General features: G+C 67.5%; 107 protein-coding genes (2 of these 107 only partly in view). 70 read left to right on the top strand and 37 right to left on the bottom strand.

What is annotated here, in order from left to right; all coding sequences use genetic code 11:
- Positions 1-592: the 3' portion of a DNA-directed RNA polymerase subunit alpha gene (gene rpoA, locus A6B37_RS22480; RefSeq protein ID WP_006216514.1), read on the top strand. The gene continues 395 nt to the left of window position 1, outside the view; the window shows 592 of its 987 coding nt (coding positions 396-987); the start codon falls outside the window, past its left edge; the stop codon is at positions 590-592.
- A gap of 187 nt (positions 593-779) precedes the next feature.
- The gene (gene rplQ / locus A6B37_RS22475; protein WP_006389635.1) at positions 780-1,172 is read left to right on the top strand and encodes a 50S ribosomal protein L17; all 393 of its coding nucleotides are present in this window, start codon (positions 780-782) and stop codon (positions 1,170-1,172) included.
- Between the two features lie 65 nt (positions 1,173-1,237).
- On the opposite strand, the gene A6B37_RS22470 is transcribed toward rplQ, so the two are convergent.
- Entirely contained in the window at positions 1,238-1,675 is a 438-nt protein-coding gene (locus A6B37_RS22470; RefSeq protein WP_111826956.1) for an HIT family protein, read from the bottom strand.
- A gap of 120 nt (positions 1,676-1,795) precedes the next feature.
- Here A6B37_RS22470 and cutA point away from each other — a divergent pair, with 120 nt between their 5' ends.
- Together cutA and dsbD are read left to right on the top strand one after the other, a co-directional pair.
- A complete protein-coding gene (gene cutA / locus A6B37_RS22465; protein ID WP_102775045.1) occupies positions 1,796-2,143 on the top strand; it encodes a divalent-cation tolerance protein CutA in 348 nt (115 codons plus the stop codon).
- Between the two features lie 17 nt (positions 2,144-2,160).
- A complete protein-coding gene (gene dsbD / locus A6B37_RS22460) occupies positions 2,161-4,038 on the top strand; it encodes a protein-disulfide reductase DsbD (protein ID WP_168202300.1) in 1,878 nt (625 codons plus the stop codon).
- Between the two features lie 4 nt (positions 4,039-4,042).
- Here the strand turns inward: dsbD and A6B37_RS22455 are convergent, their stop codons facing one another.
- A complete protein-coding gene (locus A6B37_RS22455) occupies positions 4,043-4,891 on the bottom strand; it encodes an IclR family transcriptional regulator (protein ID WP_102775047.1) in 849 nt (282 codons plus the stop codon).
- Positions 4,892-5,044: 153 nt separating this feature from the next.
- Between A6B37_RS22455 and A6B37_RS22450 the strand changes: the two genes are divergently transcribed.
- From A6B37_RS22450 to A6B37_RS22420, 7 genes are all read left to right on the top strand, one after another.
- Positions 5,045-6,781, top strand: coding sequence for an FAD-dependent oxidoreductase (locus A6B37_RS22450; RefSeq protein WP_111826954.1), 1,737 nt, complete (start codon positions 5,045-5,047; stop codon positions 6,779-6,781).
- Positions 6,778-7,572, top strand: a complete 795-nt coding sequence (locus tag A6B37_RS22445) for a glucose 1-dehydrogenase (protein WP_111826953.1) — start codon at positions 6,778-6,780, stop codon at positions 7,570-7,572. Before A6B37_RS22450 ends, A6B37_RS22445 begins: the two co-directional genes overlap by 4 nt.
- A gap of 61 nt (positions 7,573-7,633) precedes the next feature.
- Entirely contained in the window at positions 7,634-8,821 is a 1,188-nt protein-coding gene (locus A6B37_RS22440; protein ID WP_102775050.1) for an ABC transporter substrate-binding protein, read from the top strand.
- A gap of 13 nt (positions 8,822-8,834) precedes the next feature.
- Positions 8,835-9,758, top strand: coding sequence for a branched-chain amino acid ABC transporter permease (locus A6B37_RS22435; protein ID WP_111826952.1), 924 nt, complete (start codon positions 8,835-8,837; stop codon positions 9,756-9,758).
- Positions 9,755-11,521: a branched-chain amino acid ABC transporter ATP-binding protein/permease gene (locus tag A6B37_RS22430; protein ID WP_111826951.1), complete on the top strand. Its 1,767-nt coding sequence runs from the start codon at positions 9,755-9,757 to the stop codon at positions 11,519-11,521. The genes A6B37_RS22435 and A6B37_RS22430 overlap by 4 nt, the downstream gene beginning before the upstream one ends.
- A gap of 35 nt (positions 11,522-11,556) precedes the next feature.
- On the top strand, positions 11,557-12,267 hold the full coding sequence (locus A6B37_RS22425; RefSeq protein ID WP_111826950.1) for an ABC transporter ATP-binding protein: 711 nt from the start codon (positions 11,557-11,559) through the stop codon (positions 12,265-12,267).
- 134 nt (positions 12,268-12,401) lie between these two features.
- Positions 12,402-13,262 (top strand): DMT family transporter, encoded by an 861-nt coding sequence (locus A6B37_RS22420; protein ID WP_111826986.1) that lies wholly within the window; start codon positions 12,402-12,404, stop codon positions 13,260-13,262.
- Here the strand turns inward: A6B37_RS22420 and hemB are convergent.
- Complete coding sequence (gene hemB / locus A6B37_RS22415; protein ID WP_102775052.1) at positions 13,246-14,262, bottom strand: porphobilinogen synthase; 1,017 nt, start codon at positions 14,260-14,262, stop codon at positions 13,246-13,248. The genes A6B37_RS22420 and hemB overlap by 17 nt on opposite strands.
- A complete protein-coding gene (yihA, locus tag A6B37_RS22410) occupies positions 14,259-14,882 on the bottom strand; it encodes a ribosome biogenesis GTP-binding protein YihA/YsxC (protein ID WP_102775053.1) in 624 nt (207 codons plus the stop codon). Before yihA ends, hemB begins: the two co-directional genes overlap by 4 nt.
- 170 nt (positions 14,883-15,052) lie before the next feature.
- Between yihA and A6B37_RS22405 the strand changes: the two genes are divergently transcribed.
- The 3 genes from A6B37_RS22405 to ccsB all read left to right on the top strand — a co-directional run bounded on the left by A6B37_RS22405 (position 15,053) and on the right by ccsB (position 19,305).
- Positions 15,053-15,754: a c-type cytochrome gene (locus A6B37_RS22405; protein WP_102775367.1), complete on the top strand. Its 702-nt coding sequence runs from the start codon at positions 15,053-15,055 to the stop codon at positions 15,752-15,754.
- Between the two features lie 117 nt (positions 15,755-15,871).
- The gene (locus A6B37_RS22400) at positions 15,872-17,950 is read left to right on the top strand and encodes a cytochrome c biogenesis protein ResB (protein ID WP_181391043.1); all 2,079 of its coding nucleotides are present in this window, start codon (positions 15,872-15,874) and stop codon (positions 17,948-17,950) included.
- Between the two features lie 8 nt (positions 17,951-17,958).
- On the top strand, positions 17,959-19,305 hold the full coding sequence (gene ccsB / locus A6B37_RS22395; protein ID WP_168202286.1) for a c-type cytochrome biogenesis protein CcsB: 1,347 nt from the start codon (positions 17,959-17,961) through the stop codon (positions 19,303-19,305).
- Positions 19,306-19,416: 111 nt separating this feature from the next.
- Here ccsB and lysA read toward each other — a convergent pair whose 3' ends face one another.
- On the bottom strand, positions 19,417-20,706 hold the full coding sequence (gene lysA, locus A6B37_RS22390; RefSeq protein WP_102775054.1) for a diaminopimelate decarboxylase: 1,290 nt from the start codon (positions 20,704-20,706) through the stop codon (positions 19,417-19,419).
- Positions 20,703-20,861 (bottom strand): lipoprotein, encoded by a 159-nt coding sequence (locus A6B37_RS22385; protein ID WP_280638477.1) that lies wholly within the window; start codon positions 20,859-20,861, stop codon positions 20,703-20,705. Before A6B37_RS22385 ends, lysA begins: the two co-directional genes overlap by 4 nt.
- A 55-nt stretch (positions 20,862-20,916) precedes the next feature.
- On the opposite strand from A6B37_RS22385, the gene cyaY reads away from it, so the two are divergent.
- Positions 20,917-21,246 carry an iron donor protein CyaY gene (gene cyaY / locus A6B37_RS22380; RefSeq protein WP_043541608.1) on the top strand — a complete coding sequence of 110 codons (330 nt, stop codon included), beginning with the start codon at positions 20,917-20,919 and terminating at the stop codon, positions 21,244-21,246.
- 174 nt (positions 21,247-21,420) lie between these two features.
- Here cyaY and A6B37_RS22375 read toward each other — a convergent pair whose 3' ends face one another.
- Positions 21,421-23,868 carry a PBP1A family penicillin-binding protein gene (locus tag A6B37_RS22375; protein ID WP_102775056.1) on the bottom strand — a complete coding sequence of 816 codons (2,448 nt, stop codon included), beginning with the start codon at positions 23,866-23,868 and terminating at the stop codon, positions 21,421-21,423.
- A 258-nt stretch (positions 23,869-24,126) separates the two neighbouring features.
- Here A6B37_RS22375 and A6B37_RS22370 point away from each other — a divergent pair, with 258 nt between their 5' ends.
- From A6B37_RS22370 to A6B37_RS22360, 3 genes are read left to right on the top strand one after another with little or no spacing between them, the layout of a single operon-like run.
- Entirely contained in the window at positions 24,127-24,624 is a 498-nt protein-coding gene (locus tag A6B37_RS22370) for a shikimate kinase (RefSeq protein WP_246842543.1), read from the top strand.
- Positions 24,621-25,697, top strand: a complete 1,077-nt coding sequence (aroB, locus tag A6B37_RS22365; RefSeq protein ID WP_102775057.1) for a 3-dehydroquinate synthase — start codon at positions 24,621-24,623, stop codon at positions 25,695-25,697. The genes A6B37_RS22370 and aroB overlap by 4 nt, the downstream gene beginning before the upstream one ends.
- Before the next feature lie 23 nt (positions 25,698-25,720).
- Complete coding sequence (locus A6B37_RS22360) at positions 25,721-26,848, top strand: deoxyguanosinetriphosphate triphosphohydrolase (RefSeq protein ID WP_102775370.1); 1,128 nt, start codon at positions 25,721-25,723, stop codon at positions 26,846-26,848.
- Positions 26,849-26,855: 7 nt separating this feature from the next.
- Here the strand turns inward: A6B37_RS22360 and A6B37_RS22355 are convergent, their stop codons facing one another.
- Positions 26,856-27,518 (bottom strand): glutathione S-transferase family protein, encoded by a 663-nt coding sequence (locus A6B37_RS22355; RefSeq protein WP_111826948.1) that lies wholly within the window; start codon positions 27,516-27,518, stop codon positions 26,856-26,858.
- 30 nt (positions 27,519-27,548) lie between these two features.
- Positions 27,549-30,410, bottom strand: coding sequence for an excinuclease ABC subunit UvrA (gene uvrA / locus A6B37_RS22350; protein ID WP_102775059.1), 2,862 nt, complete (start codon positions 30,408-30,410; stop codon positions 27,549-27,551).
- A 178-nt stretch (positions 30,411-30,588) separates the two neighbouring features.
- Here uvrA and A6B37_RS22345 point away from each other — a divergent pair, with 178 nt between their 5' ends.
- The 5 genes from A6B37_RS22345 (at position 30,589) to A6B37_RS22325 (ending at position 34,249) form a co-directional block, all read left to right on the top strand.
- Positions 30,589-31,773 (top strand): MFS transporter, encoded by a 1,185-nt coding sequence (locus A6B37_RS22345; RefSeq protein ID WP_111826947.1) that lies wholly within the window; start codon positions 30,589-30,591, stop codon positions 31,771-31,773.
- 283 nt (positions 31,774-32,056) lie between these two features.
- Complete coding sequence (gene ssb, locus A6B37_RS22340; RefSeq protein ID WP_102775061.1) at positions 32,057-32,569, top strand: single-stranded DNA-binding protein; 513 nt, start codon at positions 32,057-32,059, stop codon at positions 32,567-32,569.
- Between the two features lie 275 nt (positions 32,570-32,844).
- Entirely contained in the window at positions 32,845-33,150 is a 306-nt protein-coding gene (locus tag A6B37_RS22335) for a DUF4148 domain-containing protein (RefSeq protein WP_111826946.1), read from the top strand.
- Positions 33,151-33,232: 82 nt separating this feature from the next.
- On the top strand, positions 33,233-33,538 hold the full coding sequence (locus A6B37_RS22330) for a DUF4148 domain-containing protein (RefSeq protein WP_102775062.1): 306 nt from the start codon (positions 33,233-33,235) through the stop codon (positions 33,536-33,538).
- A 126-nt stretch (positions 33,539-33,664) separates the two neighbouring features.
- Entirely contained in the window at positions 33,665-34,249 is a 585-nt protein-coding gene (locus tag A6B37_RS22325) for a TetR/AcrR family transcriptional regulator (protein ID WP_102775063.1), read from the top strand.
- Between the two features lie 169 nt (positions 34,250-34,418).
- Here A6B37_RS22325 and A6B37_RS22320 read toward each other — a convergent pair whose 3' ends face one another.
- The 3 genes from A6B37_RS22320 to A6B37_RS22310 form a co-directional block, all read right to left on the bottom strand.
- Entirely contained in the window at positions 34,419-35,279 is an 861-nt protein-coding gene (locus A6B37_RS22320; protein ID WP_102775371.1) for a cysteine hydrolase, read from the bottom strand.
- 246 nt (positions 35,280-35,525) lie between these two features.
- Positions 35,526-36,143 carry a TetR/AcrR family transcriptional regulator gene (locus tag A6B37_RS22315; RefSeq protein ID WP_102775066.1) on the bottom strand — a complete coding sequence of 206 codons (618 nt, stop codon included), beginning with the start codon at positions 36,141-36,143 and terminating at the stop codon, positions 35,526-35,528.
- 155 nt (positions 36,144-36,298) lie between these two features.
- On the bottom strand, positions 36,299-38,473 hold the full coding sequence (locus A6B37_RS22310; protein WP_111826945.1) for a malate synthase G: 2,175 nt from the start codon (positions 38,471-38,473) through the stop codon (positions 36,299-36,301).
- 237 nt (positions 38,474-38,710) lie between these two features.
- Between A6B37_RS22310 and glcC the strand changes: the two genes are divergently transcribed.
- A complete protein-coding gene (glcC, locus tag A6B37_RS22305; protein WP_102775068.1) occupies positions 38,711-39,475 on the top strand; it encodes a transcriptional regulator GlcC in 765 nt (254 codons plus the stop codon).
- Positions 39,476-39,478: 3 nt separating this feature from the next.
- On the opposite strand, the gene A6B37_RS22300 is transcribed toward glcC, so the two are convergent.
- Positions 39,479-40,135, bottom strand: a complete 657-nt coding sequence (locus tag A6B37_RS22300) for a TetR family transcriptional regulator (protein WP_111826944.1) — start codon at positions 40,133-40,135, stop codon at positions 39,479-39,481.
- Between the two features lie 101 nt (positions 40,136-40,236).
- Between A6B37_RS22300 and A6B37_RS22295 the strand changes: the two genes are divergently transcribed.
- Entirely contained in the window at positions 40,237-41,022 is a 786-nt protein-coding gene (locus A6B37_RS22295; protein WP_102775070.1) for a 3-hydroxybutyrate dehydrogenase, read from the top strand.
- Between the two features lie 7 nt (positions 41,023-41,029).
- Here A6B37_RS22295 and A6B37_RS22290 read toward each other — a convergent pair whose 3' ends face one another.
- From A6B37_RS22290 to A6B37_RS22270, 5 genes are all read right to left on the bottom strand, one after another.
- Positions 41,030-42,145: a saccharopine dehydrogenase C-terminal domain-containing protein gene (locus A6B37_RS22290; RefSeq protein WP_102775071.1), complete on the bottom strand. Its 1,116-nt coding sequence runs from the start codon at positions 42,143-42,145 to the stop codon at positions 41,030-41,032.
- A 212-nt stretch (positions 42,146-42,357) separates the two neighbouring features.
- Positions 42,358-42,750, bottom strand: a complete 393-nt coding sequence (locus tag A6B37_RS22285; RefSeq protein WP_102775072.1) for a DUF4148 domain-containing protein — start codon at positions 42,748-42,750, stop codon at positions 42,358-42,360.
- A gap of 263 nt (positions 42,751-43,013) precedes the next feature.
- Positions 43,014-43,415 (bottom strand): DUF1090 domain-containing protein, encoded by a 402-nt coding sequence (locus A6B37_RS22280; protein ID WP_102775073.1) that lies wholly within the window; start codon positions 43,413-43,415, stop codon positions 43,014-43,016.
- A gap of 53 nt (positions 43,416-43,468) precedes the next feature.
- Positions 43,469-44,395 (bottom strand): 4-hydroxybenzoate octaprenyltransferase, encoded by a 927-nt coding sequence (ubiA, locus tag A6B37_RS22275; RefSeq protein WP_102775074.1) that lies wholly within the window; start codon positions 44,393-44,395, stop codon positions 43,469-43,471.
- A gap of 198 nt (positions 44,396-44,593) precedes the next feature.
- Positions 44,594-45,790, bottom strand: a complete 1,197-nt coding sequence (locus A6B37_RS22270; RefSeq protein ID WP_111826985.1) for a PLP-dependent aminotransferase family protein — start codon at positions 45,788-45,790, stop codon at positions 44,594-44,596.
- A 177-nt stretch (positions 45,791-45,967) separates the two neighbouring features.
- Here A6B37_RS22270 and A6B37_RS22265 point away from each other — a divergent pair, with 177 nt between their 5' ends.
- The 6 genes from A6B37_RS22265 (at position 45,968) to A6B37_RS22240 (ending at position 52,301) form a co-directional block, all read left to right on the top strand.
- On the top strand, positions 45,968-46,453 hold the full coding sequence (locus tag A6B37_RS22265) for a GAF domain-containing protein (RefSeq protein WP_102775075.1): 486 nt from the start codon (positions 45,968-45,970) through the stop codon (positions 46,451-46,453).
- A gap of 328 nt (positions 46,454-46,781) precedes the next feature.
- Positions 46,782-47,672 carry a 4-hydroxy-tetrahydrodipicolinate synthase gene (gene dapA / locus A6B37_RS22260; protein ID WP_111826943.1) on the top strand — a complete coding sequence of 297 codons (891 nt, stop codon included), beginning with the start codon at positions 46,782-46,784 and terminating at the stop codon, positions 47,670-47,672.
- Between the two features lie 110 nt (positions 47,673-47,782).
- On the top strand, positions 47,783-48,559 hold the full coding sequence (locus A6B37_RS22255; protein ID WP_111826942.1) for a sterol desaturase family protein: 777 nt from the start codon (positions 47,783-47,785) through the stop codon (positions 48,557-48,559).
- Positions 48,543-49,451 carry a fatty acid desaturase gene (locus tag A6B37_RS22250; protein WP_102775078.1) on the top strand — a complete coding sequence of 303 codons (909 nt, stop codon included), beginning with the start codon at positions 48,543-48,545 and terminating at the stop codon, positions 49,449-49,451. The genes A6B37_RS22255 and A6B37_RS22250 overlap by 17 nt, the downstream gene beginning before the upstream one ends.
- 34 nt (positions 49,452-49,485) lie before the next feature.
- Complete coding sequence (locus A6B37_RS22245; protein WP_102775079.1) at positions 49,486-51,408, top strand: StlD/DarB family beta-ketosynthase; 1,923 nt, start codon at positions 49,486-49,488, stop codon at positions 51,406-51,408.
- On the top strand, positions 51,405-52,301 hold the full coding sequence (locus A6B37_RS22240; RefSeq protein ID WP_111826941.1) for a hypothetical protein: 897 nt from the start codon (positions 51,405-51,407) through the stop codon (positions 52,299-52,301). The genes A6B37_RS22245 and A6B37_RS22240 overlap by 4 nt, the downstream gene beginning before the upstream one ends.
- A 4-nt stretch (positions 52,302-52,305) precedes the next feature.
- Here A6B37_RS22240 and A6B37_RS22235 read toward each other — a convergent pair whose 3' ends face one another.
- Complete coding sequence (locus tag A6B37_RS22235; protein ID WP_111826940.1) at positions 52,306-53,178, bottom strand: MurR/RpiR family transcriptional regulator; 873 nt, start codon at positions 53,176-53,178, stop codon at positions 52,306-52,308.
- Between the two features lie 26 nt (positions 53,179-53,204).
- On the bottom strand, positions 53,205-54,536 hold the full coding sequence (locus A6B37_RS22230; protein WP_111826939.1) for an aspartate aminotransferase family protein: 1,332 nt from the start codon (positions 54,534-54,536) through the stop codon (positions 53,205-53,207).
- Positions 54,537-54,641: 105 nt separating this feature from the next.
- Here A6B37_RS22230 and A6B37_RS22225 point away from each other — a divergent pair, with 105 nt between their 5' ends.
- From A6B37_RS22225 to clsB, 8 genes are all read left to right on the top strand, one after another.
- Positions 54,642-55,619, top strand: a complete 978-nt coding sequence (locus A6B37_RS22225) for a tripartite tricarboxylate transporter substrate binding protein (protein WP_111826938.1) — start codon at positions 54,642-54,644, stop codon at positions 55,617-55,619.
- An 18-nt stretch (positions 55,620-55,637) separates the two neighbouring features.
- Positions 55,638-57,143 carry a M81 family metallopeptidase gene (locus tag A6B37_RS22220; protein ID WP_111826937.1) on the top strand — a complete coding sequence of 502 codons (1,506 nt, stop codon included), beginning with the start codon at positions 55,638-55,640 and terminating at the stop codon, positions 57,141-57,143.
- Between the two features lie 107 nt (positions 57,144-57,250).
- Positions 57,251-58,534: a putative Na+/H+ antiporter gene (locus A6B37_RS22215; protein ID WP_102775085.1), complete on the top strand. Its 1,284-nt coding sequence runs from the start codon at positions 57,251-57,253 to the stop codon at positions 58,532-58,534.
- 217 nt (positions 58,535-58,751) lie between these two features.
- Positions 58,752-59,045: an FmdB family zinc ribbon protein gene (locus tag A6B37_RS22210; protein ID WP_102775086.1), complete on the top strand. Its 294-nt coding sequence runs from the start codon at positions 58,752-58,754 to the stop codon at positions 59,043-59,045.
- 16 nt (positions 59,046-59,061) lie between these two features.
- The gene (locus tag A6B37_RS22205) at positions 59,062-59,727 is read left to right on the top strand and encodes a DUF502 domain-containing protein (protein WP_168202298.1); all 666 of its coding nucleotides are present in this window, start codon (positions 59,062-59,064) and stop codon (positions 59,725-59,727) included.
- A 41-nt stretch (positions 59,728-59,768) separates the two neighbouring features.
- Positions 59,769-61,541, top strand: coding sequence for an aspartate--tRNA ligase (gene aspS / locus A6B37_RS22200; protein WP_102775088.1), 1,773 nt, complete (start codon positions 59,769-59,771; stop codon positions 61,539-61,541).
- A 220-nt stretch (positions 61,542-61,761) separates the two neighbouring features.
- A complete protein-coding gene (locus A6B37_RS22195) occupies positions 61,762-62,628 on the top strand; it encodes an endonuclease/exonuclease/phosphatase family protein (RefSeq protein WP_111826984.1) in 867 nt (288 codons plus the stop codon).
- Positions 62,625-63,836, top strand: a complete 1,212-nt coding sequence (gene clsB, locus A6B37_RS22190; protein ID WP_111826936.1) for a cardiolipin synthase ClsB — start codon at positions 62,625-62,627, stop codon at positions 63,834-63,836. The genes A6B37_RS22195 and clsB overlap by 4 nt, the downstream gene beginning before the upstream one ends.
- Before the next feature lie 10 nt (positions 63,837-63,846).
- On the opposite strand, the gene A6B37_RS22185 is transcribed toward clsB, so the two are convergent.
- From A6B37_RS22185 to A6B37_RS22175, 3 genes are all read right to left on the bottom strand, one after another.
- Complete coding sequence (locus A6B37_RS22185) at positions 63,847-64,716, bottom strand: DMT family transporter (protein WP_111826935.1); 870 nt, start codon at positions 64,714-64,716, stop codon at positions 63,847-63,849.
- A 31-nt stretch (positions 64,717-64,747) separates the two neighbouring features.
- Positions 64,748-66,100, bottom strand: a complete 1,353-nt coding sequence (locus tag A6B37_RS22180; RefSeq protein ID WP_168202297.1) for an MFS transporter — start codon at positions 66,098-66,100, stop codon at positions 64,748-64,750.
- Positions 66,101-66,193: 93 nt separating this feature from the next.
- Positions 66,194-66,763, bottom strand: coding sequence for a carbon monoxide dehydrogenase subunit G (locus A6B37_RS22175; RefSeq protein ID WP_102775092.1), 570 nt, complete (start codon positions 66,761-66,763; stop codon positions 66,194-66,196).
- A 413-nt stretch (positions 66,764-67,176) separates the two neighbouring features.
- On the opposite strand from A6B37_RS22175, the gene A6B37_RS22170 reads away from it, so the two are divergent.
- From A6B37_RS22170 to A6B37_RS22110, 13 genes are all read left to right on the top strand, one after another.
- Complete coding sequence (locus tag A6B37_RS22170) at positions 67,177-68,298, top strand: glycosyltransferase (RefSeq protein WP_111826933.1); 1,122 nt, start codon at positions 67,177-67,179, stop codon at positions 68,296-68,298.
- 61 nt (positions 68,299-68,359) lie between these two features.
- On the top strand, positions 68,360-70,288 hold the full coding sequence (locus A6B37_RS22165; protein ID WP_146748019.1) for a hypothetical protein: 1,929 nt from the start codon (positions 68,360-68,362) through the stop codon (positions 70,286-70,288).
- Between the two features lie 420 nt (positions 70,289-70,708).
- On the top strand, positions 70,709-71,971 hold the full coding sequence (locus tag A6B37_RS22160; RefSeq protein WP_146748018.1) for a glycosyltransferase family 4 protein: 1,263 nt from the start codon (positions 70,709-70,711) through the stop codon (positions 71,969-71,971).
- Positions 71,971-74,076, top strand: a complete 2,106-nt coding sequence (locus A6B37_RS22155) for a glycosyltransferase family 4 protein (protein ID WP_111826930.1) — start codon at positions 71,971-71,973, stop codon at positions 74,074-74,076. Before A6B37_RS22160 ends, A6B37_RS22155 begins: the two co-directional genes overlap by 1 nt.
- 22 nt (positions 74,077-74,098) lie before the next feature.
- Positions 74,099-74,923 (top strand): ABC transporter permease, encoded by an 825-nt coding sequence (locus tag A6B37_RS22150; RefSeq protein WP_246842538.1) that lies wholly within the window; start codon positions 74,099-74,101, stop codon positions 74,921-74,923.
- Complete coding sequence (locus tag A6B37_RS22145) at positions 74,913-76,277, top strand: ABC transporter ATP-binding protein (protein ID WP_111826929.1); 1,365 nt, start codon at positions 74,913-74,915, stop codon at positions 76,275-76,277. The genes A6B37_RS22150 and A6B37_RS22145 overlap by 11 nt, the downstream gene beginning before the upstream one ends.
- A 35-nt stretch (positions 76,278-76,312) precedes the next feature.
- Entirely contained in the window at positions 76,313-77,467 is a 1,155-nt protein-coding gene (locus A6B37_RS22140) for a class I SAM-dependent methyltransferase (protein ID WP_111826928.1), read from the top strand.
- Entirely contained in the window at positions 77,416-79,488 is a 2,073-nt protein-coding gene (locus A6B37_RS22135; protein ID WP_111826927.1) for a glycosyltransferase, read from the top strand. The genes A6B37_RS22140 and A6B37_RS22135 overlap by 52 nt, the downstream gene beginning before the upstream one ends.
- A gap of 63 nt (positions 79,489-79,551) precedes the next feature.
- Positions 79,552-82,287, top strand: coding sequence for a glycosyltransferase (locus A6B37_RS22130; RefSeq protein WP_111826926.1), 2,736 nt, complete (start codon positions 79,552-79,554; stop codon positions 82,285-82,287).
- Positions 82,275-83,159: a glycosyltransferase gene (locus tag A6B37_RS22125; protein WP_111826925.1), complete on the top strand. Its 885-nt coding sequence runs from the start codon at positions 82,275-82,277 to the stop codon at positions 83,157-83,159. Before A6B37_RS22130 ends, A6B37_RS22125 begins: the two co-directional genes overlap by 13 nt.
- 11 nt (positions 83,160-83,170) lie before the next feature.
- A complete protein-coding gene (gene galE, locus A6B37_RS22120; protein WP_111826982.1) occupies positions 83,171-84,208 on the top strand; it encodes a UDP-glucose 4-epimerase GalE in 1,038 nt (345 codons plus the stop codon).
- A gap of 67 nt (positions 84,209-84,275) precedes the next feature.
- Positions 84,276-85,304 (top strand): lipopolysaccharide heptosyltransferase I, encoded by a 1,029-nt coding sequence (gene waaC / locus A6B37_RS22115; RefSeq protein WP_102775105.1) that lies wholly within the window; start codon positions 84,276-84,278, stop codon positions 85,302-85,304.
- Position 85,305: 1 nt separating this feature from the next.
- Positions 85,306-86,592, top strand: coding sequence for a 3-deoxy-D-manno-octulosonic acid transferase (locus A6B37_RS22110; protein WP_111826924.1), 1,287 nt, complete (start codon positions 85,306-85,308; stop codon positions 86,590-86,592).
- Here A6B37_RS22110 and A6B37_RS26120 read toward each other — a convergent pair.
- The 3 genes from A6B37_RS26120 to A6B37_RS22100 are packed head-to-tail and all read right to left on the bottom strand — an operon-like array spanning position 86,589 to position 88,405.
- Positions 86,589-86,747 (bottom strand): hypothetical protein, encoded by a 159-nt coding sequence (locus A6B37_RS26120; RefSeq protein ID WP_168202268.1) that lies wholly within the window; start codon positions 86,745-86,747, stop codon positions 86,589-86,591. The two genes, A6B37_RS22110 and A6B37_RS26120, sit on opposite strands and share 4 nt — an antisense overlap.
- A gap of 15 nt (positions 86,748-86,762) precedes the next feature.
- Entirely contained in the window at positions 86,763-87,569 is an 807-nt protein-coding gene (locus A6B37_RS22105; protein ID WP_111826923.1) for a type III pantothenate kinase, read from the bottom strand.
- A complete protein-coding gene (locus A6B37_RS22100; RefSeq protein WP_111826922.1) occupies positions 87,566-88,405 on the bottom strand; it encodes a biotin--[acetyl-CoA-carboxylase] ligase in 840 nt (279 codons plus the stop codon). The genes A6B37_RS22105 and A6B37_RS22100 overlap by 4 nt, the downstream gene beginning before the upstream one ends.
- A 94-nt stretch (positions 88,406-88,499) precedes the next feature.
- On the opposite strand from A6B37_RS22100, the gene A6B37_RS22095 reads away from it, so the two are divergent.
- The 10 genes from A6B37_RS22095 (at position 88,500) to A6B37_RS22050 (ending at position 96,851) form a co-directional block, all read left to right on the top strand.
- Positions 88,500-89,630, top strand: a complete 1,131-nt coding sequence (locus A6B37_RS22095) for an ABC transporter permease (RefSeq protein ID WP_102775109.1) — start codon at positions 88,500-88,502, stop codon at positions 89,628-89,630.
- Entirely contained in the window at positions 89,630-90,469 is an 840-nt protein-coding gene (locus tag A6B37_RS22090) for an ATP-binding cassette domain-containing protein (RefSeq protein WP_102775110.1), read from the top strand. Before A6B37_RS22095 ends, A6B37_RS22090 begins: the two co-directional genes overlap by 1 nt.
- Positions 90,456-91,403, top strand: a complete 948-nt coding sequence (locus A6B37_RS22085; protein ID WP_210405814.1) for an MlaD family protein — start codon at positions 90,456-90,458, stop codon at positions 91,401-91,403. Before A6B37_RS22090 ends, A6B37_RS22085 begins: the two co-directional genes overlap by 14 nt.
- A 6-nt stretch (positions 91,404-91,409) precedes the next feature.
- Positions 91,410-92,009 (top strand): ABC-type transport auxiliary lipoprotein family protein, encoded by a 600-nt coding sequence (locus A6B37_RS22080; RefSeq protein ID WP_111826981.1) that lies wholly within the window; start codon positions 91,410-91,412, stop codon positions 92,007-92,009.
- Between the two features lie 35 nt (positions 92,010-92,044).
- On the top strand, positions 92,045-92,698 hold the full coding sequence (locus A6B37_RS22075) for an alpha/beta family hydrolase (RefSeq protein ID WP_102775112.1): 654 nt from the start codon (positions 92,045-92,047) through the stop codon (positions 92,696-92,698).
- 133 nt (positions 92,699-92,831) lie between these two features.
- Positions 92,832-94,100, top strand: coding sequence for a D-alanyl-D-alanine carboxypeptidase family protein (locus A6B37_RS22070; protein WP_102775113.1), 1,269 nt, complete (start codon positions 92,832-92,834; stop codon positions 94,098-94,100).
- A gap of 135 nt (positions 94,101-94,235) precedes the next feature.
- On the top strand, positions 94,236-95,102 hold the full coding sequence (locus A6B37_RS22065; RefSeq protein ID WP_111826920.1) for a D-amino acid aminotransferase: 867 nt from the start codon (positions 94,236-94,238) through the stop codon (positions 95,100-95,102).
- A gap of 99 nt (positions 95,103-95,201) precedes the next feature.
- Complete coding sequence (locus A6B37_RS22060; RefSeq protein WP_102775115.1) at positions 95,202-95,474, top strand: YbeD family protein; 273 nt, start codon at positions 95,202-95,204, stop codon at positions 95,472-95,474.
- A 13-nt stretch (positions 95,475-95,487) separates the two neighbouring features.
- Positions 95,488-96,129, top strand: a complete 642-nt coding sequence (lipB, locus tag A6B37_RS22055; RefSeq protein WP_111826919.1) for a lipoyl(octanoyl) transferase LipB — start codon at positions 95,488-95,490, stop codon at positions 96,127-96,129.
- Positions 96,126-96,851: a tetratricopeptide repeat protein gene (locus A6B37_RS22050; RefSeq protein WP_102775117.1), complete on the top strand. Its 726-nt coding sequence runs from the start codon at positions 96,126-96,128 to the stop codon at positions 96,849-96,851. Before lipB ends, A6B37_RS22050 begins: the two co-directional genes overlap by 4 nt.
- Positions 96,852-96,856: 5 nt before the next feature.
- On the opposite strand, the gene A6B37_RS22045 is transcribed toward A6B37_RS22050, so the two are convergent.
- On the bottom strand, positions 96,857-97,669 hold the full coding sequence (locus A6B37_RS22045; RefSeq protein WP_111826918.1) for a substrate-binding domain-containing protein: 813 nt from the start codon (positions 97,667-97,669) through the stop codon (positions 96,857-96,859).
- A gap of 170 nt (positions 97,670-97,839) precedes the next feature.
- Between A6B37_RS22045 and lipA the strand changes: the two genes are divergently transcribed.
- From lipA to A6B37_RS22030, 3 genes are all read left to right on the top strand, one after another.
- Complete coding sequence (lipA, locus tag A6B37_RS22040) at positions 97,840-98,844, top strand: lipoyl synthase (protein ID WP_102775119.1); 1,005 nt, start codon at positions 97,840-97,842, stop codon at positions 98,842-98,844.
- Positions 98,845-98,948: 104 nt separating this feature from the next.
- Positions 98,949-99,941 carry a glycosyltransferase family 2 protein gene (locus tag A6B37_RS22035; protein WP_111826917.1) on the top strand — a complete coding sequence of 331 codons (993 nt, stop codon included), beginning with the start codon at positions 98,949-98,951 and terminating at the stop codon, positions 99,939-99,941.
- A gap of 8 nt (positions 99,942-99,949) precedes the next feature.
- Complete coding sequence (locus A6B37_RS22030; RefSeq protein WP_111826916.1) at positions 99,950-100,288, top strand: EamA family transporter; 339 nt, start codon at positions 99,950-99,952, stop codon at positions 100,286-100,288.
- A gap of 7 nt (positions 100,289-100,295) precedes the next feature.
- Here A6B37_RS22030 and rfbC read toward each other — a convergent pair whose 3' ends face one another.
- Genes rfbC through A6B37_RS22005 form a run of 5 tightly spaced genes read right to left on the bottom strand, consistent with a single transcriptional unit; the run spans position 100,296 to position 104,257 of the window.
- A complete protein-coding gene (rfbC, locus tag A6B37_RS22025; protein WP_111826915.1) occupies positions 100,296-100,841 on the bottom strand; it encodes a dTDP-4-dehydrorhamnose 3,5-epimerase in 546 nt (181 codons plus the stop codon).
- A complete protein-coding gene (gene rfbA / locus A6B37_RS22020) occupies positions 100,841-101,722 on the bottom strand; it encodes a glucose-1-phosphate thymidylyltransferase RfbA (protein WP_102775121.1) in 882 nt (293 codons plus the stop codon). Before rfbA ends, rfbC begins: the two co-directional genes overlap by 1 nt.
- Entirely contained in the window at positions 101,704-102,615 is a 912-nt protein-coding gene (gene rfbD, locus A6B37_RS22015) for a dTDP-4-dehydrorhamnose reductase (RefSeq protein ID WP_111826914.1), read from the bottom strand. Before rfbD ends, rfbA begins: the two co-directional genes overlap by 19 nt.
- Before the next feature lie 10 nt (positions 102,616-102,625).
- Positions 102,626-103,687, bottom strand: a complete 1,062-nt coding sequence (gene rfbB / locus A6B37_RS22010; RefSeq protein ID WP_111826913.1) for a dTDP-glucose 4,6-dehydratase — start codon at positions 103,685-103,687, stop codon at positions 102,626-102,628.
- 15 nt (positions 103,688-103,702) lie between these two features.
- Positions 103,703-104,257 carry a cob(I)yrinic acid a,c-diamide adenosyltransferase gene (locus A6B37_RS22005; protein WP_111826912.1) on the bottom strand — a complete coding sequence of 185 codons (555 nt, stop codon included), beginning with the start codon at positions 104,255-104,257 and terminating at the stop codon, positions 103,703-103,705.
- 200 nt (positions 104,258-104,457) lie between these two features.
- On the opposite strand from A6B37_RS22005, the gene A6B37_RS22000 reads away from it, so the two are divergent.
- Positions 104,458-104,763 carry a copper-binding protein gene (locus A6B37_RS22000; protein ID WP_111826911.1) on the top strand — a complete coding sequence of 102 codons (306 nt, stop codon included), beginning with the start codon at positions 104,458-104,460 and terminating at the stop codon, positions 104,761-104,763.
- 67 nt (positions 104,764-104,830) lie between these two features.
- Here A6B37_RS22000 and hslU read toward each other — a convergent pair whose 3' ends face one another.
- The 5 genes from hslU to A6B37_RS21975 all read right to left on the bottom strand — a co-directional run bounded on the left by hslU (position 104,831) and on the right by A6B37_RS21975 (position 109,487).
- Positions 104,831-106,165 carry an ATP-dependent protease ATPase subunit HslU gene (gene hslU, locus A6B37_RS21995; protein WP_102775126.1) on the bottom strand — a complete coding sequence of 445 codons (1,335 nt, stop codon included), beginning with the start codon at positions 106,163-106,165 and terminating at the stop codon, positions 104,831-104,833.
- A gap of 53 nt (positions 106,166-106,218) precedes the next feature.
- Positions 106,219-106,758: an ATP-dependent protease subunit HslV gene (gene hslV / locus A6B37_RS21990; RefSeq protein ID WP_111826910.1), complete on the bottom strand. Its 540-nt coding sequence runs from the start codon at positions 106,756-106,758 to the stop codon at positions 106,219-106,221.
- Between the two features lie 117 nt (positions 106,759-106,875).
- Complete coding sequence (dksA, locus tag A6B37_RS21985; protein ID WP_102775128.1) at positions 106,876-107,340, bottom strand: RNA polymerase-binding protein DksA; 465 nt, start codon at positions 107,338-107,340, stop codon at positions 106,876-106,878.
- A gap of 124 nt (positions 107,341-107,464) precedes the next feature.
- On the bottom strand, positions 107,465-108,583 hold the full coding sequence (locus A6B37_RS21980; protein WP_111826909.1) for a GTP-binding protein: 1,119 nt from the start codon (positions 108,581-108,583) through the stop codon (positions 107,465-107,467).
- Positions 108,584-108,980: 397 nt separating this feature from the next.
- Positions 108,981-109,487 (bottom strand): Fur family transcriptional regulator, encoded by a 507-nt coding sequence (locus A6B37_RS21975; RefSeq protein WP_102775130.1) that lies wholly within the window; start codon positions 109,485-109,487, stop codon positions 108,981-108,983.
- Between the two features lie 152 nt (positions 109,488-109,639).
- Here A6B37_RS21975 and A6B37_RS26115 point away from each other — a divergent pair, with 152 nt between their 5' ends.
- The 4 genes in view from A6B37_RS26115 to A6B37_RS21960 are tightly spaced (at most 18 nt apart) and all read left to right on the top strand, a layout consistent with a single transcriptional unit that may run on beyond the window.
- Positions 109,640-109,798 carry a hypothetical protein gene (locus A6B37_RS26115; protein ID WP_168202284.1) on the top strand — a complete coding sequence of 53 codons (159 nt, stop codon included), beginning with the start codon at positions 109,640-109,642 and terminating at the stop codon, positions 109,796-109,798.
- On the top strand, positions 109,795-110,514 hold the full coding sequence (locus tag A6B37_RS21970) for an ABC transporter ATP-binding protein (RefSeq protein WP_111826908.1): 720 nt from the start codon (positions 109,795-109,797) through the stop codon (positions 110,512-110,514). The genes A6B37_RS26115 and A6B37_RS21970 overlap by 4 nt, the downstream gene beginning before the upstream one ends.
- On the top strand, positions 110,511-111,377 hold the full coding sequence (locus A6B37_RS21965; RefSeq protein ID WP_102775132.1) for a metal ABC transporter permease: 867 nt from the start codon (positions 110,511-110,513) through the stop codon (positions 111,375-111,377). Before A6B37_RS21970 ends, A6B37_RS21965 begins: the two co-directional genes overlap by 4 nt.
- Positions 111,378-111,395: 18 nt before the next feature.
- A protein-coding gene (locus A6B37_RS21960) for a metal ABC transporter substrate-binding protein (protein WP_111826907.1) crosses the window boundary here: on the top strand, positions 111,396-111,424 show its beginning. Its footprint extends 952 nt past the window's final position; only the first 29 of its 981 coding nucleotides appear in the window; its start codon is at positions 111,396-111,398; its stop codon lies beyond the right edge, outside the window.

Here is a 111,424-nt window from a genome sequence, read left to right as displayed (position 1 = left end):
CGACGCCGGCAAGCTGGAAATGCAGATCAAGGTCGAAAAGGGCCGCGGCTACGTGCCGGGCAACGTGCGCGCGCTGTCGGAAGACCGCACCCACACCATCGGCCGCATCGTGCTGGACGCCTCGTTCAGCCCGGTCCGCCGCGTCAGCTACGCGGTCGAAAGCGCCCGTGTGGAACAGCGCACCGACCTGGACAAGCTGGTCCTGGACATCGAAACCAACGGCGTGATCTCGCCCGAGGAAGCGGTGCGCCAGTCGGCCCGCATCCTGATGGACCAGATCTCGGTCTTCGCCGCCCTGGAAGGCGCCGGCGACTCGTACGAAGCCCCGGTCCGCGGCACGCCGCAGATCGACCCGGTGCTGCTGCGCCCGGTCGACGACCTGGAGCTGACGGTGCGTTCGGCCAACTGCCTGAAGGCCGAAAACATCTACTACATCGGCGACCTGATCCAGCGCACCGAGAACGAGCTGCTCAAGACCCCGAACCTGGGCCGCAAGTCGCTCAACGAAATCAAGGAAGTGCTGGCCGCACGCGGCCTGACGCTGGGCATGAAGCTCGAAAACTGGCCCCCGCTGGGCCTGGAGCGCCCCTAAGTCCTGAAAGGGAGTCCGCCCTCGCAAGGGGCGGCCCCTGCAGGCGGGCCGGGGAAATCCCGGCCGGTTTGCGAAACCGTCGTAAAATGCACCGTTTTCTACCGGACCGCAGCCTGATCGCAGGTTGATAGAAGAGCCGGCAACCCGATGGCGGAAACGCCGTCTTTAGATTCAAAGGAAACTTATCATGCGTCACGGTAATGGCTTGCGTAAGCTCAACCGCACCAGCAGTCACCGTCTTGCCATGTTCCGCAACATGGCCGTTTCGTTGATCACCCACGAAGCCATCAAGACCACGCTGCCGAAGGCGAAAGAATTGCGCCGCGTCATCGAACCCCTGATCACGCTGGGTAAAGAACCCACCCTCGCGAACAAGCGTCTGGCTTTCGCCCGTCTGCGCGACCGCGATGCCGTGGTGAAGCTGTTCGCCGAAATCGGCCCGCGCTACGCGGCCCGCAACGGCGGCTACACCCGCGTGCTGAAGATGGGCTTCCGTCAAGGCGACAACGCTCCCATGGCTTTCATGGAGCTGGTCGACCGTCCGGAAGTCGATGAAGCCGCTGAGGACAGCGCCGAGTAAATCCGGCTGCTCGATAAGCGACAAGGGCGGGTCTTCGGACCCGCCCTTGTTTTTTGCGCGCCGCCTCAGGGGGCGTGCAGTTCGGCGCGCAGCTGCTCGGCGGTCGCGGCCAGCGCGTCCGGCGCGGCCTGCGGCGGCATCCGAAAGGTCAGGTCCTGCTGCTCGATGTACTGCGTGGACGTGACGTCCTGCGGATGGTGCATCGGGATGACGTGCGCGTGCGCATGCGCGACGTGGATGCCGGTGAAGGCGAAGCCCACGCGGTCCACGCCGTACAGGCGCTTCATGTGGCGGCCGAGCTTCTGCCCCAGGTTGAGGATGTTGCCCGCCAGGTCGGCCGGCATGTCCTCGTAATAGGGGTAATGCTGCTTGGGGATGATGAGCGTGTGCCCGGGGCGCACCGGCTGGATGTCGAGAAAGGCCAGCACACGGTCGTCTTCGTGCACGATGTGGGCGGGGATCTCGCGGCGGGCGATGCGGCAGAACAGACAGTTGTCGGACATGCGTGCCTCGGTGGTAGCGGGTTGCATGGCGGCGCGGCGGCCGTGGGTAGCCGGGCGTTGGCCGCAATACCGATAAAATACCCTGAGTTACGCCCCATACGGGCTTTCCAAGGAGACATCATGTTGCGCGATGACGACGTTGTGCTGGTCATCAGCAATGCGCCCGACCTGCTCCTGGCCAAGCGGATCGCGCACGTCCTGGTCGAAGACGGCCTGGCCGCCTGCGTGAACCTTGGCGCGCCGGGCCTGTCCATCTACATGTGGAACGGAGAAGTCGAAGGGGCTGAAGAGATCCCCATCCACATCAAGACCACCTATGCGCGCCACCAGGCCGTTGTGCAGGCCCTGGCGCAGATGCATCCGTACGACGTGCCCGAAATCATCGTGCTGCCGGTCATCGGCGGCGCCGCGCCTTATCTGGACTGGGTGCGCGAGCAGACGGCCGTCACGCCGAACAAGAGAGACTGATGTTGCAACATGCCGGTATGGTCGGCGCGCCCCGGCGCGACTTTCGCGCGGTCCGCGCTTTCTTCGGGCGCTGCCTCGCCCTGTTGGCGGCGGCGCTGCTGTTGCTGGGCTGGCAGGCCGCGGCGCGCGCCGAGGCCGAGTTCCTGGACCCTGAAAAAGCCTTCGTGTTCAGCGCCGCCATGGCCGCGCCCGACACGCTGGAGATGCGCTACCGGGTCGCGCCCGGCTACTACATGTACCGCGAGCGCTTCGGCATCACCATCAGCCCCATCGGCGCGGCCACCCTGGGCGAGGCCGTCTATCCGAAGGGCGAGGTCAAGTACGACCCGACCTTCGAGAAGGACATGGAGGTCTTCCATGAAGACGTGGTCATCCGCGTGCCCATCGCGGCCGGCGGGCAGCCGTTCACGCTGACCCTGACCGGCCAGGGCTGCGCCGACGCGGGCCTGTGCTATCCGCCCATGGACAGCAGCGTCAAGCTCACGCCGGTGGCCGGCGGCTATGCGCTGGCCGGGCCGGCGGGCGCGCCGGCCGCCGCTTCGTCCGCGGCGTCGGGCGGCCTGGGCGCGCTGGTCAACGCCGGCGATACCGGGCTGGCCGACGCGCTGGGCGGCCTGGGCTGGGCCAAGACCGCGGGCGTGTTCCTGGTGCTGGGCCTGCTGCTGGCGTTCACGCCCTGCGTGCTGCCCATGATTCCCATCCTGTCCTCCATCGTGGTGGGCGGCTCGGCCCAGGCCAGGCCCAGCCGCAAGCGCGGGCTGGCGCTGGCGGCCACCTACGTGCTGGGCATGTCGGTCGTGTACACCGCGCTGGGCGTGGCGGCGGGCCTGAGCGGCGCGGGCCTGGCGGCCTGGCTGCAGACCCCGTGGATACTGAGCCTCTTCGCGATCCTGCTGGCGGTGCTGGCGCTGGCCATGTTCGACGCGTTCACCTTCCAGATGCCTTCGGGCATCCAGGCGCGGCTGTCCGAGCGCGCCTCGCGCATTCCCGGCGGCCGCTACACCGGCGCACTGCTGATGGGCGCCTTGTCGGCGCTCATCGTCGGGCCCTGCGTGGCCGCGCCGCTGGCCGGCGCGCTGCTGTACATCTCGCAGACCGGCGACGTGGTGCTGGGCGGATCGGCGCTGTTCGCGATGGCCTGGGGCATGGGCGTGCCGCTGCTGATCGTGGGCGCGTCCTCGGGCGCGCTGCTGCCCAAGGCCGGTCCGTGGATGGACGGCGTGAAACGGCTGTTCGGCATGCTGTTGCTGGCGACCGCGTGGTGGATGCTGATCCCGGTGGTGCCCACCTGGGTGCAGATGACGGGCTGGGCCTTCCTGGCGGCGGTTTCCGCCGTGATGCTGCGCGCCTTCGACGCCCTGCCCGCGGGCGCGGGCGCGGCGCGCATGTTCGGCAAGGGCGTGGGCCTGCTGCTGGCGCTGGCCGCGGCCGCGTGGCTGGTGGGCGCGGCCAGCGGCGGGCGCGACGTGCTGCAGCCGCTGTCGCACCTGGCGGCGCGCGCCGACGGGGCCGTCGCCACGGCGAACGCCGGCGGCGAAGTGCGCTTCACCCGCGTGCGCAACAACGCCGAACTGGATGCCGTGCTGGCGCAGAGCCGCCAGCCGGTCATGCTGGATTTCTACGCGGACTGGTGCGTGTCCTGCCGCGAAATGGAGCGCTTCACCTTCACCGATCCGGGCGTCGCGCAGCGCATGGCCGGCATGGTGCTGGTGCAGGCCGACGTCACGGCCAACAACGCCGACGACCGTGCCTTGCTCAAGCGCTTCCGCCTGTTCGGCCCGCCCGGCATCATGTTCTTCGAGCCCGGCGGCAAGGAGCTGCCCGAGGCCCGTGTCGTGGGCTTCCAGGACGCCAGGCGCTTCACCGAATCGCTGGACAAGGTGCTGATGCGCTAAGCGCCTAGCCCAGGCGCGAGGCGCGCGCGTCGCGGTTCTGCCAGCCCAGTTCGGCCGAGATGGCGTCGGCGCACTGCCTGATCTCGGCCACCAGCGGGCTGCTCCAGCGCGCGTCGAACACCCCGGCCGCGCCGATCGCGGTGATGACGAGCACCACGTTGCCGTTGGAATCGAACACCGGCGCGCTCAGCCCGTTGATGCCGGGTATCGGGTCGCCGACCGCGCGCGCCACGCCGCGCTGGCGCACTTCTTTCAAGGTCTGCTCGAACTTCTCGCTCCTGGCCCGCGACGGCACCGCGCCCAGGCGCAGGAAGTCCTCGTGCAGCAGGCTTTCTATCTTCTTGGGCGGCAGCAGCGCCGCGAACACCTTGCCGGTGGCGGTGTTGGTCAGCGACATCACGGTGCCGGTGCGCATGTTGACGTGGATCGGGTAGTTGGACTCGTGCAGGTGCACGATCACCGGACCCAGGTTGCCCAGCACCGCGATGGCGATGGTCTGGCCGGTTTTTTCGGCGAGCTCGCGCGTCATGGGCACGGCGATCTTGATGGGATCGAGCCGGTGCAGCGCGGCCAGCCCGAGCTGCAGCGCCAGCGGGCCCAGCTCGTATTCGCCGGTGCTGGCGTCCTGCCGGACCAGACCCAGGTTGCCGTAGCTCACCAGGTAGGCGTGGGCGTTGGCGCCCGACATCCCTGCGGCCTTGGCCAGGGCGCCCAGCGGCAGCGAGGACGAGTGCTCCAGCAGCGCAAGCAGCAGCTTGCCGCCGACTTCGATGGATTGGATGCCGCGCCTGCGCGGCGATTTGACGGAGGGTTGGGCGGCGCTGCGCGCGCCGGCGGTGGTGTGGGCAGTCATTTTTCTTTATCGAACGTGATCGCCTATGTTAGTACTTTCGCAACTAGCGAATCCTATTGACAGTATCAAATCACTTATCTACAGTCGCTACAAGAACAAAGCCATCCCGGCCCCGAGGGCGGGACAAGGCCACCCAGTGGGTATGGAGACAACGTGGAAGATACTCGTCAATACGACTGCGACGTGCTGGTCGTCGGGTCGGGCGCGTCCGGTATGTCGGCGGCGATCACCGCGGCCACGGCGGGCCTGAAGGTCCTTATCGTTGAAAAAGAGCCGCGCTTCGGCGGCTCCACCGCGCGTTCGGGCGGCTGGCTCTGGATTCCGGGCACGTCCCTGGCCAAGGCGCAGGGCATGCACGAAACCCCCGACGAAGCGCGCGCCTACCTGCGCCACGAGGCCGGCGACAGCTACAACGCCGAGCGCGTGGACGCATTCCTGGAGCACGGGCCGCGGGCCGTGGACTTCTTCACCTCGCAGACCGAGGTGCAGTTCGACATGCCGCTGGTGTTTCCCGACTATCACGCCGAAGCGCCGGGCGGCAAACAGGGCGGCCGCTCGATGGTGGCGCGGCCCTACGACGGCCGCAGGCTCGGCGCCCACGTCCGCGACCTGGCGCCGGCGCTGCCCGAGCTGACCGTGTTCGGCATGATGCTGGGTTCGGGCAAGGAGATCGTGCACTTCATGCGCGCGACGCGCTCGCCGGCCTCGGCCTGGTACGTGGCCAGGCGCCTGTCCAGGCATTTCCTGGACGTGGCCAAACATGGGCGCGGCATGACGCTGACCAACGGCAACGCGCTCGCGGGCCGGCTGGCCGCCAGCGCGTTCAAGCTGGGCATTGCGCTGTGGCTGCGCGCCCCGGCCCGCTCGCTCATCATCGAAGACGGGGCCGTGCGCGGCGCGGTGGTGCAGCGCGACGGCGCCACGGTGCAGGTGCGCGCCGCGCGCGCGGTGGTGCTGGCCGCCGGCGGCTTTCCGTACGACATCGAGCGGCGCAAGCGGCTGTACGCGCATGCGCCCACGGGCACGGAGCATTATTCGCCGTCGCCCGCCGGCAATACCGGCGACGGCTTGCGCCTGGCCGAGAGCGCCGGCGCCTGCGTCAACACGGCGCTGCCCAACGCCGCCGCCTGGGTGCCGGTGTCCGTGGTTACGCGCAAGGACGGCAGCCCCGGCTACATGCCGCATTTCATCGACCGCGCCAAGCCGGGCGTCATCGCCGTGACGCGCCAGGGCAGGCGCTTCGTCAACGAGGGCAGCTCGTACCATGACTTCGTGCAGCAGATGGTGCGCGCCTGCCAGGGACAGGACGAGATCTGCGCCTGGCTGATCTGCGACCACCGGACGCTGCGCAAGTACGGCCTGGGCAGCGTCGCGCCGTTTCCGCTGCCCATCAAGCGCTATCTGGAGACCGGCTACCTGACGCGGGCCGCGACGGTGGCCGAACTGGCGCAGAAGACCGGCATCGACGCCGGCAGCCTGCGCCAGACGGTCGAGGCCTTCAACCGCGAGGCCGCGCTGGGGCGCGATCCCGAATTCGGCAAGGGCAGCATGGCCTACAACCGCTACCAGGGCGATGCGCTGCACGGCCCCAATCCCTGCGTGGCGCCGCTAGTGAAAGCGCCGTTCTACGCGATCAAGGTCATGATCGGCGACATCGGAACCTTCGCCGGCCTGAAGGTCGACGGCGAGGGCCGCGCGCTGAACGCGCAGGGCGAGGTCATCGCCGGCCTGTACGCGGTGGGCAACGACGCGTGCAGCATCATGGGCGGCAATTATCCCGGCGCGGGCATCACGCTGGGGCCGGCCCTGACCTTCGGCTACATCGCCGGACAGAGCATCGCCGCCGCCGCCAAGGCCGCGGCGGCCACACCTGCGCAGGCCACGGCATGAGCGCGGCGCGGCAAGGCGGTTCGGCGAGCGCCGCGCCAGCAGGCCTGCTGCAAGGCAGGCTCGCGCTGGTCACCGGAGCGGGGCAGGGCAACGGACGCGCATTGGCGCTGGGCCTGGCGGCCGCGGGCGCGCGCGTGGTGGCGACCGACCTGCGGGCCGACAGCGCCGCGCAGACGGCCGAGGACATCGCCGCCGCCGGCGGCCAGGCCTGGAGCCATGCGCTGGACGTGACGGACCTGGAAGCCTGCGCGGCCGTTGCGGCGCGGGTCCGGCGCGAAGCGGGCCCGATCGACGTGCTGGTCAACAACGCCGGCATCCTGATCCGCGAGGGCATGGACAGCCCGCGCGCGGCCGAGAACTGGCGGCGCGTGCTGGACGTGAACCTGAACGGCAGCTTCAACATGATCCACGCCTTCCTGGAAGCGCTGCGCGCGACCCGCGGCGTCATCATCAATGTCGGCTCGATCGCGTCGTTCGCCGGCGTGGGCGCGACGCTGGGGTACTCGCCGTCCAAGGGCGGCGTGAAGATGATGACGCAGGCGATGGCGCGCGATCTCGCGCCCGACGGCATCCGCGTCAACGCCATCGCGCCCGGCGTCATCGAGACGCCGATGACGCAGTACACGCGTGACGATCCCGCCCGCCTGGCCGGCTTCATGCAGCGCATACCGCTGGGACGGCTGGGCCAGCCCGAGGACCTGGTCGGTCCCGTCGTGTTCCTGGCCTCGCCGATGGCGCAGTACGTGACGGGCGTGTCCCTGCCGGTGGACGGAGGCTATCTGGCGGTATAGCGGGGACGGGAACAAGCATCATCGAAGTGCGGCACATCCGAAAAAAACACAGGAGACAACGATGAAGGCAACAGGCATTTTCTCCACCTTGTCCAAGGCGGCCATGATGTGCGCGCTGGCCATCGGCGCGCAGGCCCAGGCCCAGGACATCAAGATCGGCTTCAACGGCGACCTGTCGGCCTCGCCCTCGGCGCAGAGCGGGCAGGCCGCGGTGCTGGGGCTGCGCACCGCCATCGACGACATCAACGCGGCCGGCGGCCTGCTGGGGCGCAAGGTGGTGCTGGTGGTGCGCGACGACCTGTCGCAGCCGCCCAAGTCGATTCAGAACATGACCGACCTGATCGACAACGAGAAAGTGGCGGCGATCGTCGGCCCCACCAACTCGGGCAATGCGCTGGCCTGGAAGCACATTCCGAACCAGAAGAAGATTCCGGTCATGGGCGCCATCGGGTCGGGCACCGACATCACCAAGCCGGTGCGCGCGGGCGCCGACAACTACATGTTCCGCGTCGGCATGGTGGACCGGGAGCAGGTCGAGGGCGTGATCGGCTACCTGAAGAAGAATCCCAAGGTCAAGAACGTGGGCTTCATGATCGAGACCACCGGCTATGGCCAGAGCGCGCTCAAGGACCTGGAGGCGGTCGGCGCGGCGCAGGGCATCAAGGCCGCGGCGGTGGAGAAGTTCGGCGTGGCCGACACCGACATGACTTCGCAGCTCAACAAGCTCAAGGCCGCGGGCGTGGACACCGTGGTGATCTGGGCGCAGAGCACGCCGATCGCGCACGTGTTCCGCAGCATGGAGAAGATCAACTGGTTCCCGCTGACGCTGACGTCCTGGGCGGCCGACAACATCGCGTTCTACGACACGGCCGGCAAGACGCTGTCGGAAAAGCCCTTCTTCCTGCGCACCATCACCGACAACCGCACGCCCGCGCAGCAGAAGCTGTATGACCGGGTTTCGGCCAAGATGACTTCGCCCACCGCCTTCGGCTTCCTGGCGCATGCCTACGACGGCATGAACCTGCTCGCCATGGCGATCAAGCAGGCCGGCACGACCGACGGCGACAAGGTGCGCCTGGCGCTGGAGAACCTGCAGGGCACTTACGAGGGCGCCATGAAGACCTACGAGAAGCCGTTCTCGGCCACCGTGCACGACGCGCTGCTGGTGGGCGACTACAAGTGGGCGCACTGGCAGGACGGCAAGCTGGTGCCGTATGCCGACGACGTGACGGCGATGGCCGCGAAGTAGCTGCGAGGCCCTCATGTTGGCGACATTGCTGCAGGCGCTCGTCAGCGGGCTGGCCGTGGGAGGCGCGTATGCGCTGGTGGCGCTGGGTTTCAGCATCACCTACACCACGACCCGCACGCTGAATTTCGGGCATGGAGAGTTCGTGTCGGTGGGCGCGTTCGTGGGCGTGGGCGCGCTGTTCCTGCTGGCCGGCAAGCCGGTCACCACGGCGGCGTTCACCGGACTGGACCTGAGCGGCTGGCAGTACCTGCTGGCGGGGCTGGCCGCGGTGGCGGCGATGGGGCTGCTGGGCATGCTGCTGTACGTGTTCGGCGTCAAGCCGTTCGCCGCGCGCCCGGGAATGGCCTGGGTCATGAGCACGCTGGGCTTCGGCATCCTGCTGCAGAGCGCGGCCTTCGCGGTCTGGGGGCCGGCGCCGGTCACCGTGCCCGCGCCGTTCGGCGACGAGGTGATCCGCGTGTTCGGCGCAGGCGTGCGCAGCCAGGAACTGCTGCTGCTGGCGGTGGCCGTCACCGTCATGCTGCTGTTCGACCGCGTCATGAACCGCACCGTGCTGGGCAAGGCGATGCGGGCGGTGGCGGCGAACCCGGCGGTGGCCAACCTGATGGGCATCAACGTCAACGCGATCATGACCGGCGCCTTCTTCGCCAGTTCGGCGCTGGCCGGGCTGGCGGGTTTCCTGGTCGCGCCCATCACGTCGGCGTCGATCTTCATGGGCCTGGCCATCGGCCTGAAGGGTTTTTCCGGCGCCATGATAGGGGGGCTGTCCAACCCGCGCGGCTGCGTGCTGGGCGGTTTCGTGCTGGGCATCCTGGAGTCGTACGTGAACCTGTGGCAGTCGCAGTGGCGCGAGGTCGCGGTGTTCGCGCTGGTGATCCTGGTGCTCGCGGTCAGGCCCACCGGCCTGTTCGGCAAGCGGCTGGTGGAGAAGGTATGAAGCGGCACGGCCAAACCCTGATCGCGGTGGCGCTGGCGGCGGCGCTGGCGGCGTTCGCCGCGCTGGTGGACAACGATTACTACCTGCGCATCGTCTTCATGGCCTGCGTGTACTACCTGTGCGCGGCCGGCGTGAACGTGCTGGTGGGCTATGCCGGCCAGAAGTCACTGGGCCAGGCGGGCCTGTTCGCCGCGGGCGCCTACACGGCCGCGCTGCTGACCTCGCGCTGGCAGCTCGATCCGTGGCTGGCGCTGGCGGTCGCGCCCGTGGTGGCCGGCGTCTTCGGCGTGCTGATCGCGCTGCCGTCGCTGCGCGTGAAAGGCCCATACCTGGCCATGGTGACGCTGGCGTTCGGCATCGTGGTGGAGAAGATCGTCACCGAGTGGGTCGACGTGTTCGGCGGGCCGTCGGGCCTGTTCGGCATCATGCCGCTGACCTGGGGCGGCGAGGCGTTCACCAACCAGCAATGGGTGTGGTTCGCGCTGGCGCTGTGCGTGGTTACGCAGCTGCTGCTGCGCAACGTGCTGGACGGACGCTTCGGGCGCGCGCTGCTTTCGGTGCAGGCCGACGAGATCGCCTCGTCCTCGGTCGGGGTCAGGGTGTACCGCGCCAAGGTCATCGCCTTCGTGGTGGCGGCCGTGACCTGCGGCATCGCGGGGGCGCTGGTGGCCCAGCAGAACCAGTACATCAATTCCGACTTCATCACCTTCAACCTGTCCATCTTCATCCTGCTGCTGGTGCTGTTCGGCGGCGCCGGCTCGAAGGCCGGGCCGGCGGTCGGCGCGATCGCGCTGACCGTGATCGACGCGCTGCTGGCGCGCTGGCCGTCGGTGCAGCATTTCTTCTACGGCGCGCTGCTGCTGTTCGCGCTGTACTTCATGCCCGGCGGCGTCATGGGGCTGTTCGCGCCGCGCGCGCGGCGCGTGGCGGACGCGCAGCCGCGGCAGGAGGGAGAGCCGGCGCCCGCGCAGCGCACGCCCGCCGGGGGCCAGGACGAGCTGCTGCTGGTGGTCGAGAACCTGTGCAAGGCCTATGGCGGCGTGAAGCCGGCGCAGGATATTTCCTTCTGCCTGCGCCGCGGCCACGTGCATGCGCTGATCGGCCCCAACGGCGCGGGCAAGAGCACCCTCATCAACATGCTCAGCGGCGTGGTGCAGCCCGACGCGGGCGTGGTGCGCTTTCGCGGCGCCGACATCGCCGGCGAGCGCCCGCACGCCATCTGCGCGCTGGGCATCGGCCGCAGCTTCCAGAACCTGCGCCTGTTCGGCGAACTGTCGGTGCTGGACAACGTGCTGCTGGGCCGCCACAGCCGCATGAAGAACGGTTTCTGGGCGTCGCTGCTGGGCCTGCCCGGGGCGCGCGCCGAAGAGCGCCGCGCGCGCGAGCACGCCGGGCGGCTGGTGCGCATGGTGGGCCTGGCGCATCTGGCCGACACGCCCGCGGGCAGCCTGCCTTACGGCCTGCAGCGGCGCGTGGAGCTGGCGCGCGCGCTGGCCACCGAGCCGGCGCTGCTGCTGCTGGACGAACCGGCCGCGGGCCTGAATCCCCAGGAGACGGCGGAACTGGGCGAACTGCTGCTGCGCGTCGGCGCCTCCTGCGGCATCACCCTGCTGATGGTCGAGCACCACATGGACCTGGTGATGGCGATATCGGACCACGTGATCGTGCTGGACTACGGCATCAAGATCGCCGAAGGCGTGCCGGCGCAGGTGCAGGCCGACAAGCGCGTGATCGAGGCTTACCTCGGGACCGGCATGGCCTGAGCCCGGACTCACATTCATCGACAGGCCGCAAGACGATGCTGAAACTAGAATCCGTGCAGATTTCGTATGGCGCCATCCAGGCCGTGCGCGACGTATCGCTGGAGATACGCGCCGGCGAGATCGTGACCATCATCGGCGCCAACGGCGCGGGCAAGAGCACGCTGCTCAAGGGCGTGGCCGGGCTGGAGCCGCTGCAGGGCGGCCGGGTCACGTTCGACGGGCGCGACATCACGCCGGTGCCGGCGCATCGGCGCGTCGGCCTGGGCCTGGCGCTGTCGCCGGAAGGGCGGGGCGTGTTCGCCGACCAGACGGTCTACGACAACCTGGCGCTGGGCGCCTACCTGCGGCGCCGCGATCCGGCCGCGGTGGCCGAGGGCGTGGAGCGCGGCTACCGGCTGTTCCCGCGCCTGCGCGAACGCCGCGACCAGCTCGCCGGCACGCTGTCCGGCGGCGAGCAGCAGATGCTGGCGATGGCGCGCGCGCTGATGAGCGCGCCCCGCCTGCTGTGCCTGGACGAACCCTCGCTGGGGCTGGCGCCGCTGATCGTGCAGGACATCTTCGCCGCCATCCGCAAGCTGCGCGACGACGGCCTGACCATCGTGCTGGTCGAACAGATGGCCAACCAGGCGCTGGGCGTGGCCGACCGCGCCTATGTGCTGGAGACCGGGCGCATCACGTTGAGCGGCAGCGGCGCCGAGCTGCTGCGCGACCCCGGCGTGCGCGCGGCCTATCTCGGCGCGCATTGAGTCCGCGCGCCGGGCGCGATACCATGTCCGCTGCGCCGCGTGGGCGGCGCCCTCATCCCCTTCAGGCCGGCGCCGTGACGTCCCCTACAGTTGATGCAAGCCAGGACCGCACCGGTCTTATCTATCTTCAATTGATGTTCGTCATGGCCACGTGGGGCCTGAACATCGTCTCCATCAAATACCTGACGCAGCACATGGACGTGCAGGCGCTGGCGGCCGTGCGCATCGTGATCGCCTTCGCCGCCGTCACCTTCATCATCACGGCGCGCCGCGGCCGCATTCCCAGGCTGGGCCGCGCCGAACTGGTCTGGGTCGCGCTGGCCGGATTCCTGGTGGTGTACGCGCACCAGGTGGCGCTGGTCTCGGGGCTGCGCCTGTCCTCGGCGGCCAACGGCACGCTCATCATGGCCACCAGCCCGCTGCTGTCGGCGCTGCTGGCCGCGCTGTTCTACCGCGAGCGGCTGACGCCGTCGCGCATCGCCGGCGCGCTGCTGGGGCTGCTGGGCGTGGGCATGGTGGTGGCCGGCAGCGGCGGGCGCTTCGGGCTGACCGGCTGGGGCGACGCCATCGTGTTCGTGGCGGTGCTGGTCTTCGTCTGCGGCGGGCTGGTGATCCAGCGCATGTCGCGCATGATGGACCCGCTGGGCATGCTCTGGTACATGTACCTCGCCGGCGGCCTCATGCTGGTCGCGCATGCGCTGCTGACGCCGGCCTCCTATGACGCGGGGATGTGGCTGATGTCGTGGTGGCCGTGGGTGGTGCTGCTGTACTCGGCGGTCATCGCCTCGGGGGTCAGCAACATCGTGTGGAACGCCGGCATCGCGCGGCTGGGCATCAGCCGCGCGGCGCTGTTCGTGAACTGGCTGCCGATCTTCGGGCTGCTGTTCGCGGCGCTGTTCCTGGACGAGGCCGTCACGCCCACGCACGTGGCCGGGCTGGCCTGCGTGCTGGGCGGAACCTGGCTGGGCCTGCGGCGCGTCAGCGCGCGTTCTTGAGCAGGCGCGCGGCTTCGATCGCGAAGTAGGTGAGGATGCCGTCGGCGCCGGCGCGCTTGAACGCCAGCAGCGCTTCCATCATGACCTTGTCGTGGTCGAGCCAGCCGTTGGCCGAGGCGGCCTTGATCATGGCGTATTCGCCGCTGACCTGATAGGCGAAGGTCGGCACCCGGAAGGCGTCCTTCACGCGGCGCAGCACGTCCAGGTAGGGCATGCCGGGCTTGACCATGACCATGTCGGCGCCTTCCTGCAGGTCGGCGGCCACTTCGCGCAGCGCTTCGTCCAGGTTGCCCGGGTCCATCTGGTAGGCCATTTTGTTGGACTTGCCCAGGTTGCTGGCCGAGCCCACCGCGTCGCGGAACGGGCCGTAGAAGGCGCTGGCGTACTTGGCCGAGTAGGCCATGATCTGCGTGTGGATGTGGCCGTTGGCTTCGAGCGCGCGGCGCACGGCGCCGATGCGGCCGTCCATCATGTCGCTGGGGGCGACCATGTCGACGCCGGCGTCGGCCTGGGCCAGCGCCTGCTTGACCAGGATCTCGACGGTAGGCTCGTTCAGCACGTAGCCGTTTTCGTCGATGACCCCGTCCTGGCCGTGGCTGGTGTACGGGTCCAGCGCCACGTCGCACAGCACGCCCAGCTCGGGGAAGCGGCGCTTGAGCTCGCGCACCACGGTCGGGATCAGGCCGTCGGGATTGATGGCTTCGATGCCGTCGGGCGTCTTGAGCGAGGGCTCGATGGCGGGAAACAGCGCCAGCACGGGAATGCCCAGCGCCACGCATTCCTCGGCCACCGGCAGCAGCGTGTCCAGCGAATAGCGAACCACGCCGGGCAGCGAAGGCACCGCCTGCTGCAGGCCCGAGCCTTCGGCCACGAACACGGGATAGATCAGATCGTTGACCGTCAGCGCGTTCTCGCGGACCAGGCGGCGCGTGAAATCGTCGCGGCGCAGGCGGCGCGGACGGGAGACCGGGAATTCGGGGGAGATGATCTGCGGGTTCATGGTACGACCTTCGGTGAAATCCAGTTTTCGATGTGCGCGCCGGCCTCTTCCAGCCCGATGCGCTCGGGCGCCGAGAAGGGAACGGTGTGCAGGGCGCCGATATCGGCCAGATCCTTGCGCACCGCGAACACGGTGCGCATGCGCTGGCCGTAGGGCAGCTTGTCGGCCTTGGTCAGCAGCGCCAGCACCGGGCGGCCGGTGGGGGCGATGAAATTGGCCAGGCGCCGGTCCAGTTCGGTGACGCCGCGGCGGATGTCGATCAGCAGCACGATGCCGACCAGCGATTCGCGGTCGCGCAGATAGCCGCCCAGGATGTCCGCCCATTTTTCCTTTTCGTCGCGGGCCACCGACGCATAGCCGTAGCCGGGCAGGTCGACGAGAAAGCCGATCTGGCCTTCGGGGTCCAGCGGGTCGGGCAGGCCGAACATATTGATCAGGCGCGTGCGGCCCGGCGTCTTGCTGGAGAACGCGAGACGGCGCTGGTTGCACAGCACGTTGATGGCCGTGGACTTGCCGGCGTTGGAGCGGCCGACGAAGCAGACCTCGGGGGCGCCGGCGGCCGGCAGCTGGTCGAGGCGAGCCGCGGAAGTGAAGAAGGAGGCGCGATGTAGGAGGGACACGGATGGCTTCGGATGCGGTTGGTTTCAAGCCCTATTGTATAATCCGGCGTTTGCAACAGTGGTCCCCGTGCGCGGAGCCGTCTTTTTTGGCTCGATACGGTATATCCGGGTGTGCGGGTAGGCGTGGGCGCCTTTTTGCGCCTTGATCGATGCGATTCGTCGAGGTCTTCATGAAGCGTGTGCTGTCCCGGATGTTGGTTGCGAGCGGGCTGTTGCTCGGCGCCTCCGCCTTATCTACTACGAGTTTCGCCGCCGAAGGCGCTGCGGGCCCGGCCAAACCAGATGCCGCCAAGGGCGGGCAGCTGTTCGAGCAGGGGGACGCCGCCAGAGGCATCATTTCCTGCGCGTCCTGTCATGGCGCGGCCGGCAACAGCACCATCCCGGCGAACCCCAACCTGGCCGCGCAGCCGCACGAATACCTCGCCAAGCAACTGGCCGACTTCCAGGTCAAGTCCGGCGCCAAGGTGCCCACGCGCAACGGCCCCGAGGGCAATCCCACCCCGATGACGGCCATGGCGCAGAACCTGACGCCGGCCGACATGCAGAACATCGCGCTCTACCTGGCGCAGCAGCCGCTCAAGGAGCCGGCCACCGCCGGTCATGAGAACCTGGTTGATCTGGGTCAAAGAATCTGGCGCGGCGGTTTGCCCGAACGCAACGTTCCGGCGTGCGCGGCGTGCCATTCTGCCAATGGCGCGGGCATGCCCGCCCAATACCCCCGTCTGTCGGGCCAGTTCCCGATGTATATCGAAGCGCAGCTGAAGCTGTTCCGCAGCGGCGATCGCAAGAACGACATCATGTTCGCCATTGCCGATCGCATGTCGGATGCCGATATCAAGGCGGTCTCGGACTACGCAGCCGGTCTGCGATAGGCGCTTGCCCGCAACGCGCGCGGCTGGTCCGCGCCCTGCAACCGAGCGTGACGGAACCTGAGTCCGCCGCGCGCTGTCTATGAGGGGGGTAGCCGATAGCGCGGCCCCCCTTTTTTCATGAATTCAGCCCGTACACATACCCGTCCCTCCCTGCGCACCCTGCCCGGCGATTTCTTCGAATTGCTGGGCTCGATGCGTTTTGCCGTCAGCCTGCTGATGTTCATCTGCGTGGCGAGCCTGGTGGGAACGGTGCTGCAGCAGAACCGCGCGTCCAGCAATTACATCGACCAGTTCGGCCCGTTCTGGTTCGAAGTGTTCGACAAGTTCTCGATCTGGCACGTCTACAACAGCTGGTGGTTCCTGCTGATCATGGCGTTCCTGGTCGTGTCGACCTCGGTCTGCCTGATCCGCAACGCGCCCAAGATGCTGCGCGACGCGCGTTCGTTTCGCGAGCACGTGCGCGTCGGCAGCCTGCGCGCCTTCCCCCACCGGGTGGAAACGGACGCCGCCACCGACGTGCCGCAGACCGCGGCCGGCCTGAAGAAGCTGCTGGGCGGGCTGGGATACGCGGTGCGCGAACGCCAGGACCAGGACGGCGTGCTGCTGGCGGCCAAGAAGGGCAGCGCCAACCGGCTGGGCTATGTGTTCGCGCACTCGGCGCTGGTCATCATCTGCATCGGCGGGCTGCTCGACAGCGAACTGCCGGTGCGGCTGCAGGTCATGTTCGGCGGCAAAAAGCCCATCGTCGAGAACATGCTGATCTCCGAGGTGCCCGAAAGCGGGCGCCTGTCGGTGAACAACCCGAGCTTTCGCGCCAGCGTGCTGGTGCCCGAGGGCAGCCAGGCCAGCACCGCGGTCGTGATGGTGGGCGACGGCGCCCTGGTGCAGCCCATGCCGTTCTCGCTCAGGCTCAAGAAGTTCGTGGTCGATTACTACTCGACCGGCATGCCCAGCCGCTTCGCGAGCGAGGTGGAGGTGACCGATCCCGACACCGGCAAGACCTTCGATTCCACCATCGAGGTCAACGAGCCGCTGCGCTTCAAGGGCATGACGGTCTACCAGTCCAGCTTCGACGACGGCGGCAGCACGGTGGTGCTGAAGGGCTACCCGCTGGTCGGTGCCGAGGCCACGCCTTTCGCGGTGGACGGCACCGTGGGCAAGAAATCCGAAGTAACCGCTCACACAGCGTCTGGCCCGCGCAGCATGGGCATCGAGATCACGGCCCTGCGGCCAATCAACGTCGAGGACCTGACCGGCGGCACGCCCAAGGGCGCGAACCAGAGCTTCGCCGAGCATGTGGCTTCGGTCTCGGGCAGCGCCGCCGGCAAGAAGAACGAAAACCTGCGCAACGTCGGTCCCAGCGTCGAATACAAGCTGATCGACGACGCCGGCCAGGCCCACGAATTCCAGAATTACATGCTGCCGGTCGAACTGGACGGCGCTTCGGTGTTCCTGGCCGGGGTGCGCAACAACGCCTCCGAGCCGTTCCGCTACCTGCGCATCCCCGCCGACGCCGACAGTTCCATCGGCGAATTCATGCGCCTGCGCGCCACGCTGGCCGATCCGGCCGCCCGCAAGGAGGCGGCGCGCCGCTTCGCCGAGCGCAACAGCCCGTCGGGCACGGATCGCCAGCCGCTGCAGACGGCCGCCGAACGCGCGCTGGACACCTTCGCCTCGGGCGGCCTGCAGGCCGTGGCGGCGTTCCTGCAGGCCAACACGCCGGCCCAGGACCTGGAGCGGGCCGCCGACGTGGTGATACGGCTGATCGGCGCCAGCATGAACGAGCTGCGCGCCGTCGAGCGCGAGCGCGCCGGCCTGCCGCCGGTGGCGGCTTCCGGCCCTGACGCCGAACAGGCCGCGGTCTGGTCGCGCCTGGCGGTGGCGGCGCTGTCGGACCTGACTGTTTATCCAGCGCCGGTGTTCCTGTCGCTGGCGGACTTCCAGCACGTGCAGGCCAGCGTGTTCCAGGTCAGCCGCACCCCCGGCAAGAACACGGTGTACCTGGGCAGCCTGCTGCTGGTGCTGGGCGTGTTCGCGATGTTCTATATTCGTGATCGCCGCATCTGGATTTGGATCAAGCCGCAAGACGGCGGCAGCAGCGTGCTGGCGGCCATGACGTCCCAGAAGCGTACACTGGACTTCAACCAGGAGTTCGAACGCTTCAAGCAGGCGCTGTTGCGCCACAAGAGGTCTTAAGGTTCCCTATGTCCACGACGACCACCACCCATTCCACGCCGCCGGACCTGCTCTGGCAGGACCAGCTGTCCGAAACCGGCGACAGCCGCGCGCGGCGCGGCCGGCCCGACTGGACCGACATCGTCTTCTTCCTGCTGCTGTCGGCGGGGGCGGCCTTCGCGCTGACCCGCTACAGCGGCGCGATGGACTACTACGAGAAGATCATCCTGTGCGGCACGGTGCCGGTGCTGGCCTGGATGGGCTGGCTGTGGCGTCCGCTGCGCCGGCTGATGGTGGCCTGTGCCATCGCCGCCGGGCTGGCCCTGATGCTGTACGGCAACGACCTGGCCCGCGCCGAGCAGGTGTTCTTCCTGAAATACCTGTTCTCTTCGCAATCCGCCATTCTGTGGATGTGCGCGCTGTTCGCGCTGGCCACGGTGTGCTACTGGATCGGGGTGTTCAGCCCCACCGCCGCCTGGCTCGGCACGGCCCTGACCTGGGGCGCGGTGTTCGCCGGCGTGACCGGCCTGCTGGTGCGCTGGCGCGAGGGTCACCTGATGGGCCCGGACCTGGGCCACATCCCGGTCAGCAACCTGTACGAAGTCTTCGTGCTGTTCGCGCTGATCACGGCGCTGTTCTACCTGTATTACGAACGCAAGTACGCCACGCGCGCGCTGGGCGGCTTCGTGCTGCTGGTGGTGACCTCGGCCGCCGTGTTCCTGCTGTGGTATTCGTTCACGCGCGACGCCGGGCAGATCCAGCCGCTGGTGCCGGCCTTGAAGAGCTGGTGGATGAAGCTGCACGTGCCGGCCAACTTCATCGGCTACGGCACGTTCTCGCTGGCCGCCATGGTGGGCTTCGCCTACCTGGTCAAGCAGCACGGGCAGACCACGTCCTGGGCCAAGCTGGCGCCGCTGTTCGTGCTGGGCGTGCTGCTGGCGGCCGAGCCCATGGTGTTCCGCACCGATGGCCTGTCGGCCACCTGGATGCTGTATTTCGGCGTGGGCGCGGTGATCGTGGGCGCCATCCTGCTGGGCCGCCGCCGCATCGCCGCGGTGCTGCCGTCGCTGGAGGTGCTGGACGACATCATGTATCGCGCCATCGCCATCGGCTTCGCGTTCTTCACCGTCGCCACCATCCTGGGCGCGCTGTGGGCGGCCGACGCCTGGGGCGCATACTGGCAGTGGGACCCCAAGGAGACCTGGGCGCTGATCGTCTGGCTCAACTACGCGGCCTGGCTGCACATGCGCCTGATCAAGGGCCTGCGCGGCACCATGGCGGCCTACTGGGCGCTGATGGGGCTGCTGATCACCGGGTTCGCGTTCCTGGGGGTGAACATGTTCTTGTCGGGGCTGCACTCGTACGGGGAGCTTTGACGGGTGCCGGCATTTGCGCCTGCCACGAAAATCGGCGGCTTGCGCCGCCTGATGGGTTCCGCGCGGTGAACGTTGGGGTTCTTGCTTAAGGACTCTGGCGCTGCACCCATCCTACAGCGTCGATTCCCCGCGTAGCAGGTCGTCCAGCGTTTCGCGCCGGCGCACCACGTAGTACTGGTCGCCGTCGACCATGACCTCGGCCGCGCGCGGGCGGGTGTTGTAGTTGCTGGCCATGGCCATGCTGTAGGCGCCGGCGGATTCCACCGCCAGCAGGTCGCCGGCCTCGATCGCGAGCTTGCGCTGCCTGGCCAGCCAGTCGGCGCTTTCGCAGACCGGGCCCACGATGTCGTAGAGGGTTGCTTCGCCGGCGCGCGGATGCACCGGGCGCACGCCGTGGAAGGCGTCGTACAGCGCCGGACGCAGCAGGTCGTTCATGGCGGCGTCGACGATGGCGAAATTGCGCGCCTCGGCATGCTTCAGGTATTGCACCGTCGTCAGCAGCACGCCGGCGTTGCCGACCAGCGAGCGGCCGGGCTCCAGCACCAGGTGCAGATGGCCCAGGCCGCGGGCCTGCAGGCGTTCGAAGACGGGGTCGAGCAGGGCGCGCGGCGAGGGCGGGGTTTCATCCGCGTAGCGGATGCCCAGCCCGCCGCCCAGGTCCAGGTGCCGGATCGCGATGCCGGCCTGCGCCAGCCGGTCGATCAGGTCCAGCAGCTTGTCCAGCGCGTCCAGGTAGGGGCCGATCTCGGTCAGCTGCGAGCCGATATGGCAGTCCACGCCCACGATTTCCAGCGCGGGCAGCGCCTGCGCGCTGCGATACACCGCCAGCGCCGATTCGATGGCGATGCCGAACTTGTTTTCTTTCAGGCCGGTGGAGATGTACGGGTGGGTCTGCGCGTCCACGTCGGGATTGACCCGCAGCGAAACCGGCGCGCGCGCGCCCATGTCCTGGGCGACCTGCGACAGCAGGCGCAGCTCGGCCTCGGATTCGACATTGAAGCACTTGACCCCGGCCGCCAGCGCGTCGCGCATCTCCCAGGCCTGCTTGCCCACGCCCGAAAACACGATGCGGGCCGGATCGGCGCCGACCGCCAGGGCGCGCTTGAGCTCGCCGCCCGAGACGATGTCGAAGCCCGCGCCCAGGCGCGCGAATTCCTTGAGCACGGCCAGGTTGGAATTGGCCTTCATGCCGTAGCAGACCAGCACCGGGCGCTGCCCGACGGCGCTGTGGTAGGCCTGCCAGGCGGCCTTGAGCGCGGCGCGCGAATAAACGTACAACGGGGTGCCCAGCCGCTCGGCCAGGTGATCCAGCGGCACGTCCTCGGCGTAGAGGACGTTGTTGCGGAACTGGAAGTACGGATGGCCCGCCAGTTCCGGTTGCGCTGGAAACCGGGCGGTCATAGCACGGGGGGCGCCGGCGGGATCGGCACCGAGGGTTGCGGCTGGGAGTCGCGCGGCGGCTTGCCGTCGGGAGTCGGCATGTACAACGGCCCCTTGTACCCGCAGGCCGCCAGCATGCCGGTCGTCACGAGCGTGGCTACAATGCGAAGAGCCATGCGGCTGAATGCCAATTGGAACACTGGGAACTCCGTAATTCTTGCAGGCTCGATTATGACCGAAACCGAATTTCTTGCGTTGATCGACCAGGTGCTGGACAGCATCGAAAGCCAGGCCGATGACTGGGCGGCTTCGCTCGACGTCGATGTCGAAACCAGCCGCAGCGGCAATGTGCTGACCATGGTTTTCGAGGACAACACCCACGTCGTGGTGAACAGCCAGGCCGCCATGCAGGAGCTGTGGGTCGCCGCGCGCAGCGGCGGCTTCCACTACCGTTACGACGGCCTGCACTGGAACGATACCCGAGGCGGGCCGCAATTGCCGGATGCTTTGTCGCAAATCTGTTCCGCGGCTGCCGGCGTGCCGGTGACGATACGGCTGTAGGCGGGTAATCCCTGCGCGGCGGGGGCGGCTGGCGCCGCCCGATGGGTTCCGCGCGTTCGACGGTCGAGTTTTTGCGTAGACGGTCTCGCGCTGCACCCATCCTACGGGCACAGATCTTGTGGTCCATCCTTTAAAAAAAACCGGCCCCTCGGGCCGGTTTTTGCATTTGCGCGATCAGAACTGGATCTGTTGCGACCAGGGGGCGGGCTTCTGGGAGCCGACGCCCGGCGCGACCTTGATGCGGGTGTCCTCGTTGGTGCTGCCGTTCAGGCCGTTGAGGAACTCGCCCAGCGTGTCGGCCTCGGGCAGGCCCAGGCGCGCGACGGCCTGGCCCGGCGGGAATTCGGAGAAATAGAACTCGCCGTTTTCCACCAGCAGGCCATCGGGGCGGGGGCGCGGCTTCTCTTCGGGCACGCCCTTGAGCACGTCCTGCATGTAGTCGACCCAGATCGGCATGGCCACGCCGCCGCCGGTTTCGCGCGAGCCCAGCGACTTGGGCTGGTCGAAGCCCAGCCACGCGGTGGCGACCAGCGAGGGGGTGTAGCCCGAGAACCAGGCGTCCACGGATTCGTTGGTGGTGCCGGTCTTGCCGGCGATGTCGCTGCGCTTGAGCAGCGCGCGGGCGCGGGCGGCGGTGCCGTAGGTGGCCACGCCGCGCAGGATGTCGTCCATGACCCAGGCGGTGCGCGGGTCGATGGCGCGGGCCTGCTCGTCGCCGGCCACGACCGGCTTGGCCTGCATGATGACCTTGCCGCTGCTGTCGGTGACGCGGTCGATCAGGTAGGGCGTGACGCGGTAGCCGCCGTTGGCGAACACCGAGAACGCGCCGGCCAGCTGCAGCGGCGTGACCGAGCCCGCGCCCAGGGCCAGGGGCAGCACGGCCGGCTGGCGGGCCTTGTCGAAGCCGAAGCGGGTCAGGTAGTCCTGCGCGTATTGCGGGCCGATGGCCTGCAGGATACGGATCGACACCATGTTCTTGGATTTGTACAGGCCCTGGCGCAGGGTCAGCATGGGCTCGTACTGGTTGCCGTAGTTCTTCGGGTTCCAGGCCTTGGAGCCGGTCTGCTCGGCGGTCAGCATGAAGGGCTGGTCGGAGATCTGCGTGCCCGGGGTCAGGCCGCGCTCCAGCGAGGCGGCGTAGATGAACGGCTTGATGTTCGAGCCGGGCTGGCGCCAGGCCTGGGTCACGCGGTTGAAGTTGCCGCGGTAGAAATCGAAGCCGCCCACCATGGCGCGGATGGCGCCGTCCTGCGGCGCCAGCGCCACGAAGGCCGCCTGCACCGAAGGCAGGTTGATGATTTCCCAGTTGTCGCCGAACTTGCGGATATAGACCACCGAGCCGCGCTTGATGCGCTGCTCGGGCTTGGCCTTGTCGTTGAGCGCGCGCGCCACCACGCCCAGCACCTTCTTGTCGGTGACCGTGATGATCTCGCGCGAGCTGCGCGCCAGTTTCACTTCGGTGGGGCTGGCCGACAGCACCACCGCGGTCAGCAGGTCGCCGCTGTCGCTGAACTTGTCGAACACGCCGTCCAGGAAATCGTCCAGCGCCTGCGGGTTGTTTTCGACGCCGGCCGGCAGTTCGAGCTGCTCTTCGGGACCGGGGTAGGGCGCGCGGCGGGTGTATTGCAGCACGCCTTCGCGCACGGCGCGGTAGGCGGCTTCCTGGTCCTTGGAGTGCACCGTGGTGTAGATATTGATGCCGCGCGAATAAACGTTGTCCTGGTACACGTTGTACAGCAGCTGGCGCGCCAGCTCGGCCACGTATTCGCCATGGATGGAATAGCCGCCGGCCGGCGTGCCTTCGGCCGACTTCATGACGATGGGCTGGGCCAGGGCCTGCTTGTATTCAGGCTCGGTCAGGTAGCCCAGCGAATGCATGCGGCTCAGCACGTAGCGCTGGCGCAGTTCGGCGCGGGGGCGGTTGGCGATCGGGTTGAAGCGCGAAGGCGCCTTGGGGATGCCGGCCAGCATGGCGGCCTCGGCCGGGGTCACCTCGGACAGGGGCTTGCCGAAATAGGTGCGCGAGGCGGCGGCGAAGCCGTAGGCGCGGTGGCCCAGGTAGATCTGGTTCATGTAGAGCTCCAGGATCTGGTCCTTGCTGAGCTCGGATTCGATCTTGAAGGTCAGCAGCAGCTCGTAGAACTTGCGCGAGTAGGTCTTTTCCGACGTCAGGTAGAAGTTGCGCGCCACCTGCATGGTGATGGTGCTGGCGCCCTGCGTCTTCGACATGTTGATCAGGTTGGTCAGGCCCGCGCGCACCACGCCGGCCCAGTCGATGCCGCCGTGCTGGTAGAAGCGGTCGTCCTCGGCGGCCAGCACCGCGGATTTCATGACGTCGGGAATCTCGTTGAAGCGCAGCACGTTGCGGCGCTCTTCGCCGAATTCGCCGATCAGCACCTTGTCCGCCGTGTAGACGCGCAGCGGCACCCGCGGGCGATAGTCCGTCATGGCGTGCAGGTCGGGCAGGTTGGGCCAGGCCAGCGCCAGCGCCATTCCCGCCAGCAGCACGCCGCACAGGAACAGGCCGGCACAGAAGATGCCGGTCTTGACGAAGAATCGCAGTATCGGGGAGCCGCTCTTGGAGGGCTTGTCTTTCTTGGAGGAATTCTGGGGCTTGCTCATCGCGGCGATTTTACGGGTATCTCCGGTCGGGGCTTAGCGCGGGGGACCGGTTTCTGTAACAAGATTGTGCAGTGTGGTGCGCGGGCAACTTGCGGGCAATGTGATAATGCCGGCATGAACGTTTCCGCTATCTCATGTCCGGAGGCTGCCCCGGACCCGGCGTCCCCCGGCGAGACGCCCGAAAATCCGCCTTGTGCCGCGGAGTGCGCAGGCGCGACCGCGTCGCTGCCGCACGATCTGCCCGTCTTCCTGGTGGGCATGATGGGCGCGGGCAAGACCACCATCGGCCGTGGCCTGGCGCGTGCGCTGGGGCGCGAGTTTGTGGATCTGGATCATGAGCTCGAGGCGCGTTGCGGCGTGCGGGTGCCGGTAATCTTCGAAATCGAAGGCGAAGCCGGTTTCCGTCGCCGGGAAGCTGCCGCCTTGGAAGAGTGTACCCAACGGCGCAACATTATTCTCGCCACCGGCGGCGGCGCCATCCTGGCGGCGGAAAACCGCCAGCGCCTGCACGAGCGCGGCATCGTGGTCTATCTGCGGGCCAGCGTGGACGAACTGTTCCGCCGCACCTGCCGCGACCGCAACCGTCCGCTGCTGGCCACCGCCGACCCGCGCGGCACCCTGCGCGAGCTGATGACGCTGCGCGAACCCCTTTACAAAGAAGTGGCCGACATGGTCGTGGAAACCGGCACCATGCCCGTCCACACCCTGGTCAAGGCCCTGCTGCCCCAACTGCAAGCCTTCGAGAAGCGCATATGAACGTAGTCGACGTCGAAACCCCGGGCGGGAGCTATCCCATCCATATCGGCCCGGGCCGCCTGGACGCCCTGGACCAGTGCATTCCGGCCGACGCCACCGCCATCGCCGTGGTGACCAATCCCACCGTGGCCGCCCTGTACGGCGAGCGCGCCGAAGCCGCGCTGGCCCGCAGCGGCAAGCGGGTGCTGCGCATCGAGCTGCCCGACGGCGAGGCCTACAAGGACTGGCAGTCGCTGAACCTGATCTTCGACGCGCTGCTGGCGCAGCGCCTGGACCGGCGCTGCGTGCTGGTGGCGCTGGGCGGCGGCGTGATCGGCGACATGACCGGCTTTGCCGCCGCGGTCTACATGCGCGGCGTGCGCTTCCTGCAGGTGCCCACGACGCTGCTGGCCCAGGTGGACTCCTCGGTCGGCGGCAAGACCGCCGTCAACCATCCGCTGGGCAAGAACATGATCGGCGCCTTCTACCAGCCGATCGCCGTCGAGATCGACACCGACGTGCTGGGCACGCTGCCGGCGCGCGAGGTATCGGCGGGCCTGGCCGAAGTCATCAAGTACGGGCTGATCCTGGACGCCGGCTTCTGGGCCTGGTGCGAGGAAAACGTGCAGAAGCTGCGCGCGCTGGACCCGGACGCCATCGCCTACGCCATCCGCCGCTCCTGCGAGCTGAAGGCGCAGGTGGTGGGCAAGGACGAACGCGAATCCGGGCTGCGCGCCATCCTGAACCTGGGCCACACCTTCGGCCACGCCATCGAATCGGGGCTGGGCTACGGCGCCTGGCTGCACGGCGAGGCGGTGGGCTGCGGCATGGTGCAGGCCGCCGAGCTTTCCGCCGACGTGGCCGGGTTCGACCGCGACGACGTGGCCCGCGTGCGCGCCCTGGTGGCCGCCATCGGCTGCCCGGCCGTGGCGCCGGACCTGGGCGCGGACCGGTGGCTGGAACTCATGCAGGTGGACAAGAAAACCGAGGGCGGCTCGATCCGCTACGTGCTCATGAACCGCATCGGCGCGGCCGTCATCCAGGCGGCGCCCGACGATGCCGTGCGCGCCGTGCTGGCCCGCACCACCCAATAACCGCGAGGAGGGCGGTGTTGCAGATGAAAGAACTGGCTTCCTATGCATCCCACCCGTCTCAATCGCGCGGACGGACCTATGCCGAGCCGCCGCCGGAAAACCGAACCGAATTCCAGCGCGACCGCGACCGCATCGTGCATTCGGGCGCTTTCCGGCGCCTGGAGTACAAGACCCAGGTCTTCGTCAACCACGAAGGCGACCTGTTCCGCACCCGGCTGACGCACAGCCTGGAAGTCGCGCAGATCGCGCGCACCCTGGCCCGCAGCCTGGGCCTGTCGGAAGACCTGACCGAAGCCATCTCGCTGGCCCACGACCTGGGCCATACGCCTTTCGGCCATGCCGGCCAGGACGAGCTGAACGCCTGCATGCGCGAACTGGCGCCCGAGGCCGGCGGCTTCGAGCACAACCTGCAGAGCCTGCGCGTGGTGGACGAGCTGGAGGAACGCTATGCGGACTTCAACGGCCTGAACCTGTGCTTCGAAACGCGCGAGGGCATCTTGAAGCATTGCTCGGCGGCTCACGCGCGCCAGCTGGGCGAAGTGGGCGAGCGCTTTCTCAACCGCACCCAGCCCTCGCTGGAAGCGCAGCTGGCCAATCTGGCCGACGAGATCGCCTACAACAACCACGACATCGACGACGGCCTGCGTTCCGGCCTGATCACGCTGGAGCAGCTGCAGGAGGTGTCGATCTTCGAGCGCCACCACGCCCACGTGCTGCTGCGCTATCCCGGCCTGGCGCCGCGCCGCGCGGTGGCCGAAACCATACGGCGGATGATCAACACGCTGATCGTCGACCTGACGCGCACCTCGCTGGCGCGCATCCGCGAATACGCGCCAGCCAGCGCCGACGACGTGCGCCGCGCCCCGCCGCTGGCGAGCTTTTCCGAAGAAATCCGGCGCGAGGCCGATCAGCTGAAGAAATTCCTGTTCGACAACCTGTACCGCCACTACCGCGTGCTGCGCATGACCACCAAGGCGCGCCGCATCGTGCGCGAACTGTTCGTCGCCTTCCTGGAAGATCCGCGCCTGCTGCCGCCCGACTACCGCCGCCCGGCGCCGGACCAGCAGCCCCGCGCCATCGCCGACTACATCGCCGGCATGACGGATCGCTACGCGATCCGGGAGCACCGGCGTTTGTTCGAAATGTCGTGACGGCGTATCACCGGTGCTTGCGGTACGGCTCGTCCTCGGGCACGAAGGTGGCTTCGGCGCGGGCTTCCTGCATCCACGACTGCATGGCGGGCAGGGCCAGCACGGCGTCCATGTAGTCGCGCACCGGGCCGGCGGCTGCGATGCCGTAGGTGGTGAAGCGCGACACCACGGGCGCGAAAAAGGCGTCGGCGATGGAGAACGCGCCGAACAGGAACGGCCCGCCACGGCCGAATTCGGCGCGGGTGTCCTGCCAGAGGGCCTGCACGCGGGCGATGTCCTGGCGCGCGGCCTCGGGCAGGTCGATGCCGGGCAGATGGGCTTCGATGTTCATCGGCAGCGCCTGGCGCAGCGCGCCGAAGCCGCTGTGCATCTGGGCGGACAGCGAGCGCGCCCGCGCGCGGGCGCGCGCGTCCTGCGGCCACAGCTGCGCCTCGGGATGGCGTTCCGCCGCGTACTCGCAGATGGCCAGCGAATCCCAGACCGCGAAGTCGCCGTCCAGCAGCACGGGCACCAGGCCCGCCGGCGTGAGCGCGCCCAGGCGTTGCGCGAACGCCTCGGAGAACAAGGCGAGCTTCTGCTCTTCGAAGGGGATGCCGGCGGCGCGCAGCGCGATCCACGGCCGCATGGACCAGGAAGAGTAGTTCTTGTTGGCGATGATCAGGGTGTACATGCCGCGGGTCCCCTTATGGGTTGAGAGTGGTCACGATTGTTGCGCGGTGCGGCGCAGCAGCTTGCCCAGGTACTGGCCGGTGTGGCTGGCCTCGGTGGCGGCGACCTCCTCGGGCGTGCCCTGGGCGACCACGCGGCCGCCGCCGTCGCCGCCCTCGGGGCCCATGTCGACGATCCAGTCGGCCGTCTTGATGACGTCCAGGTTGTGCTCGATGATGAGCACCGTGTTGCCGCTGTCGACCAGCTGGTTCAGCACCTGCAAAAGTAGCTCGATATCGCGGAAATGCAAGCCCGTGGTGGGCTCGTCCAGGATGTACAGCGTGCGGCCGGTGCTGCGGCGCGACAGTTCTTGCGACAGCTTCACGCGCTGCGCCTCGCCGCCGGACAGGGTGGTGGCGCTCTGGCCCAGCCGGATGTAGGACAGGCCCACGTCGATCAGCGTGTGCAGCTTGCGCGCGATGGCCGGCACGGACTCGAAGTATTCGAGCGCCTGCTCCACCGTCAGGTCCAGCACCTCGCTGATGTTGCGGCCGCGGTAGCGGATCTCCAGCGTCTCGCGGTTGTAGCGCTTGCCGTGGCAGACGTCGCAGGGCACGTACATGTCCGGCAGGAAGTGCATCTCTACCTTGACCACGCCGTCGCCCTGGCAGGCCTCGCAGCGCCCGCCCTTGACGTTGAAGCTGAAGCGCCCCGGATCGTAGCCGCGGGTGCGCGCCTCGGGCACGCCGGCGAAAAGCTCGCGGATGGGCGTGAACAGGCCCGTGTAGGTGGCCGGGTTGCTGCGCGGCGTGCGCCCGATGGGGCTCTGGTCCACGCTGATGATCTTGTCGAAATTCTCCAGCCCCTGCATCGAGGCGTAGGGGGCGGGCTCGCTTTGCGCGTGGTGCAGCTGGCGCGAGACGGCGACGGCCAGCGTGTCGTTGACCAGGGTGGACTTGCCCGATCCGGAAACCCCGGTCACGCAGACCAGGCGGCCCGCCGGGATGCGCAGGTCCACGTTCTTCAGGTTGTTGCCGGTGGCGCCCGACAGCACCAGCCAGGGCTGGTCGTCGCCGACCGGGCGGCGCTCGGGAATCGCGATGGCGCGCGCGCCGCTGAGGTACTGGCCGGTCAGCGAGGCCGGGTCGCGCTGCACCGTGTCGGGGTCGCCCTGGGCCACCACTTCGCCGCCGTGCTCGCCGGCGCCCGGGCCCATGTCCACGACCCAGTCGGCCATGCGGATCATGTCCTCGTCGTGCTCGACCACGATGACGCTGTTGCCGAGGTCGCGCAGGTGCTGCAGGGTGCCGATGAGGCGGTCGTTGTCGCGCTGGTGCAGGCCGATGGAGGGCTCGTCCAGCACGTACATCACGCCGGTCAGGCCCGAGCCGATCTGGCTGGCCAGGCGGATGCGCTGCGCCTCGCCGCCCGAGATGGTGTCGGCGCTGCGGTCCAGCGACAGGTAGTTCAGGCCCACGTTGTTCAGAAAGCTCAGGCGCGCCTCGATCTCGCGCACGATGCGCTGCGCGATCTCCTGCTTGGCGCCGGTCAGGCTGAGCGCGCGGAACCACGCCAGGCAGGTCGACAGCGGCATGGCCTCGACCTCGTAGATGGCCTGGCCGTGGCGCTCGCCGCCGCGCGGGTCCTGGCCGATCAGCACGTTGCGCGCCTCGGGGCGCAGGCGCGAGCCGGCGCAGTCCGGGCAGGTCTTGATGTTGCGGTACTTGCCCAGCTCCTCGCGCACGGTGGCCGAATCGGTCTCGCGCCAGCGGCGTTCCAGGTTCGGGATCACGCCCTCGAACGTGTGGCGCTTGACCGTGCTGCGGCCTTTCTCGTTGAGGTAGAGAAACGAGATTTCCTCGTCGCCCGAGCCGTACAGCACCTTGTCGCGCAGCGCCTCGGGCAGCTCCTCGAAGGGCGTTTCGATGTCGAATTCGTAGTGCGCCGCCAGGCTGGTCAAAAGCGAGTGCGTGAACGCGTTGCGGCGGTCCCAGCCACGGATGGCGCCGGCGGCCAGGCTCAGTTCGGGGAAGGCGACCACGCGCTTGGGGTCGAAGAAGCCGACCTGGCCGATGCCGTCGCAACTGGGGCAGGCGCCCATGGGATTGTTGAAGCTGAACAGGCGCGGCTCCAGCTCGGGCAGGCTGTGGCTGCAAACCGGGCAGGCGTAGCGGCTGGAGAAGACCTGTTCGCGCCCGCCGTCCATGTCCAGCGCCAGCGCGCGGCCGTCGGCCAGCTGCAGGGCGGTCTCGAAGCTCTCGGCCAGGCGCTGCTTGCTTTCGGGCCGGATGCGCAGGCGGTCGATGACGACGTCGATATCGTGCTTCTCGGTCTTCTTCAGCGGCGCCATGCCGTCGATTTCCATCATCTGGCCGTCGACGCGCAGGCGCACATAGCCCTGCGCCTGCAGGCTGGCGCATTCGTCCTCGAAACTGCCTTTCTTGCCGCGTGCGATCGGCGCCAGCACCGCCAGCCGGGTCTCGGGCGCCCAGGCCAGCGCCGCGTCCACCATCTGGCTGACGCTTTGCGCCTGCAGCGGCAGGCCGTGGTCCGGGCAATAGGGCGTGCCGACCCGCGCGTACAGCAGGCGCAGGTAGTCGTGGATTTCGGTGATGGTGCCGACGGTGGAGCGGGGGTTGTGCCCGGCGGCCTTCTGCTCGATCGAGATGGCCGGCGACAACCCCTCGATCAGGTCCACGTCCGGCTTGTCCATCAGCTGCAGGAACTGGCGGGCGTAGGCGGACAGGCTCTCCACGTAGCGCCGCTGGCCCTCGGCGTACAGGGTGTCGAACGCCAGGGAAGACTTGCCCGAGCCGGACAAGCCGGTCACGACCACCAGTTTGTGGCGCGGCAGGTCCAGCGAGACGTTCTTGAGATTGTGGGTGCGGGCACCCCGAATGCGTATCGCGTCCATCGGGCTCTTAAGCGGTTTCAAAGGCCAACTTGGTACTATAGCGCGCCGGCCCCCCTCGCGTTCCGGGCAGTCCTCCCGCCCTCGCAGGCCCCGGGGCCGGCGCCGCACCGCCAAATCAGACCGTGAGCGTATGACTCCCACGCGCGCGCATAGCCCCAGTCATTGTTGAAATTTCCGCATGCCGGCAGATAAAAAACTGAAATTGACCCCGTCCGAGCGCCGCGCCAGCGTGGCGCTGGCGGGCCTGTTCGCCGCGCGGATGCTGGGCTTGTTCCTGTTGCTGCCCGTGTTCGCCGTGGCCGCCAGCGGCATGCCGGGCGGCGACGACCCGGCCCGCGTCGGCCTGGCGCTGGGCATGTACGGCCTGACCCAGGCGTTCATGCAGATCCCGTTCGGCCTGGCGTCCGACCGCTGGGGGCGGCGTCCGGTGGTCCTGTTCGGCCTGCTGCTGTTCGTGATCGGCAGCGTCGTCTGCGCGCAGGCCCCGGACGTCTACTGGATCACCATCGGCCGCGCCATCCAGGGCGCCGGCGCGATCTCCGCGGCGGTCACCGCCTGGCTGGCGGACGCCACCCGCGACGAGGTGCGCACGCGCGCCATGGCCATGGTGGGCGGGTCGATCGGCCTGTCCTTCGCCGTGTCGCTGGTGCTCTCGCCCGTGCTGGTGGGCTGGTGGGGCCTGTCGGGCCTGTTCTGGACCATCGCCTGCCTGGGCGTCGTCTGTGTGGCCGTGGCGCGCTTCGTCGTGCCGGTGGTGCCGCGCACGCAGGCCCGCAGCATGCAGGCGGCCAGGCCGCGCGAGGTCCTGACCCACCGCGACCTGTTGCGCCTGAACTTCGGCGTGTTCGTGCTGCACCTGATCCAGGTGTCGCTGTTCGTGGTGGTGCCGGCGCTGCTGGCCAAGGTGGGTGGACTGGACGCGCGCGACCTGTGGAAGGTCTATCTGCCGGTGATCCTGGTGTCCTTCGTGCTGATGGTGCCGGTGGTGTTCGTCGCCGAAAAACGCCGCGCCCACCGCGGCGCGCTGCGCGCGTCGGTGGCGGGGCTGATCGTGGTGTGCGCGCTGCTGCCGGCCGCCAGTCACGGCTTCTATACCCTGGCGATCGCGCTGACGGGCTTTTTCGTGGCGTTCAACGTGCTGGAGGCCCTGCAGCCCTCGCTGGTGTCGCGCGTGGCGCCGCAGGCCTACAAGGGCCTGGCGCTGGGCTTCTACAACACCGCCCAGGCCGCGGGCCTGTTCGCCGGCGGCGCGCTGGGCGGCTGGCTGGCCGCGCATTCCGGGGCCAGCGCGGTGTTCATCGCCGCGGCCGTGCTGTCGGCGCTGTGGCTGGCGGTCACCTGGGCGCTGCGGCCCCTGGCGTAAACCCTGGTGGGCGGCAAAGTCACGGATCTCGCGCCGAACGGCGTCCAACAGCGGGCAAATCCCGAAGCAACGGGGACGGTTTTGTCACTATTTCCGTTTGGCGCGCCGGACTCTTTTCGTCGATAATACATACCAATCCAAGGGCTTCACCCGGCGTCGCCGGTCATCGTAATGATGACCGGCGTGTTTCATGAAGCCGGTCTTCAACATCGCTTTTATGTTGTTGCCGGCGCGTCCGCGGCAACGCACAGGCGCAGGCTGTCAACAACAGAGGGACAACGGCATGGCATCGGTTAACAAAGTCATACTCGTGGGCAATCTGGGACGCGACCCGGAAGTCCGCTACAGCCCCGACGGGGCGGCAATCTGCAATATGTCCATTGCCACCACCTCCACCTGGAAAGACAAGGCTTCCGGCGAGCGCCGCGAAGAAACGGAATGGCACCGCGTGGTCATGTACAACCGCCTGGCCGAAATCGCCGGCGAATACCTGAAAAAAGGCCGCTCGGTCTACATCGAAGGCCGCCTCAAGACCCGCAAGTGGCAGGACAAGGAAACCGGCGCTGACCGCTACAGCACCGAAATCGTCGCCGACCAGATGCAGATGCTGGGCGGACGCGACGACAGCAGCGGCGGCGGCGCCAGCTACGGCGGTGGCGGCGGCTTCGACGAGGCCCCGCGCCAGCAGCGCGCCCCGGCGCAACGCCCGGCGCCCCAGCAGCGCCCGGCCCCCGCGGCGGCCCCGGCCAGCAGCGGCGCCAACCTGGCGGACATGGACGACGATATTCCGTTCTAAGCCGGGTGAATTCACGGCGGGTACAGGCCCGCGTCCCCTTGGGGGCGCGGGCTTTTTGTTTGTTGGCGGGGGCGTGAAATATTCAGTTTCACAAAACCGCTGGCGCTATCTACCTAGTAGTAGATAAGATTCATCCATCGACGCAGCACACCAACCGAATCCGCCGCCGTCGAAACCAGAAATACAGTAGTCCGTCTTTTTTATTTACCCAGTTATCTACCTATAAGTAGATAGTTTGTTTGAACAGCAACACCATCCTTATCCGGAGATTGACCATGAAGACCCTCGTATCCGCCCTGATCCTGTCCGCTTCCTTCATCGGCGCCGCCCAGGCCGGCGAACTGGACTATCCGCCCGCCCTGAACACGGAAAGCACGCTGACGCGCGCCCAGGTGCAGCAGGAGCTGGCCGCCGCCCGCGCCAATGGCGAGCTCGCGTTCGGCGAAGAAGGCTATGCCGCCACGACTTACGCCGCCCGCGCCGACAAGACCCGCGCCCAGGTGCAGCAGGAACTGGCCGCCGCCCGCGCGCAAGGCCTGACCGACAGCGCCGAACTGGCCTACCCGCCGGTGCAGGGCTGAGTTTTTTCCCCAGTCATCTATCTATACATAGATAGCGTCATTCACACCGCTATCGCCGTACCGATCCATTAGGAGCCCGACCATGAAGACCCTCGTATCCGCCTTGATCCTGTCCGCTTCCTTCATCGGCGCCGCCCATGCCGGCGAGCTGGACTATCCCCCGCCGCTGAACACCGAAAGCACACTGACGCGCGCCCAGGTGCAGCAGGAATTGGCCGCCGCCCGCGCCGCCGGCCAGCTGGAGTTCGGCGAAGAAGGCTATGCCGCCACGACTTACGCCGCCAGCGCCGACAAGACCCGCGCCCAGGTGCAGCAGGAACTGGCTGCCGCCCGCGCCCATGGCCTGACCGACAGCGGCGAGCTGGACTATCCGCCCGTGCAAGGCTGAGCGTGATGCCGACGCATGCGGGCCCCGGGAAGCGGTAATCTTCCGGCCGGGGCCCGCGCGGGCGTTACCGCGGCGTAATCCGCCGCATCGATGACGAATCGACCTATTAGTAGGTAATATTCAGCCATGGACACTCCGACCCCCAGCACCACTCGCGAACTGCTACTGGCCCACGCCGAGAAGCTGATTCGCACGCGCGGATGCAACGGCTTCAGTTACCGCGACCTGGCCGAGCACGTGGGCGTGAAGACGTCCAGCATCCACTATTACTTTCCGGGCAAGGACGACCTGCTGTACGAAGCCGTCGAAGCCTACAGCGCGCGCGCGCTCGGCGCCGTGCGCAGCATCGACACCGCGCAGCCCGCGCGGGCGCAGCTCGACCAATACCTGTCGCTGATGGAATCGCGTTCCTGCGGTTCGGGCGAACTGTGCCTGGGCGGCATGCTGGCCGCCGAGGTCAATTCCCTGCCGGAACGGGTGCGCGGCGCCTTGCAGGGTTTCTTCCGGGCGCACGAAGCCTGGCTGGCGCGCGTGCTGGCCGAAGGCGCGGCGCAAGGCACGATGAAGTTTTCCGGCACCCCCGAGGCGGCCGGCCGCGCGGTATTCGCCACGGTGCAGGGCTGCATCCTGGTGTCGCGCCTGTTTCAGCAGCCCGCCGCCCTGTGCGAGGCGATCGGCGCGCTGTACGTGCAATGCGAGGGCGCGGTCTAGTTTGTGGCGCCCGATGGGTTGCGCGCGCTTGCCGGTTGGTTTCTCATTCCGAATGTCTCGCGCTACACCCATCCTACGGTGGTGAGACCGTAGGATGGGTGTAGCGCGAGATTTTCTGAGCAAAAACTCATATTTCGAACGCGCGCAACCCATCGGCGCCGCCCACCCCCTACTCCACAAGCAGGGCGCGCGCCATGTCGACGCTGGTGCGCTGCTGCACGCCCAGGTCCCGCATGCGCTGCTGGAACGCCGCCTGCGCGTCGGCGAAGCCGGCCACGGGGCTCATGCAGTCGGTCAACAGCACCAGCCGCGACAGCTCGCGGCCGGGCAGGTGCTCGGCCAGGTGTTCGACGGTGGCCTTGACGCAGTGGCTGCCGGCTTCGCCGGCGACCAGGATGATCTCGGCGCGGTCCAGCGCGTCGAGCAGGCCGCGGTTGAGCTGGCTGCGGGGATCGTCAGCGTCGGGCACTTCGGCCATCAGCGCGCTGTAGTGCTCGGTCCAGGGATTCACGCCCTTGGGGACCTTGCGCACGATGAACTGGCGCTCGTCTTCCCAGCGGCTGTAGGCGGCGCGCACGTCCGCATGCACGTTGTGGCCCCACGTGCCGATCTCGCAGTGCACGGGCCAGACCATCAGCGTGTAGCGGCCGCGCGCCTCCAGTTCGTCCAGGTAGGACAGGGTGCGCGGCAGGTCGTCGGCATGGCGCGGGCGGAACGCGCCGGCGCGCACCTGGGCCGCGGTGATCGGCGTGAACGGCGCCACCGGCTGGCCGTCGCCGGTGCACCAGAACGTCGGGTGGGCGATATCGAGCCGGTGGTGGGAATCCAGCGTGACGGTGATGGCGGTCAGGGCGGGGGCGGCGGCGTCGATGAAGCGCGCCAGCCGCAGCATGTCCTGGTGCGCGCCGGCGACCGGCAGGGCCGGCGCAAGCGCGGCGCCCGTCAGCGGATCGGTGGGCAGGTAGGCGGGAGGCAGGTCGCAGAAGTCGTTCTGCGGGTCGATGATCAATAGATGGCAGGAGCGCGGCATGACGACGTTCGGTAGGGGCGAACCGAAAATATAGAACGGGACGGCCATGGCAATCTAGAAAAGTACCAGATGCTCGGGGCGGTCGGGCAGTTGCCGCAGCAGGGCGCGCCATAGCAGCCAGAGACGCAGGCCGGCGGCCAGCGCGATGAGGGCGATCAATATCCACATGTAAGGCTCCCGAGTGTTTCGCACGACCGTGCGAAATTGAGCGTAAGCAAAGCGCCGCGCCGGTGCGTCCGGGCGGCGCTATCCGATGTACTTGAAGCTGCGGTAGGTGGAAATCAGGCGTTCATAGGCGGCCCGCACGCGGTCGTGGGCCTTGGGGTCGCGCAGGAAGCGCGCGTCGTGCATCAGGCCGATCATCAGGCTGTAGACCTCGAACACCAGCTGTTCGGGGTCGGTGTCCGGGCGCAGGTGGCCGGCTTCCAGCGCCTGGTTCACGGTGCGGACCATGGCCGCGCGCCAGCGCCGCAGATTGTGCTCCAGCACGCTGCGCAGCGGCGATTCGACGTCGTCGTACTCGAAGGCCCCGGCCACGTAGATGCAGCCGGTCAGCATTTCGACGTTGCTGGCGCGGTCTATCCACAGCGACACCAGGGCGTTGAGCCGCGGCAGGCCGCGGGCGTAGGCCATCGCGGGGGTGAAGACCGCGGCCACGAAGCGCCGGTCGTACTCGTCCAGCACCGCCTGCTGCAGGGCCTCGAGCGAGCCCACGCGCGAGAACACGCCGCTCTTGCTGATGCCCAGGCGCCGGGCGACCTGGCCCAGCGACAGGCTTTCTAGGCCCTGCGCGGCGGCCATGTCCAGCGCGGCGTCGACGATGGCCGCGAAGGTCAGTTCGCTTTTCTCGGTTTTGGCGGTCATGAGGCAAATTTAGCACGACCGTGCGAAAAAGGCGCCGATTTTTTTCCGGCAGACAAAAAAAGCCCCCACGCCGCGCACGCTACGCGTGCTTGCTGCCCCCCGGCGACAAAAAAGGCCGGACAGCGGCGCTGTCCGGCCTGTTGGCATCGCGGCGCTCAGGCCTGGGCGGCCTTGAACTCCAGGCGGTACTTGTGCAGCAGCGGCTCGGTGTAGCCGTTGGGCTGCGTCAGGCCTTCGAACACCAGCGCGCAGGCCGCCTTGAAGGCCAGCGAGGTGTCGAAGTGGCCGGCCATGGGGCGGTAGAGCGGATCGCCGGCGTTCTGGCCGTCGACCACCTTGGCCATGCGCTTGAAGGTTTCCATGACCTGGTCGCGGTTGGTGATGCCGTGGCGCAGCCAGTTGGCGATGTGCTGGCTGGAGATGCGCAGCGTGGCGCGGTCTTCCATCAGGCCGACGTTATGGATGTCGGGCACCTTGGAGCAGCCCACGCCCTGGTCGATCCAGCGCACCACGTAGCCCAGGATGCCCTGCACGTTGTTGTCCAGCTCCTGCTGGATGTCGGCGGCCGACCATTTGGACGGGTCGCCCACCGGCACGGTCAGCAGGCCCTGCAGCAGTTCGTCGCGCACGCTGTCCAGGCTGGTGCGTTCCAGTTCCTGCTGCACCGCCTGCACGTCGACCTGGTGGTAGTGCAGTGCGTGCAGCGTGGCGGCCGTGGGCGAGGGCACCCAGGCGGTGTTGGCGCCGGCCTTGGGATGCGCGATCTTCTGTTCCAGCATGGCGGCCATCATGTCCGGCATGGCCCACATGCCCTTGCCGATCTGGGCGCGGCCGCGCAGGCCGGCGTCCAGGCCGACCAGCACGTTGTTGCGTTCGTAGGCGGAGATCCAGGCGGTGGACTTCATGTCGCCCTTGCGCATCATCGGGCCGGCTTCCATGCTGGAGTGCATTTCGTCGCCGGTGCGGTCCAGGAAGCCGGTGTTGATGAAGGCCACGCGGCTGGCGGCGGCCTCGATGCAGGCCTTGAGGTTGATGCTGGTGCGGCGCTCCTCGTCCATGATGCCCATTTTCAGGGTGTTGCGCGGCAGCTTCAGCAGGTCTTCGACGCGGTCGAACAGCTCGCTGGCGAACGCGGCCTCGGCCGGGCCGTGCATCTTGGGCTTGACGATGTAGACCGAGCCGGTGCGCGAGTTCAGCTTGCGCTCGCGGTCGGCCAGGGCGGCCAGGCTGGTGACCACCGCGTCCAGGATGCCTTCGGGGATTTCCTGGCCGTCGCGGTCCAGGATGGCCGGGTTGGTCATCAGGTGGCCGACGTTGCGCACGAACATGAGCGAGCGGCCGTGCAGGGTGAGCGGCGAGCCGTCGGGGCGGGTGTACTGGCGGTCCGGGTTCAGCTTGCGGGTGAAGGTCTTGCCGCCCTTGGTGACTTCCTCGGTGAGGTCGCCCTTCATCAGGCCGAGCCAGTTGCGGTAGATCTGCACCTTGTCGTCCGCGTCGACGGCGGCGACCGAGTCCTCGCAGTCCATGATGGTGGTCAGCGCGGCCTCGACCACCACGTCCTTCACGCCGGCGGCGTCGGTGCTGCCGATGGCGTGGGCGCGGTCGATCTGGATCTCGAAATGCAGGCCGTTGTTGACCAGCAGGATGGCCGTGGGGGCGGAGGCCGGGCCCTGGTAGCCGGCGAACTGGGCGGGCGACTTCAGGCCGGTGGCGCCGTCGGCCAGCGCCACGCGCAGCTGGCCGCCTTCGACGCTGTAGCCGCGCGCGTCGGCGTGCGAGCCCTGGGCCAGCGGGGCGGCGCCGTCCAGGAAGGCGCGGGCGCGGGCGATGACGGCCGCGCCGCGCTGCGGGTTGTAGCCGCCGCCGGTGTCGCCCGGCGTGGCGGGGATGGCGTCGGTGCCGTAGAGGGCGTCGTACAGGCTGCCCCAGCGCGCGTTGGCGGCGTTCAGCGCATAGCGCGGGTTGGACATGGGCACCACCAGCTGCGGGCCGGCCTGCTGCGAGATCTCGGTGTCGACGCGGTCGGTGCTGGCGCGCACGCTGGCCGGCTGCGGCAGCAGGTAGCCGATGCCTTCGAGGAATTTGCGGTAGGCGGCCGGGTCGGCGATGGGGCCCGGATGGGCGCGGTGCCAGGCGTCGAGCTCGGCCTGCAGGCGGTCGCGCTCGGCCAGCAGCTTGCGGTTCTTGGGGGCCAGGTCTTGCACCAGGGCGGCGAAACCCTGCCAGAACGCGTCGGCATCCAGGCCGGTGCCGGGCAGCGCTTCCTGTTCGATGAATTGGCTGAGATTGGCCGCCACTTGCAGGCCGTGGTGCTGGATGCGTTGAGTCATGCGGTTCTCTGACGGTAAGTGAGGCTGGCCGGCGCCGCGCGCCGGGCGGTTCTTCGCGACATCATCGTCCGCGCCAGCGGCGATGTCCATATCAAAACCCGCTGGTCATACCAGTTTATTTTGGTCGTCCCGGGCAGACCTTGATTTTTTATGGTTTTATATCAGCTACTTACAGAGGCCTGATCGGCCGGTTCCCATGGGGGGCGGGCTTGGTCATACCACTGGTACGGAGAGCGCATGTACGCGGAAACAGAAGCAAAACCCCGCCAGGTGGCGGACGAGGTGGCCGAGCGCATCGAGCGCCTGATCCTGGACGGCGTGCTCAAGGCCGGCCAGGCGCTGCCCTCGGAACGCCGCCTGACCGAAAAGCTGGGCGTGTCGCGCACGGCCCTGCGCGAAGGGCTGAAGCTGCTGCGCGCGCGCGAGATCATCCATACCTCGCAGGGCAAGGGATCGTTCGTGGCGCAGATTTCCAAGGTGGACGCCGGGCCGCTGATGCACCTGTTCAATTCGCAGCCGCGCACGCTCTACGACCTGCTGGAGGTGCGCTCGCTGCTGGAGGCGGAGTCGGCGCGGCTGGCGGCCATACGCGGCACCGAGGCGGATTTCATCATGATCCGCCGTCGCTACGACGAAATGGTGGCGGCGCAGGACGCGGCCACCGACATGACGACGCACGCGCACCTGGACCACGCCTTCCACCTCGCTATCTGCGAGGCCTCGCACAACCCGGTGCTGGTGCATACGCTGCAATCCCTGACGGACCTGCTGCTGGGTTCGGTATTCGCCTGCGTGAACAACCTGTATCACCGAGAGCCGGAAAAGCGCCAGATCGACCGCCAGCATGCGCGGCTGTTCAACGCCGTCACCGGGCGCCAGCCCGAGCAGGCGCGCAAGGCGGCCGCCGACCACGTGGACAGCGTGCGCCGCAGCCTGTCGGATATCGAGCAGGAAGAACAGCGCCTGGTGCGCGCCACGCTGCGCCTGGAAGGCTGGGCCTAGGGTCTAGCGCCCCAGCATCGACAGCGCGATGCCGAGCACCGATTTCCTGAAGGCGCGAGGCCGTTGCGGCAGCGATGAAAAGCGGCCCAGCAGGTGGCTGTACGACACCGTCTTGGTGATGCCATTGAGCAGCATCATCGACATGACCATGGGATCGTGGCGCGCCATCTCGCCGGCGTCCATCGCCGCGGCCAGCAGCGGCGTGAGCACGCGGTAGTACGGCCGCATCACGCGCTCGACCAGCAGGTCGAGCCGCTCCCCGTCTTCCAGCGCCGCCGTGGAAAAGAACAGGCCGAGGTCCGGTTCGCCGATGACCCGGTCGACGAAAAGCGCCAGCGCCCGCTCGACCCGTTCCCGTGGGGCCATCGGCTCGCTGGCCAGCTTGCGCGTGGCCTCGACCATGGGCTCGGCCCGTTGGGCGATCCGGTCGATGATGGCCGTCCACAGTTCCTGCTTGGAGCCGAAGCGATGCGCGATCAATGCCGCGTCGACGCCGGCCGTGCGTGCGATCTCGCGCACGCTGGCCGCTTCGTAGCCGTGGCGCGCAAATACCTGCTGCGCCGTATGGAGCAGCGTGTCCGGGTCCACGGTCTCCCTGACGGCCGGCCGTCCGCGCGCGCGCTTCGTTCCATCGCAGGAATCTGGAAAAGACAATTTCATCGCTCGCCTGTCGTTGATTAATTCATCAGGCGATGAATATACTGGATTCAAGGCTTTCCGCGGCATCGCCGGATCATCGGCATTTTTCAAAGGAGTGCATCATGAACAATCTGAATGGCAAGGTTGCCGTCGTCACGGGCGCGGCCAGCGGCATCGGCAAGGAAATCGCCATGACGCTGGCGCGGGCCGGCTGCGCGGTCGCGATCGCAGACCTGAACGTGGACGGCGCGAATGCGGCCGCGCAGGCGATCCGCAGCGCCGGCGGCAAAGCCGTGGGCGTGGCGATGGACGTCACCGATGAAGCCGCGGTCAACCGGGGCATCGATCAGGTGGCCAAGGAATTCGGCTCGATCGATATCCTGGTTTCGAACGCCGGCATCCAGATCGTCAATCCGATCCAGGACTACGCTTTCGCCGACTGGAAGAAGATGCAGGCGATCCACGTCGACGGCGCGTTCCTGACGACGAAGGCCGCGCTCAAGCACATGTACAAGGACGACCGGGGCGGCATCGTGATCTATATGGGCTCGGTGCATTCGCACGAGGCCTCGCCCCTGAAATCGGCCTACGTCGCGGCCAAGCACGCGCTGCTGGGCCTGGCCAGGGTGCTGGCGAAGGAAGGCGCGCCGCACAACGTGCGCTCGCACGTCATATGCCCCGGTTTCGTCAAAACGCCGCTGGTCGACAAGCAGATTCCCGAGCAGGCGAAGGAACTCGGCATTTCCGAGGAGGAGGTGGTGCGCGACGTCATGCTGGGCGGCACCGTCGATGGCGTTTTCACCACCGTCGAGGACGTCGCGCAGACGGTGCTGTTTCTTTCCACGTTCCCGAGCGCCGCGTTCACCGGACAGTCATTCGTCGTGAGCCACGGCTGGTTCATGCAGTAAGCCGCGCTCAGAGGGCGACCCCGGCCAGCGCCAGGGGCTTGCCTGCGTACACCCGGCCGTAGCGGTTGTGCACGAAGGTCTCCAGGTCGATCGCTTCCTGGCCCACGAAACCGCGCTGCGGCAGCACGCCCTGGGCCACCAGGTCGAGCGCGGCGCAGATGCCCGCCGCCGTGGACAGCTGGATCGCGCTTAGGCGGTGGCCTTCCACGTCCGCGCCGAAGATGCGCACCGGGTAGGACTCTTCTTCCAGCCGGCCGTCGCGCCGGCCCGAGGCCGAAGCCTGGATCACGATCACGTCCTGGCCGGTGGTGGGGATGGCCGCTTCGAAGATCTCCTTGAGCAGGTCGCGGCGGTCGCGCAGGCGCAGATCGTTGAGCAGCAGCTTCATGATGGCGCAGTGTCCGGGGTAGCGCACGGACTTGTAGTCCACGTTGCGGGCGCGGCCCAGCAGGGTGGCGGGCAGGGTGCCCAGGCCGCCCGAGGTGTTGAAGGCTTCGTACTCCACGCCGTCGAGCGCGAAGGTTTCGTAGCCTTCCAGCGCGGGCACGCTGGTGAGCTGGCCGTCGACGATGGCCTCGCACGGGTTGCAGTATTCGTTGATCAGCCCTTCGGTGCTCCAGGTCAGGTTGTAGCGCAGGCCGTTGGAGGGATAGCGCGGCAGGGCGCCGACGCGCATGCGCAGGTCCAGCAGGGTGTCGAAGCGGCGCGCCAGCGCGTTGCCGACGATGCCGATGAAGCCCGGGGCCAGGCCGCATTGCGGCATCAGCACGCCGCGGGACTCGGCGGCCAGCGACTGGATGGCGTGCGTGCTGGCGACGTCCTCGGTCAGGTCGAAATAGTGCACGCCCGCTTTGGCGCACAGGCCGGCCACCGCGATGGCGCGATGGAAGGGCAGTGCGTTGACGACGGCGTAGCGGCCTTCGATGCAGCGCGCCACGGAGTCGTCATCCGAAATCTGCCGGGTTTCGCAACCGAGTTCGGCCACGGCCCGCAGCCGCGCGGGGTCCTGGTCGGCGACCAGCACGCGATAATCGCCGCTGCGTTCGAGCATCAAGGCGATGGCGAAGCCGATCTTTCCGGCGCCCAGGAGCAGGATGGGACGGGGCGATGATGCGAGGGACATGGCGCGGACTCCTGTGGATAGGGGAAGGCAGTGGCCTCATGCTATGCCCGCGTGCTGTCGATGTGTAGAGAGCAGAAAGTCGAATCGGCTTACAAAATAGTCGATTCGACATTAATAAACGTCGAATCGGCAAAAAACAAAGCCCCCCGGCGGGGCCGGAGGGCTTTGGGGCGCTGTTCGCGGCCGCGGGGGGAAGCGGCCGTGGGAGGGGATCAGCTGCCCAGGGGCGGGTAGTCCAGGTTGCCGAAGGTGACCAGGCCTTCCGCCTTGGCTTGCGCCAGTTCGGTCTGGACCTGGGCGCGGCTCAGCGTGGTGGTTTTTTCGGCGGCGGCGACGGGCGGATAGTCCAGGTTGCCGAAAGTCACTTCGCCGGCGTTCTTGGCCTGGGCCAGTTCGGCCTGGACCTGTTGCGAGGTCAGGCTGGACGTCTGGGCGATGGGGGCGGGATAGCCTTCTTCGCCGAACGTATACTGGCCGGATGCCTTGGCTTGTTGCAGTTCGGCCTGGACCTGGGCGCGCGTGACGCCTTGGTCGGCTTCGGCGGCTTGGGCGCCGGCGGCCAGAACGGACATGGACAGCATCAAAGCGGTAGCAAGGGTTTTCATGGCAGACCTCCGTTGATCTTGAGCTTGGGAGCCGAACCGCCGGCCTGATTGCCTGGGGGTTCGCTTGCTGTGTCCCGATGAGTTGCATTCTGTGCGCAATCACCCCTGGGATAAACCCTTATTACCTGAAAACATTTTTCCAAAATCTTGGCTAATCGGGTGCTATTTCACCAAATAACCCCATCAATGGTGATGTTTCCATTGGATGACGCAATAGGAGGCCGCGCCCCTTGCGGCGGGGCGGGAAGGTGGGACGAACGGGATCAGCGGTTCAGTTCCGCCAGGGCGGCGTCGTATTCGGCGCGGGCCTCGTCCAGCTTGCGCTGGGCCTTGTCGATCTTGTCCTGCTTGCCCTTGGCGCGGGCCGCCTTGAGTTCGCTTTCGCGCTCGGCCACTTCGGCCTGCTTGTCGCGGACTTTGGCTTCGCGGCTGTCCTGCAGCCGGCTGTCGGTGCAGCTGGCGCGGGCTTCGGCCAGGGCCTTGCGCAACCCGGCTTCGCGCCGCGTGTTGTTCTGCGCCTGGGCCGCGGCGATGTCGTTTTCGATATGGCAGAACTTGGCGGCGCAGCCGCGCGCCGCGGAGCAGTCGGCGGCCTGGGCCGGCAGGGCGCCGAGCGCGGCGGCGGCCGCAGCGGCCAGGACCAGGGGTTTGAGCAAAGCGGGCATGCGGATCTCCGTCAAGGGGGAATGGCGGCCGTCTGCGCCCGAACCGGCGCGTTTCAGCGGATCAGGGTGCCCGCCAGCGCGGCGGCCACCAGCAACGCGCCCAGCCAGAGGTTGGCGCGAAACAGCATGAAATTGCGGTCGGGACGCTGGATGTCGAACACCTTGAGCTGCCAGGCCAGGTGCACCGCCACCGCCGCCATGCCGACCTGATAGGCCCACGACAGGCCGATGGCGTAGCCGCCCCAGGCCCACAGCGCCACGGTGGCCGCGTAGAAGCCGCCGATCCAGAGCTTGCCCTGGTCGCCGAAGCGCATGGCGGTGGAGTGCAGGCCCAGGCTGCGGTCGTCGCGCACGTCCACGTAGGCGTAGATGCTGTCGTAGCCCACCTGCCACAGCACGGCGCCCGCCCACATCGCGATGGCGGCCAGCGGCACATGGTTCTGCGTGTCGGACCAGGCCATCAGCATGCCCCAGTTGAAGCAGATGCCCAGCACCACCTGCGGCCAGTACGTGACGCGCTTGCACAGCGGATAGATGAAGACGAAGGGCAGCACGGCCAGGGCCAGCCAGCGGCTCATTTCGTTCAGGAAAAACAGCAGCGAGCCACAGACCAGCAACTGCCCGAGCAGGAACCAGACGGCGTTCTTCATCGTGAGCTGGCCGCTGGTCAGCGGCCGGAAGCGCGTGCGCTCGACGTGCTTGTCGAAGTTGCGGTCGCACATGTCGTTGACCGTGCAGCCGATACCGCGCATCAGCAGCGCGCCCAGCGAAAACACGATCAGGCGCTGCAGATCGGGCAGCCCGCCCGCGGCCTGCACCAGCGCGGCGACGGCGGGCAGCAGGGTCAGCCAGGTGCCGATGGGCCGGTCCAGCCGGCAAAGCCGGGCATAGGGCCGCCATGATTTCGGCAGCCAGCGTTCAACCCAGTCGGTAAAGACGATGTCGGAGAGGTCGACGGGAGATTGTTGGGGGGCGCTCACTGTCACGGCGAAACGGAGGAAGGAAAACCGACAGCATAAAACAACCGCGCGCCGGCTTCCTGTCCAGCAGAACCCCGAGCGATTCGAGGCACCCTCACCGCACGCCACAAGCGTTCCCAGATCGGGGCCGCACGGATCCGGCTCCGCCGGTCCGTAGCGGCGCCCCCTGGGGGGAAGCGCCGAAGGCGCTTCGGGGGGTCACACTTCTTTTAGCAGCTTGCCGAGGATCGCGATGCCGGTGCGGATCTTGTCTTCCGGCACCGTGGCGAAGCTCAGGCGCAGCGTGTTGGATTTGCCGGCGCCGCAATAGAACGGCGCGCCCGGCACGAAGGCCACGTTCTGCGCGATGGCCTTTTGCAGCAGCGCGGTGGTGTCGATGTGCTCGGGCAGCGTCAGCCAGATGAACATGCCGCCTTCCGGCTTGGTCCAGGTGACGGTGGACGGGAACTCGCGCGCGATGGCGTCCAGCATGCAGCGACCCTGCACGCGGTAGATCTCGCGCACGTTGGGCAGGTGCTCTTCCAGGAAGCCGTCCTTGACGATCTCGTACACGGCCATCTGGGTCAGCGTGGGCGTGTGCAGGTCGGTGGCCTGCTTGGCCTGCACCAGCTTGTCGATGAGCGGGCGCGCGGCGGCGATGTAGCCCAGGCGCAGGCCGGGGGCCAGCACCTTGGAGAACGTGCCCAGGCGCACGACGTTGGCGCCGTATTCGGCGGCCAGCGCGATCAGGCCGGGTTGCGGTTCGCCGGCGTAGCGCAGTTCGCCGTAGGGATCGTCCTCGACGATGGTGAGGTTCAGTTCCGCGGCGCGCTTGACCAGCGCGATGCGGCGCTCCAGGCTCAGCGTGCGGCCGGTGGGGTTCTGGAAATTGGGCAGGGCGTACAGAAAGCGCGCGCCGGCGGCCAATTCAGGGGTGATGGCTTCCGGGATCAGGCCGCCTTCGTCGGTGGGCACCGGCACGAACTTGGGCTGGTACAGGCTGAACGACTGCAGCGCGCCCAGGTAGCTGGGGTCTTCGACCAGCACCTTGCTGCCCGGGTCGATCAGCACCTTGCCCAGCAGGTCCAGCGCCTGCTGCGAGCCCGACACGATCAGGGTCTGGTCGGGCGTGACGTTGGCGCCGGCCTTGTTCAGGTCGTCGGCGACCCATTGGCGCAGCGGCGCGTAGCCTTCGGTGGGGCCGTACTGCAGGGCGGCGCGGCCGTTGGTGGACAGTACCTTGTCGAATGCCGCGCGAACTACCTCTACCGGAAAGCCGCCGGGCGCCGGCAGGCCGCCGGCGAACGAAATGACTTCGGGACGCTCGGTTACCTTGAGAATCTCGCGGATGGCGGAGCTGGTGAGTTGCTGGGCGCGTTCCGAAAAGGAAAACGCAGGTTCGAGAGGCTTGTCCATGGAGTGCTTCTTGATCAAGAAGGGTAGGAAGGTTCGGGCATTTTTTTCCCTTGGGGAGGCCCGGTTGAGAAATTTGCGAAAAGCATTGTCCCACATGGCGGCAGCCCGGCCCCCATAATGGCGGCTGGCCCTAAAATCACCTGCATCGATAATCGCCTGTACAGTTACATTTCCGCCATGTTCGAAGCCGCCCCGATCCAAGCCGATTCCAAGGCCGCCCTGTACGCCGGGCTGGCCGCCCAGGCCCGCGCCCTGCTCGAGGGCGAACACGACCGCATCGCCAATGCGGCCAACCTGAGCGCGCTGGCCTACCAGGCCCTGCCGGACCTGAACTGGGCGGGCTTTTATTTCTATGACGGCGCCGAGCTGGTGCTGGGGCCGTTCCAGGGCAAGCCGGCCTGCGTGCGCATCCCGCTGAACCGCGGCGTCTGCGGCGCGGCCGCCAGCCAGCGCCGGACGCAGGTGGTGCCGGACGTGCATGCGTTTCCCGGGCACATCGCCTGCGACGCGGCCTCGCGTTCCGAAGTCGTCGTGCCGCTGGTGCACCGCGGCGAACTGATCGGCGTGTGGGACGTGGACAGCCCGCTGCCGGGCCGTTTCGACGAAGACGACCGCCAGGGCATGGAAGCCCTGTGCGCGGTATTCCTGGCCAGCCTGGCGTGATCCGCGGCGCCGCCGCCGTTGACAGGGCGGCGGGCTGCCGGTAGATTTGCCGTCTTTCGCGCTCGCCGCGCACCGATTTCCCGATTCATGATTCCTCAGGCCAACCAATCCGCTTTCCCGCTTCGCGCCCTGTGCGCGATGCTGGCTTGCGCCGGCCTGAAATCCAAAAAACAGCCGCTCATCTGACCGGAGCATGCTGTTCCGTCAGATGGGCGACGGAACAGCGGCCTCCTGGCGGCGCATGGCGCCGTCCGCGCATCCCCTCTGATATCCCGAGCACTTCTGTACGGTCCAACCACGGTCCGTTTCACACCGAAGGAGTGTTCACATGCAATCTCATCAATCTCCGATCCAGGGCGTCTGGGTGCCGCTGGTCACGCCGTTTTCCGGCGGCGCCGTCGACGGCGGGGCCTTGCGCCGCCTGGTGCGCCACTATGCCGCCGCGGGCGTGGACGGGCTGGTCGTCTGCGGCAGCACGGGCGAGGCCGCGGCGCTCGACGACGCCGAGCAGCTGGCGGTGCTGGACGCCGTGCTGACCGAGGCGGGCAGGCTGCCCGTCATCATGGGCCTGGCCGGCAACCACCAGGGCCACGTGCTGCAGCGCCTGGCGGCCTTCGGCACCCGGCCGCTGGCCGGCATCCTGGCGCCGGCGCCGTACTACGTGCGGCCGGGGCAGGAGGGCGCGGCCGCCTATTTCCGCTGCCTGGCCGATGCCTCGCGCTTTCCCCTGGTGCTGTACGACATACCCTATCGCACCGGCGCGACGCTGGAGACCTCGACCCTGCTGGGGCTGGCGGCGCATCCCAACATCGCCGCGATCAAGGATTGCGGCGGCTCGCTGGAAAAGACGGTGGCGCTGATCGCCGACGGCAATATGGCCGTGCTGGCGGGCGAAGACCTGCAGGCCCTGTCCGTGCTGTGCCTGGGCGGGGCCGGCATGATCGCGGCGGCGGCCCACATCCGGCCGGACCTGTTCGTGGCCATGTACCGCGCCGTGCGCACGCAGCAGCTCGACCAGGCCAGAAAGCTCTTCCATGCGCTGGCGCCGGTCATCCGGCTGGCGTTCGCCGAGCCCAATCCCGGCCCGGTGAAGGCGCAGCTCGAACGCCTCGGGCTGCTTAACGCGGAGGTGCGCCAGCCCATGCCGCGCGCAAGCGCGGAACTGGCGGCCCGCATGGAGGGCGCGGTCGCCGGACTGAACCGCCTGTACCCGGCCTAGGGCGGCTCGCGAGCTTTGTGGCGCCTGGATTCATTTTGTAATAAATATCCTGCCTGGAAGCTGACGGATTGCTTATGATGCGGCCATTCCTCGGGTGAAACAAAACGTTCATGGCCCTGGCTTTCGAATCGCTGTCCGCCTGGCAAGTCATGCTGGCGGGCTTGCTGTTCTTCGGCGGCATCTATCTGGTTTTCGGCGCGGCCACCTGGCTGTTGACGCATTATCTGCTGCCCGCGCTGGGCATCGGGCGCCCGCTGGACCCGCGTCCGCTCGGCCCGGGCCAGCTGCGCCGCGAGTTCGCGCAGTCCGGCCTGTCCATCCTGCTGTTCGGCACCGGCATGATTTTCCCGTGGGGCCTGGTGCAGCTGGGCTGGGCGCGGCTGGACCCGGACGCCGGCTGGCGCCAGATCGTGGTCGAGATCCTGGTGCTGGTGGTATGGAACGACGTGCATTTCTGGATCAATCACCGCCTGCTGCACACGCGGCTGCTGCGCCGCTTCCACCTGCCGCATCACCGCTCGGTCGTGACCACGCCGTTCTCCACCTACAGCTTCCATCCGGTCGAAGCGCTGATGCTGGGCAACGTGATCCTGCTGCCCATGGTGCTGCACGATTTCAGTTTCTGGTCGCTGGCCTCGGTGCCGCTGTTCAGCCTGTTCTTCAATTGCATCGGGCACGCCAACTACGACTTCTTTCCGCGGGTGTCGTATGCGCACTGGTTCGCCGCCAGCCGCCGCCATCATCTGCACCACGCCTGCTACAACGGCAATTACGGCTTCCAGTTCACCTTCATGGACCGCCTGTTCCGCACCCGGCTCAAGGCCGAGGCGGCCGCGCCCCAGCTGGACGCCTTCCGGCAGCGAGAATCGCTTGGCGGGCGCGCTTAAGCGGCGGCGCCGGCTGCCGGCGCTGCGCAACCGGCGCGACTGGCAAAGCCTGGCCTACCTGGCCGCGCTGCCTGCGCTGGCCGCCTGGCAATGGGCGTACGGATTCTGGTGGCCGCTGTACGGGCTGATGCTGTTCCTGACGCTGGGCATCGGCGTCATCCACCACAACCATACGCACCTGCGCATGTGGCGCGGACGCCGGGCCAACCGCGCCACCGATTTCTGGATCACGCTGCTGCAGGGCCATCCCACCTTCGTGTTCTATCCCGCCCACGTCGCCAACCACCACCGCTACCGCCACGGCGCGCGCGACGTGGCGCGCACCTACCGCTTCGGCGGCGACACCAACCATCTGTGGGGCTACCTCATCCACCCGCTGCAGGCCGTGTGGGTGCTGTATCCGCTGTTTTTCGCGTGGCTGGGCCGCCTGCGCCGACATAGCCCGGGGGCGTGGCGCTACTGCATGGCGCAGTACGGCGCCTGGCTGGGGCTGTGGGGCGGCCTGCTGGCCGTCAACCCCATGAAGGCGCTGCTGTTCGTCATCGTTCCGCAGCTGCACGGCCTGCACTGGCTGCTGGCCACCAACTACCTGCAGCACGCGCATGCCGACGGCGGCCCGCGCGCCGTCGCCGGCCTGAACTACGCGCGCAACTTCGAGGGGCTGGTCAATCCGCTGCTGTTCAACATCGGCCTGCACACCGCCCACCACGAACATTCACGCGCGCACTGGTCCGAACTGGGCCGGCTGCATCGCGACCATTACCGCGACCGCGTGAACCCGGCGCTGAACGAGCGCGGGCTTGCGCCCTACATGCTGCGCGTGTTCGTACTGGCCGTCTTCGTGCCGCGGCTGCGCAGCCGTTCGCACATGGCGCCCGAGCACATACGCTAGCGCCGCCACCGATATTTCTCACTAGAGACCTGCCATGCCCATCGCGTTTCATCGTGTCTATCTGGAGAGCGCCGGCTATTTCATGCCGGGCGAGCCCGTGTCCAACGAGGACATGGACCGCTACATCGCGCCGCTGAACCGCATGTCCGGCCGCATCAAGAGCCGCATCCTGGCCGAGAACGGCATCAAGCAGCGCCACTACGCGATCGACCCTGAAGGCGCCACGGTGTTCACCAACGCGCAACTGGCGGCCAACGCCATCCGCGACTGCTTGCGGCGGCACGACAGCGACCTGTCCGCCGTGTCGCTGCTGGCCAGCGGCTCGTCCGGCGGCGACGCGCTGATGCCGGGCTTCGCCAACATGATCCAGGGCGAACTGGCCGCGCATCCGATGGAGACGCTGTCGGTGCACGGCATCTGCGCGGCGGGCGTGTCGGCCATCCAGACGGCCGCCCAGGGCGTGGAGCTGGGCGGACATGCCAGCGCCCTGGCCGTGGCCAGCGAGCTGCCGTCGCGGCTCTTCAAGCGCTCGCGCTTCGCCGCGCGCGGCTACGACGCCGACTTCGACGCGCACTTCCTGCGCTGGATGCTGTCGGACGGCGCGGGCGCGGTGCTGCTGGGCAATGGCGGGCGGCCCTTGCCGGGCGCTTCGCAAGGCGTGCGCCTGCGCCTGAAGTGGGTGCACCAGCGTTCGTTCTCGGGCGACTACCCGGTGTGCATGCAGCTCGGCCTGTCGGCCGACCGCGCCCGCGGCCACTTGGACTATCCCTCGTGGAACGAGGCCGAGGCCGACGGCGCGCTGTCGCTGCGCCAGGACATCCGCCTGCTGCCGCACCTGTTCGACATCGGCATCCACGAGTACGCCAAGCTGGTGCGCGACGGCTGGGTGGACCCCGACCAGGTGGACCACTTCCTGTGCCACTACTCGTCGGAGAAGTTCATCCCGGTGGTGGAAGACCTGATGGAGAAGGCCGGCCTGGTGATCCCGCGCGAACGCTGGTTCAGCAACCTGGCGTGGCGCGGCAACACGGGCGCGGCGTCCATCCTCATCATGCTGGCCGAGTTCCTGGAAACGCGCGAGATCAAGCCCGGCGAGCAGATCTTCTGCTACATCCCGGAGTCGGGCCGCTTCATGGCCGCCTACATGCTGCTGGAGGCCGAAGCCGTGCATGCCCCGAGCGTGGCCGCCGGCGCGCCCGCGGCCGCGCCGCGCGAAGACGCGCTCAGCGACGACGCCGCCGCGATCGCGCCGCCGCACGATCCGGACGGGGCGCCGCAAGGCCTGGGCCAGCTGCTGACCGAACTGGCCGCGATCTGGCACGACTACCGTTCGCGCGTGTGGCGCACGCCCGTGGTGCGGCGCCTGCGCGAGCGCCGGTTCCGGACGGCCGACTACCTGAACTGGATGGAAAACTGGATTCCTCAGGTGCGCGAGGGCAGCAAGTGGATGCGCGAAGGCGCGGCCTCGCTTTCCGGACAGTACGCGCCCCTGGCCGCGCTGATCGACACGCACGCCGGCGAGGAACAGAACGACTTCCAGATCCTGTTCAACGACTACCGCAAGGCCGGCGGCGCCATCGAGGACATCGACGCGCTGCGCCGCAATCCGGGCGGCGAGGCGCTCAACGCCTACCTGCACGGCCTGGCCGCCACGCGCGACCCCATCGGGCTGCTGGGCGCGATCTACATCATCGAAGGCACGGGCCAGCGCATCGTGCCGGCGCTGCTGCCGCTGCTCAAGGCCAGCCTGGCGCTGCCGCCGGACGCCTTCCGCTTCCTGGAATACCACGGCCACAACGACGAACACCACCTGGCGCGCTGGCTGTCGGCGGTGGAGCTGGCGCTGGACTGCGACGAGGACGGCCGCGCCGGGCAGCGCATCGTCGACACGGCGCGCCGCACGGCCGCGCTGTACCTGATGCAGTTCCACCACGTGATGGAAGACGACGCGTCATGAGCAAAGAACCCGAATTCCTGTCCAGGCCGCACGATCCGGCCGATCCCAGTCCGTGGCTGGCGCTGTACCTGGACCGCAGCACGCCCCTGCCGGACAAGGTGAAGAAGGCTTGGCTCACGGATTCGAGCTGCGCCTCGCGCCAGTACCTGCTGCCGTTCCTGCGGCCGCTGGCGCGCGCCTGCATCATCCTGATCCAGGTGATCAAGACCTTCCTGCCGCGCCGCTGGTCGCATTCGAAGCTGCTGCACCGCATCCTGGCATGGGGCCTGAAGCGCTTCGTGTCACCCGAGGCCAACTGGCTGATCCTGCGCCATTTCCACCTGGGCGCGCAGATCCTGTCGTTCATCGCCGCCAATTCGCCCGTGCCCATCACGACCACGCCGCTGGCGCCGCGCAATATCGACGACCTGAAGGACGAGCTCTTCGTCAAGCATGACCTGAACCTGTTCAACTTCGTCATCCGCCTGAACCAGGCGCTGCGCGAGGCCGGCGTGGAGATGCATGCGCCGCAGCGGGTGGATTTCTCGATGATCGACGATCCCGGGCTGCTGCTCGAAGACATGCCGCAAGGCCGGCTGAATTTCCTGGACCTGCAAAGCGCCATCGAGCTCTTCACGCCGCTGTACCAGCTGATGCTGACCGACAACGACTTTTGGCGCGCGGCCAATTCGCTGCAGCTGGACGAGACCATCGGCATCTACGCGGCCAAGCTGCTGGGCGCGCCGCAGCACCTGATCCTGGTCAACAACAACCATCCGCTGGTGCCGATGTCGACGCTGCGCGCGGGCTACCGGCTGGTGCTGCACGGGTTGTCCACCGAGATGCTGCACAGCCTGCTGATGGAAATGAAGGCGGCGCAGCAGGGCGCAGAACCGCCCGCGCCCATCGCCTGACGCCTCAGGGCTTGTCGGCGTACACGCCGAAGCGCTGCAGCTGGGCCTCGCTGTTGGCGATTTCGCGCAGGCTTTCCTTGCCGCTGTGCGCGACCAGCATGGCGGCCAGCGTCTGCGCGATGGACAGGGCCGGCACCACCGAAGGAAACAGCGAGGGCGTGTCGCTGGCCACCAGCAGCAGCGCCCTGGCGCCCGGGGCGATGGGCGAGACCGCGCTGTCGGTGACCGCCACCACGCCGGCGCCGCGCTCGCGCGCGAATTCCACCGCCGCGACCGCCGCCCGGGCATAGGGCGCCTGGCTGAACGCGATCAGCGCGTCGCGCGGGCCGATGCGGCGCAATTCGTCGGCCAGCGTGCCGCCCACGCCGGTGAGCAGCGTGACGCGGTCCAGGAACATGCCGCAGACGTAGCTGAAGTGATAGGCGGCCGGATACAGGCTGCGCAGGCCGATGACGTAGATGCGGCGCGCGCCGGCCAGCGCGCCGTGCGCGGCCTTGAGCGCGGGCAGGGCGGCGGGGCCGAGGCTGCTGCCCAGGTTGCGCACTTCCGCCTCCAGGATGTCGGCCACCAGGCCGGCGTCGGCGTCGCGCTGCGGACGCTTGCGCAGCGCGGTGGCGCGGCCCGAGAAGCTGGCGCTGCCGGCGGCCAGCCAGTCGCGGTATGGCTGGCGGAAGGCCTCGTAGGTGTCGAAACCCAACTGGCGCGCCAGGCGCAGCATGACGCCGGCCTGCACGCCGGCATGCCCGGCCGCGGCGCGCATCGACTCCAGCGCGATGTCCTTGGGATGATCGATCGCGTAGCGGGCCGCCTGCCGCAGCCTGGGCGGCAGGGCGGAAAACTGGGCTTCGATCAGTTTGTCGATGGCGGCTTTATCCATCTGCGCTCCGGGTAAGGTGCCGCGTATTATGGCGTATCGTCGGCCAGCGCCTGATCGATCGCGCGGGCCAGCGCGTCCACCGCGAAGGCCAGCTCGTCGGCGGTGCTGATGTAGGGCGGGGCCAGCAGCACATGGTCGCCATGCGTGCCGTCTATGGTGCCCGCGCCCGGATAGCACAGCAGGCCGAACTCGCGCGCCTGCGTCTTGATGCGCGCGTGCAGGCGGCGCTGCGGCGCGTAGGGACGCAGGCTCGCGCGGTCTTCGGCCAGCTCCACGCTCCAGAACATGCCGCGGCCGCGGATGTCGGCCACCTGCGGATGGCCGCCCAGGCGCGCGCCCAGCATGGCGCCGAACTGCGCGCCGAGTTCGCCCACGCGCTGCACCAGGCCGTCGCGCAACACGATGCGCTGCACCGCCAGCGCGGCGGCGCAGGCCACCGGATGGCCGACATAGGTATGGCCGTGCTGGAACGCGCCCGAGCCCGCGTTGATGGCCCCGATGACGCGGTCGTGCGCCAGCACGGCGCCGATGGGCAGATAACCGCCGCCCAGGCCCTTGGCCAGCGTCAACAGGTCCGGCGTCACGTCTTCCTGCTCGAAGGCGTGGTAGCTGCCGGTGCGCCCCAGCCCGCACATCACCTCGTCCAGGATCAGCAGCACGCCGTGGCGGTCGCACACCTGGCGGATCTTGCGGAAGTAGCCGGGCACCGGCGCGACCGTGCCGGCGGTGGCGCCCACCACGGTTTCGGCGATGAAGGCGGACACCGTGTCCGGGCCCAGCCGCAGGATCTCGGCCTCCAGTTCGGCGGCCAGGCGGTCGCCGTACTGCTCGTCGGTTTCGTCGGCCTCGCGGTAGTGCAGCGGGAAGCAGGGCGAGACATGGTGGCTCTCGATCAGCACGGGCTGGTAGAGCGCGCGCCGGCCGGCGTTGCCGCCCACCGACAGGGCCGCCAGCGTGTTGCCGTGATAGCTCTGGCGCCGGGCGATGTAGCGGTAGCGCCCCGGCTCGCCGCGCTCGACGTGGTATTGGCGCGCCATCTTCAAGGCGGTCTCGACCGCTTCCGACCCGCCCGACACGAAATAGGCGTTGCCCAGGCCGGCCGGGCTGTTGGCCGCCAGCAGCTCGGCCAGCTCCTCGGCCGCCGGCGTGGTGAAGAAGCTGGTGTGCGCATACTCCAGCGCGTCCAGCTGCGCGACGGCCGCGGCCCGCACTTCGGCATGCGCATGTCCCAGGCACGAGACCGCCGCGCCGCCGGAGGCGTCGAAATAGCGGCGGCCGGTCTGGTCGACGATGAAACAGCCCGCGCCCTTGACGGCGACGGGCAGGGGGCTGGCGTTGCGATGGATGATGCGGCTCATGGTGTAGGCGAGAGGGTTCGTCAAATAAAACACATGGTATATTTGTTGGAAAAATAAACCAAACGGTTTTATTGCCGTATCGGCGGATTCGCTCAAGGGGGCGTCATGAACTTTTCCAGTCTGTTGCGTGTTTGGACTTTGGGGATCGCGGCGGCCGCCGCCTTGGGCGCGGCGGGGCCGGCGCAGGCCTGGCCGGACCAGCCGCTGCGGCTGGTGGTGCCGTTCGCCGCCGGTGGCACCACCGACCTGCTCGGCCGTCTGATGGCCGAGGGCCTGGGCGCCGAACTCGGGCAGTCCGTGGTGGTGGTCAACAAGGCGGGCGCGGGCGGCAGCCTGGGCGCCGCCGAGGTGGCGCGCGCGCCGGCCGATGGCTACACCCTGCTGCTGGGCACGCCCGGCACGCAGATCATCAACGCCTACGTCTACAAGCAGATCGGCTACGACCCCGCCAGGGATTTCGCGCCGGTCGCCTACGTGGCGCAGGTGCCCAACGTGGTGCTGACGCATCCGGGTTCCGGCCTGAAGAACATGGACGACCTGCTGCGCACCGCGCGCGCCGAGCCCGGCCGCCTGAACTGGGGTTCGCCGGGCGTGGGCAGCTCGGGCCATCTGGCGCTGGAGATGGTCAAGCGCATGGGCAAGGTGGACATCCGCCACGTGCCGTACAAGGGCGCAAGCCAGGCCAACAACGACCTGCTGGGCGGGCAGATCGACCTGTCGGCCGACAACCTGCCCACCGCCCTGCCGCTGATCAAGGCCGGCAAGCTGGTGGCCCTGGGCGTGACCTCGGCCCGGCCGGTGCCCGCGGCGCCGGAGGTGGCGGCCATCGCGCAGGCCCTGCCGGGCTTCGACCTGACCTCATGGTTCGTCATCATGGCGCCCGCCGGCACGCCGCAGCCGGTCGTCGACAAGCTCAACGCCGCCGCCCAGCGGGTGCTGGACGCGCCCGCCACGCGCCAACGGCTGGCCGCGCTGGCCGCGCAGCCGATGGGCGGCCCGCCGCAGGCGCTGGCCCGGCACCTGGAGGCCGAACGCGAGAAATACCGCGTGCTGATCGAGGGCACGGGCATCCGTCCGGAATAGGCAGGGCAGGGGACACGCATGGGCAAGGGCACGAAAAAACGGCTGGCGGTGGCGCGTTTCTGGTACGAAGGCAACGCCTTCTGTCCGGTTCCCTGCGTCATGGCGGACTTTGAACGGCGCGAGTGGCGCAAGGGCGGCGACGCGCTGGCCGCGGCCGCCGGCACGGCCACCGAATTGGGCGAAGTGGCGGAATTCGCCCGCGCGCATCCCGACTGGGAGGTCGTCGTCCTGCGCTGCGCTTCCGCCTTGCCCGGCGGGCCCATCGAGGACGCCGTGCACCGCGCCTTCATGGACGACGTGCTGGCCGACTTGGCGGCGGGCGAGGGCTGGGACGCGGTGTACCTGTCGCTGCATGGCGCGGCCATCACCGACCGGCGGCAGGCGCCCGACCTGGACTTCGTGCGCGCGGTGCGCGCCCTGCTGCCCGGCGTGCCCCTGGGCGCGAGCTTCGACCTGCACGCCAACCTGTCTCCCGCCCTGGGCGGCCTGCTGGATTGCGCCAGCGGATACAAGACCTATCCCCATATCGACATGCGCGAGGCCGCAGGGCGCGTGCTGGACATGCTGGTTCGCACGCAGGCCGGCGCGCTGTCGCCGCGCGTGCTGCTGGCCAGGCCGGACCTGCTGCTGTCCAGCTTCAACATGCGCACCGATGCCGGTCCGATGCGCGAACTGCAGGATCTCGCCGCCGCGCAGGCGCAGGGCGGCGTGGCCGAGGTCGCGGTGTTCGGCGGCTTTCCCTACGCCGACACGGCCGACACCGGCGCCTCGGTGCTGGTGGTGGCGGACAGGGCCCGCGATGCCGATGGCGCGCAGGCCGAGGCCGCGGCCGCAACCCTGATGGCGGCCATGCGGCGCCTGGCGCCGCAATTCGCGGTCAGCCTGCCCACGCCGCAACAGGGGCTGGCGCAGGCCGTGGCCCTGGCGCGCGCCGGCGGCGGCCTGGTGGCCGTCACCGATCCGGGCGACAACCCGCTGTCGGGAGGCGTGTGCGACACGCCGGAACTGTTTCGCGCGCTGCTCGACGCGCGGATCGAGCTGCCTTGCGTATTCGCCAGCTTCGCCGACCCCGACGCGGTGCGGCGCGCGCACGAAGCGGGCCTGGGCGGGCTGTGCGAACTGGCGCTGGGCGGGCGCGTGAGCGCCGATTTCGGTCCGCCGGTGCGCGCCGCGTTCCGGGTCGAGCGCTACACAGATGGCGAATTCAGCAACATCGGACCGATGGAGACCGGCGTGCGCACGAGCTGCGGACGCACCGCGCTGTTGTCGCTGCGCGACCGGCCGAACCTGCGGGTCATCGTCACCGAGTCGGTGGCGCCGGCCAACGATCCGGGTTTCTTCGCGCTGCACGGCATCGCGCTCGATCAGGTGCGCCTGCTTTGCGTGAAGGCCAAGAACCATTTCCGCGCGGCCTTCCAGCCGCTGTGCGCGGCCATCATCGACGTGGACGCGCCCGGCCCCGCGGCGCTGGACCTGCGGCTGCTGCCGTTCCGGCATGCGCGCGCGCCTCGGCCTCGGTGTTGACCCGGCGTTACAGGGCGGGGGGCCTTGCGCTATATTGCGACCCTTGTGCGCAAGTCCCGCCGGGCGGGGCGCACGCGCGTTGAACCCTCTTACCCGGAAGCCGCTTTATGCCCCAGACACTTGAAGTCATCGCCACCCTGTTGTTTGCCGTGGCGGTTCTTCATACTTTCTCGGTCCCCGTCTTCGCGCGCCTGGCGCACCGCGGCGGGCCGCATGCGGGCATCTGGCATCTGTTCGCCGAGGTCGAGGCCGTCTTCGGCGTCTGGGCCTTCGTGCTGATCGTGGCGATGGCGGCGCTGGCCGGGCCGACGCACGCCATCGAGTACATGGACACGCGCAATTTCACCGAGCCGCTGTTCGTATTCGTCATCATGGTGGTGGCGGCCAGCCGGCCCATCCTGGAACTGGTGGGGCTGCTGGTGCGCCTGGTGGCGCGCGTGCTGCCGCTGCCGCGCGAGCTGGCCACGTTCTTCGTGGTCATGTCGCTGGTGCCGCTGGGCGGTTCGTTCATCACCGAGCCGGCCGCCATGACGCTGGCCGCCATCCTGCTGCGCGACGCCTATTTCCGCACCAGCGGGCGCGCCGGCTTCAAGTACCTGACCCTGGGCGTGCTGTTCGTCAACGTGTCCATCGGCGGCGTGCTGACCTCCTACGCCGCGCCGCCGGTGCTGATGGTGGCCTCCACCTTCGGCTGGGATTCCAGCTTCATGATGCAGCATTTCGGCTGGCGCGCCGCGATCGCCGTGTGCCTGAACGCCGCCCTGCTCACGATGCTGTGCCGCAAGGCGCTGCTGGAACGCTCGGTCGGCACGGGCGGCGGCGTGGACGGTCCGGAAGGCGCGGACAAGCGTCCGCCGGTGCCCGTGGTGGTCATGCTGGTGCACGTCGCGTTCCTCGTCGCCGTGGTGCTCAGCGCCCACCATCCGGCCATCTTCCTGGGCCTGCTGATGATGTTCATCGGCTTTGCCGAAGCCTACAAGCGCCACCAGAGCCGCCTGATGATCAAGGAAGGCCTGATGGTGGGCTTCTTCCTGGCCGGGCTGGTGGTGCTGGGCGGCCTGCAGAAATGGTGGCTGCAGGACCTGCTGGGCGGGCTGGAGCCTTTCGTCCTGTTCTGGGGCGCCACCGCGCTCACGGCCATCACCGACAATGCGGCGCTGACCTACCTGGGCTCGCTGGTCGAGGGCACCGGCGAGGCCTGGCGCTACATGCTGGTGGCCGGGGCGGTCACCGGCGGCGGCCTGACCGTCATCGCCAACGCGCCCAATCCGGCCGGCTTCGCCATCCTGAAAAACCACTTCCCGGACGGCAGCATTTCGTCCGGCCGGCTGTTCCTGTCGGCCCTGGCGCCGACCCTGGTGGCGGCCGTGATGTTCCTGCTTCCGGTCTGAGACGGCGCTTCGGGAAGGCCCGCCGGCACGTGCCGGCGGGGACGGACACCGGCGGTTCAAGAAAAACCGCTAAAATTCAAGACTTTCCCCGTTTTTTCCGGCCTCGCCCACCCGCCGCTTTGGCCCGGATCAGGTTTTCCACCCGGTCCGAACCCGGACCTTGCGTCCGGCGCCAGGCGGTTTTTGATTTGCCGGGCCCGCGCCTGGGAGCCCCTTGATGCCCATCTACGCTTACAAATGCAGCGCCTGCGGCCATGCCAAAGACGTCTTGCAGAAGATTTCCGATGCGCCGCTTTCGGTTTGCCCCGAGTGCGGCCAGAGCACGTTTTCCAAGCAGGTGACCGCGGCTGGATTCCAGCTCAAGGGCTCCGGCTGGTATGTCACGGACTTCCGCGGCAACGGCAGCGCGCCGGCCGGCGCGCCGGCTCCGGCCGCGGGCGCCGCGCCGGCGGCAGCCGCCCCGGCCGCGCCCGCGCCCGCCGCGCCCGCCGCCGGCAGTCCCGCTTCCTAGAGCGCGCGCGATGCGTATGCGCGTCATCAAGAAGTACTTCATCACCGGCCTGCTGATCTGGGTTCCCCTGGTCATCACGGTGTGGGTGCTGGGGCTGCTGGTCGCCACCCTCGAAGGGTTCGTGCCCGGCTTCCTGTCGTCCGAATCCCTGTTCGGCATCGACATCCCCGGCTTCCGCTTCGTCCTGGTCGTGGTGGTGGTGCTGCTGACGGGCATATTCGCGGCCAACCTGATCGGCCGCACCATGGTGGACCAGTGGGAAAGCCTGCTGGGCCGCATACCGTTGGTGCGGTCCATCTACAACTCGGTCAAGCAGGTCAGCGATACCGTGCTTGCGCCGAACGGGCAGGCGTTTCGCCGCGCGGTGCTGGTGCAGTATCCCCGGGTCGGCAGCTGGACCATCGCCTTCGTCACCGGCACGCCGGGCGGCGAAGTCGCCGACAACCTGCCCGGAGATCACATCAGCGTCTACGTGCCCACGACGCCGAACCCGACCTCGGGCTTTTTCCTGATGATGCCGCGCGCCGATACCATCGACCTGCAGATGAGCGTGGACGCGGCCCTGAAGTACATCGTTTCCATGGGCGTGGTCGCCCCGGTCCAGGCCTCCGGGCCTGCGGGCCGGCCGGCCGCGCCCGTCCCGGCGCCCGGCGAATCCGATCCGCCCCGCGCCGATTCGTAACCCTTACGCTACTACCAAGCACATAAACGGAGTCATCCCGCATGCGTACCTGCTACACCGGCCAGGTTTGCCGTGACCATCTCGGCCAGACTGTCACCCTGTACGGCTGGGTGAACCGCCGCCGCGACCACGGCGGGGTCATCTTCATCGACCTGCGCGACCGCGCCGGCCTGGCCCAGATCGTGTTCGATCCGGACAACGCCGCCTTCGCCACCGCCGAGCGCCTGCGCAACGAATTCTGCATCCGCGTCACCGGCCTGGTGCGCGAGCGTCCGGCGGGCACCGCCAACGCCGAGCTGGCCTCGGGCGAAATCGAAGTGCTCTGCAAGGAAGTCGAAATCCTGAACGCCTCGGTCACGCCGCCGTTCCAGCTCGACGACGACAACCTGTCGGAAACCACCCGCCTGACGCACCGCGTGCTGGACCTGCGCCGCCCGCAGATGCAGCGCAACCTGATGCTGCGCTACCGCGTCTCCATCGAAGTGCGCAAGTTCCTGGACCAGCTCGGCTTCATCGACATCGAAACCCCGATGCTGACCAAGAGCACGCCCGAAGGCGCGCGCGACTACCTGGTGCCCTCGCGCGTGAATGCCGGCCACTTCTTCGCGCTGCCGCAGTCGCCGCAGCTGTTCAAGCAGATGCTGATGGTCTCGGGCTTCGACCGCTACTACCAGATCACCAAGTGCTTCCGCGACGAAGACCTGCGCGCCGACCGCCAGCCCGAATTCACCCAGATCGACTGCGAAACCTCGTTCCTGAACGAAGTCGAGATCCGTGAAATCTTCGAAAGCATGATCCGCCACGTGTTCAAGGTGGTGCAGGACGTGGACCTGCCCACCCCGTTTCCGATCATGCCCTGGACCGAAGCCATGCGCCGCTACGGCTCGGACAAGCCGGACCTGCGCGTGAACCTGGAATTCACCGACATGACCGACGTCATGCGCGACGTGGACTTCAAGGTCTTCGCCGCCGCCGCGGCCGCGCCGGGCAGCCGCGTGGTCGCCCTGCGCGTGCCGGGCGGCGCCGAAATGTCGCGCAGCGAAATCGACGGCTACACCCAGTTCGTCGGCATCTACGGCGCCAAGGGCCTGGCCTACATCAAGGTCAACGACGTGGCCAAGGGCCGCGACGGCATGCAGTCGCCCATCGTCAAGAACCTGCACGACGCTGCGTTGGCCGAACTGGTCAAGCGCACCGGCGCGCAGGACGGCGACATCATCTTCTTCGGCGCCGACCGCGAGAAGATCGTCAACGACGCCATCGGCGCGCTGCGCGTGAAGATCGGCCACAGCGAATTCGGCAAGAAGGCCGGCCTGTCCACCGGCGGCTGGAAGCCGCTGTGGGTGGTCGACTTCCCGATGTTCGAATACGACGAGGAAGACGGCCGCTACACCGCCGCCCACCATCCCTTCACCAGCCCCAAGGACGGCCACGAGGACTTCCTCGAATCCGATCCCAGCAAGGCCTACGCCAAGGCCTACGACATGGTGCTCAACGGTTGGGAAATCGGCGGCGGCTCGGTCCGTATCCACCGCGAGGAAGTGCAGAGCAAGGTGTTCCGCGCGCTCAAGATCGGCCCGGAAGAAGCCCGCGAGAAGTTCGGCTTCCTGCTGGACGCGCTGCAGTACGGCGCGCCGCCGCACGGCGGCATCGCCTTCGGCCTGGACCGCATCGTCACCATGATGACCGGCGCCGAATCGATCCGCGACGTGATCGCCTTCCCCAAGACCCAGCGCGCGCAGTGCCTGCTGACGCAGGCGCCCTCCGAGGTCGACGAGAAGCAGCTGCGCGAACTGCATATCCGCTTGAGGTGACCCCCCCCGGAGCGCCTGCGGCGCTTCCCCCCCAGGGGGGCGCCGCGCGGGACCGGCAAAGCCGGCTCCCGGCGGCCCCGCTTGAGTGGCATTGCGTGCTTGCGCAGGGCGGGTCTCGAAGGCGCTGGTTTTTGACGTTTGCATCGGTTTGAATTGGAGTAATCTGGCAAACGCCGTCTGAGTCGGCGGTTTTTCTGTTTTGAAAGGCGCCATCGCTTCCATGTCGCTCATCCGTGTCGTCAGCTACAACATCCACAAGGGCCGCTCGGCGCTGGGCCGGCGCGACTCGCTGAATGAACTGCGTCTGGGTCTCTACGGCCTGCGTCCCGACCTGGTTTTCCTGCAGGAAGTCCAGGGCCGCAATGAACAGAAATCGCTGCTCGACGCGCAGCACGAATCGCTGGCCGCGGCCTTGCGGCTGGACGTGGCCTACGGGCGCAACGCCATCCGCCACGAGACCGACCACGGCAACGCGCTGTTGTCGCGCTTTCCCATCCTCGACCACGAGAACCAGGACATCTCGGACCACCGGCTCGAACAGCGCGGCCTGCTGCATGCGCGCATCGAGCTCGACGGGCGCGCGGTGCATTGCTTCGTCGTGCACCTGGGCCTGTTCGCCGGCAGCCGCAGCCGCCAGATCCTGGCGCTGACCGAGCGCATCCGGCGCATGGTGCCGGACGGCGAACCCATCCTGATCGCGGGCGATTTCAATGACTGGGGCGACCGCCTGGCGCCCCTGTTCGTGCAGCAGCTGGGCCTGTACGAAGTGTTCTCGCATGCCCCGCGCAGCCACGGCGGCGAACTGCCGCGCCTGCGCGATTCGGTCAAGCGCCTGAGCAACGCGCTGCGCGGCCTGCCCAACGGCGGCATCTCCGTCATGGAGCGCACCAACCAGCTGGGCATGGACGGCAGCTCGCGCCTGCTGCTGCCGCCGCCGCGCACGTTTCCCGCCGTGTTCCCGTGGTTCCGCCTGGACCGCATCTACCAGCGCGGATTCGCCGTGCGCAGCGCGCGCGTGCTGCGCGGCCGGGAGTGGGCGCGCCTTTCCGACCATTCCCCCCTGCTGGCGGAGCTAGAGCTGCCGTGAGGGCCGAGCAGTCCCAGCTGGACTGGACGCTGGGCAACGACATCCGGTTGCTGCAGAACGGTTCCGACTTTTTCCCGGCGCTGTGCGCGGCCATCGACGCGGCCCAGGTCAGCGTGCACCTGGAAACCTACATCTTCATGCCCGACCGCACCGGCGCGCGCGTGCTGGACTGTCTGGAGGCGGCGGCCCGGCGCGGCGTCAAGGTGCGCGTCGTGCTCGACGGCTTCGGCAGCGCCGAGAACGTCGACCTGCTGCGCACCCGGCTGACCAACGCCGGCGCGCAATGCCGCATCTTCCGCCCCGAGCCGCGCTGGTTCGCGCGCTACATCCCGTCGCGCAGCCGGCTGCGGCGCCTGCATCGCAAGGTCACCGTGGTCGACGGGCAGATCGCCTTCATCGGCGGCATCAACATCATCGACGACTACGACGACAGGGACCCCACCGACGGCCTCACCGGGCCGCGCTACGATTTCGCGGTGCAAGTGCAGGGGCCGCTAGTGACCGCTGCCGCCTATGCGCAGGAACTGCTGTGGGTCAGGCTGAACTGGGCGCGGCTGCGCCGCCATCCGCGCGACTGGAACCGCATGCGGCTGCTCAAGCCGCGCCACGCGTCGGCCGCGCCGCGCGGCCATCTGCGCGCCGCGCTGGTGCTGCGCGATAACCTGCGCTTTCGCCAGACCTTCGAGCGCGCCTACCTGTATGGCATCTCGCAGGCGCGCCGCGACATCCTGATCGCCAACGCATACTTCTTTCCGGGACGCCAGTTCCGCCGCGCGCTGGCCAAGGCCGCCGCCCGCGGCGTGCGCGTGCGCCTGCTGCTGCAGGGCAAGATCGAATACCGCATGCAATACCACGCCACGCGCTCGCTGTACGACCAGCTGCTGCGCGACGGCATCGAGATCTACGAGTACATGCCCAGCTACCTGCACGCCAAGGTCGCCGTCATCGACAACGTGGCCACCGTGGGCTCGTCCAACCTGGACCCCTTCAGCCTGCTGCTGGCGCGCGAGGCCAACGTGGTGGTCGACGACCAGCCGTTCGCCTGGGACCTGCAGGAACGGCTCGAAGCCGCCATCCGCGAAGGCGGGCGCTTCATCCGGCCGCTGGACTACCAGCGCCGCGGCTGGCTGCGGCGCTGGGTCGACGCGGTTTCCTACACGCTGCTGCGCATCGGCGTGGCGTTGACAGGCACGTCCGACAAATACTGAGCCGGCGCGTTCAGCGGCGCCGCTTGAACAGGTCCAGCGCCAGCGCGGTGCCGACCAGGATGATCGCCGCGCCGGCGGCGATCGACGGCGTGATGCGCTCGTCCAGCAGCCAGGCGCCCCACACCACGCCGAACACCGGCACCAGGAACGTGACGCTCACCGCGCCGGTCGGGCCGACGTTGGCGATCAGGCGGAAGAAGATGATGTAGGCCGCGCCGGTGCAGACCACCGCCAGCAGGATCGTGGAGATCCACGCCTGCGGCGAAGCCGGGGTCGAAGGCCAGAACGCGATCGCCAGCGGCAGCAGCGCCAGCGACGCGCCCACCATGCTGCCGGTCGCGTTGGCCAGCGGGTCCACGCCGCTCAGGAAACGCTTGGTCCAGTTGGCCGCGATGCCGTAGAACACCGGCGCCGACACGGCGGCCAGCACGGCGGGGCCGGTGCCGCCCTGGCCGAAGTCCAGCTTGTCCCACACCAGCACCACGATGCCGGCCACGCCTATCATCAGGCCGAGCGAACGGGTCCAGGCCAGCCTGTCCTTCAGCCACAGCCAGCCGATGACCGCGCCCCAGACCGGCGTCACCGCGTTGGCGACGGACAGGAAACCCGCGCCCAGCGACTGGGCGGCGTAGGCATACAGCAGGAACGGCACGGCGGCGTTCAGGATGCCCACCATCAGCAGCGCCTTCCAGTGCCGCGCGATCACCGCCAGCTTGCCGCGCCACATGGCCGCCGGCAGCAGCACCAGCGCGGCCAGTCCCACGCGCAGCTCGATCAGCGCCACCGGCCCGAAGTCGGCGACGGCCACGCGCATGAACAGAAAGGAGCCGCCCCAGACGGCGGCCAGCAGCAGCAGGTCCAGCAGATCGCGTTGACGCATGTTCGGTTCCGGGCGGGTTGACCGCCGCGTTTCACTTCCGGTTGGAGGCCAGGTTCTTCATCTTGACCCGGTGCGCCAGCAAGGCGCAGGTCAGCGACAGCACGATACACAGGACCAGTCCGGCGCGCACTCCGTTTAGTACCGTGCTGTGCGAAATAATGATCCCCACCACCGCCGTGCCCAGCGCGCTGCCGATGGCGCGCGTGGTCTGCACCAGCGCCGAGGCCACGCCGACGTCGCGCCGCTCGCTCAGCATCTGCATGAACAGGGTCAGGTTCGGAAGCAGGAACCCCAGGGCGCAGCCGTTGACGAAAAACGCCGCCAGGATCCACCAGGCCGAGGTGCCCGGCGAGATCATCAGCACCATCAGCGAACCGGCCGCCAGCAGGCCGCCGCCGAACACCATCAGGCGCTGCGGCTCCGACTGCTTGGGAAAAAGCCGCCCGTTGATGATGCTGCCGACCGAAATCGCGGCCACCAGCGGCGTCAGCAGCAGCCCGGCCTGGCTGGGCGTGTAGCTCAGCACCTGCTGCAGCAGCAGCGGGCTGTAGAAAATCAGCACGAACATCACCGCGCCCACCATCATCGCCGCCACGTTCAGCAGGCGCGACTGGCTCGCGGCCAGCACGCGCAGCGGAAAAATCGGCGAGCGCACGCGGCGCTCGATGGGGATGAGTATGGCGATGGCCGCCGCGCCCGCCAGGGCCAGCGCCACGCCCAGCATGGGCTGAGCATGGTCGCCGCTGGCGAACGCAAGCTCTAGCGCCGCCAGCGGCGCGCCCACGGCGATGCAGAGCAGGATCGCGCCCAGCCAGTCGATCTTGCGGCTGGCGTCGTGCACGGGCCGGATCCGGGGAAAGTAGCGCGCCACCAGGAAAAAAGCGCCCGCGGCGGCGATCGGCGCAATGAAGAAGGCCGCCCGCCAGCCCAGCGCCTGCGTCGCGGCCCCGCCCAGCACCGGACCGATGCCGCTGGCCATGGCGAAGGCCGCCGACACCAGCGCCATCCAGCGCACCCGCTGCTTGGCGTCGGGAAACAGGTCGGCCGGCGCGGCGAAGGCCGTGGCGATCATCATCCCTCCGCCTATGCCCTGCAGCGAGCGGAACACGATCAGCTGCATCATGTTCTGCGCCAGGCCACAGGCGATCGAGCCCAGCGCGATGATGAGCACCGACAGCAGCATCAGGGGCTTGCGCCCGAACATGTCGCCCAGGCGCCCGAAGATCAGGATCGAGGCCGCCGTGGTCAGCAGATAACCCGTGCCCACCCAGGCATAGAGCGCCATGCCGTTGAGCGCCTCCGCCACGCGCGGCAGGGTGGTGCTGATGATGGTGGAATCCAGCGCGGCCAGGACGACGGTGGCGGACACCCCCGCCATCCCCATCAAGAGATCGCGTCGCGTATGGGCGGGGGGAGCAGGGGGTGTATCGGGCGGCATCGTCATGCCGCAGAGCATATCACCGGCGCGTCAGGGTTTTTACTTGTAGAACGTGTGGTAGCCCAGGAACACCGCGATGACCAGCAGCACCATGATCCACGACCAGCGCGAATTCGACAGCCCGCGCGGTTCCGGCTCGGGCGGCGGGGGCGGCGGCGCGAGCCGGGGCTGGCTCGCCATATGGTCGATGAAGGCGGCGAAGAACTTCTGGATGATCTTGTCGCAGCCTTTGAGCAGCACGCTCTCGCCGCACTCGGCCAGCTTGCCGCCGGCCATGCAGGCCACGGTATAGGCCAGCCGCGTGCCGTGGTCCTTGGCGCTGAGATTGATCTGCGCGGTCCCGATGGCCAGGCAGGCGGCGCGGCCTTTGCCCTCGAAAGCCAGGGTACAGCTGTTGTGCGGGTCCACGTCGGACATCAGGATCTCGCCGTCGTAATCGGTGTCGATCCCCGCGACCTTGGCGCGCAGCTTGAACGCATACTCGGTCGGGCTGAGCCGGACCACCTCCACGCAGCCGGGTATGCATTTCTGCAACACGACCGGGTCCGTCAACGCATCCCAGGTCTGGTGCTGGGTAGAAGGAATCCACTGGGCATCTGCAATGCGCATGGCTGTCTCCTTACTCAAGCTTTGTCCTATTCTTACGCCAATCGGCCTTTTTGGCTACTGCTGCGGGCAATGGCGCCGATGCAAAATCGCCGTTTATGCGCGGCGGCATGCTTGCGGATATAAACGGTGATAATCAAAACGCTTCCCAGCAACCGGATTTCCAGCCCTCGAAATAGGGGGCGGAATGGGGTCATATGGAGGATTAGCAGGCGGGCGGCGGTACGGTAACATGCCTTTTCCGCCCGGAAGGCGAGGGCGCTCTGCCAGGAGACAGTCAGCTGGGTACGGCGATTTGGGGAAAACCCAACAGAAGATCGGTCATTGGGCAACAAAGTGACAATAAATCGTTCTGGACCCGCCGTTAGCGGTGCTTAACCACTAAAATTACGCGAAATTACAAACCCGGTGTTTTCATGGTTTATGTATTAGTAGCATTTCTTATTTCGCTGGTGGTAACGCTTCTGCTCGTGCGGTATAACACGCTGCACGCCAAATATACCGGCGATCACGATTTAACCGGTGTTCAAAAATATCATATTCTCCCGGTCCCGCGGGTCGGCGGTATCTCGATAATCGTAGCGATGTTCGGCATTTGCATACTGGTGGCTTTCAGGGAGCCGCAGTTGCAACGCGAATTGCTTACCCTCATGGCGGTGTCCTTGCCCGCTTTTCTGGGCGGTCTGGCGGAAGATCTGACCAAGAAGGTCCGGGTGCTGGTGCGCCTGGGGCTGGCGATGATTTCCGGGGCTGCCGCCTATTATTTCCTGGGCGCGGAACTGACGCGACTGGACATTATCGGCGTTGACTGGCTGCTGCAGTTTGCGGCGATTTCGTTCATACTCACGGCGGTGGCGATCGCCGGCGCGGCGAACGCGATCAATATCATCGATGGCTACAACGGCCTGGCTGCGGTGATTTCAGCCATGATTTTCGCCGGTTTTGCGTATGTTTCCTATTATCTGGGAGACCGTTTCCTGCTGGTGACGGCGGTCGGCATGATCGGCGCGCTTGCGGGGTTTCTGGTGTGGAATTATCCCCGGGGACTTATTTTCCTAGGCGATGGCGGCGCTTATTTCGTCGGTTTCATGATCGGCACGCTTTCGGTTTTGATGCTGGCCCGGCATCCCGAGGTTTCGGCCTGGTTTCCGCTGCTGCTCTGTATTTATCCGGTATTCGAGACCCTGTTTTCGATATACCGGAAGAAGTTCCTGCGGGGGCAGTCGCCCGGTATGCCGGACGGCGTGCACCTGCATATGCTGATCTATAAGCGGCTTATCCGCTGGGCCGGCGGTCAGGAAGCCCACCGCCAGACCCGGCGCAACGCGATGACTTCGCCGTACCTGTGGCTGCTGTCTTCGTTCGCGGTCATTCCGGCGGTGCTGTTCTGGCAGCACGAGTACGTGCTCATTGTTTTTGTGTTTTTGTTTTCCGCGACTTACGTCATCCTCTACCGCAAACTTGTGCGGTTCGACATGCCGAGGTGGCTGGTCATCAGGCAACGCAAAAGGCCGCGCCGTAAAAAAACGAAACGGTGACCAAGCGGGTTTCGCGCAACTGCGGACTTGCTTCTACCGCCGGTAAAAGGAAATTGGAATCGTGCAGTCAAAAGGCAAGTCGGTTGGCATAGCAGCGGTATTTGCATTGTTGTTCCTGATAATGCTTCCCCTGCGGCCCGTATATGATGTTTCAAAGGGTTTGACCATTACCGCCACCGGCGAGCGCAATCCGCTGGCGAAATCGGGGGAAGTATGGTTTTCCACCCCGATGATGGCCGCCATGCGCGCGGCGGCCACGCGGTTCGACGACGGTTGGGAGCAACGCAACGACAGCCTGGTTTCGTTCAGGAACCAGCCTGCGGTGATCCAGTCCAACGTTCCGATCCAGGACGGCGACACGCTGACTTTCACGATGCACGAACATTCGGGCATCGTCGAAATCGGCAGCGGCAAATTCTCGCAGCGTTATGACCTGTATTCGGATACGCCGAGCACGCTGCGGGTGGATCTTTATAGGACGTTGCCGCAGGAGCTGAACGTCCGCGGCACGCTGCTGCGAGGCGGGCTGATCGCCGCCGCCGCGTTTGCCTTTTTTCTCGTGGCCACGCTGTTTCTGGCGCGTGCGGGCAAGTCCGCGCCGCAGGTTGCCTTGGTCGAGCCCGGCCATAGGGAGCCGCTGCGCTTGTGGCTTGCCGTTCCCAGCCTTGTGATTTACGGGGTCGTGCTGGCGGCCTATTGGCCCGGGCAGATGTCGGCCGATTCGGTCGACCAGTGGTGGCAGATCGCGACCGGCCGGTATGCAGATGCGCATCCCCTGATGTCCACGCTTTTATACAAGCTGGCGTATCTGATTTATCCGGCGCCGCAGACCGCGGTGATAATCCAGATCGTGGGTTTTTCGGCGGCGACCTGGTTTTTCCTGCGCGAAATCCTGGCCTGGGGCGTGCCCAAATACGTGGTGGCCATTTCGGCCCTGCTCTTTCCCGCATTCCCGGGAAATTTCATGCTGGTCAGCACGCTGTGGAAAGACATCCCGTTCACTATCGGGCTGATTCTGCTGAGCACGCTGGCGGCGCGCGAAGTCAGAAACAAGCTGACGCTCGATCGGGGCTCCGTGATTGCGATGTGCCTGGCCGGCATCCTCACATTTGGCGTGCGGCATAACGGAATCATCGTGGTCGTGCTGTTTTTCGCCCTGCTTTTTTTGTTCGCGAAAGGGCGCGAAAGGAAAATAAGGGTGGCGGCGGCATTGATCAGCCAGGTCGTTGTCTTTTTCGTGCTGAAGACCTTCCTGCTGTCCGCCATGAATGCGTCGCCGGTGGGCCCGCATTATCGGTCGATTTTCGCCATGCATATACTGGGGGCGATGGAGAGCGCCGGCGTGCCGTTCGATCCGGCTGACGCCAGGGTTATGGAAAGCGTACTGCCGGAAAAAGAATGGAAAAATGCCTACGATTGCCAGACCGTGGTTCCGCTATTCTGGAACAAGCACGTGTCGTACAGGGCGCTGGGGGATAACGCGGGCCATCTCAATATGCTGATGCTCAAACAGATCGCGCAGCATCCCGGGGTGTTCCTGAACCACCAATTGTGCGTGACCGGCCTGATGTGGCGCATAGGCGGCCTGAAGAACGAATTCGTCGCGCTTTCTCCGTTGGGCATCACGGATATGGACAAGGGCAGGTCCGTCGGCCTGGCCATGGATACCCAGCTGCCCACGGTCAAAAAGACGCTGGACGGTTGGCACAGGCATATATTCGGCATAAGCAATATCTACACCCGGCCCGCCGCATATCTGCTGGCCGGCGTGCTGGCTATTGTGATGATAATGGTCCGTAGCTCGCCGGCGGCGGTGCTGATCCTGGCGCCGTCATTATTCAATTGCCTCAGTCTCGCTGCCCTGATGGGTTCGCCGGATTACCGTTATTTGTGGCCGTCGGTCGCGATGTCGCTGCTGGTCATCGTGATGGCGATCGGCATGGCGATATCGGGGGCGCGGATGGGAGGCGCGCGGCAGCCGCAACCGTAGCGCGCAAGCGACGGACGGTTACCCGGCGATTCCGAACGTGTGGATTGGCAAAAAAACGCAGGCCTTGCAACCAGATGCCCTGCGCAAGAGCACGGCCGCCCCAGGGAGGGCGGCCGCGGACGGTGTACCGGAGGTATCGTTTGAACACATTCAGCGCCGTCTCAGCCGGGGCCGTGATGGTCCGGCTGGAGCGCCTTTTGATCTAAAATGGCCGCGCCCCATGCGGCACCTTTCCGGGGCGCGGCTACCCCGGACCATTCAGCTCAGGTCCTGCGGCCTGTCGCCGAGATGTCCATCAGGGATCGGTCCTGCGGACACTATGCATACTAGCAATTCGAATCCTCCAATTTCATGACACTTCATTCGACGAACCCAAGGTCGGCGGCAGACTTCGGTGCCCCCATCGAGGCGGCGGCTGCCGTGACGGCTGTTGCCGCCGACGCGGAAATGGCGAGGCTGCGCAGCGAGCTGGAGAGCACGACGGCCTTGCTGGCCGACGCCAATGCGCGCTATCGGGAGATCGAAGGGTCGGTTGCCTACAAAGTGGGGCTTCGGCTGTCCAGCGGACCCGTCGGGAAGATCTACCGCGCCCTGGCGCGCCGCCGCGCGGCCGAAAAGCCGGCGCCCGCGCCTGTCGTGCCGCCCCACGCGGGCCACGTCCAGGAGGCGGCGCCCGTCTTGCAGCAGGCAAGCCGCAGTATCTGCCCGGACTCGGCCATACAGGCCATTCCCATGGACGTGCCGGTCGCGGTCGCGCATCCGGACTGGCTGGGCATCCGCAGTTCGGCCGCGCAGATGTTCGACCATCTGCTGTTGCTCACCGACGAACTGACCGAAGAAGACGCCGATTCGATCGCGCAGCGTCTATTGCAGCGCCGCCCGACCGCCGTCGTGATGCAGGGATTCCCGTTTACGTATCAGCATCTGGTGCGCGCCTTGAACCGCCAGGCGCCGGACCTGCCCGTGCACGTCGTCTGGCATGGCACGTTCATGCAGGCGACCGAGGACTATGCCTGGCGCAGCTTCAAGCTGATGTGCGCCCTGCAGCGGCAGGGCAAGATCCGCCGCATCGGCTGCGTGAAAAAGGGCCAGGAGCAGATCCTCAGGCACCGCGGGCTGGATGCCCATTACCTGCTGAATATGTATCGCCAGATTCCCGAGGCCGCGGCTCCCGTACCCGTGGCTCCGATCAAGCTGGGAATCTGGAGCATTTCCGAGCTGAAGCACAAGCCTCCCTATGAGATGCTCGCCGCGGCCTCGACCATTCCGGGGGCGCAGGTCGTCGGCTCCGTGGCCTCGGACCGGATGGTGGATTTCTGCAAGGAATTCGGCCTTGCCCAGGACTTCCTGGGGCGCATGATCCCCCAGGCCGAGATGCCCAGGCACCTGGCCACCACGCACCTCAATCTGTACGTGACGCTCAACGAATGCGCACCCATGCTGCCGCTGGAGAGTTTTGCCGTCGGCGTGCCGTGCATCGTGGGCCCGAATACGCCTTACTTCGAACATAATCCCTATCTACAGAGCAGGCTGGTCGTTCCGGTGGCCGACGACGCCCACGCGATCGCGCGCAAGATCGAATCGGCGCTGGCCGAAAGAGACCAGATCATCGCGGCCTATCGGGAATATGCCATCGAGCACAATGCCGAGTCCGCCCAGACCTTGCAGCGGTTCCTGAACTGATGCGGACCGTCTGCTTCGTCAGCTACGAACTGTTCCCCGTCACGCGCGGGGGGTGCGGCGCATTGCTGCATAACGTGGCGGTTCAATTGCTCCAATCGGGATCGCGCGTCGTTTTTCTGCTGGACGTCGACGCCGACGTGTTCGCGCGCTTCGACCGGGACGAGCGGCTCAAACTGCCCAACCCGCAGAACTGCGTCGCGTATCGGGTGGCGGACGTATGCGGCGACCATTTGCTGCCGCGCGAGAACTTCTCGTCCTGGTACGAGTGGCGCTCGTACGTCCTGAACGTCGCAGCCCTGAAAGTCCACGAGCTGGAGCGCCCGTCGCTCATCGAGTTCTTCGACTATCACGGCGTCGCCTATTACGCCCTGTGCGAAAAGCTCGCCCTGGGCGGATACGAGGGCGCGCGCATCGCTGTGCGCTACCACGCCACGATCGAGGCGATGGACCGGGTCGACCTGACCAATTCGCTGCATCCGGAGCTGTATCTGCTTTATTCGCTGGAGCGCGCGGCCCTGGCGTTGGCGGATACGGTGATCGTCCCGTCGGAATCGGTGTCGCGACGCTCCCTTGCCGATCTGTACCCGACCATCGCGGCGCGCCAGACGGTGGCGGTGCCGCCGCTGCAGAAAACGCTCAACAAACGCGGTTCCGATGGCGTCGAAAACGGCATCCTGTTTTATGGACGGCTGTTCTCGATCAAGGGCGTGGATACGCTGGTCGATGCCGCGGTGCTATGGATGCGCCAGCGTCCCGACCTCGCCCCGGATTTCTATTTCGTCGGCGGCGATTCCAAACAGCCGCCCGACGGCTGCGGCCTCTATGCGGAGTACATGCGGCGGCGCATTCCGCCCGACCTGCGGGGCCGCTTCCATATCCTGGGCCATTTGTCGCACGACGAGACCGAAGCGCTGCTGGAAAAAGTGCGCTTCGCCGTGTTTCCCAACCGTGCCGAGTCGTTCTGCTACGCCGCCCACGAACTGTATGCCGGCGGCGTTCCGCTGATTGTCTCCGACATCCCCGGTTTTGAAGACTTTTTCCGGCATGAACGGAACAGCCTGGTGTTCGACTGCTCGTCGGCCGATGCGCTGTCGGCCGCGATGGGCCGTCTGTGGGACGACGCCGAGCTGCGCAAGCGGCTGACCTTTCCCTACCCGGTCGTGCCGCCCGAGGTCGCGCCCATCTACACGGCCGGCGCACCGCAGGCCGACGACGCGCGCGCCCCGGATTTCGAACTGTCCGTGCTGGTGCGGGCCGAAACGCTGGAGCAGGCGCAGCCGCTGTGCAAGCGCCTGGAGCAGGGCGGGCACCGCAGCATCGTCCTGCTGCCGGCGCAGGGCAGCGGCGCGGAGGTGTCGGCGTTCCTGCTGGGGCGCAACGTGCGCTGCGTCGATCCGGCGGGCACGGCCGTCGACCTGCATGCCTTGCGCACCACCGACGCGCTGGTCATCCTGAATGCCGCCGACGTGGTCGACCCGGCCTATCTGGATATCGCCGTGCGCGTGCTCAGCACGCGCGCGGATATTCCGTTCGTCTCCGGGTGGTCGCTTCGTTTGGCCGACCACCAGCGCCGGGTCGACACGTTTTCACTGCCGCTGGCGATAGACACCGTGCCCATGAACGGCCGCAATCCGGCCACGCGGGCGGTGTTCCGCACCCAGCCGGGGCGGCTGTTGCTCGATACCTTCGATACCGGGCTGGCCGAGTACGCCGAACTCAATCATCTGTGGAAGCTGACGCAGCATGGCGAGATCGGCCTGCTGATTCCGCGGCCCTTGCTGGAACTGCCGGTCGAGGACGCGCATTATCCCAGCGCCAAGCAGATGTCCTATCTGCTGAACGGCGACGGCAGCGCCGACCGGAGAATGCGGCTTTCGCAGAGTTCGGTCGCGGTGTGGAACAGCAACGCATTCTCGAATACGCCCGCCGCGACGCGGAATATGTTGCAGGACGCGGGCGCGTTGCCGCCCGAATTGCTGCGCCTGTTGCTGCGCGTGGGAAACCTGGTTGTGAAGCTATACCAGCGTTGCCGGCCGTTGCGTCCGATTATTGGTTTCGTCAAACGCCTGGTGCGCCGCGGTTCCGCGCGGCCTGGCGTTTCGTGAAACAGAACCTGAGAGGTACTTCTTGATTTCCGAAGTGTTCCATGTGGCGCGGGATATGGCATTCCGCCACCGCCAGCTTATTGTGCAGATGATCAAGCGGGAGGTGCTGGGCCGCTACCGGGGTTCCGTTTTCGGCCTGGCCTGGTCCTTTTTCAATCCCTTGCTGCTGCTGGTGGTTTATACGTTTGTGTTTTCGGTCGTCTTCAAGGCGCGCTGGGGAGGCGCCGGGGCCGCCGCGCCGCAATCGCACGGAGATTTCGCGGTAATCCTGTTCGCAGGGCTCATCATGAACAACCTGTTCGTGGAGTGCATAAACCGCGCTCCCGGGCTGATATTGTCGAACGTGTCCTACGTCAAGAAAGTGGTTTTTCCGCTCGAGACGCTGGCGGTAATCGCATTGGGCTCGGCGCTGTTTCACCTGCTGGCCAGCCTGGTGGTTCTGATCATCGCGCAATTGATATTCATGGGCCACGTTCCATGGACGGTCGTGTATTTTCCGTTGATTCTGCTGCCGCTGATGTTCCTGTGCCTGGGGCTTTCGTGGTTCCTGGCAGGGCTGGGCGTATATATCCGCGATATGGCGCAGGCAGTTTCGCTTTTCACGATCGTGCTGACGTTCATTTCGCCGATTTTTTATCCTCTTTCGGCGATCCCGGAGCGCATGCAGAAATATGTAAAATTGAATCCAATCACTTTTGTCGTCGAAGAGACACGCAACGCGGTTATCTTTGGAAAACCGTTCAACTGGACGGGCTGGTGCATCTATACGGCTGTCGGCGTGGCCGTTGCGGTGATCGGGTTGATTTGGTTCCAGAAGGTAAGAAAAGGGTTCGCGGATGTGCTCTGATACGGTTTCCATACACGTCGAGAATCTGGGCAAGCGATACTCGATTTATTCCAAGCCGCAGGATCGGCTGAAAGAGGCCCTGGTGGCGCGCAGCGCCGGGATTTTCGGCCGCAGCGCCAGGAGCTATGCCCAGGAATTCTGGGCGCTCTCCGACGTTTCGTTCGACGTCAAGAAAGGCGAGACCGTCGGTATCGTGGGCCGCAACGGGTCGGGCAAGTCCACGCTGTTGCAGATGATCTGCGGCACCGTGACGCCCACGACCGGATCGGTGAAGACCAACGGCCGCGTCGCGGCGCTGCTGGAGCTGGGCGCCGGCTTCAACCCCGAATTCACCGGCAGGGAAAACGTCTATCTGAATGCGTCGCTGCTCGGGCTGACGCGCGAGCAGATCGACCAGCGCTTCGACAGCATCGCCGGATTCGCCGACATCGGCGAATTCATCGAAAGCCCGGTCAAGAAATATTCCAGCGGCATGTTTGCGCGGCTGGCGTTTTCCGTCGCCATCCATACCGAGCCCGACATTCTCATCGTCGACGAAATCCTGGCGGTGGGCGACGCGGCGTTCCAGCGGCGCTGCCTGAAGAAGTTCTACGAAATCCGCGACATGGGGTGCACCATCCTGTTCGTGTCGCACGATCAATACCAGGTCAAATCGATCTGCCAGCGCGCGCTTTATCTCGAACGCGGCGTGCAGAAGGCGTTCGGCGCCGCCGGCAAGGTGATCGACCAATATACGATCGACATGCAGGCGGCGCTGCGCGAGTTCGAGGCCAAGGAAGAAGCGGCAGGCAAGCACCCCGTGACGCCGGCGGCGCTGGACGAGCTGGACACCTCCAATCCGCCCGGCACCGAAGACGCCGCCGGGGATGTCGAGGTGACGCCGGCCGGGGTTCCCGGCCCGGGGGCGGCGTACCGCAAGGAGCCGGACCGCTTGTACGAGATCGACGAGATCTGGCTGTCCACGCCCGAGGGCGAGCGCATCGACGCCATCAGCACCGGCGATTCGCTGAAGCTGAACGTGCGTTTCCATGCGGTGACTTCCATGGTGCCGGACGATATGAGTTTCGTATTCAATCTCTATCGTCACGACGATCTGTATATCTGCGGTACGACCACGCTCATGGACGGATACAAGGCGCACGCGGGCGCGTCGTCCGGGGTTTTCAGCGTCAATTTTCCGAACGTTCCGCTGTTGAGCGGGTCGTACAAATGGAGGGTTGCCATTAACGACGGACGCGGATTCGTGGTGCATGCTGAAGCCAATAACGTCTGCCCATTCCAGATCTCGGATGACTTCGAAGCGGTCGGCGTGATGAGCCTGCCGCGCCAGTGGGAATTCGAGTTCAGCCAGTAAGCTGGCCAAATCTTATATATAAGTGCATTCATAAAATGGAACGACTGAGTTTTGGGCAAAGCAGCCGCTATGAGGGCCTGGAAGCCGCCGTGCATATTGCGCGATATTCGTTCGCCAAGGCGCTCTGCCGCGGCAAGCGGGTGTTGGACGCCGCCTGTGGCGAGGGCTACGGCTCGCGCCTGCTGGCCAACTGGGGCGCCAGCGAAGTCGTCGGCGTGGACATCTCGGCCGAGGCGATCGCCAGCGCGCAGAAGCACTTCGCCAGCGACAACGTTTCGTTCATCCAGAACGATGCCGAAACCCTGCCGCGCCTTTTCGAGCCGCACAGCTTCGATCTCATCGTTTCGTTCGAGACCATCGAACACGTGCAGGACCCCGAACTGTTCCTGCGCAATATCCAGAGCCTGCTGAAGCCGGGCGGCGTGGTCGCCATCAGCTGCCCCAACGACTGGTGGTATTTCCCGACGGACGCGGAACGCAATCCGTATCACCTGCGCAAGTACCGGCTCGATGAATTCCGCGCCCAGGCCGAAGGCGTCCTGGGGCCGGCTTCGGCGTGGTTCCTTGGCGGCCCGATCGCGGGCTTCGCCAATCTGCAGCTGGACAACTACCTGGCCGACGACAACCGTTCCGGGCAGGTGCAGATGCTCCAGACTTCCGAGACCCTGGAGGCGCTGTTCGTGCCGGCCGAGCTCGACGCCGGGCCGCAGCCGCAGAACGCCAGCTATTTCCTCGGCGTGTGGGGCCAGCCCGACTATGCCGACACGACCAACGCCGGCACCGCGATTCTGCCGCTGTCCATGGACGCCTTCCGCAAGGGCATTTTCCAGGGACACTTGCCGCGCGACGAGGATCTGCAATCCGCGCGCCAGGCGCAGGCTTCGGCGCTCGCGATCCTGGACGCCGTCTCGTCGGGGGACGTGGACCGCATCGCGCGGGACGCGGCCTTGCGCGCGCAGGCCGCGACCACCGAGCTGGCCATGGTCCAGGGCGTCATCGCCGAGCGGGACGCGCAGCTGGCGGCCAAGGCCGATGAAATCGCGCGCCTGCAGCAGCAGGTGCAGGCGCTGGATGCGCAGGTCAATGAACTGTCGCTGCCCGCGGCGCGGTACGTCCGTATCCGGGACAAGATTCCGCATTGGGTTCGCGCACTGGCGGTGAAGTTCATGAAGGGCGCCGGAGGGCGTTGACCGTGGGATACAAGGCGAATCTGGCTCCCGGGGTAACTGCCTATACATACGTCTCCGACCCGCGCCATCGCATTCTTGCGTCCGATGCGGCCCGTCGCGCCGGCCCGAACATCGGGGACAACGGCGAGAACCTGACCGTCGCCTGCCTGTCGCTCGACCGCAGCGAGCAGACCTTGCGCCTGGTGAATTCGCTCGCCTACCAGGTGCCGTACTTCGCCGGTGAAATCCTGATCGTGGACTGCGGGTCCACGCCGCAGGAACTGCGCGCGCTGTACGAAGGCTGCGAGCAGCTGAAACTGAATTGGCGCGTGATCGAGCTGGGCGGTAACCGCGGCATGGCTGCGGGCAGGAACCGCGCCTACGCCGAAGCGAAGAAGGACTGGGTGTTCTGCCTCGACACCAACATCCATTTCCTGGCCAATCCGTTCCCGCGTATCCAGAGCGATATCGCGATCCTGGGCTGCCACTTCCTGAACGTGCCGCTGCTGGGGCCGGACTATCAGACCATCCTGTCCTTCGGCGGGCACTTGCGCGTGGGCATAGAGGTCGAGGCGCTGCACGTCGGGGCAAGCAGCGCGCTGACGCAGGCGCAGACCGAAGACCGCGTCGGCGATCCGTTTCTTTCGACCTTCCTGTTCGGCGGCGCCTGCGTGTGCAAGCGCTCGACCTTTGAAAGACTGGGCGGCTACGACGAGCGCATGCATGCCGGTTTCGAGGACATGGATTTCTCGATCAGGCTGTTCCAGGAGGGCTACAAGATAGGCGTGACCGGCCACGTGGTGCTGTTGCACGACCGCCCGGCGAGACCGGACGACGCCGATCATGCCTACGAATGGCAGCGAATCCGCGAGTCGGCCCGCGAGCTGGAGAAAAAGCACGGGTTCGACGTGTGCGGCGAGGACGTGGAAGGCTGGCTGGCGCTGCGCCATGCGCGGCCGGGCAGCGTGTCGCAGGCGCTGCGCAGCGACGCGCGCCCCGTGCTGGCCGGCGATGGCGGCAAGCCGAAGATCGCCCTGGTGATCGATACCGACGAATGGGCCTTCGGCAATATCGCGCGCCAGCTGAAGAAATACCTCTCGCACCGGTTCGACATAAAGATCATTCCCTCGGATGTGCTCGAACATGTCGACCACATTTTCATGGCCGCCGAGAATTGCGATCTGGTCCACTTCTTCTGGCGTGAATACTATCGGATGCTGGACAGCCAATGGTGCCGCGACCACGTCGAGCGCTTTGGCGTGCCGTTCGACGTCTTCGACCGCAGATTCGTGCGCGGCAAGCCGGTCACCACCAGCGTGTACGACCATCTGTACCTGAGCCCGGCGGAGGTCGAAGAGCGCGCGGCTTTCTTCGAGGACCGCGTTTCCGCCTATACCGTGGCCTCGGAGCGGCTCTACGCCATTTACCAGCAGCTGGATTTCCCGCCGCCGCACACCATCACGCACGACGGCGTGGACCTGGAGCTGTTCGCTCCCAGGAACCTGGAGCGATTCGGCGAAGTGGGCAACCGGCCGCTGGTGATAGGCTGGGCCGGCAACAGCAAATGGGCCGCCGAGCTTGAGGATGCCAAGGGATTCCACTCGATACTGATGCCGGCGGTCGAGCAGTTGCGGGCCGAGGGCCACCAGGTTGAAACCCACTTTGCGGACCGCCAGAATGGCCTGATCCCGCATGTGGAGATGCCCGATTTCTACGCGGCCATCGACGTCTATGTCTGCCCCTCGCTGTTCGAGGGCACGCCGAATCCGATCCTGGAGGCCATGGCCTGTGGCGTTCCGGTGGTCACGCACGACGTCGGAATCGTGCGCGAGGCGTTCGGGCCGCGGCAGAGCGAGTTCATCGTCACGGATCGGACGGTAAGCGTATTCGTCGAGCGAATCCGGCAATTGCTGACCCAACCGCAGCGGCTGGCCGAGCTTTCCGCGGAAAACCTGCAAAGCATACGTAAATGGGATTGGCGCGAGACGACCAGGGCCTATGAGCGGTTCTTCGACGACGTTCTGGCCCGGCGCGGAAACTAGGCGGAATCTCCGTCGCCCCTACCAAGACAGCGTGATAACGGCCGCATCCAGGCCTGGATATATATGAGCTTAAAAAGTATCGGCGCATTCGCCAATTTCGGACGTCCCGGCGCCGGCGTGCCCGGGACGATCGAGCGCGCCTCGGCGGGTATTGCCCAGGCCGCCTGGCCGGCCGGCCTGGACCGCTATCTGGCTGAAAAACAAAGCCGGCACGCCGTGCTTTTCGGTGCGTTCGAGCCGGGCCGCTGCCCGGTCGTGGCGACGGTCTACGACCTGGACCGAGACGGCGATGGCCGGGAGCCGCCGACGGCCTGGAAGCTGGACAACTGGACCGGCCAGGTCGACGCGCTGGTCCGCGGGCACCATACGCCCGGGACCGCGTGGATCGTGTCGTCCGCGCTGCTGGCGCGGCTGGCCGACCCGCGGCCGCTGCTCGGCGCCCTCAAGCGCCTGAGCCTGGATGAAGGATGTCCGGTCCTGTTCGTGGCGGAACAGGACGGGGGGCGCGCGCACGCCTGGAACCCGAAGCAGTTTGCCCAGTTCCTGGAAGAAAGCGGATTCGCGCTGCGCCGCCGCGATGCCGAGGATGGCGCCGCGCTCATCGAGGCGGTGGTGGAGCGCGAGGCTTACGGCCGCTATCTCGAAGGGCTGGGCCTGGCGCCGCAATTGCTGGACGCCGACCTGCTGCTGCTGACGACGGAGGACGCGACGATACGGGCCACCGGCGGCATCGGCACCTACGTCAAGAACATCAAGGCCGTCGACCCGCGTTCGGCCGTCATCATGTGCGACGTCGACCTGAATCCGTCGGGCATGGACGGGCGCACCTTCGTGCCGCGCATGTTCTTCGACGACATCAGCCGGGAGAACTTCTTTGACGGCCTGGGGCTGCTGGAGCTGCTCAAGGGCATCCTGTATCTGCTGCCGCGCGTGGCCACGATAGAGTCGCAGGATTACAAGTCCATCGGTTTTCGCGTGGTGCAGGCCAAGCGCACGGGCATCCTGCCGCAGTGGGTGCGCGTGCGCGTATTCATGCACGGCTCCATCGACTACGTGAAGTACGGGATGCAGGACGACACGGCCATGGACTACACGCCGCACGAGCTGGCGTGGGCCGTGCGCGACAGCTACCTGTTCAAGTACGCCGACGAGTGCTATTCGCCGTCCCGCTATCTCGGCGAGCGCCTGCTGCAACAGGAGTTCGGCTACGAGCTGAACCAGCTTTCCATCACCCCGCTGCCGTTCGACCTGGCGCTGGTGCCGCCGCCTGAGACGACGAACTTCCAGAAGGTCAGGCGCATCGTTTTCATCGGGAAGTACAACCAGCTGAAGGGCTGGCCCGATTTCGTGGCCGCGATGGAGTCGCTCGCCGCCGAAGGCAAGCTGGCCGGCATCGCCGAGGTGGTGTCGCTGGGGCCTTTGAGCCCGGGCAACGCCGAGCGCCAGCGCCTGGACGCGATCTGCAACTACAAGGACCTGCACCTCACGCATGCGCAGCTGTTGAGCTTCGTGCATGAAAGACTGGCGGACACGCTGTTCGTCGTGCCTTCGCGCGGCGAGAACTATCCTTTCGTCGTGCTCGAGCAGCTGCTGCTGGGCTCGCTGTTCGTCGCGTACAACACCGGCGGGGCCGTGGAGGTCGTGGACGAGCCCGCGCACGTGCAGCGCTTCTTCTCGGACCCGAACCCGCGCGCGCTGGCCAAGAAGCTGGGCGAGGTGCTGGCGATGTCGCCCGGGGAGTATGGCGCCGACCTGAACGCCTCGCGCGAGCGCGTGCGCGCCAGGCAGGTCGCCATCAACGCGGGCTGGAGCCGAGCCGGCCAGCAGGCCGGCAAACCGGATTGGAGCCGGCTGCCCGGCATGCCCGCCTGCGATGTGTCCGTGGTGGTCCCCGTATTCAACACGCCCCTCGAATACGTCGAGGAGGCGCTGGCCTCGATCCGCCGGTCGCGGCTCAAGCCGCGCGAACTGATCGTGATCGATGACGGTTCCGAAGCGGCCTACCGGGAACAGCTTGCCGCGCTCGTCGAGCGGGTCATCGGCGGCGCGCTGGCCGTTCGCCTGCACCGGCAGGACAACCGCGGCCTGGCGGGCGCGCGCAACACCGGGCTGGAATTGTCGCAATCGGAGCTGACGTTTTTCGTCGACAGCGATGACATCCTGCTGCCGCACACGCTGGACGAGGCCTGGGCGGCCATGTCGCTCGATCCCGCGCTGGTGGCGGCGACGGGCTTCGCCCTGCATTTCACCGACCTGAAGTCGCTGCCCCGGTCTGCCGAGCCCCTGCAGGACGGGTGGTTCTGGAAGCCGCTGGGCGTGCCCGAGGCCAAGGCCCTCGCCATTCTGGAGAACCAGTACATCACCGCCAACGTGATGGTGCGCACCGCCAGATTGCGCGAGCTGGGCGGCTGGGACGATACGGACAGGTCGGTATGGGAGGACTGGGGGTTTTATTCGCGCCTGGCCTGGTCGGGCCACCGCTTTTCGCTGATTCCGTCGCTGGGCTACCTGTACCGCAATACGCCGGGCAGCATGTCCAAGACCTATAACAAGTATTTCGGGCGCCGCCGGCTGGTGCGCAACCTGGCGGGTTTCAGCCGGCTCGATGCGAATATCCTGTTCAGCCTGGCCAACGCCGAAGGCGGCAAGGCCGGCGCCAAACTGGCCGGCGCCAGCCTGTCGGAAAAGGAAATCGAGCTGATCAATATGATCCGCTCGATGATACAGAAACCCAGGCTGCGCCGATTGTTCATCGCGGCCTATCGCGGTTATTCGCGGGTTCGGCGATGGTTCCGGTAAAGAACGACCCGCCGGAGCAGGCAGGCATCGGGCGCGAAGCGCCCGCGATTCCCTTTTCGGTCTTGATGTCGGTCTATCACGGGGAAAAGCCGGAGTTTCTGGAGGCCGCGCTGCGCAGTTTGCTGGCTTCGGCCGTCCCCTTGCCGGAAGTGATCCTGGTGGAGGACGGCGCGCTGCCCGAGTCGCTGCATGCCGTCATCCAACAGTACGGTCCCGCGCTGCGGCTGCGGCGTGTAGCATTGCCTCATAACGTCGGGCTGGGACGCGCGCTCACGGAAGGGCTGAAGCAGTGCAGCCACGATTGGGTCGCGCGCTTCGATACCGATGACCTGATCGTCGCCGACCGGTTCGCGCAGCAGCTGGCGCTGATCCAGGCCGACCCCGCAATCGATCTGTTCGGCGGCTGGATCAGGGAATTCGAAACCGATGCCGACGCCGAGCAGGGGCGCTTGCGCAGCGTGCCGGCCAGCCATGAGGAAATTCTCGCCTACGCAAAAAAACGCAATCCGTTCAACCATATGACGGTGATGTTCAGGCGCGAACTGGCGTTGGCGGCGGGCGGCTATCGCGACGAGCATCTTTATGAGGATTATGCGCTCTGGGTGCGGATGATCCTGGCGGGCGCCCGTACCGCCAATCTGCCCACCGTGCTGGTGAATGCGCGCGCCGGCGGCGGCATGTATGCCCGGCGCGGCGGTCTGCGATACGCCATGAGCGAAGTCCGCGCCCAATGGACGTTTTTCAGGTCGGGATTCATCGGCGCTCCGCGGCTGCTCATGAACCTGGCTTCGCGCCTGCCCGTCAGGATATTGCCCGACCGGCTGCGGCAGTTTTTCTACGAAAGGCTGTTGCGCGCCAGGCTGGATATTTAGGTTTGGAAATCATGGATAAAACATTACTGGTGACAGGCGGGGCCGGCTATATCGGCTCCCATACCCTGCTGGCGCTGATCGCCGCGGGCTATCGGCCGGTGGTACTGGACAATTTTTCGAATAGCGTCCCGGAGGTCTTGCGGCGTGTCGAGCAGCTCAGCGGCGCGCAGGTGGAATTCGTCGAGGGCGATATCCGCGACGCCGGCCTGCTGGATCGCCTTTTCCAGCAAAAGGCCGCATCCGGCAATCCGGTGCAATGCGTGGTCCATTTTGCCGCGCTGAAGGCGGTCGGCGAGTCGGTGGCCAATCCGCTCGCCTATTACGACAACAACGTCGGCGGCACCACGACCCTGCTGCAGGCCATGGACCGGGCGCAGGTGCGCCACTTCGTTTTCAGCTCGTCGGCCACGGTCTACGGCGAGCCGGTGGCGCTGCCGTACACGGAGCAGCACCGCATCGCGCCGACCAATCCCTACGGCTGGACCAAGGCGATGGTGGAGCAGGTGCTGCGGGACTGGGCCGCCACCGGCGAACAGCGCCGGGCGGTGGCGCTGCGCTATTTCAATCCGATAGGCGCGCATGCCAGCGGCCGGCTCGGCGAAGCGCCGCAAGGCATCCCGAACAACCTGTTTCCGTTCATCACCCAGGTGGCGGTGGGTAAGCGCGAGCGCCTGATGGTCTTCGGCGACGATTACGAAACGGCGGACGGCACCGGCGTGCGCGACTATCTGCACGTCGAGGACCTGGCCGACGGTCACGTGCGGGCCGTGGAGTATGCGGGCCGGACCGAGGCGCCGTTTGCCGCCTTCAACCTGGGCACGGGCAAAGGCACCAGCGTTTTGCAGCTGGTCCGGGCTTTCGAGCAGGCCAGCGGCGTGGCCATTGCCTGTACCGTGCTGGCGCGACGGCCCGGGGACATCGCCTCGGCCTGGGCCGACCCGGCGCTGGCTTATCGCGAACTGGGCTGGAAGGCGGAAAGAAGCATCGAACAGATGTGTGCGGACGGCTGGCGCTGGCAGTCGCAGAATCCGGACGGTTACAGTAATTGAACGAATCTTCGACAGGAATGGCGTTTGTTGTACATTCGCTGCTTCAATCGCACGTTCATCAGCCTTGATGCCCACCCGCATTCTCATCGTCCGCACTTCGTCCCTGGGCGACCTCGTCCACATGCTGCCGGCTATCACCGATATAGCCCGGCACGTTCCTGACGCCGAGATCGATTGGGTAGCGGAGGAAGCCTTCGCGGAGATTCCCGCCTGGCATCCGGCGGTCAATGAGGTCATCAAGGTGGCGCACCGGCGCTGGCGCAAGGCCTGGTGGTCGCCCCAGGTGCGGGCCGAGCGGCACGCCCTGAAAGAGCGGCTGCGGGCCAAGCAGTACGACGTGGTGCTGGACATGCAGGCGCTGTTGAAATCGGCCTGGCTGGTGCGCCAGACCCGCGGGGTGCGCCACGGGCTGGACTGGCGTTCGGCGCGCGAGCCGCTGGCGTCGCTGTTCTATAACGTGCGCCATCGGGTGGAATTCTGGCAGCCGGCGGTCATCCGCCAGCGCAAGCTGGCCTCGTTGACGTTCGGCTACCAGTACGCCGGCCAGCCCGATTTCGGGCTGCAGGCGTTTTCGCGCCAGGCCGCCCAGGCCCGCGAGGACGAGGCGGGGGCGGACCAGGGCCAGGCCGAGCCGCCGCGCCTGCATCACGTGGATACGGATCACGGCTACGCGGTCATCATGCCGTCGGCCAGCCGCGACGACAAACTCTGGCCCGAGGACGATTGGCGCGCGGTGTTCCGCCGCCTGCGCGACGCGGGCTGCACGCTGCGCCTGCTCTGCGGCAACGAGCAGGAGGCCGAACGCGCCAGGCTGCTGATCGCCGGCATGGACGGGGCGGAAGTGCTGCCGCGCATGGATCTGACCTCGGTGGCCCGGCTGCTGGCCGGCTCGCGCCTGATGGTGGGCCTGGACAGCGGCCTGACCCATCTGTCGGCCGCGCTGGGCCGTCCCACCATCGGCATCTACCGGGCTTCGACCCCGGTGCGCACGCCGCTGGTCGGGTCGAACTACACCGCCAGCCTGGGCGACCGCGGCGCGTCGCCGTCGCGCGAGGCCGTGATGGCGTCGGTGGAGCAGGCGCTGGCGGCCCAGTGACATGAACCGCGGCGTCTACACACTGGCGCTTCGGGCCCTGTCGCCGCTGATCTGGCTGTGGATGGGCCATCGCGCCCGGCGCGCCGGCGGCCAGTGGGAAATCTTTTCGCCGCAGCGGTTCGGCCGGCTGCCGGCCGCTTCCTCTTCCGATTCCCAGGCGGCGCCGGTGTGGGTGCACGCCGTGAGCCTGGGCGAGACCCGGGCCGCGCAGCCGCTGTTGCAGGCGCTGCTGGACCGCGGCCTGCCGGTGCTGCTGACCCACGTGACGGCCACCGGACGGGCCGAGGGCGCGCGGCTGTTCCAGGACGCCATCGGCCGCGGGCAGTTGCGCCAGGCGTGGCTGCCGTACGATTTTCCGGGGGCGACCCGCCGTTTCATGGCGGCCAGCAGGCCGCGCTGCGGCCTGCTGATAGAGCGCGAGGTGTGGCCCAATCTGCTGGCCGCGGCGCGCGCGGCGGGCGTGCCGATGGGGCTGGTCAGCGCGCGGTTCTCGGCTTCTTCGTTGCGCCAGGCGGGCCGGATGGGCGGCGTGATGCGCGAGGCCCTGGCCGGGCTGGACGCGGTGCTGGCCCAGACCGCCGAGGACGCCGCGCGGCTGGCGCAGGCCGGCGCCCGGCAGCCCGTGGTGACCGGCAACCTGAAGTTCGACCTGGCGCTGCCGCCGACGCAGGTGCAGGCCGGCCAGGCTTGGCGCCAGCGCCTGGGCCGGCCTGTGGTGGCCGTGGCCAGCACGCGCGAGGGCGAGGACGGCGCCTTCATCGAGGCCATCAAACGCCATGCCAAAGTATCAGGGACGCATAATGCGCCCCTGTTTCTGCTGATTCCGCGCCATCCCCAGCGTTTCGACGAGGCCGCGCGCCTGCTGGACGAGGCCGGCCTGGCGTATGCGCGGCGTTCGGCGGGCGCGGAGCCCGGCGCGGACACCACGGTGCTGCTGGGCGATACGCTGGGCGAAATGGCTTTCTACTACGCGGCCTCGGACGTCGCGATCGTGGCGGGCAGCTTCGCGCCGCTGGGCGGGCAGAACCTGATCGAGGCCTGCGCGGCCGGGGTGCCGGTCATCGTCGGGCCGCATACGTTCAATTTCAAGCAGGCGGCCGAGGACGCCATCGAGGCGGGCGCGGCGCAGCGCGCGCCGGATGCGGCGCAGGCGGTGGACGCCGCGATGGCGCTGCTGGCCGACGAGGCGCGGCGGCGGTGCGGCGGCGAGGCGGCGCGGGCCTGGTTCGGCGCGCACGCGGGCGCGACCGGGCGCACGCTGGACGCCTTGGCATCCTGGCTGGACTAGGACCCGCTGCGGGGAACCAGCTTGACCGCGCCGGGGTTCAGTTCCTGGCTGAAACGGCGGGTGTCGCGCCCTTCGTCCTCGGGGCGCATGCCCAGCCAGCCCTGGCCGAGCGCGTAGACGCCCAGGTTCGCCAGCAGGATAAGTACGAAAAGCACGCGCATGCAGGCCTCTCAGTCGGCGGCCGGCGGGTTGGCGCGCGCGATCGCGGCCAGCCCGTCCAGCACGGGATGATCCAGGTAGACCGGCACGGGCGTCGCGCCGAATGCGCCGCCCGCGTCGGCCAGCAGGCGTTCGATTTCCTGGTGGACTTCGGGCCAGCCGCCGCCGGCGGCAAAGATCTGCGGCGTCTGGCCGTAGCGCTGGCGTCCGGCCAGCCATTGGCGCACAACCGCGCCGGCCTGCGCCGCGGCGATGCCCGAGGCGATGGCTTCGTGCGTGTCGGCGGGGTAGGCCACGACCTGGCCGTTGGCCACCGGCAGGTTGGCGGTGCCGTGCGCCAGGGCGTTGCGCATCATGGCGGGACCGGGCAGGATCAGGCCGCCGGCGAAGACGTTGTCGGGGCCCACGGTGTCGATGGTGGTGGCGGTGCCGAAGCTGGCCAGCACGAAAGGCGGGTGGTCTTGCGGCAGGCGCGACAGCACGCCCAGCAGCGACGCCCAGCGGTCGGCGCCCAGCTGCGTGGGCTTGCGGTAGCCGTTGACCAGGCCCAACGTCGCGGCCTGGGAGGGCGACCAGGTCATGCCGCAGCCGTGTTTTTCGAGGATGGCGGCGATGGCCTTGCCGCGGGCCTCGCCGGCGACGTTCACGCCTATCGCGCGCTGCGGGCGGCGCGGCAGCGCGGCCAGCCAGCGATCCAGGGCGTCCAGGTCCACGCCCTCGAAGGCGACCGCCGCCGGTTCGCGCGGCGCGTCGGCGTTGGCGGCGTCCATCCAGCCTACCTTGAGACGGCTGTTGCCGGAGTCGATGAGAATAATCATGCTTGGCGTCGGATCGAGATTTCGCCGACCAGGATCGGCTGGGCGCCCTCGGGCGTTTGCACCAGCAGGCGGCCGTGGTCGTCCACGCCGCAGGCGGTGCCGCTAAGAAGGATAGCGCCCTTGTCCAGGACGTTGACCTTGCGGCCGGCCAAAGCGTCCACCTGGCCGAAACGCTGCCTGAATGCGCCGAAGCCCGCGCGCTGCAGCTCTCGGACCGCTTCGTGCCAGGCCGTGGCGCTGGCGCAGACCAGGTCGGCGGCGCTGGCGGCGCGCCCCTGCACCTGGCTCCAGTCGGCGACGTCGCGCCCGAGTTCGGTCGACAGGCGCTCCGCGTCGCGCAGGTTCACCCCCATGCCGATGACCACGGTGTAGCCGGCGTCCGGCCCGCCCGGGTTGCGGGTGGTCTCGACCAGCACGCCGGCGAGCTTGGCGTCATGCCACTGCACGTCGTTGGGCCATTTCATGCACAGTCCCGCCGATTCCGGGCCGGCCACGGCGCGCAGGGCCTCGCACGCGGCCACGCCGGCCAGCGGCGACAGCGCGGGCAGTTGCGCGGCGGGCAGGTGCACGTCGAAGGCGCAGGAGAACATGAGATTGGCGCCCGAGCGGTTCTGCCAGGGGCGGCCTGCGCGGCCGCGTCCGGTCTCCTGCAGGTGCGTGCCCAGCAGCCAGGGCTTGCCGCCCGCGCCCGCGCGGGCGCGGGCCAGCAGGTCGGCGTTGGTCGATCCGGTGCTGCCGGTCCAGGAGACGTCTTGAAACGCGGGCAGGCGCGTGGCCAGTTCCCGGGCCAGGTCATCGGGCGCGGGCAGATCGATGGTTCGGGCTTGAGCGGACATGGCGGCGATTGTAGGGCACGCAAGCCCGCGCTCGCGGTCGGCACGCGCCTGCGTATATCATTAACGATACATTTTGCATTGGTAAGCTCCCTGCATGCCGCATTCCGTTTCGTCCGCACCCGTCGCCACGCCCCTGCGCCATGAAGGGGGCGTCTGCCATGTGGCCGGCGACTGGAGCGTGCTGGCGCTCGCAGAACCCGGCGAGGTGGAGCGCCGCCGCCAGGCCCTGGCGCAGGCGGCCCGCGATGGCGCGCGCTGGGACCTGCACCGCATCAGCCGGCTGGACACCATCGGCGCGCTGCTGATCTGGCAGGCCTGGGGCGAAAAGCTGCCCGAGCGCGTGCGCTGGTCGCCGGGGCCGCAGGATGTGTTCAACGCGCTGGCCATGAACAAGGGCGGCACGCCGCAGGCCGCGCCCAAGGGCGATCCCTGGGCCTGGCTGCGCGCGGTGGGCGACGCGGTATTCAAGGCGGCCGCCAACGGCCGCGCGCTGCTGACCATGCTGGGGCAGCTGGTGCTGGACCTGGGCGGGCTGCTGCGCCGCCCGCGGCTCGGGCCCTGGCGCGAGATCTCGGCGCAGATCTACCGGACCGGCGCGCAGGCGCTGGGCATCACGGCGCTGGTGGGCTTTCTGATCGGCGTGGTCCTGTCCTATCTGTCGGCGCAGCAGCTGCAGATGATCGGGGCCGACCGCTTCATCGTGCGCCTGCTGGGCGTGTCCATCGTGCGCGAGCTCGGGCCGGTGCTGGCCGCCATCCTGGTCGCGGGCCGGTCGGGCTCGGCGATCACGGCGCAGATCGGCGTCATGCGGGTGACGCAGGAGCTCGACGCGATGCTGGTCATGGGCATTTCGCACGGGCAGCGCCTGATCCTGCCGCGCGTGATCGCGCTGGCCGTGACCATGCCGCTGCTGGTGCTGTGGACCGACGCGATGGCCATCCTGGGCGGCATGCTGGCCGCGCAGGTGCAGCTGGGCGTGTCGGCGCAATGGTTCCTGCAATCGCTGCCGGACGCCATTTCGCTGACCAATTACTGGATCGGCATCATGAAGGGCGTGACCTTCGGCATGCTGATCGCGCTGATCGCATGCCACTTCGGGCTGTGCATCCAGCCCAACACGGAAAGCCTGGGGCGCGGCACCACCACTTCGGTGGTCACGTCCATCACCGGCGTGATCCTGCTGGACGCGCTGTACGCCGTGGCCTTCAGTTCGGTGGGCATCTGATGGACAGCGTCGCCCAGCACCGGCTGTTCGCGCAAGACGACGTCACCGTCGAGCCCGTCATCACGGTGCGCGGCCTGCGCACCGCCTTCGGCGACCACGTGGTGCACGACAACCTGGACCTCACGGTGTTTCCCGGCGAGATCCAGGTGCTGGTGGGCGGATCGGGCACCGGCAAGACCGTGCTGCTGCGCCAGATCATCGGGCTGGAGCAGCCGGCGGCCGGCTCGATCAAGGTGCTGGGGCACTCGCTGTCCGAGCTGAGCCCGGCCGAGCGCCGCAGCCTGTCGTACCGCTGGGGCATGCTGTTCCAGGCCGGGGCGCTGTTCTCCGCGCTGTCCGTATACGACAACATCGCCTTGCCGCTGCGCGAGCTGCGCACGGTGCCCGAAGACCTGGTGCGCGACGTCGTCATGTGCCGGCTGGCGATGGTGGGCCTGTCCTCGCGCGATGCCGACAAGCGGCCCTCCGACCTGTCCGGCGGCATGGTCAAGCGCGTGGCGCTGGCGCGCGCGCTGTCCCTGGACCCGGAATTGCTGTTCCTGGACGAGCCCACGGCCGGCCTGGACCCGCTGCGTTCCGACGAGTTCGTGGACCTGGTGCGCAACCTGCACCGGCAACTGGGCTTTACCGTGGTCATGGTGACGCACGACCTGGATACGCTGCTGGCCCTGGCCACGCGCGTGGCCGTGCTCGCCGACAAGCGGGTGATCGTGAACGACACCGTGCAGGAAGTCCTGAAGGTCGATCACCCGTTCATTCATACGTTCTTCCTGGGCGAGCGCGGCCTGCGCGCGCTGGGAGACATGGCGCCGAAGGGATTGCATCATGGAAAACCGTAGTCATGCGCTCATGGCCGGTATCTTTACGCTGGTCTTGCTGGCCGCCGCTGCGCTGGCGGCCATCTGGATCGGCCGCGACCGGACCCAGCTGCAACCATACGAAATCATCTCCGCCACCGCCGTCAGCGGCCTGAATCCGCAGTCCACCGTGCGTTACCAGGGCGTGCCCGTGGGCAAGGTGCAGTCGCTGGCGCTGAACCCGGACAAGCCGGGGCAGGTGCGCATCCGCATCGGCATCGCGCCGAACACGCCGATCACCGAATCGACCTGGGCCGAACTGGGCGTGCAGGGCGTGACCGGCATGTCCAACATCGAGCTGCGCGACGACGGCACTTCGAGCAGGCGGCTGGAATCCTCGGCGCTGCATCCGGCCGCCATCCCGCTGCGGCCGGGCTTTCTCGAGCGCCTCGGGCAGCGCGGAGACCAGCTCATCTCGAACGTGGAGCAGGTCTCCGAGCAGATGCGCCGCATCCTGAGCGAACAGAACGTGCAGGCGCTGACCGCCAGCCTGCAGAACGTCACCGACCTCACGCAATCGCTGAAAGAGGCCAGCAGCGGCCTCGGCCCGGCGATGGCCAAGCTGGGGCCGCTCATGGAATCGCTGAACGCCACTTCGCGCCAGGCCGATCACGCCGCGCGCGAAGTCGGCGGCCTGGCGCTGCAGGCGCGCCAGTCGCTGGCGCGCCTGACGGCGCCCGGCGGCGCCTTGTCGGTCGCCACCAGCAGCCTCAACGACATCGCCCTGGCCGCCGCGCGGCTGGACGGCGAAACCCTGCCGGCCATCACCGGCATGGCGGCCAGCGTCAACGAGGCCGCGCGCGGCGCGGCCATGACCCTGCGCCGTGTGGACAACACGCCGCAGTCCTTATTGTTCGGCCCGGCGCCCCGCGAGCCCGGACCCGGCGAGGCTGGCTTTGCCGGTTTCGGGAGATAGCCCATGATCAAGATGCGTAGCGCCGTTTTCATCCTGACCCTGGCCCTGGCGGGCTGTGGCTTTGGCCGCGTGCCCGCGCCGCCCACGGTGTTCGACCTGGGCCTGGACGCCGCGCCGGTGCCGGCGCTGCCGTCGCGCGAGCCGATCGCGATGACGTTCCAGGCCGTGCCCAGCCTGTCCGATACCAGCGTGATCTGGCGCGTGGGCGACAGCGCCGCGCCCAAGGCCTATGCCACCTACCGCTGGGCCTCGTCGCCCACCGAGCTGCTGCGCCAGCGCATCGCCGAGCGCCTGTCGCGCCAGGGGCCGGTGCTCAACGAACGCGTCAGCCTGCAGACGCCGCAGCTGCAGGTGTTCCTGTCGCAGTTCGAGCAGGTGTTCGCGGCCGACGGCAGCGCCAGCGAGGGGCGCATCCTGCTGCAGGCCGTGCTGGTGCAGGGCCGGACGGTGCTGGGCCAGAAGCGCATCGTGGCGCAGGCCGACGCGCCCACGCAGGACGCCGCCGGCGGCGTGGCCGCCTTGCGCCAGGCCAGCAATGACGCCGCCGACCAGCTGGCGCAATGGCTGGCTGCGACCCTGAAGCCCGCGCCCAAGGCGGGCGGTTAACATCCTCCTCTTCTTTCCGCTTTACGAGTTTCGCCATGTCCGCACGCACTGAAACCCACGCATTCAACGGCCCCGCAGGCCGCATCGATTGCGCCGTAGACTGGCCCGCCGGCGCGCCGCGCGGCTGGGCGCTGGTGCTGCACCCGCATCCGCTGCAGGGCGGAGCCCGCGAGAACAAGGTCGTCACGACCGTGTCGCGCGCCTGCGTGCAGCACGGCCTGGTGGCGGTGCGTCCGAATTTCCGCGGCGTCGGGCTGTCCGAGGGCGAGTTCGACAAGTCCGTCGGCGAGACCCAGGACATGCTGGCCGTGGTCGCGCAGATGCGCGAACTGCATCCGGAGCTGGCGCAGGCGCCGTGGGTGCTGGCCGGCTTTTCGTTCGGCACCGCCGTCGCCGCGCAGACCTATGCCGCGCTGGCCGAGCAGGGCGACGCGGTGCTGCCGTCGGCGCTGATGCTGATGGGGCCCGCGGTCAACCGCTTCCAGTCGCACGAGGTGCAGGTGCCGGACGACACGCTGATGGTGCATGGCGAAGAGGACGAAGTCGTGCCGCTGTCCGAGGCCATGGACTGGGCGCGCCCGCGCTCCATTCCGGTGGTCGTGGTGCCGGGCGCCTCGCATTTCTTCCACGGAAAATTGCTGGTGCTGCGCCAACTGGTGCAAGCGCGACTGAAGGTCTCCCTAGACTGAACGGGTTGCATCAAGTTGCATGTTTTCGCGGCGGCGGGAACCCTGCCCGGGCTGAACGGGTCTTAGCGTCTGCCTATAATTGTCAGCCACCTGACCCGCGCCGGCGGGCGTCAATCCTGGACCCACGTTGCCGATGAAGAATTTGCCCCACCCCGTTCACTCCCCCGCAGTCTTTACCCGCCGCCTGCTTAGCGGCGCGGTGTTGTCGGCGATGCTCGCGGCCTCGATGCCGGCCTGGTCGCAGCAACAGCAGGCGCCCGCCGCCGCGGCGCCGGCCACAGGCGCGGCCGCTCCCGCGCCCTCGGCTTCGGGCGTGGTGCCGGTGGGCGAAGTGTCGGCGGTGCCGGCGCCCACGATCGCGGCCAAGGCCTGGATCGTGATGGACGTGAACAGCGGCCAGACCCTGGCGGCCTCCAACCCGGACATGAAGGTCGAGCCGGCCTCGCTGACCAAGATCATGACGGCCTACGTCGTCTTCAACGCGCTCGAGGAAAAGCGCCTGACGCTGGAGCAGACCGTGCCGGTTTCCGAGCACGCGTGGCGCACCGGCGGTTCGCGCATGTTCATCGAGCCGCGCAAGCCGGTCACCGTGGATGAACTGAACCAGGGCATGATCGTGCAGTCCGGCAACGACGCCTCGGTGGCCCTGGCCGAAGCGGTCGGCGGCAGCGAAGGCGCGTTCGCCTCGCTCATGAACCAGGAGGCCGAGCGCCTGGGCATGCGCAACACGCACTTCATGAACGCCACCGGCCTGCCCGATCCGCAGCACATGACCTCGGCGCGCGACCTGGCGATCCTGTCGTCGCGCCTGATCACCGATCACCCGGACTACTTCCACTACTACAAGCAGAAAAGCTTCACCTACAACAAGATCACCCAGCCCAACCGCAACCGCCTGCTGTGGGCCGATCCCTCGGTGGACGGCATGAAGACCGGCCATACCGAATCGGCCGGCTATTGCCTGGTGTCGACCGCGATGCGCGGCGACCGCCGCATCCTGGTGGTGGTGGTGGGCACCGACAGCGAAGCCACGCGCGCCGAGGAAAGCCTGAAGCTGCTGAACTGGAGCTTCCAGAATTTCGACACCGTGAAGCTGTTCGACAAGAGCCAGCCGGGCATCGACGCGCGCGTCTGGGAAGGCGTGGCCGAGAACGTCAAGCTGGGTCCGCCCAACCCGGTGTCGATCGCGGTGCCGCGCGGCAAGGCCGGCGAGCTCAAGCCGGTGGCGCAGCGCACCGACCCGCTGATCGCCCCGCTGGCCAAGGGCCAGCAGGTCGGCACCCTGCAGTTCACGCTGGACGGCAAGGTGCTGCGCAGCGAGCCGCTGGTGGTGCAGGACGCGGTCGAACGCGCGGGCTTCTTCGGCCGCATGGTCGATACGGTCAAGCGCTGGTTCGAATAACAGAACGGCCGGGGGCGCGGCCGCGCGCCCCGTGGGTGTAAGCTAGCGACGGGCGTTTCGTGATGAAACGCCCGTCTTCATTCCCGGGGCGGACCTGCCGGTGCGCCCCTATCCTTCGATTCTCAGGAGTGCGTCATGATTCCGGGCGTGCCGGGCGATAGCCAGGTGTATCTCAACGGTGAGTTCCTGCGGGTGGACGAGGCCAAGATCTCCGTCCTCGACCGCGGCTTTATTTTCGGCGACGGCATCTACGAAGTCGTGCCCGTGTACCAGGGCAATGCGTTCCGCATGGCCGAGCATCTCGACCGCCTGGACCGCAGCGTGGCGGCGCTGCGCATCGCCCAGCCCTTCGACCGCGCCGGCTGGATCGACCTGATCCAGCAACTGCTGGCGCGCACCGAGCTGGAAACCTGCATCGTCTATCTGCAGGTGACGCGCGGCGTGGCCAAGCGGGACCACCAGTTCCCGTCGGTTCCCGTGACGCCCACCGTCTTCGGCATGGTGTCGGCCTGGTCGCCGCCGGCCGCCACGCAGCGCGCCCAGGGCCTGTCCGCCATCAGCATCCCCGACGAGCGCTGGCTGCACTGCGAGATCAAGTCGGTCTCGCTCCTGGGCAACGTGCTGGCCAAGCAGCAGGCGGTCGACGCGCAGGTCGACGAGGTGCTGCAGTTCCGCGACGGCTACCTGACCGAAGGCTCGTCCACCAACATCTGGGTGGTTTCCGGCGGCAAGCTGCTGGCTCCGCCCAAGAACAACCTGATCCTGGAAGGCATCCGCTACGGCCTGATGGGCGAGCTGGCGGCGGAGGCGGGCATCCCGTTCGAATCGCGCCGCATCTCGCGCCAGGAGGTCGAGCAGGCCGACGAACTGATGCTGTCTTCGGCCACCAAGGAAGTGCTGGCCATCGTCTCGCTGGACGGCAAACCGGTGGGCGCGGGTAAGCCCGGCCCCGTTTTTGAGCAACTGCGCGCGGGTTATGATGCCCGCATCGCCGCGCTCTAGGCTTCAAGGCCTTCGGGCCTGCGGCATCGGGCGGCCCCGGCGGGGCCGCGCCGGCGGCCTTGCCGGCGCGCTGCCCGGCTCAAGGTTAAAAGGTAGATCATGCATATCCCGCCCGAAGAGTCCCTCATCGAATATCCCAGCGACTTTCCCATCAAGGTGATGGGCAAGCAGCATCCCGATTTCGCGCAGACGCTGACCGAAGTCGTCCTGCAGTTCGACCCCGGCTTCGACGCCGCGACGGTGGAAATGCGGCCCAGCAAGGGCGGCAACTACATGGGGCTGACCTTCACCGTGCGCGCGACCTCGCGCGAGCAGCTGGACGCGCTCTACCGCGCCCTGCACGGCCATCCCATGGTGTCCATCGTTCTCTGAAGCAAGGCGTGTCGTGATCAAGTGGCTCGCGCGGCCGGCGGATTACCTGTCGACCTGGCAGGAGATGCAGGCCTATACCAACCTGCGCGGCGCCGATACGCCCGATGAGATCTGGCTGTGCGAACACGCGCCGGTCTACACCCTGGGCCAGGCCGGGCTGCCGCAGCATGTGCTCAACCCCGGCAACATCCCCGTCGTGCGCTGCGACCGCGGCGGGCAGGTCACCTACCACGGCCCCGGCCAGGTGATGGCGTACGCGCTGTTCGACCTGCGCCGCGCCGACATGTACGTCAAGGAATACGTGAACCTGCTGGAAGGCGCGGTCATCGACACGCTGTCCGATCTGGGCGTGGCGCACGCCTGTCGCAAGCCGGGCGCCCCGGGGGTATATGTGCCCGACCCGGACGGCGGCGGCGAGCTGGCCAAGATCGCCGCGCTCGGCATCAAGATCCGCAACGGCCGCGCCTATCACGGCGTGTCGCTCAACGTCGCAATGGACCTGGCGCCTTTCCTGGGCATCAATCCCTGCGGCTACCAGGGCCTGCGCACCGTCGACATGGCCAGCTGCGGCGTGCGCTGCGCGCCCACCGAGGCCGGCGACGCGCTGGCGCGCAATCTGCAGCAGGCCTGGCGGCGCGCGAGGGAAACGGCATGAAGACCTACAGCGCGGCCGACGTCGCCGCCACCACGCCCGAGCAACTGGCCCGCCTGCGCGAACAGGGCCCGCCCGAGGAGTACGCCGCCTGGATCGGCGCGGCCGCCGAGCTGGGCCTGGCCGAGGCCCAGGCCATCTACGGGCAGATGCTGCTCGACGGCGCCGGCGTCGAACGCGACCAGGCGGCCGGCCTGGCGTGGTTCAAGCGCGCCGCCAACGCCGACCACCCCATGGCCATCAACATGGTCGGGCGCTGCTACGAGAACGGCTGGGGCGTGGCGCCGGATGATACCGTGGCGGCCTACTGGTTCCGGCTGGCCGCCGATCGCGGGCTGGACTGGGGCATGTACAACTACGCCCACATGCTGCGCAGCGGCCGCGGCGGCGTGGCACAGAATTCCGCCGCCGCGCTGGCGCTGTACCAGCAGGCGGCGCAGGCCGGCCACGTCAAATCCATCGGCATGGTCGGGCGCTACTACGAAGCGGGCGACGTGATCGCCCAGGACATGGAACGCGCCTTCGACTGCTACCAGCGCTGCGCCGAAGGCGGCGATTTCCGCGGCATGTTCCACCTGGGACGCCTGCTGCTGTTGCGCGGACGCAAGGAAGAGGCCGTGCAATGGCTGGTCCGCGTGCCCGAAACCGCCACCCCCGCCTTTCTGCGGGAAGCCAACGCCATGCTGCAGGCCAGCGGATTCCCGGCGTTGTACGAGGGCGTGTAGCCCCGTTACGTGCTCAACCGCTCCTCGAATACGGCCTCGATCGTTTCCCGTTCGCCGGCGCCGCGTTCGCCCTGCAGGCGGTCGAGCAGGAACCGGGCGGCGCGCCGGCCCAGGTCGGCGGCGTCCACGGCCAGGGTGGTCAGGCCTTGCGCCCATTGGGCCGCGCTGCCGTCGTCGCTGAAGCCCAGCACCGCCAGGTCCTGCGGCACGTGCAGGTCGCGGTTATGCGCTTCCGATACGGCGGCCGCGGCCAGCAGGTCGGAGCTGCAGAACACCGCGTCGAAGATGGTGTTGGTGGCCAGCAGGCGCAGAAAGGCCATGCGGCCGTCGTTCAGGTGCTGCACCTCGGGCTGCACGATGTCGGCCACCAGTTCCAGCCCCAGCGCGGCGGCGCTGCCGATGAAGCCGGCGCGCCGCGCGCGTTCCCAGGGGCAGTCGGCGCTGACGCAGGCCACCCGCGCGTAGCGTTTGGCCGCGAAGTGCCGCGCGGCCCGGCGTCCCGCTTCCTCGTTGTTCACCACGACAGCGCCGTCGGGCGGCTGCGCCGAGGCGCTCCAGGTCTCGACCAGCGGGATCTCCAGCGCGGCCACCGCGGCCCGCAGGCCGGGGTCGTCCAGTGGGCCGATGACCAGCGCGGCCGCCGGGCGCAGCGCGTCCAGCATGGCCAGCGCCGCCGGGTCCTGCCAGGGCGCGGCGGCCAGATAGTAGCCGGCGGGCGCCAGCGCTTCGGCGCAGGCCTGCATGGCGCGGGCGGCCGGGGCGGCGTCCAGGCGCGGTGCGATCAGGGCGATGGGGCGGGGCGGGAGCAGGCTGGCCATGGGGAAAACCGGGATTCGTCAGGCGTGACGATAACCCAGGCGAGCCGGCCGCGAGGCGGGCCGTCCGTCCTGGGATCGGTCCGCTTCGGGGGCGTTTCCGGCCGCCAGGGGTAAAATGCCATTTTTGTCCCAAAGCCGGCCCGTTCGCGCGCCGGCCGTGAAGGTGTCCAATGTCCACGCTCGCCGAGTCTCCTGTTCCTTCGAACGAATCCGCCGCCACGCCTGCCGACGCGGCCTACGATCCGACGCAAAAGCAGAAATCGCAGGCCAAGACGGCGCGCATTCCCATCAAGATCGTTCCGGCCGAACGCCTGAAGAAGCCCGAGTGGATCCGCGTGAAGGCCGCCGCGCCCGGTTCGCGTTTCTACGACATCAAGCGCATCCTGCGCGAACACAACCTGCACACGGTCTGCGAAGAAGCCTCCTGCCCCAACATCGGCGAGTGCTTCGGCAAGGGCACGGCCACCTTCATGATCATGGGCGACAAGTGCACGCGCCGCTGCCCGTTCTGTGACGTGGGCCACGGCCGTCCGGACCCGCTGGACACCAAGGAACCCGAAAACCTCGCGCGCACCATCGCCGCGATGAAGCTGAACTACGTCGTGATCACCTCGGTCGACCGCGACGACCTGCGCGACGGCGGCGCCGGCCACTTCGTCGACTGCATCACCCACATCCGCGAACTGTCGCCCACCACCCGCATCGAGGTGCTGGTGCCGGACTTCCGCGGCCGCCTGGACCGCGCGCTCACCATTCTCAACGCCGGCCCGCCGGACGTGATGAACCACAACCTGGAAACCGTGCCGCGCCTGTACAAGCAGGCGCGTCCGGGCTCGGACTACATGCACTCGCTGAAGCTGCTGGCCGAGTTCAAGAAGCTGCATCCCGAAGTCCCGACCAAATCCGGCCTGATGCTGGGCCTGGGCGAGACCGACGAGGAAATCCTGCAGGTGATGCGCGACATGCGCGCGCACGGCGTGGACATGCTGACCATCGGCCAGTACCTGCAGCCGTCCGAACACCACCTGCCGGTGCTGCGCTACGCGCATCCCGACACCTTCGCCATGTTCGAGCGCGAAGCCTACGCGATGGGGTTCTCCCACGCGGCGGTGGGTGCGATGGTGCGTTCTTCGTACCATGCCGACGAGCAGGCGCATGCGGCCGGGGTGAACTGATTTTTTGAGCCGTCCCGGATAACCGCGGTTGTTCAGGGTTTATTTCGCCCGCGGCGAAGGGGTCACTTTCGTGGTTGCAGGTATCGCTTCACATAGAAATAGACATGAACCCTTCAGTACCGAAAGTTGCGGTGATCATCCCCAGTTTCAAGGTGACTGGGCATGTTTTGGGCGTCATAGAAAAAATCGGACCTGAAGTCTCGCGCATTTACGTCGTGGACGATTGCTGCCCCGAGCAGTCGGGAAACCACGTTGAACAGAACTGTCGGGACCCCCGGGTCGCGGTCGTAAGGAATGCCGTAAACCAGGGCGTGGGCGGCGCCGTCATGGCGGGATACCAGGCCGCGCTCGATGACGGCATGGAAATCCTGGTGAAGATCGACGGCGACGGGCAGATGGACCCGGGCCTGATTCCGGATTTCATCGCGCCCATCGTCGCCGGCCAGGCCGACTACACCAAGGGCAACCGGTTTTTCGACCTGGAGGAAATCCGGGCGATGCCGAAAGTGCGCCTGTTCGGCAACGCGATACTGTCCTTCATGACCAAGGTGTCGTCGGGATACTGGGACCTGTTCGATCCCACCAACGGATATACCGCGCTGCACCACGAAGTGGCCAGGCACCTGCCGTTCCACAAGATCAGCCGCCGCTATTTCTTCGAGACCGACATGCTGTTCCGCCTGAATATCCTCAGGGCGGTGGTGGTGGACATTCCCATGGACGCGCACTACGCGGACGAGGTCAGCAACCTGAAGATATCGAAGATCGTGGGGGAGTTCGCCGTGAAGCACGCGCGCAACTTCTGCAAACGCGTTTTCTACAATTATTATCTGCGCGACATGTCGCTGGCCTCGCTCGAACTGCCGGTCGGCCTTTTGCTGGTGGTGCTGGGCGGAATCTACGGCGTCGCCAACTGGAGCGAGTCGATGGAGTCGGGCGTCACGACCCCGGCCGGGACGGTCATGCTGGCGGCCGCGCCCATCATCCTCGGGGTGCAGTTCATCCTGGCCTTCGTCGGATACGACATCGCCTCGGTGCCCAACCGCCCGTTCCAGCGTAAATCCCTGCGCCGCGCGCTATTGCCCTTCAAGGGGTGAAGGTATTCATGACTTATTTCATCGCAGTGATTTGCGTGATCGGCATCGCGGTCGGACAGATACTGTTCAAGCTCAGCGCCGCCTCTTTGAAGACGTCGGGCAGCTTTTTCGACCCGAAAACCCTGCTGATGCTGTTTTCGGCCTTCGCGCTCTATGGGCTGACCACCATCGCCTGGGTCTGGGTGCTGCAGAAGATAGACCTGGGCCGGGTGTATCCGCTGATGGCGATGGCGTTCGTGCTGGTGCCGATCGGCAGCCATATTTTCCTGGGCGAACGGTTCCAGCCGCAGTATTTCGTCGGCGTGACCCTGATCGTGATCGGCATCATCGTCGCGGTCCGCGCCTGAGCCCGCATCAGGAAAAATAATCGGCCTGAAGAAAAGGCGCGCCCTGCGCGTCTTTTTTCGATACCACCGGCGCGCCGTCCAGGCGCCAGTCTATCGCCAGCGTCGGATCGTCCCAGCGGATGCAGCGCTCGTGCTGCGCCGCGTAATAGTCCGTGGCCTTGTACAGCACCTCGGCCACGTCGGACAGCACCAGAAAGCCGTGGGCGAAGCCCTCGGGTATCCATAGCTGGCGCTTGTTATCGGCGCTCAGCACGGCGCCCACCCATTTTCCGAAGGTGGGCGAGGCGCGCCGCAGGTCCACCGCCACGTCGAAGATTTCACCGGCGCAGACGCGCACCAGCTTGCCCTGCGCCTGGGCGACCTGGTAGTGCAGGCCGCGCAGCACGCCCCTGGCCGAGCGCGAGTGGTTGTCCTGCACGAAGCTGCGTTGCAGGCCGGTGGATCGTTCGAAATCGCGCTGGTTGAAGCTCTCGAAAAAAAAGCCGCGCTCGTCCGCCAGGACGCGGGGCTCCAGGATCATCACGTCCGGAATGGCTTGCGGGATGGCTTGCATCAGAACACCTTGTCGACCAGGATGCGCATCAGGTATTGGCCATAGCCGCTCCTGGCCAGCGGGCGTGCCAGCTGTTCGAGCTGGTCGGCGCCGATCCAGCCCTGGCGGAAGGCGATTTCCTCGGGGCAGGCCACCTTCAGCCCCTGGCGGTGTTCCAGCGTGGCGATGAACTGGCTGGCTTCGAGCAGCGATTCATGCGTGCCGGTGTCCAGCCAGGCGTAGCCCCGGCCCATGATTTCCACCGCAAGCCGGCCCTGTTCGAGATAACGCTGGTTGACGTCGGTGATCTCCAGTTCGCCGCGGGCCGAAGGCCGGATGCCGCGGGCGATTTCGATGACGTCGTTGTCGTAGAAATACAGGCCGGTCACCGCGTAGCCCGAGCGCGGCTGGGCGGGTTTTTCCTCGATGGACAGCACCTTGCCGCCCGCATCGAATTCGGCCACGCCGTAGCGTTCGGGGTCCTGGACGTGATAGGCGAAGACGGTGGCGCCGTCCGGGCGGGCATGGGCGCGCTGCAGCAGCCTGGGCAGTTCGTGGCCGTAGAAAATATTGTCGCCCAGCACCAGCGCGCAGGACTCGCCGCCGATGAAGGGCGCGCCGATCAGGAAGGCCTGCGCCAGGCCATCGGGCGTAGGCTGCACGGCGTATTCGAGGTTCAGCCCCCATTGCGATCCGTCTCCCAGGAGCTGGCAAAAGCGCGGCGTGTCCTGCGGCGTCGAGATGATGAGGATCTCGCGTATGCCCGCCAGCATCAGCGTGGCGAGCGGGTAGTAGATCATCGGCTTGTCGAATACCGGCAGCAGCTGCTTGCTGATGGCCAGGGTGGCCGGGTGCAGGCGGGCGCCCGAGCCGCCCGCCAGAACTATGCCTTTGCGCGCCATGCGGAATCTCCGGGTTCGATGAGCTGGTCGAGCACGCGGTCGACGTGCTCGGTCCATGCGGGCAGCGTCAGGTCCAGCGCGCGCGACAGCAGGGTGGTGTCCAGCCGTGAGTTGAGGGGCCGCCGCGCGGCGGCGGGATAGTCGCGCGTGGCGACCGGACGGATGCGTTCGGGGGCCAGCGCCAGGGCCGCGCCGCGCGCCGCGGCGCCCGCCACGATGTATTGCGCGTAGCCGTGCCAGGTGGTCGAGCCGCCGGCGGCCAGATGGTAGGTGCCGGCTGGCAGCCGGGCGTCCAGGCGCCGGCGGATGGCCAGCGCCGTGATGTCGGCGACCAGCGCCGCCGAGGTCGGCGCGCCATGCTGGTCGGCCACCACGTCCAGGCAGTCGCGGCTGCGGGCCAGATGCAGAATCGTCTTCAGGAAGTTGCCGCCGTGCGCGGAATGGATCCAGCTGGTCCGGAACACCAGGGCGTCGCAGCCCGCGTCCCGGATGGCCTGTTCGCCGGCGAGCTTGGTCGCGCCGTACACGTTGATCGGGTTGGGGGCGTCGGTTTCCACATAGGGGCGGGCGGCCGCGCCGTCGAATACGTAATCGGTCGAATAGTGCACCAGCAGGGCGCGCGTGGCCGCGGCATGGCGGGCCAGCACGCCAACCGCTTCGGCATTGACGCGGGCCGCGGCCGCGCGGTCGGTTTCGGCCCGGTCCACCGCGGTGTAGGCCGCGGCGTTGACGATCACGCCCGGCCGGCGCGCCGACAGGACCGCGCCCAGGCCGTCGAGGTCGCACAGGTCCGCCTCGGCGCGCCCCAGCGCCGCCAGCTCTCCCACAGGAGCCAGCGCGCGGCACAGCTCGCGGCCCACCTGGCCGTTCTTGCCCAACAGTAGGATTTTCACGCCGCCCTTGCTATGTCTCGTACTGTTCTTTCGCCCAGTCGCGATAGGCGCCACTGGTGACGTTCGCCACCCACTGGGGATGGCCCAGATACCAGAGTACCGTTTTTCTGAGGCCGGTTTCGAAGGTTTCGGCCGGCATCCAGCCCAGCGTGCGCTGCAGGTGGCCCGCGTCGACCGCATAGCGGCGGTCATGGCCGGGGCGGTCGGCGACGTGGACGATCTGGTCCGCGTACGGGCGCCCGTCCGGCCGCGGGCTGAGTTCGTCGAGCAGGGCGCACAGCTGGCGCACGACGTCGAGATTGGTCTTTTCGTTCCAGCCGCCCACGTTGTAGGTCTCGCCGGGCTTGCCGGCCTCCAGGATCTTGCGGATCGCGTCGCAGTGGTCGCTGACGTAAAGCCAGTCCCGGATCTGCCGGCCGTCGCCATACAGCGGCAGCGGCTTGCCGGCCAGCGCGTTGTGGATGACCAGCGGGATGAGCTTTTCGGGGAACTGGTAGGGGCCGTAGTTGTTGGAGCAGTTGGAGGTCAGCACCGGCAGGCCGTAGGTGGTGTGGAAGGCCCGCACCAGGTGGTCGCTGGCCGCCTTGCTGGCGGAATAGGGGCTGTTCGGCGCGTATCGCGTGGTCTCGGTGAACGGCGGGGCGCCCGCGTCCAGCGAGCCGTAGACCTCGTCGGTGGACACGTGCACGAACCGGAAGCCGGCCCTGGCCTGCGGCTCCAGTCCGCTCCAGTAGTCGCGCACGGCGTCCAGCAGGCGCGAGGTGCCGACGATGTTCGCCTGGACGAAGGCCTCGGGGTCGGCGATGGAGCGGTCGACGTGGGTCTCGGCGGCGAAGTTGATCACCGCGCGCGGCGCGTGTTTGCGCAGCAGGCGCGAGACGGCCGCGGCGTCGCCGATGTCGCCGCGCACCAGGGCATGGCGCGCGTCGCCGCGCAGGCTGGCCAGGTTGTCGGCGTTGCCGGCGTAGGTGAACTTGTCCAGCGTGACGACGGGTTCGTCGCGATGGGCCAGCCAATCCAGTACGAAATTGGAACCGATGAAGCCGGCTCCGCCGGTGACGACTATGCTCATGTTCTTGGAGCGGGGCTAGCGGCGCGCCTGGGCGCCCGCCCAGTACGTGTCTTTCTGGCCCGCATGCAGGTTGATACAACGCGCCAGTACGAACATCAGGTCCGACAGGCGGTTCAGGTATTGCCGGACCGGCGGGTTGACCGGCTCGGTCGCGGCCAGCGTCACGACCGCGCGTTCGGCGCGGCGGCAGACGGTGCGGGCCACGTGCGCCTGCGCGGCGCCGCGCGATCCCCCGGGCAGGATGAATTCGCGCAGCGGCGGCAAGCTGGCATTGTAGTGGGCCAGGCGGGCGTCCAGGCGGGCGATATGGGCCTCGGACAGCGCTGTGTGGCCGGGTATGCACAGCTCCGCGCCCATGTCGAAGAGGTCGTGCTGGATCGCCAGCAGGTCGGCGGAAATTTCCGGCGGCGGCGATTCGGCCAGCAGCAGCCCGATGACGCTGTTCAGCTCATCCACGTCGCCCAGCGCGGCGATGCGCGGCGCGTCCTTGGGCAGCCGCGACCCGTCTCCCAGTCCGGTGGTGCCGTCGTCGCCCGTGCGGGTGGCTATGACTGATAAACGGTTGGCCATGCGTGCGTCCTGGAAGGGCTAAAGGAGAATGCGGTTTGCGTCCGGCGGTAAGCCTATGCCCCGGCTCGCGGGGCGGCGCGCAATCATCGGTCAGGATTGTTGCGTTCTGCCGCAGGAACTGTTTCATATCGGCGGTATCCTAGCACTGTGGAAAGCGGCGGGGGCGCCCCGCGCTTTCGCTGTTCAATGGAGGACGCCTAATGGCTTTTGACCGCAAATATGCAACACCCATGGCCGTGGCCACCGCCATGGCAGTCGTTTCGCTGGCCATGCCGCTGGCATTCGCCCAGCAGGCCGACGCCAGCGGCGAAGTGCGGCGCGTGGACCCGGCCGCGGGCAAGGTCACCATCAAGCACGACGCCATCAAGGAACTGGACCTGCCCGCGATGACGCTGGTCTACGAGGCCGATCCGGCGCTGCTGGCCAAGATCAAGGCGGGCGACAAGGTGCGTTTCACCGCCACGCGCCAGGGCGGCAAGTACGTCGTCACGGCGATTACCAACTAGTATCCATGTAAAAACGCCGCCCGCCGCGGCAGCGGTGGACGGCGTTTGCTGCCGGACAGGGCAGGGCTTACAGCACGTAGCGGGCCAGATCCTGGCTGCTGGCGGCTTCGGCCAGTTGCGCGTTGACGTAGGCGGCGTCGATCTTGACGTGCTTGTCCTGGCTGGACGTGGCGTCGAACGACAGTTCCTCGAGCAGCTTCTCCATCACCGTGTACAGGCGGCGGGCGCCGATGTTCTCGGTGGTTTCGTTGACCTCGAAGGCCAGTTCCGCCAGGCGGCGCACGCCGTCTTCGGTGAACTCCAGCTCCAGGTCCTCGGTGGCCATGAGGGCCTTGTACTGCTTGGTCAGCGAGGCGTCCGTGTCGGACAGGATGCGCACGAAGTCTTCGGCGGTCAGCGATTCCAGTTCGACGCGGATCGGGAAGCGGCCCTGCAGCTCGGGGATCAGGTCGGACGGGCGCGACAGGTGGAACGCGCCGGAGGCGATGAACAGGATGTGGTCGGTGCGCACCATGCCGTAGCGCGTGTTGACCGTGGTGCCCTCGACCAGCGGCAGCAGGTCGCGCTGCACGCCCTGGCGCGACACGTCGGCGCCGCCGGATTCCTGGCGCGCGGCGATCTTGTCGATTTCGTCCAGGAAGACGATGCCGTTCTGTTCGACGTTGTTGATCGCCACGGTGCGCAGGTCTTCCTCGTTGACGCGCTTGGCGGCTTCTTCGTCGACGATCAGCTTGAAGGCTTCGCGCACCTTCATTTTCTTGGGCTTTTTCTTGTCGCGGGCCATGCCGGCGAACATGCCGCGCAGCTGCTCGGCCATTTCTTCCATGCCGGGAGGCGTCATGACGTCCATCTGCGGCACGGCCTGGGCCACTTCGATCTCGATTTCGAGATCGTCGATCTTGCCTTCGCGCAGGCGCTTCCTGAAGGTCTGGCGGGCGCTGTTGTCCTCGCCGCGCTCGGGTTCGCCGGAGGCGCCGCGCGCCGGCGGCACCAGGGCGTCGAGGATGCGGTCTTCGGCGGCGTCCTCGGCCTGGGTGCGCACGCGGCGCATTTCCAGTTCGCGGGTCTGCTTGATCGAGTATTCGGTGAGGTCGCGGATGATGGTGTCGACGTCGCGGCCCACGTAGCCCACTTCGGTGAACTTGGTGGCTTCGATCTTGATGAAGGGCGCGTTGGCCAGCTTGGCCAGGCGGCGCGCGATTTCGGTCTTGCCCACGCCGGTGGGGCCGATCATGAGGATGTTCTTGGGGTGGATTTCATGGCGCAGGGGTTCGGCGACCTGCTGGCGGCGCCAGCGGTTGCGCAGCGCCACGGCCACGGCGCGCTTGGCGCGGTTCTGGCCGACGATGTACTTGTCGAGTTCGGAGACGATCTCTCCGGGCGTCATGTTGGATGCGGACATGAGGGCGAATCCTTGATGCGAGAGCAGGCTGGGCGGCGGCTGGGCGCCGCGGGTTACTCGCCCAGCGTTTCGATGACGTGGTTCTGGTTGGTGTAGATGCAGAGGTCGCCGGCGATTTCCAGCGACTGCTTGACGATGGTCTCGGGCGACAGCTCGGTGTTGCGCAGCAGGGCCAGCGCCGCCGACTGGGCGTAGGCGCCGCCGGAACCGATGGCGGCCAGGCCGTGTTCGGGTTCGAGCACGTCGCCGTTGCCGGTCAGCACCAGGGTGTGCTCGGCGTCGGCCACGATCAGCATGGCTTCGAGCCGGCGCAGCACGCGGTCGGTGCGCCAGTCGCGGGTCAGTTCGACCGCGGCGCGCATCAGGTTGCCCTGGTGTTTTTCGAGCTTGGCCTCGAAGCGTTCCTGCAGCGTGAATGCGTCGGCCGTGGCGCCGGCGAAACCGGCAAGAATCTTGTCGTGGTGCAGGCGGCGGATCTTGCGGGCCGTGCCCTTGATGACGATGTTGCCCAGGGTGACCTGGCCATCGCCGCCCAGTGCGACGCGGTTGCCGCGGCGCACGCACACGATGGTGGTGGCGTGAAATTGTTCCATGCGTTCCTTCCTATGAAGGGATTAGCTGGGGGCGGCCGCGTAAAAATCAAGACGAGAAAAAAGGCCATGCCGGAAAACCAGCATAGCCTTTTCGGGACGGGGCGAATACGGGACGGATCAGTCGCCGTACAGCTTCTGGCGCATTTCGCGGCGCTCCTGGGCTTCCAGCGACAGGGTGGCCGTGGGGCGGGCCAGCAGGCGCGGAATGCCGATGGGTTCGCCGGTTTCTTCACACCAGCCGTATTCGCCGCTGTCGATGCGGGCGATGGACTGTTGCACCTTCTTCAGCAGCTTGCGCTCGCGGTCGCGGGTGCGCAGCTCGAGGGCGTGTTCTTCCTCGATCGTGGCGCGGTCGGCGGGGTCGGGCACGAACTGCGTTTCACGCAGGTGCTCGGTGGTTTCGCCGGCGTTGGCCAGGATGTCCTGTTCGAGTTGTTTGAGCCGTTCCTTGAAGAACGCCAGCTGGCGGTCGTTCATATAGTCGGACTCGGGCATGGCCAGCAATTCTTTTTCGCTGGGCAGATCAATCGCCGTATCGCTCGTCGACTTGCTTGGTTTCTTGGTTGCTGCCTTGGTAGCCATGAAAACACTCCACTATGAATCGATCCTGGCGCGGGCGTCCATTCCCCGTCCGTTACTTGTTGCCTACGCTATTCGTACCTCACAGTACTGCCTTCGTCGCATCGCGTCACGTCAGGAAGGGGGATTACCCCGCCAGGCACTGCTCCAAGCCCCGGGTAAAAATCTCCTGGGGCAGCTTGCGTCCGATGAACACCATCTTGGTGGACGGTTTCTCGGCCGCGGTCCACGGCTTGCCGGGTTCGGCGCCCATCATCATGTGCACACCCTGGAACAACATGCGGCGGTTGATGCCCTTCATGTACAGGATGCCCTTGTAGCGCATCAGGTCGGGACCATAGACCTGCACCACGCCACCCAGGAATTCCTCGAGCCGGGCGGGATCGAACGGCTTGTTGGAGCGGAACACGAACGCGCCGATTTCATCGTCGTGCTGGTGGTGGTGGTGATGGTGGGCATGATTGCAGTGCGCCCCGCATTCGCCTTCGTGGTCATGATCGTGATCGTGGCCATGATCGTGGCCGTGGTCGTGATCGTGCCCATGGGAATGGGCGGCGTCGGGGTGCTCATCGGCCAGGAATTCCGGGTCGATGTCCAGAATGGAATTCAGGTTGAAGCCGCTGATGTCGATGATGGACTTCAGGTCGGCGTCGCCGAAGTTGACGGGGGTGATCGGCGCGCGCGGGTTCATGTGAACCAGGCGGTGGCGCAGCGCTTCGTAGTCGACTTCGTTGACCAGGTCTTTCTTGGAGACCAGGATGCGGTCGGCGAAACCGACCTGCTTCTGGGCCTCGGGCTGTTCGTCGAGGGTGGCCATGCCGTGCTTGGCGTCGACCACGGTGATCACCGCGTCCAGGCGGTAGTACTCGGCGATGTCGTCATCCATGAAGAACGTTTGGCAGACGGGGCCGGGATTGGCCATGCCGGTCGTTTCGATGATGACGCGTTCGAAATTCAGTTCGCCGGCTTCGCGCTTGGCGCGCAGTTCGCCCAGCGTGCGCATCAGGTCGCCGCGCACCGTGCAGCAGACGCAGCCGTTGGACAGCTCGATGATTTCCTCGTTGCTGTCCTGCACCAGCAGGTCGTTGTCGATGCTTTCCGGCCCGAATTCGTTTTCGATGACCGCGACGCGGCGGCCATGATATTCGGTCAGGATGCGTTTGAGCAGGGTGGTCTTGCCCGCACCGAGAAAGCCGGTGAGGATGGTGACGGGAACCATTTTGTCCAAACTGCGCGGGGTATTCATGGCGAAGCTGCTAGCGTGAAGTCAAGGCGTTAAACGGAACTCTCGGCGCCGGGACTGCAATTCCGGAAGGTGTGATTCCGGCGATTGCCCTGCCCTGTGGACCGGAGTTTCCGATCCTGGCCGAAAGGCGTGTTTGCCACGGGCTGCAAAGGCCGCCGACAGCGGCCGGACGCAGGATTACAGCACAGTCGGGGGCAGGGGGCAAACCCAGGGTCAACCCTTGGCCCGCGGCCTCCCGGATCGCGGCCGTTCGCCGTCGCGTGCCCGGCGATAACCCTATTTTGGGACGGTTTTCCGGATTTCAAGAGCGGATCGGTCCGCATGGCCGAGCAGGCCGGCGCGGCGTTACGCCAAAAGCATGAGACCGCAGGGATGAAGCGAGGCGCGGCGGCGCGATTCAGTGCTGGTGGTGATGGTGGCCGGCGGCCTCGGCGGGCTGCTTTTTCTGGCATTGCGGGCACAGCGCGCGGATTTCGGTTTCGTGCGTGGCCAGGGCATAGCCGGTCTGGGCGACGCGTTCGGCCAGCTGCCGGCTCATGGCCGGGTCGGACACTTCGGCGACCGCGCCGCAGCCGGTACAGACCACCAGCAGGTCGTGCGGGGCGCCGCCGGCGTCATGGCAGGCGCTCCAGGCGTTGACCGCGTCCAGGCGGTGGATCAGGCCCTCGTCCATCAGGAAGTCGAGCGCGCGGTAGACCGTGGGCGGCGCGGCGCCGGGGTGCACCGCGCGCATGGCGTCCAGCAATTCGTAGGCCTTCAGGCTGCGGCCATGGCGCAGCAGCAGCTCCAGCACCTTGCGGCGGATGGGGGTGAGGCGGCGTCCGCGCTGCTCGCACAGCGTCTCGGCGACGCCGAGCTGGGCGTCCACGGTGTCGCTGCGGGGAGAGCGGGGCGTTGCGGGCATGGCTGGCTTCATGTGTATGGCTGACGCGCGCGATGCGCGCGAGATGCCTGGAAGGTAGCAGAAAACACCCAGATGCGGGCGAAACCCGGTCAATCAAGATTTTAGTTATGATATAACATAATAAAATCTTCGATCCCATTGCCCGATCTCCGATGTCGCATTTCACGCTGCTGCCCGCGCGGCCCGGCGCCGCGCCGCCCGCGCGCTCCGCTTTTCTCGTCTCCGCCTGGCGCCGCATGGCGATCGCGCTGGCCGTGGCCGCGGTCTTGTGGGCCCTGACCGGCTGGGCGCTGGACTGGTGGCCGCGATGAGCGCGCCCATCGCCATCGAGCTCGACAACGTCTCTTTCGGCTGGCATGGCCATGCCGCGCTGAAGTCGGTGTCGGGACGTTTCGCGGCCGGCGGCATGACCGCCGTGGTGGGGCCCAACGGCGCCGGCAAGTCCACGCTGATCAAAGGCATCATGGGCGTGCTGCGCCCCATGAGCGGCAGCGTGCGCGTGACCGGCGCCGGCCGCGCCGGGCTGGCGTGGCTGCCGCAGGCCGCCGAGCTGGACCGCTCGTTTCCCGCCACGGTGCTGGAACTGGCGGCCATGGGCGCGTGGCGCCGCGTGGGCGGATGGCGCCGCGTCGCGGGCGAGGAACTGGAGCGCTGCATGGCCGCGCTGGAAACGGTGGGCCTGGTCGACGCGGCCGGGCGCGCCGTGGGCGCGCTGTCCGGCGGCCAGATGCAGCGCGCGCTGTTTGCGCGCATGCTGGTGCAGGACGCGCCGGTGCTGCTGCTGGACGAGCCCTTCGCCGCCGTCGACAGCCATACGGCCGACGAACTGATGGCTTTGCTTTGCGGCCTGCACGGCCAGGGCCGGACCGTGATCGCGGTGCTGCACGACCTGGACCTGGTGCGCGATCACTTTCCCGAATGCCTGCTGCTTTCCGGCTCGGTGGTGGCCTGGGGCGATACCGCCGGCGCGCTCGACGACGCGCATCTGCGGGCGGCGCGCGCCTGGCGCGCGGAGTTCGCGGCATGAGCCTGGCGCAATGGGTGGTGTCGCCCTTCCTGGACTACGGCTTCATGCGGCGGGCGCTGGCCGGCGCCTGCGCGCTGTCGCTGGGTGCGGCGCCGCTCGGCGTGTTCCTGGTGCTGCGGCGCATGAGCCTGATGGGCGATGCGATGTCGCACGCCATCCTGCCCGGCGTGGCGGCGGGCTTTCTGCTGTCGGGCCTGTCGCTGGGCGCGATGATGCTGGGCGGCATCGCGACGGGCCTGGCCGTGGCCCTGCTCGCGGGCCTGGTGGCCAGGCTCACGCCGCTGCGCGAGGACGCCAGCTTCGCCGCGTTCTACCTGATCTCGCTGGGGCTGGGCGTGCTGCTGGTGTCGCTGCGCGGCTCCAACATGGATCTGCTGCACGTGCTGTTCGGCACGCTGCTGGGCCTGGACGACGCGGCGCTGCTGCTGGTGACGGCGGTGGCCAGCGCGACCCTGCTGGCGCTGGCCGCGATCTACCGGCTGCTGGTGGCCGAATGCCTGGACCCGGGCTTCCTGCGCGCCGCCGGCGGCGCGGGCAGCCGCGTCCACATGGGCTTTCTGGTGCTGGTGGTGGTGAACCTGGTGGCGGGGTTCCAGGTGCTGGGCACCTTGATGGTGGTCGGGATCATGATGTTGCCCGCCGCCGCGGCGCGGTTCTGGGTCCGTTCCGCGGCCGGCCAGATCGGGCTGGCTGCGGGCCTGGGCGTGGCGGCGTCGGTGGCCGGGCTGCTCGTGTCGTACCACTTCGACGTGCCGGCCTCGCCCGCCATCATCCTGGCCGCCGGCGCCGGTTATCTGTTTTCCGTCGTGGGCGGCCCGCAAGGCGGGCTGCTGCGCACCCCGCGCCGCATGCGGCCGGCCTGATTCAAAAGGAGATTCGACATGGGTTCCGTTTTCCGCGCGCTGCTGGC

The organism is Achromobacter sp. HZ01 (genome assembly GCF_003267925.1).
GTDB classification, from domain to species: domain Bacteria; phylum Pseudomonadota; class Gammaproteobacteria; order Burkholderiales; family Burkholderiaceae_B; genus Achromobacter; species Achromobacter pulmonis_A.
This window is presented reverse-complemented; position numbering and strand designations above follow the sequence as displayed.

Excerpts from the sequence above, each read along its gene's own strand:
- A6B37_RS22175 (WP_102775092.1), bottom strand. The coding sequence starts at position 66,763 with ATGCGCATTGCAGATGCCCAGTGGATTCCTTCTACCCAGCACCAGACC.
- A6B37_RS22110 (WP_111826924.1), top strand. The coding sequence starts at position 85,306 with ATGAACCGCGGCGTCTACACACTGGCGCTTCGGGCCCTGTCGCCGCTG.
- A6B37_RS22065 (WP_111826920.1), top strand. The coding sequence starts at position 94,236 with ATGATTCCGGGCGTGCCGGGCGATAGCCAGGTGTATCTCAACGGTGAG.
- A6B37_RS22420 (WP_111826986.1), top strand. The coding sequence starts at position 12,402 with ATGTTCGTCATGGCCACGTGGGGCCTGAACATCGTCTCCATCAAATAC.
- A6B37_RS22050 (WP_102775117.1), top strand. The coding sequence starts at position 96,126 with ATGAAGACCTACAGCGCGGCCGACGTCGCCGCCACCACGCCCGAGCAA.
- A6B37_RS22235 (WP_111826940.1), bottom strand. The coding sequence starts at position 53,178 with ATGGATAAAGCCGCCATCGACAAACTGATCGAAGCCCAGTTTTCCGCC.
- A6B37_RS22035 (WP_111826917.1), top strand. The coding sequence starts at position 98,949 with ATGAACCCTTCAGTACCGAAAGTTGCGGTGATCATCCCCAGTTTCAAG.
- dksA (WP_102775128.1), bottom strand. The coding sequence starts at position 107,340 with ATGGCTACCAAGGCAGCAACCAAGAAACCAAGCAAGTCGACGAGCGAT.
- A6B37_RS21975 (WP_102775130.1), bottom strand. The coding sequence starts at position 109,487 with ATGCCCGCAACGCCCCGCTCTCCCCGCAGCGACACCGTGGACGCCCAG.
- A6B37_RS22435 (WP_111826952.1), top strand. The coding sequence starts at position 8,835 with ATGTTGGCGACATTGCTGCAGGCGCTCGTCAGCGGGCTGGCCGTGGGA.
- rfbB (WP_111826913.1), bottom strand. The coding sequence starts at position 103,687 with ATGAGCATAGTCGTCACCGGCGGAGCCGGCTTCATCGGTTCCAATTTC.
- glcC (WP_102775068.1), top strand. The coding sequence starts at position 38,711 with ATGTACGCGGAAACAGAAGCAAAACCCCGCCAGGTGGCGGACGAGGTG.
- A6B37_RS22400 (WP_181391043.1), top strand. The coding sequence starts at position 15,872 with ATGAATTCAGCCCGTACACATACCCGTCCCTCCCTGCGCACCCTGCCC.
- A6B37_RS22445 (WP_111826953.1), top strand. The coding sequence starts at position 6,778 with ATGAGCGCGGCGCGGCAAGGCGGTTCGGCGAGCGCCGCGCCAGCAGGC.
- A6B37_RS22185 (WP_111826935.1), bottom strand. The coding sequence starts at position 64,716 with ATGCGTCAACGCGATCTGCTGGACCTGCTGCTGCTGGCCGCCGTCTGG.
- A6B37_RS22330 (WP_102775062.1), top strand. The coding sequence starts at position 33,233 with ATGAAGACCCTCGTATCCGCCTTGATCCTGTCCGCTTCCTTCATCGGC.
- A6B37_RS21970 (WP_111826908.1), top strand. The coding sequence starts at position 109,795 with ATGAGCGCGCCCATCGCCATCGAGCTCGACAACGTCTCTTTCGGCTGG.
- A6B37_RS22470 (WP_111826956.1), bottom strand. The coding sequence starts at position 1,675 with ATGTCCGACAACTGTCTGTTCTGCCGCATCGCCCGCCGCGAGATCCCC.
- A6B37_RS22440 (WP_102775050.1), top strand. The coding sequence starts at position 7,634 with ATGAAGGCAACAGGCATTTTCTCCACCTTGTCCAAGGCGGCCATGATG.
- A6B37_RS22105 (WP_111826923.1), bottom strand. The coding sequence starts at position 87,569 with ATGATTATTCTCATCGACTCCGGCAACAGCCGTCTCAAGGTAGGCTGG.
- A6B37_RS22145 (WP_111826929.1), top strand. The coding sequence starts at position 74,913 with ATGTGCTCTGATACGGTTTCCATACACGTCGAGAATCTGGGCAAGCGA.
- A6B37_RS22300 (WP_111826944.1), bottom strand. The coding sequence starts at position 40,135 with ATGAAATTGTCTTTTCCAGATTCCTGCGATGGAACGAAGCGCGCGCGC.
- A6B37_RS26115 (WP_168202284.1), top strand. The coding sequence starts at position 109,640 with ATGTCGCATTTCACGCTGCTGCCCGCGCGGCCCGGCGCCGCGCCGCCC.
- A6B37_RS22090 (WP_102775110.1), top strand. The coding sequence starts at position 89,630 with ATGGACAGCGTCGCCCAGCACCGGCTGTTCGCGCAAGACGACGTCACC.
- hslU (WP_102775126.1), bottom strand. The coding sequence starts at position 106,165 with ATGTCCGCATCCAACATGACGCCCGGAGAGATCGTCTCCGAACTCGAC.
- A6B37_RS22045 (WP_111826918.1), bottom strand. The coding sequence starts at position 97,669 with ATGGCCAGCCTGCTCCCGCCCCGCCCCATCGCCCTGATCGCACCGCGC.
- A6B37_RS22220 (WP_111826937.1), top strand. The coding sequence starts at position 55,638 with ATGGGCAAGGGCACGAAAAAACGGCTGGCGGTGGCGCGTTTCTGGTAC.
- A6B37_RS22370 (WP_246842543.1), top strand. The coding sequence starts at position 24,127 with ATGATGGGCGCGGGCAAGACCACCATCGGCCGTGGCCTGGCGCGTGCG.
- A6B37_RS22130 (WP_111826926.1), top strand. The coding sequence starts at position 79,552 with ATGAGCTTAAAAAGTATCGGCGCATTCGCCAATTTCGGACGTCCCGGC.
- lipA (WP_102775119.1), top strand. The coding sequence starts at position 97,840 with ATGTCCACGCTCGCCGAGTCTCCTGTTCCTTCGAACGAATCCGCCGCC.
- A6B37_RS22320 (WP_102775371.1), bottom strand. The coding sequence starts at position 35,279 with ATGCCGCGCTCCTGCCATCTATTGATCATCGACCCGCAGAACGACTTC.
- A6B37_RS22430 (WP_111826951.1), top strand. The coding sequence starts at position 9,755 with ATGAAGCGGCACGGCCAAACCCTGATCGCGGTGGCGCTGGCGGCGGCG.
- ccsB (WP_168202286.1), top strand. The coding sequence starts at position 17,959 with ATGTCCACGACGACCACCACCCATTCCACGCCGCCGGACCTGCTCTGG.
- rfbA (WP_102775121.1), bottom strand. The coding sequence starts at position 101,722 with ATGGCGCGCAAAGGCATAGTTCTGGCGGGCGGCTCGGGCGCCCGCCTG.
- A6B37_RS22210 (WP_102775086.1), top strand. The coding sequence starts at position 58,752 with ATGCCCATCTACGCTTACAAATGCAGCGCCTGCGGCCATGCCAAAGAC.
- A6B37_RS22355 (WP_111826948.1), bottom strand. The coding sequence starts at position 27,518 with ATGTACACCCTGATCATCGCCAACAAGAACTACTCTTCCTGGTCCATG.
- A6B37_RS22385 (WP_280638477.1), bottom strand. The coding sequence starts at position 20,861 with ATGGCTCTTCGCATTGTAGCCACGCTCGTGACGACCGGCATGCTGGCG.
- A6B37_RS22100 (WP_111826922.1), bottom strand. The coding sequence starts at position 88,405 with ATGTCCGCTCAAGCCCGAACCATCGATCTGCCCGCGCCCGATGACCTG.
- A6B37_RS22310 (WP_111826945.1), bottom strand. The coding sequence starts at position 38,473 with ATGACTCAACGCATCCAGCACCACGGCCTGCAAGTGGCGGCCAATCTC.
- A6B37_RS22455 (WP_102775047.1), bottom strand. The coding sequence starts at position 4,891 with ATGACTGCCCACACCACCGCCGGCGCGCGCAGCGCCGCCCAACCCTCC.
- uvrA (WP_102775059.1), bottom strand. The coding sequence starts at position 30,410 with ATGGACGCGATACGCATTCGGGGTGCCCGCACCCACAATCTCAAGAAC.
- aspS (WP_102775088.1), top strand. The coding sequence starts at position 59,769 with ATGCGTACCTGCTACACCGGCCAGGTTTGCCGTGACCATCTCGGCCAG.
- A6B37_RS22335 (WP_111826946.1), top strand. The coding sequence starts at position 32,845 with ATGAAGACCCTCGTATCCGCCCTGATCCTGTCCGCTTCCTTCATCGGC.
- hslV (WP_111826910.1), bottom strand. The coding sequence starts at position 106,758 with ATGGAACAATTTCACGCCACCACCATCGTGTGCGTGCGCCGCGGCAAC.
- A6B37_RS22170 (WP_111826933.1), top strand. The coding sequence starts at position 67,177 with ATGGTTTATGTATTAGTAGCATTTCTTATTTCGCTGGTGGTAACGCTT.
- A6B37_RS22290 (WP_102775071.1), bottom strand. The coding sequence starts at position 42,145 with ATGTCCCTCGCATCATCGCCCCGTCCCATCCTGCTCCTGGGCGCCGGA.
- cyaY (WP_043541608.1), top strand. The coding sequence starts at position 20,917 with ATGACCGAAACCGAATTTCTTGCGTTGATCGACCAGGTGCTGGACAGC.
- A6B37_RS22265 (WP_102775075.1), top strand. The coding sequence starts at position 45,968 with ATGTTCGAAGCCGCCCCGATCCAAGCCGATTCCAAGGCCGCCCTGTAC.
- A6B37_RS22060 (WP_102775115.1), top strand. The coding sequence starts at position 95,202 with ATGCATATCCCGCCCGAAGAGTCCCTCATCGAATATCCCAGCGACTTT.
- A6B37_RS22230 (WP_111826939.1), bottom strand. The coding sequence starts at position 54,536 with ATGAGCCGCATCATCCATCGCAACGCCAGCCCCCTGCCCGTCGCCGTC.
- cutA (WP_102775045.1), top strand. The coding sequence starts at position 1,796 with ATGTTGCGCGATGACGACGTTGTGCTGGTCATCAGCAATGCGCCCGAC.
- A6B37_RS22270 (WP_111826985.1), bottom strand. The coding sequence starts at position 45,790 with ATGGACAAGCCTCTCGAACCTGCGTTTTCCTTTTCGGAACGCGCCCAG.
- A6B37_RS22155 (WP_111826930.1), top strand. The coding sequence starts at position 71,971 with ATGCGGACCGTCTGCTTCGTCAGCTACGAACTGTTCCCCGTCACGCGC.
- aroB (WP_102775057.1), top strand. The coding sequence starts at position 24,621 with ATGAACGTAGTCGACGTCGAAACCCCGGGCGGGAGCTATCCCATCCAT.
- A6B37_RS22140 (WP_111826928.1), top strand. The coding sequence starts at position 76,313 with ATGGAACGACTGAGTTTTGGGCAAAGCAGCCGCTATGAGGGCCTGGAA.
- A6B37_RS22405 (WP_102775367.1), top strand. The coding sequence starts at position 15,053 with ATGAAGCGTGTGCTGTCCCGGATGTTGGTTGCGAGCGGGCTGTTGCTC.
- A6B37_RS22425 (WP_111826950.1), top strand. The coding sequence starts at position 11,557 with ATGCTGAAACTAGAATCCGTGCAGATTTCGTATGGCGCCATCCAGGCC.
- A6B37_RS22005 (WP_111826912.1), bottom strand. The coding sequence starts at position 104,257 with ATGGCCAACCGTTTATCAGTCATAGCCACCCGCACGGGCGACGACGGC.
- A6B37_RS22295 (WP_102775070.1), top strand. The coding sequence starts at position 40,237 with ATGAACAATCTGAATGGCAAGGTTGCCGTCGTCACGGGCGCGGCCAGC.
- A6B37_RS22360 (WP_102775370.1), top strand. The coding sequence starts at position 25,721 with ATGAAAGAACTGGCTTCCTATGCATCCCACCCGTCTCAATCGCGCGGA.
- A6B37_RS22195 (WP_111826984.1), top strand. The coding sequence starts at position 61,762 with ATGTCGCTCATCCGTGTCGTCAGCTACAACATCCACAAGGGCCGCTCG.
- A6B37_RS22180 (WP_168202297.1), bottom strand. The coding sequence starts at position 66,100 with ATGGGGATGGCGGGGGTGTCCGCCACCGTCGTCCTGGCCGCGCTGGAT.
- rfbC (WP_111826915.1), bottom strand. The coding sequence starts at position 100,841 with ATGCAAGCCATCCCGCAAGCCATTCCGGACGTGATGATCCTGGAGCCC.
- A6B37_RS22375 (WP_102775056.1), bottom strand. The coding sequence starts at position 23,868 with ATGAGCAAGCCCCAGAATTCCTCCAAGAAAGACAAGCCCTCCAAGAGC.
- A6B37_RS22095 (WP_102775109.1), top strand. The coding sequence starts at position 88,500 with ATGCCGCATTCCGTTTCGTCCGCACCCGTCGCCACGCCCCTGCGCCAT.
- A6B37_RS22000 (WP_111826911.1), top strand. The coding sequence starts at position 104,458 with ATGGCTTTTGACCGCAAATATGCAACACCCATGGCCGTGGCCACCGCC.
- A6B37_RS22245 (WP_102775079.1), top strand. The coding sequence starts at position 49,486 with ATGCCCATCGCGTTTCATCGTGTCTATCTGGAGAGCGCCGGCTATTTC.
- A6B37_RS22070 (WP_102775113.1), top strand. The coding sequence starts at position 92,832 with ATGAAGAATTTGCCCCACCCCGTTCACTCCCCCGCAGTCTTTACCCGC.
- galE (WP_111826982.1), top strand. The coding sequence starts at position 83,171 with ATGGATAAAACATTACTGGTGACAGGCGGGGCCGGCTATATCGGCTCC.
- A6B37_RS22085 (WP_210405814.1), top strand. The coding sequence starts at position 90,456 with ATGGAAAACCGTAGTCATGCGCTCATGGCCGGTATCTTTACGCTGGTC.
- A6B37_RS22215 (WP_102775085.1), top strand. The coding sequence starts at position 57,251 with ATGCCCCAGACACTTGAAGTCATCGCCACCCTGTTGTTTGCCGTGGCG.
- A6B37_RS22280 (WP_102775073.1), bottom strand. The coding sequence starts at position 43,415 with ATGCCCGCTTTGCTCAAACCCCTGGTCCTGGCCGCTGCGGCCGCCGCC.
- A6B37_RS22075 (WP_102775112.1), top strand. The coding sequence starts at position 92,045 with ATGTCCGCACGCACTGAAACCCACGCATTCAACGGCCCCGCAGGCCGC.
- ssb (WP_102775061.1), top strand. The coding sequence starts at position 32,057 with ATGGCATCGGTTAACAAAGTCATACTCGTGGGCAATCTGGGACGCGAC.
- A6B37_RS22240 (WP_111826941.1), top strand. The coding sequence starts at position 51,405 with ATGAGCAAAGAACCCGAATTCCTGTCCAGGCCGCACGATCCGGCCGAT.
- dsbD (WP_168202300.1), top strand. The coding sequence starts at position 2,161 with ATGGTCGGCGCGCCCCGGCGCGACTTTCGCGCGGTCCGCGCTTTCTTC.
- A6B37_RS21965 (WP_102775132.1), top strand. The coding sequence starts at position 110,511 with ATGAGCCTGGCGCAATGGGTGGTGTCGCCCTTCCTGGACTACGGCTTC.
- hemB (WP_102775052.1), bottom strand. The coding sequence starts at position 14,262 with ATGAACCCGCAGATCATCTCCCCCGAATTCCCGGTCTCCCGTCCGCGC.
- A6B37_RS22325 (WP_102775063.1), top strand. The coding sequence starts at position 33,665 with ATGGACACTCCGACCCCCAGCACCACTCGCGAACTGCTACTGGCCCAC.
- lysA (WP_102775054.1), bottom strand. The coding sequence starts at position 20,706 with ATGACCGCCCGGTTTCCAGCGCAACCGGAACTGGCGGGCCATCCGTAC.
- A6B37_RS22205 (WP_168202298.1), top strand. The coding sequence starts at position 59,062 with ATGCGCGTCATCAAGAAGTACTTCATCACCGGCCTGCTGATCTGGGTT.
- A6B37_RS22315 (WP_102775066.1), bottom strand. The coding sequence starts at position 36,143 with ATGACCGCCAAAACCGAGAAAAGCGAACTGACCTTCGCGGCCATCGTC.
- dapA (WP_111826943.1), top strand. The coding sequence starts at position 46,782 with ATGCAATCTCATCAATCTCCGATCCAGGGCGTCTGGGTGCCGCTGGTC.
- A6B37_RS22125 (WP_111826925.1), top strand. The coding sequence starts at position 82,275 with ATGGTTCCGGTAAAGAACGACCCGCCGGAGCAGGCAGGCATCGGGCGC.
- A6B37_RS22225 (WP_111826938.1), top strand. The coding sequence starts at position 54,642 with ATGAACTTTTCCAGTCTGTTGCGTGTTTGGACTTTGGGGATCGCGGCG.
- rplQ (WP_006389635.1), top strand. The coding sequence starts at position 780 with ATGCGTCACGGTAATGGCTTGCGTAAGCTCAACCGCACCAGCAGTCAC.
- A6B37_RS22255 (WP_111826942.1), top strand. The coding sequence starts at position 47,783 with ATGGCCCTGGCTTTCGAATCGCTGTCCGCCTGGCAAGTCATGCTGGCG.
- A6B37_RS22030 (WP_111826916.1), top strand. The coding sequence starts at position 99,950 with ATGACTTATTTCATCGCAGTGATTTGCGTGATCGGCATCGCGGTCGGA.
- A6B37_RS22345 (WP_111826947.1), top strand. The coding sequence starts at position 30,589 with ATGCCGGCAGATAAAAAACTGAAATTGACCCCGTCCGAGCGCCGCGCC.
- A6B37_RS22285 (WP_102775072.1), bottom strand. The coding sequence starts at position 42,750 with ATGAAAACCCTTGCTACCGCTTTGATGCTGTCCATGTCCGTTCTGGCC.
- A6B37_RS21980 (WP_111826909.1), bottom strand. The coding sequence starts at position 108,583 with ATGAATACCCCGCGCAGTTTGGACAAAATGGTTCCCGTCACCATCCTC.
- waaC (WP_102775105.1), top strand. The coding sequence starts at position 84,276 with ATGCCCACCCGCATTCTCATCGTCCGCACTTCGTCCCTGGGCGACCTC.